This window comes from uncultured Clostridium sp. (genome assembly GCF_934754925.1).
Classification (GTDB): domain Bacteria; phylum Bacillota; class Clostridia; order Clostridiales; family Clostridiaceae; genus Clostridium.
In genome coordinates this window covers 1-98362 of record NZ_CAKVJA010000005.1, presented here as the reverse complement: position 1 = coordinate 98362, position 98362 = coordinate 1, and the positions used below count along the sequence as shown (strand labels likewise).

Sequence of the window (98362 nt, the reverse complement as noted above, 5' to 3'; positions counted from 1 at the left end):
ATATAGATGTAAAAGGGCTTATGGGAGATAAGTCAGATAATATTCCAGGAGTACCAGGGGTAGGTGAGAAGACAGCATTTAAGCTTATTTCTACTTATGGTTCCATGGAAGGAGTACTTTCACATATTGATGAAATAAGTGGTAAGAAACTTAAAGAAAACTTAGAGACTTATAGTGAACAAGCAATTTTCAGTAAAAAGCTTGCTACAATTATGACAGAAGTTCCTATAGAATTTGACTTAGAAGATATTAAGAGTCAAGAAAACTATAATAGAGAAGAGCTTAAAAAATTATTCTTTAAACTTCAAATGAAATCTTTATTATCAAAACTACCTGGTGAAGATGTTGAAGAGGAAGAAGAGGTAGCAAAAGTAGAGATCAATGAAGTAAATACAGTAGATGGTTTTAAAGAAGCTTTAAAAGAAAAAGAAAATATTGCTTTTATAGCATATAGTACATCTAACGCTAATCTTTATTCTAAAATTGAATTAGATAAATTATATCTAAACTATGGAGAGAAAGTTAGCTTAATTGATTTTAAAATAATAACTATGGAAAATCCAACTGAGGCTATAAATACATTAAAGAGCTTCATGGAGAATGAAAAAATAGCTAAAGTAATACATGATGGTAAAAACTTAGTAACTATACTAACTAAAATGAATATAGAAATAAAGGAATTCATATTTGATACTGTAGTAGCTGCATATCTTATAGATTCTGCTAAAAGTAATTATCCTTTAGAAACTTTAATTAATGAATATTTAATGAAGGAAGTTAAAGGGGAAAATGAAGAATTAATTTGTAATGCTATTTCAAATATGAAAGAGCTTTATGAATATTTAAAAGAAAGAATAAATAAAGAAGGAATGGATGAACTTTATTATGAAGTTGAGCATCCACTTATATCTATTTTATCAAGTATGGAAGCTATAGGATTTAAGGTGAATAGAGAAAAACTTGATGAACTTGCTGTTAAATTTAAAGAAGAAATATCTACAACAGAAAAAGAAATATATGAGCTTTGTGAAGAGGAGTTTAACATAAGTTCACCAAAGCAGTTAGGAAAAATTCTTTTTGAAAAATTAGATTTACCAGTAGTTAAAAAGACTAAAACAGGATATTCAACTAATGCAGAAGTATTAGAAAAACTAATGGATAAACATCCTGTTATAGAAAAAATTATTTACTATAGACAAATAACAAAGCTTAACTCTACATATGTAGAAGGGCTTAAGAACGTTATAGATGAAGATGGAGCTATTCATTCAAGCTTTAATCAAACTGTTACTACAACAGGTAGATTATCAAGTACAGAGCCAAATCTTCAAAATATACCTGTTAAATATGAAATGGGTAGAGAGATAAGAAAAGTATTTATACCAAAGGAAAGTACAGATGTATTATTATCTTGTGACTACTCTCAAATAGAGCTTAGAGTACTTGCACATATGTCAGATGATAAGAATATGATAGATGCATTTAATCACCATAGTGATATTCATACTAAAACTGCATCAGAAGTGTTTAAAGTTCCAGTTGATGAAGTTACATCTCTTATGAGAAGTAGAGCAAAGGCTGTTAACTTTGGAATAGTATATGGAATAAGTGACTTTAGTCTTTCTCAAGACTTAAAGATAACTAAAAAAGAAGCTTCAGAATATATGGAGATTTACTTTGATAGATATCCAAAAATAAAAGGATATTTAGAAAGTGTTAAAGAAGAGGCAAAAGAAAAAGGTTATGTTTTAACAGTATTAAATAGAAGAAGATTTATACCAGAAATAAAATCTTCAAATAAGATAGTAAAAGCTCTTGGAGAAAGACTTGCAATGAATGCACCAATTCAAGGAAGTGCAGCAGATATTATTAAACTTGCTATGGTTAAGGTTTATAATAGATTAAAGAAAGAAAATTTAAATAGTGAAATAATTCTTCAAGTACACGATGAACTTATTTTAAATGTTAAAGAAAATGAATTAGAAGTTGTTAAAGCCTTAGTAAAAGAAGAGATGGAAAATGTACTAAAGATGTCAGTTACATTAGAAGTTGATACAAATATAGGTAATACATGGTATGATGCAAAATAGGGGGTAAATATGATTAAAATAGGATTAACAGGAGGGATAGGGTCAGGAAAGAGTACCGTATCATTTATGTTAAAGGAAGCTGGATTTAATATAATAGATGCAGATGTAATAGCTAGAGAGGTACTTGTTAAATATCCAGAAATATTAGAAAAAGTTAAAATTGAATTTGGAGCAGGATTTTTTGATTGGAGAGGTGACTTCCGTAGAAAGGAATTTGGAAACCATATATTCAGATTTCCTAAACAAAGAAAAAAATATGAAGAGATAATATTACCATATATAAAAAGAGAAATATATGAGAATATAGATAAATTGGAAAAGAAAAAAGCAGATTTTGTTATTGTAGATGCGCCTACATTAATAGAGAACGATTTGCATAAAGATATGGATTATGTTATCTTAGTTTGGGTAGATAATAATACGCAAATTCAAAGAGTAAGATCAAGAGATACATTATCAAGGGATGAGGCTATAAATAGAATTAATGCTCAAATGCCTTTAGAGAGGAAAAAAGATTTTTCTAATATAGTTATAGAGAATAATGATACTTTAGCTAAGACTAAAGAGCAGGTTGACTTACTAATAGAGTTTTTAAAGTCTATTTAATCTATTTCAAAGTAGGGAGAGGGAATGAAGTTTAAAAAAATTATAATATGGCTTATAGTTGCCATTGTGATTTTAGTTGGTGGAAAGTACAGTATTAAAAAATATCTATATCCGTATAAGTATGAAGAAATAGTAAATAAATATAGTTATGAATATAATTTAGATCCACTTTTAGTTTTAGCAGTTATAAAGACAGAAAGTAATTTTAACATAGAAGCTGAATCAAATAAGGGAGCTAAAGGATTAATGCAAATTATGGATTCTACTGGAGAATGGATTGCCAGCAAGTTAGAAATTGATAATTTTAATACTAATATGCTTTATGAACCCGAAATTAATATTGAATTTGGATGTTGGTATTTAAATAACTTGCTAAAGGAGTTTGGCGATTTAAGTTTAGCATTAGCAGCTTATAATGGTGGAAGTGGTAATGTAACAAAATGGCTTAATGATCCGGAGTATTCAAGTGATGGAGAAAACTTAACATACATTCCTTTTAAAGAAACGAAAAAGTATGTTGATAAGGTTAGTACACGATATAATATTTATAAATTTCTTTATGAGTAAAAGGAAGCCTAAAGAGGCTTCTTTTTTTCAGTGACAAGTTTGGCAAGTTACCTAACTTGCCACTTGTCACTGTATAAATTGCGTCGCAATTTATACGTAATTGTGTTATAATCGTTAAGACAATTTTGAAAAGGTGTGAAATAATATGAAGGAAAAGGTAGAGTTTAAAGGTAGCGTGGTTTTAAATCCGGTACCAGTTGTTTTAATAACATCTAAAAATAAAGAAGGAAAAGAAAATGTTTTTACTGTAGGATGGATTGGAACAGTATGTACTAAACCACCTATGTTGTCAATATCCATAAGACCTGAGAGATTATCTTATGAATATATAAAAGAAACTATGGAATTTACAGTTAATTTACCAAGTATAGATATGACAAAAGCAGTTGATTATTGTGGAGTAAGACCAGGAAGAAAGTTTGATAAGATAAAAGAAATGAACTTTACAATGAGAGAGGGAACTAATGTGGATGTTTCATATATAGATGAATGCCCGATTTCTATTGAGTGTAAGGTAAAAAGTATAATTCCTCTTGGAACTCATGATTTATTTATTGCAGATGTAGTTGGCTCTCACATAGATAAAGATTTAATTGATGAAAAAGGAAAAATACACTTTGAAGAAGCTAATTTAATTACATATTGTCATGGTGAGTATTTTAAAATGGATACTAAAGCTTTAGGTAAGTTTGGGTATTCAGTAGCTAAAAATCCAGTAGTGAAAGAGAAAGGTAAAAAGGAAAATACAAAGAAAGAAATTAGTTTAAATAGCAAGAAAAAAATTAAGGAAAAATCTAATGTTAGTAAAGAAGAGAAATTTACTAAAAAAGACGTTAAAAATAAAAAGAGTAACAAAAATAAAGGTAAGAAAAACTTTAGTTCAAAGAAAAGTGCTAAAGCTGTAAAGAAAAAAGCAAATAAAGCTAGATAAAGAGAGGTTGATTTTATGTTTATAATTTCTTATAAATTACCATATGAAAAATTAGATGCTACAATTGAACTTTTAGCTATAAACGATATATATAATGTTTTTTATGAAAATCCATTAGAAATAACAACTGATAATTATGGATATGGATATTTAGAGAAAGAGGATGAAGAAATAATTCTTAAGGTTGCTTTTGAAGGAGAAAAAGAAGGATTAGATGAATTTAAAGATAGCTTAAAAGATATTCTAAAAATGGATTACATAAATATTGAAGAAAATAATTATGATTATACTACATATGATTTTCCAGCAATACATTTAGATGACAAATATGTTATAGCAAGTCCAGATGAAGAGTTTGAAGGAAAAACAAAAATTAACTTCATTTCACAAGGAGCTTTTGGGACTGGATTACACGAAACAACTCAAGATATATTAAAGTTGATTTTAAATAAATTAGATATGAAAGAAAAGACAGTATTAGATATTGGAACAGGTTCAGGAATACTTTCTATAGCTGCTTCTATAGCAGGAGCTTCAAATGTAGTGGCAGTTGATATAAGAGACGTTGAAGATGAAGTAATGTTAAATGCTTCATTAAATAATTTAAATAATATAGAAGTTGTTGTTGGGAATATATTAGATGATAAGAATTTAGTTAAGAATAATTTTGATTGGATCTTTATAAACATTGGAGGAGAAGAAACTAAAATGTTTATGAAGTATATAAAAGAGCACTTAAATGCTAATGGAAATATATTAGTTTCTGGACTTGTTGAATGGAGTTTTGATGAAGTTAAAGAAAATGTGGAGAGTTATGGATTTAAACTTGTAAGCAGACATCAAACTAATGAATGGGTTACTGCAGTATTTAATTAATATTTTAATGCAAAAAATGCTATGCAAATTTTAAATTTGCATAGCATTTTTTTAGTATCTAGAATATCTACTTCTTCTATTTCTTCTACGTCTCTTTGAATTAATCATTAATTTGATTATAACAAATATTAATACAATTATTAAAACTGTTATTAATAAGGCAAGAACATATACTCCAATATTAGCTTTTAATATTTGACCGACTTTTAAAGTGATTGATCCCTTAACTGTTTCACTATATTTTCCAGCAGTGAAAACTAAATCAACATTATTATTTGAAGCTACTTTCCATGCATTTAACTCATTAGAAGGAACTTCAAGAGTAGCATTTGTATCATTAAAATCATTCTTGTAGTATTCAATATCTTGATTTAATACTACTGGAGCAGTTATAGTTTTAGTAGGTCCAAAGAATTTAAATAACTTATAACTTAAATCTACAGTTGAAATTTCATCACCAGCTGATTTATAAGTTGTTTTTTCAGCATCATAACTATAATTAGCAATAGCTTCAGTATCGTTAAATACGTTCATTCCATCTGCACCGTATTCAGATCCAAGTACTACAGTAACTAAATTTCTACCATTTCTATTATAGAAACCTACAAAACAATGTCCAGCTTTTGTTTCATTACCAGTTTTACCACCAATATTACCATCAACACCAAGAATTTTATCTCTTGTTTCTATATAGATTTTTTTACCATCTAATGTAACAGAAGTTTTAGCTAATCCGCTAGCCTCTCTTACCCAGTCATTTTGATATGCTGCACTAGCAATAAGTGCTAAATCATAAGCAGTAGTTACATTATGATTATTAGGATCTGTTTCTAATCCGTTTGGACTAACAAAATGGCTATTTACAGCTCCAATCTCTTTAGCTTTCTCATTCATTAATTCAGAAAAGGCATCAACAGAGCCAGCAACAGATTCTGCCATCATTACAGCAGCATCATTTGCTGAATATACCATTACAGCATCCATAACTTCGTCTGCAGTTAAAGTATCACCAGCTTTTGCAGTATTGCCTATAAAATTAGTTAATGAAGTTTCAGTAACAGCAGCAGATACATCACTATAAGAAATGATATCGCTCTTGTTTTTATTTTCTGCAAAAAGTAAAGATGTTAATAGTTTAGTTGTACTAGCTGGTGAACGTTGAACATCTGCATTTTTAGAGTAAATTATTTCACCAGTATCAAGATCCATTGTTATAGCGGAAGCCCCCATTATTTGAGGCTCAGTAGCAGCAAATGCTTTAGTTGCATTTAAAAATGGTGCTACTAAAGTTAAACAAATAAGTAATATTAATGCTCTAAAAAATTTTTTCGACATAAATCTCTCCGTCCTTCTTAATAAGTAAATAATTTTTATTTTGTATTTAATCTAGAAATCATAACTTCTTTAGCCTTTAGTTCTAAGCTATCATCTAGCTTTTCTAATGCTACTTCTGAATATTTAATTTCAAGTGCCATTTTAATAAATCTATCTGCAAGTTCAGGATTTTTAGCTAAAAGTGAACCATGGAAGTACGTGCAGTAAGTATTTTTATATATACATCCTTCATATCCATCAGAACCATTATTACCGTATCCATGTATGCATTTTCCTAAAGGCTTAAGACCATTAAGATAAGTTCTACCAGAGTGATTTTCGAAGCCAACATAAGTTTCATTGAAGTCTTCATTATAAATTACAGTATCTCCAATAAATCTAGTATCACCAGCCTCAGTGTATATATCTAATATACCTAATCCCTCAATTCTTTCACCACTTGGAGCTGTGTAGTATTTTCCAAGCAATTGATAACCACCACAAATAGCTATTAAAACTTTACCATTATTAATATATTTAGATAATTCTTCTTTTTTGTTATTCATTAAGTCAGCAGAAACTATAGATTGCTCATAGTCTTGGCCACCACCGAAGAATACAATATCATAATCATCTGCATTAAATTCATCATTTAAAGAAACATTTATTATATTAACTTTAATTCCACGCTCTTCAGCTCTATGTTTTAAAATTAATATATTACCCACATCACCATAAACATTTAAAAGATCTGGATAAAGATGACAAATATTTAATTCCATAAGCTCCTCCTATATATATTACCAAAGATTTTTAATATATCCCTTAGAATGTAAATACTTTCTATAATTTATCATTGCAGTATAAGTAGCTAAAATATATAGCTTTTTATTTTTACCATTTTTAATTTTACCTGTTAGATTTTCATAATCTTCTTCAATGATAAGCTTTGAAGAAGGTATTCCTGCAGTTTTAAGTCTTACTGCCATATCAAAGGCTCTAAGTCCTGATACATATACTTCATCTAAATCTGCATCTTTTAAATTTTCAAAATTAACATCCCAAATCCAAGAGACGTCTCTACCATCTGCATAATTATCATTAAGTAAGAATGCACATGAGAAAGAATCTTTATTAAGGCATAAGGTGTCTAATGCTTGATTATATCCAGCTGGATTTTTAACAAGTATAATTTTAACTTCTTTATCATCAATGTTTATTATTTCTTGTCTACCAAAGCTAGAACTTTGACTTTCTAAAGATTTTTTTATTGTACTATCATCAACATTAAGTTCCTTTGCAATTGAATAAGCACAAAGAGCATTATAGATATTATAAACACCAGATTGTCCAAGAAAAATTTCAGTATCTCCAAATTTAACAGTTGAGCTTTCAGCTGTTAATTCTAAAACTTCATCTACACCATACTTTATTTTAGGATGAGTGTAACCACAGCCTGTACAGTAGTAATCCCCTAAATGATTATATGTAACAAAATTATAGCTATAAGGAGTTTTGCAGAACTTACAGAACTTTGAGTCTGCATTTACATCTATAGTTTTATTTTCGTTTATTGGAGTTTTAAATCCATAGAAAACTAATTCATTTTTAACATCTAACTTTCCAAGAAGAGACTCATCTCCATTAAGAACAAGTTTACTTTCAGGAACAAGAGTTATACCTTCTAAAATTTTAGTTAATGTAGTATATACTTCCCCATATCTATCAAGCTGATCTCTGAAAAGGTTAGTAACTGTTATTATTTCAGGAGTAATATATTTTGTAATATATTTTAAATTTGCTTCATCTACTTCAATAATCGCATATTTATTTTCATCTTTGTTAAAAAATTTATAGTTTTCTACAAATGTAGTAACTATACCAGGGAAAAGATTTGCACCTGTATTGTTAGTTATAACAGGATGCCCTTTTTCTTTAATGATGTTATAAATCATGCTTGTAGTAGTAGTTTTACCATTAGTTCCTGTAACCAAAACCACTTTATATCCCTTAGATACAGTAGATAATATATTGCTATCTAGTTTTAAAGCGACCCTCCCTGGGAAAGTAGTTCCACCTTTTAAAATAGTCTTAGTAAGAAATAATGTGAATTTTGTTGCTAATATACTTAGAATTGACTTAATACTAATTTCCTTCACCACCTACAATAATTTATTTACATTATTAACAATACTATTGAAATATAAACATTTTATTAGTAAAGATTAAATTATTCATTTTATTTTTTTATATCTCTACTACAAATGACATATCAATACTAAAATAGTATAACATAAAGTTGCACTTTAACAAATCTATCTTTTATTATATTTAATCTAAATTAAAAAAATTTTTATAAAAAAATTTAAAATGTAAAAAAATAATTAAAAATACTTTTATATAATTGACACTAGCAAAATGTGAGATAATAATATAAACAAAAAACTGAAAAGGAGATAATAGTTTTGAATAGATTTTGTTTTAGTGACATAGAGGGAAAAGAAATTAAATGCTATAAATGGACTGCAAATGGAAATCCAAAGGGAATAATACAAATTGTTCATGGTATGACTGAATATGCTTTAAGATATGAATATTTTGCTAAGAAGCTTTGTGAAAATGGTTATACTGTTTATGCGCATGATCATAGGGGGCATGGAGAAACATCAAAAGAAGAGGAAGAAAGAGGATATATTGCAGACAATGAGGGATTTGATCTTCTAGTTGAAGATGTAAAAGAATTAACAGATATAATAAAGAAAGAAAATCCCAATTTACCAATAATATTATTTGGACATAGTATGGGATCATTTGTTGCTCAAAGGTACATAGAATTATATGGAGATGAAATTTATGGAGTTATTTTATCAGGAACTGATGGTAGGCCAGACAAAATAACTAAACTTGGAATTTTAATTTCAAAAATTGAAATTATGTTAAGAGGAAGAAAAGCAAAAAGTAAACTTATGGATAAATTATCATTTGGTAATTTTAATTCTAATTTTAAGCCTAATAGAACAGATTACGATTGGTTATGTTCAGTAGAAGAAGAAGTTGACAAGTATATAGAAAGTCCTATGTGTGGATTTGTGTGTACAACATCTTATTATTATGATTTAATAAGAGGATTATGGAAAATAAACAAGAAAGAAAATTTACAACAAGTTCCTAAGGACCTATCAATATTTATTTTTGCTGGTGATAAGGATCCGGTAGGAAAGTTTGGAAAGGGCATAATTAGATTATATGAATCCTATAAAGGGTTAGGAATAACAGATTTAAAATATAAGTTGTATAAAAATGGACGACATGAAATGTTAAATGAAAAAAATAAAGATGAGGTTATTGAAGATTTATTAGAGTGGATAAATGATAAAATAAAGATGAAGTTATTGAAGACTTGTTAGAGTTGATTAATAATAAAATAGAGTTAATAAATATATAAATAGTTAATAAAACAGCTAAACATTATTTCTTATTATGAAACATATATTTTATTAGTAATAATAAGAGGTGATGATAGTGAAAAAGAAAGTTAAAATTAAAATGCAAGCCAATAAACCTCCTAAAGGAAAAAGAAAAAATATTATTAAGGAATTGTTTTGTGTAAATGGTAAGTTTGATTTTATAGGGTTATTAAAGAATATTGCAATACCTCTATTTGGAGGAATATTGGTAGGGTTAATTACTAAGGGATCAATGAGTACATATGATTCGTTGAAAAAAAGTATACTTAATCCTCCAAGTATTGTTTTCCCAATTGTCTGGTCAGTATTATATGTATTAATGGGAGTTGCTGCATATAGAATATATATGAATAATAAAGAAGGAAGAAATGATTATGATGGGTACTTTTATTATTTTATTCAACTACTAATAAATTTCTTATGGGCAATAATATTTTTTAATTTAAGATTATATGGAATATCATTTATATTAATAGTAATTTTACTAATTTTAATTATAATTACTACTGTAAAGTTCTTTAAAGTTGACAAAATAGCAGGTACATTAATGATACCTTATATAGCATGGGTAGCCTTTGCTTCATATTTGACATTTTATGTTTGGATGTTTAATGAAATGTAAATAATATAAGTTGATAGTTAGGTTTGTAGTGATTATTTTATACTAATTATTATATATAAAACTGCTATGTAGGATTAGTGACAAATAAAAAATCAATAATGAAATGATAAAAAAAATATTGTATAATGGATAAAGGCTGTTTAAAATAGCCTTTATTTTATTATAAAGTTTAAAGATTAATGCTTCAAAATAGAGGATATAATTATTTATATAGAAAAAATAGGAGTTGACTATGAAGAAAGTTATTATAGCAGAAAAACCATCCGTTGCTAAAAATATTGCAGATGCATTTAAGATAAAGCAAAGAAGAGATGGATATTTTGAAGGTGATGATTATTTAGTAACATGGGCTTTTGGTCATTTATTTCAATTATTTGATGCAAAAGATTATGATGAAAGTATGAAAGGGTGGAGAATGGATAAGTTTCCATTCATACCTGAGGAATTTAAATACAAGATTAAATGTGATAATGTAAATAGAGCTGTTACAGATAAAGGTGCAGAAAAGCAAATTAATATAATTAAGATGTTAATAGAACGTGATGATGTTGATGGCGTTATATCTGCTACTGACCAAGATCGTGAGGGAGAGCTTATATCACTAGAAGTATTTATGTATTTAAATCAAGATAAGCCTATATATAGATTATTACTGAACGAATGGACACCAGATGAAGTTAAAAAGGGGATGAATAATTTAAAGGAAAATATAGAAATGAAATCCCTTCAAGATGCAGGTATAAGTAGGCAATGGGCTGATTGGATTATAGGAATAAATTTAACTTCAGTAGCCACATTAAGATATGGTGGTACAGGTAAGGAGAGTAAAATGATTAATATAGGAAGAGTATTACTTCCTACATTAAAAATTATATATGATAGAGATAAAGAAATAGAAAATTTCAAGGCATCTACATACTATAAGCTGTTAGCAACTTTTAAGACAAAAAATAATGAAGAGTTTGAAGGAACTTATTATAATGAAAATAATAATGAAAAATTTGAAGATAAAAAAGTTGTTGAAGAATTAAAAAAGCAGCTAAAAGATAAACAAGGTGAAGTTGTGGAGAAGCAAGTAGAGAAGAAGAGAGAGTATGCTCCACTATTATTTAATTTATCTAACTTACAGGGACATATAACTAGCAAATACAAAGGTTGGACATCAGATAAGGTATTAAAGATAGCACAAAGCCTTTATGAAAAAAAGTTTATTACTTATCCTAGAACAGGTAGCGTAGCTTTAGATGAAAGTTTAAAGGATAAAACAAGAAAGGTTTTAGAAACCGTAAAGAAGGGATTACAATACGAAGATCAAATTAAATTTGTAGATAATAAGAGAATATTTGATAATTCTAAGGTAGAGAGCCATAGTGCTATAACCCCAACATATATTAAGCCTACAGGTTTAAGTAAAGATGAAGAAATAGTATATAATGCAATCAAAAATAGATTTATAATGCAATTTATGCCAATAGCAGAGTTTGAAGAAACTAAGTTAACAGTAAAAGTTCATGATGAAAACTTTAAAGGTACTTTTGCTGCTAAAGGTAGAGTTCAAAGAGTTGAAGGATGGCGTGTAGTTGAAAAGATTGAAACAAAAGATACTATCTTACCATTTGTAAGTGAAAAGGAAATGGTTCAAGTAGTTGATGGCAAAGTTAATACTGTAACTAAGAAACCGCCAAAGCTTCACAATGAAAAAACCTTATTAAGGGTTATGGAGACTTGTGGAAAAAGTTTTAAAGATGAAGAAGATTCACCTGAAATGATGCAAGCAATCTTAAGTGGATTTAGTATAGGAACACCAGCAACAAGAGCTGAAACTATTAAGAAGTTAAAGGATACTGGATATATTAAATCAAAAGGTAAGAGTTTAACTTGTACTGAACTTGGAAGAACGTTAGTTGAAATATTTCCAGTTAAGGAGCTTTTAGACCTAGAATATACAGGAAGGCTGGAAAAGACATTATCTGATATAGAAAAGGGTAAATTTAAAAAAGATGATTTCTTAACTATGATAAAAGATTTTACAGTGGAAGCTGTAGATGATATCAAAAAAGATACAGCTATGCTAAAAAACTTTAAGGTAGCATTACCAGAAGGTATAGAAAGTATAGGAAAATGCCCTGTATGTGGTAATGATATTATTGAAGGTGAAAAAGGTTTCGGTTGTATTAACTGGAAAAACGGATGTAAGTTTACTATTTGGAAAAATGATAAGTTTATAGAGGCTATGGGTAAAAAGGTAACTAAGGAAATGGTTGCATTATTACTTAAAAATGGAAAAGTAGGTTTTAGAAATCTTAAGAGTAAGAAAGGAACTTTCTTCTCAGCTTATTTAAGATATGAAAAAGATGAAAAGACAGGATATTATAACTGGAAAATGGAATTTATAAATTAAATAATATTTAAAATAAAAACCATAAGATATGTAAGTATATATACTATATCTTATGGTTTTTTTTACATAAAAATTGATAAAATAGAGTAGCAAACAGGTGCTAAAAATACAGTAATTATTCCTGCAACTCCAATTGATAATGAGCTCATGGCACCTTCAGTTTCACCTATTTCTAAGGCTTTACTTGTTCCAACAGCATGGGAAGCAGTTCCAAGAGAAACACCTTTAGCAATTGGATGATTAATTCTTAAAATCTTAAATACAGTAGGTCCAACTACAGCACCGATTATTCCAGAAATAACAATAGCAAGAACTGTTATAGATGAAATTCCGCCTAAACTATTAGTTATTTCAATACCTATAGGTGTAGTAACACTTTTTGATAATAAAGAAACTGTTAAACTACTGTCTAATCCTAAGAAAAGTGATATGGAAACAACTGATAATACACTAACTAAACTTCCAACAAAAATTCCAGTAAATATAGGTAAAAAGTTTTTCTTAAGTAGTGGTAAGTTTTTGTATAGTGGAACAGCTAAAACAATTGTTGCCGGTCCTAAAAAAATATTAATAAATTGTCCACCCTTATTATACGTATCAAAATCAATATTAAATATTTTCAAAAATCCAATTACAAGTATTGCAGCTATTAAAAGTGGATTAAAAAGTGGAAATTTTGTTTTTCTATAAATAAATAGACCTATTTCAAAAGCAACTAAAGAAATGAATATTCCAAAAAATATGTTGTTTGTAAACACTTCCATTTAATTAAGCCCCCTTTTTGTTAATTGTATTTTTTTTATCTTCTTTGACGGACTTTCTATTACATATAAATTGAACCGTGATGCCTGTAACAGCAATAACGATTATAGTGGTTAATATGCATAGAAGTATTATTTTAAAAATGCTTCCTTTAAGAGAGGCAAAAGATGTCATAAGACCTACGGAAGCAGGAATGAAGAAAAATGCTAAGTGATCTAAAAAGAAGTTAGCTAAATTTTCAACCTTTTCAACTTTTACAATATGTGATGTTAATAAAACAAAGAGTAGAATCATTCCTATTATACTTCCAGGTACAGGTAAATTAAGTAGGTTTGAAATTATCTCGCCTGCAAAATAAATACTAAGAAGTAATATAGATTCTCTAAAAAATTTCATTTATAGATCAGTCCTTTCTTTTATCTGAAGGCTAGTCAGTGTAATAATATGATTGGTCATACAGACTCAATTATAGATAGTGAATTCTAAGCCTTAAATTGATTTAAGTTTCTAACTTAAACTTAGAATTACGTTTATACACAAATACTTTAACACTAAAAAAAAAAATAGTAAATACTTATAGAATTTGTATCAATTTTAAATTACATTAATTAACAAAAAGTATCTATAAATCATAATATGAATCATAATAATATAATTAGTTTATCTAAAAAAAGGAGTAAAAATGAGTAATTTCCTTAAAAAATTTGTTACTATTATAGGAATAGTAGCTATTATTGGACTTTCTTTTGTTGGATGTGGGAAAACATCAACTAAAGATACTGGTACTGATGAGTTACAAACTGTAAGGTTGAATGAAGTTGTTAGATCTGTATTTTATGCACCAATGTATGTAGCAATTAGTGAAGGTTTTTTTGAAGAGGAAGGTCTAGAGATTGATTTATCTACTGGACAAGGTGCAGATAAAACAATGCAACAATTGTTAAGTGGAAATGTTGATATTGGTTTTTCAGGTCCAGAACAAGTAGTTTATATTTATAATCAAGGTAGAGAGGACTATCCGGTGGTATTTGGACAACTTACTCAAAGAGATGGTTCATTTCTAGTTGGAAGAGAAGTAGAAGATGACTTTGATTGGGCATCATTAAAGGGAAAAGAATTAATTGGTGGAAGACCTGGTGGAATACCAGAAATGGCATTAGAGTATGTATTGAAAGAAAATGGATTAGATCCATCAACAGATGTTAATATGGTAACTAATATTGATTTTACAGCTACTTCAGGAGCATTTAAGTCAGGTACTGGTGATTATGTAGCATTATTTGAACCTACAGCAACAATGCTTGAGAATGATGGTGGTGGAAGTATTGTAGCTTCTGTTGGAGAGTCTGCAGGTAATATAGCATATACATGTTTCTATACAACAAAATCATATATGGATGAAAATCCAGAAGTATTACAAAAGTTTACCAATGCAATATATAAAGCTCAAAAATGGGTTAAAGAACATACAAGTGATGAAGTTGCAAAGTCAATATCTTCATATTTTCCAGGAACCGATGAAGAGGTAATAGCACAAGTTATTGATAACTATAAGAATATAGATGCTTATGCAGAAAATCCAGTTGTTAGTGAGGATGGATTAAATAGGCTAATGGATATAATACAAGGTTATGATTCAACTCTAATACAAACAAGGCCAGACTTTGATATTATTGTAAATAATGATTTTGCAAATAAGGTTATAAAATAATTAAAAGTTAGTATTAGTGAGTTAGTAGTTAGGGGTAAAATGATATAGAAGTTTTTGAAGATATAACTCCTAACTTCTAACTAAGCAAAAGGGTGGTGGGAAGAGTGAGTCTCTTAGAGATAAAAAATATAAATATGAATTATCATAAGAAAGATGGAGTAACAGAGGCTTTAAAAGATATAAATTTTACAGTTGATAATGGGGAGTTTATAAGTATAATTGGACCATCAGGATGTGGAAAATCTACACTACTAAATATAATTAGTGGACTTTTACAACCTTCTTCAGGTGAAGTTAAATATAATGATCCAAAAGTTAAAAACAATTTAGATAAGATGGGTTATATGTTTCAAAAGGATTTTTTATTTCCATGGTTAACAGTAAGAGAAAATATAATGTTAGGATTAAGGATAAAGAAAATATATACAAAGGAAAATATAGAATTCGCATGCGAATTATTAAAAGATTATGGGTTGGAAAAGTTTGAAAAGCATAAACCAACTGAACTATCAGGAGGTATGAGACAAAGAGTAGCTCTTATAAGAACATTAGCATTAAAACCAGAAATATTATTATTAGATGAACCCTTTTCTGCATTAGATTATCAAAGTAGATTAATGGTTACAGATGACGTAGCTGAAATAATAAAAAAAGAGGGTAAAACTGCAATAATGGTTACCCATGATTTAGGTGAAGCTATAACAATGTCTAAAAGAGTAATAGTATTAAGTACTAGGCCTGCAACAATTAAGGATGATGTAACAATTTCATTTGAAAGGGATTATTTAACTCCATTTAATAAAAGAAAAGAAAATGAATATAATGAGTACTTTAAAAAATTATGGGGGGAAATAGAGAATGCAAATGAATGAGGAACATGAATTATATCTAAAAAATATTAAGAAAAGAAAAATTAAAATTACTATTCTTAGAATTTCCATTTTAGTTATATTTATTGTATTATGGGAAATCGCAGCTCAGCTAAAGTGGATAGATCCATTTCTAACATCAAGTCCTAGTAGGATTCTTAAGTCATTAGTTAAATTTATAAATGAAGGAACATTAGCAAGGCATATTTGGGTAACTTGTTATGAAACTATATTAGGATTTATTTTGGGTACAGTTCTTGGTGTTATAATTGCTATTTTATTATGGTCATCAGAAACAGCATGTAAAGTATTAGATCCTTATTTAGTAGTTTTAAACGCACTTCCTAAGGTTGCATTAGCACCTATAATTATATTTTGGGTTGGGAATGGAACTTCAGCCATTATAACTATTGCTTTATTAATTTCAATAGTTACAACTATAATAAGTGTTTTAACAGGATTTAAAGAGGTAGATAAGGGTAAAATATTATTAATGAAAACATTCAAAGCAAGTAAATGGCAAACATTAAGATATTTAATTTTTCCAGCATGTATTCCGGTTATAATATCAGCATTAAAGATAAATGTAGGATTATCTTGGGTTGGAGTAATTATGGGGGAATTCCTAGTTGCTAGAGAAGGTCTTGGTTTCTTAATTATATATGGTGGACAAATAGCACAATTAGATATGGTAATGATGAGCATAGTGATTTTATCACTTATAGCTTTTATAATGTATGAGGTAGTAGCAATTATTGAGAATAAGCTCATAAAAAGAGATGATGTATAAAATTAAAAGAGAAAGAAAATGAATTAGGGGTTAAAGGTTTAGTATATAACTTTTAACTCTTAATTTATTAAATTAATTAGGAAAATTTTGTAAATTTATTTGTTTTTTAATAAATAATTGAAAGATAATAAGATTTTTGGTAATATTATAATACATAATAAAAAATATTAAACCAATATGGAGGCCTTATGGACAGAAGAAAGAACGACTCCTTAAAGGAAAATAAACAAGTAAATAAAAAAAATACATATATAGGATCAATAGTAACTTTAGTTTTTTCAATAATTTTTGCATTTATAGTATTAGTATCGATACAGGCTATAATGGGAGAAAAAACAGTAACAATAAGTGAAAATAAAGCTGAGCAATATTATTATGATGGAAAATTTGATGATGCTATTAATGAATATATGTCAATGCAGAATAATGAGAGTTGGCCAATATGGACGGTTAAAGCTGCAGAAGTATATTCTGTAAAAGGTGATATTACTCAATCAGATAACCTATTAAGAGAAGCTATAGTAAAAAGAGATAAGTTAATGTTAGAAGATGCAGATAAATACATAGAGCAAGATAAGGAGTTAATTAATCAAGTTGTATTTACGTTCTATATAAACAATGAACTAGATCAAGCAGAAAGCTTTGGAGAGTATTATTTAGATTCATATAACACATATAAACCATTATTAAAAACTATGTTTGCAGTATATTTAGCTAATGGAGACAATAAGTCAGCAGAGAAAATTGTTGCTTCATATCCAGTAGATAGTGAAAGTGCTTATGATTTAGCTATTTTAGCTAAAATGCAAATTATGTTAGGAAATTATGACGATGCTTTAAAGAACTTAAAGAAATCTTATGACTTAGATAAAAATGAGATTAAGTCTTTTGATGTTATAATGGAAACTTGTGAATTTAATAAAAATAAATTATTAAATAAAATAAAAAAATTATCAGAAGAAAATCCAAAGGAAGAAGCTTATAAAGTTTGGTTAGAGGAAATCAATGCATTAGATGAATCAAACATGGATTTAACAGAAATCATAACTGATGAAATTAAAAATACTATAGAAGTTGATAAGCTAGATAAAGAATCATATGTATATAATTATGTAGAAGCTTGGGAGTATTATAGTAAGGGGCAATATGATAAGGCATTAGAGGCTTGTAATGCTGCTATTGTAGCTAATCCTGAATATACAAATGACTTTGCAATTTTAATTCCTAAAATATTAATTGCAACAGGAAACTCTGATAAGATAGAAGGGTACTTTAGAACAGCTATATACAATGAACCATTTAATTACAACTTAATTACAAGTATAGGAAAAATATATGAAAATGATTTAAAAAATTATGAGAAGGCTAAAGAAAGCTTTAATTTTGTATTATCATTAAATAAAGATGAAGATGCAATATATTATGATTTAGCTTTTGTTAATTTAGCTATGGAAAATATTGATGAAGCTATTACGGATTTAAAAAAGGCAATATCAATAAATGAAAATTATTATAAATACTATAGAACTTTAGGAACTGTATATTTTAATAATAAAGATTATGATAAAGCAATTGATAGTATAAGAAAAGCATATTCATTAAATGAAAATGATGTGTTATCACTTAATAATGCTGCTTGTTATTATGTAATGATAGATAAGGATATATGGAGAGGATATTCTAATATAGAATCTGCGTACAATGATATGCCAAGTGATTTAGATGAAGAATCGAAAAATTTAATTACAAATAACTATAAAGCAATTAAAAAGGTATATGATAAATATGTTAATGACGAAAATACAGTTATTAATCTTGATAATTTAGAGTTAGCATATTAATAAAGATAAATAAATAATATAGAAATATAAAAGGTAGATTATTAAAATCTACCTTTTATTGTTAATAATTCTAAAAAGGGCATTATTAAAAAAAAATACTTTCCAGATATTTGAAATTATGATATTATAATAGATGAATAAATATTCAGAATTTTATGAATAAGAATGTAGGAAGAAAAGATTTAACGGGGAAATTTGCTGAAAAATTATTAGATAATGGGGTAGGGAGGAATTTTCAAATGGAACAAAAAATTAAAAAAATAGCTTTATTAACAGGTGGTGGAGATTGTCCAGGCTTAAATGCAGTAATAAGAGCGGTAACAAGAACAGCAATATTAAACTATGGAATTGAAGTAATAGGATATAAGTTTGGATATAGAGGACTATATAATAATGATTTTATTCCATTAACATTAGATACAGTATCAGGAATATTACATAGAGGAGGTACTATTCTTTATAGTTCAAATAAAGATAATCTATTTGATTATCTTGTTGAAGAAAATGGTGAAATGGTAAAGAAAGATGTTTCTGATGTAGCTGTAGAAAATCTAAAAAAGGAAGGGGTTGACGTATTAGTAGTTATAGGTGGAGATGGTACATTAACATCAGCAAGAGATTTTGCGAGAAAAGGTGTTAAGGTAATAGGTGTTCCTAAGACTATTGATAATGATTTAGCATCAACAGATGTAACTTTTGGATTTAATACAGCAATTGATGTTGTAACTGAAGCTTTAGATAGACTCCACACAACTGCAGAATCACATCATAGAATAATGTTATGTGAGGTAATGGGAAGAAATGCTGGATGGATAGCATTAGAAGCTGGAATAGCTGGTTCAGCAGATATTATTTTATTACCAGAAATTCCATATGACATTAATAAGATTGCAGAAAAGGTAAGAGAGAGAGAAGAAGAAGGTAAAAACTTTACCATTATAGTTGTATCAGAAGGAGCTAAACCTAAGGATGGAGAAGTTGTAGTAGCAAAAATTGTTGCTGATAGTCCAGATCCTATAAGATTAGGAGGAATAGGCAATAAGCTTGCAGGTGATTTAGAAAAACTAATTAAAGATCATGAAGTTAGATGTACAGTGTTAGGACACGTACAAAGAGGGGGGAACACTTCAACATATGATAGAATACTATCAACAAGATATGGTGTTGCAGCTGTTGAACTTATAATGAGTGGTAAATTCGGAGAAATGGTTTGTCTAAAAGGTGATACTATAAGTAGTGATAGTTTAGAGAATGTAATTGGACAAAAAACTAAGAATGTTAATATAGATGGTGAATTAGTACAAGTGGCTAAAAAAATAGGTATTACTTTTGCTGGATAAGTAATAATATTTCAATAATTTAAATATTATTAGTGGTAAGGGGGAATAATATAGAAGTGAGTTTAAATATACTAAATTCTATATTTGAAACTTACCACTATTTTCACATATAGAGAATAATGGAAAATTTTCGGAGGAATACTTCAAAATATTCTGACAATATGATATACTTATATTAAAGTAAAAGAAATATTTGAATCATTGGATTTAGGAGGGTATTATGAAAGAGATAAAGAAATATTTAGAATCAAGAATTGGAAAGTATAGTTTCTTTTTTGAGGATTTAAAAAGTGGATATGTGTATGGATACAATGAAAACGTTTCTATGATAGCAGCTGGATGTATGAAACTTCCAATTGCTGTTTCATTAATAAAAGCAGTTGAAGATAAAAAAGTTGACTTTATGGATAGAGTAAAGATACAAACTTCAGATAAGGTTTATGGAACGGGGATAATCCATGAATTTAATGAAAGAGAATATACAGTATTTGAGCTTATGGTAATTATGTTAATTCAAAGTGATAATACAGCTGCTAATAAAATTATTGATATAGTAGGAATGGAGCAGATAAATGAAGATATTATAGCAATGGGATTAAAGAATACTAGATTAAATAGAAAGACAAATGATGAAAGAACAGCTATAACTGATGTTGAAAACATAACAACTGCATATGATTTATCAAAAATATGGAAACACTTAGCTAATGGAACTTTCTTAAGTAAAGATAATGGGCAAATGCTTATAGATATTTTAAGAAGGCAACAAATAAAAAATAAATTAGCTTTATATATTCCTGACGATTTAAAGATTGAAATATCTAGTAAAACAGGAGATAAAAAAGGTGTTGAAAATGATACAGAATATTTAGAATTACCAAAAGGTAAATTTGTATTTACTGTTTTATCTCAAGATATACCTAATAGTGTATATGGAACAGTATCTTTAGCTAAATGTGGTAAAATGATGTGGGATGGTGTAATGAATAATTGGAATTAAATATATTGACAAATTTTTAATGAAATGATATTCTAACACAAAGAACCTTTAAAAGAATCCGAGAGATTCATAAGGAAGTTGTAATAATACCCATATTATAAGATTACTATACCTTCCTTATATAATAAGGAAGGTTTTTTGTATTCTTTAAATTTAACACTGTGATGTTAAAAAGGAGTGACAATAAATGGAAAATAAGCATTTAATAAGTCCGATGGACTTTTCTAAGGAAGAACTTAATGAAATATTTGAATTAGCAGAAAAAATTATTTCAAATCCAAAAGAATTTTCACATATCTGTGATGGACAAATCTTAGCAACGCTTTTTTATGAGCCAAGCACAAGAACAAGATTTAGTTTTGAAGCTGCAATGATGAGATTAGGTGGTAAAATATTAGGCTTTTCAGAACCAAATTCAACTTCAAGTGTAAAAGGTGAAACATTAGCAGACACTATAAGAATGGTTTCAATTTATTCAGACATAATTGCAATGAGACATCCTAAAGAAGGATCAGCAAAAGTTGCAAGTATGTATTCATCAGTACCAGTTATTAATGCGGGAGATGGTGGACATCAACATCCGACTCAAACATTAACAGATCTATTAACTATAAAATCACAAAAAGGAACATTAGAAGGTCATAAAATTGGTTTTTGTGGAGATTTAAAAAATGGACGTACAGTACAGTCATTAATTGCTGCTATGTCTAGATATAAAGGAACAGAATTTATTCTTATATCTCCAAAAGAGCTTGTAATACCAGAATATATTAGAGAAGAAGTATTAAAAAGAAACAATATATCGTTTAGAGAAGTAGAAAATATAGAAGAAGTAATAGATGAATTAGATATTTTATATATGACAAGAATTCAAAAAGAGAGATTTTTTAATAAAGAAGAATATTTAAGATTAAAGGATTCTTACATATTAGATAATGAAAAAATGACAAAAGCAAAAAAAGATATGATTGTAATGCATCCGCTTCCTAGGGTAAATGAAATTGCTGTAGAAGTAGATAGTGATGAGAGAGCAGTTTACTTCAAACAAGCTGAATATGGAATGTATGTAAGGATGGCTTTAATAGTTAAGTTGCTGGGGGTAATGTAAATGCTACAAATAACTAGTATAAAAAATGGATTCATGTTAGATCATATAAAAGCTGGAATGGGGGTTAAAATATTTAGATATTTAAATCTAGATAAATTAGGCCATCAAGTTGCGTTAATAATAAATGCAGACAGCAAAAAGATGGGAAAAAAGGATATAATAAAAATTGAAAATATAGAAAAGATAAATTATACAGTACTTGGATTATTATCTCCAGGTATTACTATAAATGAAGTTAGAAATGAAGTAATAGTTAGCAAAATAAAACCAGAATTACCAGAGCAAATTCAGGATATATTAATATGTGAAAATCCAAATTGTATAACTTCACAAGAAAAGTATATACCTCATAATTTCACATTAGTTGATAGAGAAAAAGGAAGTTATAAATGTGAGTATTGTGAACAGATATTAAATCCTAGCGAGGTGTAAATAGATGAACTTATTAATAAAGAATGCTAATGTAGTAGATGCTTATGAAAGCTTTTATGGAGATATATTAATCATAGACGGAATAATAACTGAAATTGGAAAAGAAATAAATAAAAGTGAAATAGATACAATAGATGCAAAAGGTTTAACTTTAATGCCTTCATTTATAGATACACATGCACATTTTAGAGATCCGGGTTTAACATATAAAGAAGATATTGAAAGTGGGTCAAAAGCAGCAGCTAAAGGGGGATATACAGGTGTTTGCCTAATGGGTAATACAAATCCCATATGTTCAACTAAAGAGGTTGTTGAGTATGTAAGAAATAGGGCTAAGGAGATAGGGTTGATAGATATACATCAATGTGTATCAATAACTGAAAACTTTGGTGGTAAGTCTATAGAGCACCTAAATGCTTTTGATAACGATAAAGAATTAGTTGCAATAACAGATGATGGTGTTGGTGTAATGGATTCTAGTGTAATGATGAAAGCTATGGAAAAAGCTAAGAAAAATAACTGGATAGTTATGTCTCATGCAGAAGATAAAACATTCTCTAAAATTGATATGAGAATAGCTGAAGATCTAATGACTATAAGAGATTTATATTTAGCTAAGGTGACAAAGGCAAGGCTTCATATGGCGCATGTAAGTACAGTAGATTCTATTGAAGCAATAAGAAGGGCTAAAAAAGATGGAGCCAATGTAACTTGTGAAGTAACACCACATCATATTGGTTTAACTATTGAAGAAAGTAATTATAGAGTAAACCCTCCAATAAGAGAGAAAGCTGATGTAAAGGCTATAATAGAAGGTATCAAAGATGGAACTGTAGATTGTATAGGTACTGATCATGCACCTCATACAGAAGAAGATAAGGAAAAAGGAGCACCAGGAATGGTGGGGATTGAAACTGCATTTAGTATTTGCTATACAGAACTTGTAAAGAAAAATGGAGTTTCTATAAATAAATTAAGTGAGTTAATGTCAAGAAATCCATCTAATATTTTAGGAATGAATAAAGGTAGTATTACTATAGGAAAAGATGGAGACTTAGTACTAGTTGATTTAAATAAGGAAGTAGTAATTAATAAAGATAAATTTGCTTCAAAGGGTAAGAATACTCCATTTGATGGGAAGAAATATTTTGGAGAAGTAGTAATGACTATAAAGAGTGGAAAAGTAATATATAGTATTTAGTGAAAATAACAAGCTAAAATATTAAGAGATTGAAAGGTGCGTAAGTTTTATGAAAAGTTTAATAATGGATAAGTTATATAAAAGAGTTGAAGAAAGAGGAGTAGTTTGTGTAGGATTAGACACAGCTATTGAATATATTCCAGAGCATGTTTTAGAAGGAAAAACTATTGAAGAAGCAATATTTGAATATAATAAGGCTATTATAGATGAGACTTTAGATGTTGTAGCTTGTTATAAGGTACAAATTGCATATTATGAAGCTTTAGGATTAGCGGGGCTTATAGCATATAAGAAAACATTAGATTATTTAAGAGAAAAAGATGCTATTATAGTTGCTGATATAAAAAGAGGAGATATAATGGCAACGGCTACTCAATATGCAAAGGGACACTTTAGTGGTGATTTTGAAGCAGATTTCATAACTTTAAGTCCGTATATGGGAATGGATAGTATAGAACCATATATGCCTTATATGGAAAGTGGAAATAAAGGGGTGTTTGTACTAGTTAGAACTTCAAATCCTGGAGCTGAGGATATTGAAAATATAGATACTAAGGATGAGAGTAAAGTTTATAAGGTTGTAGGAGATAAGCTTACTAAGATGGGAGAAAATATTAAAGGTGAATGTGGATATTCTGCAATAGGTGGAGTTATAGGGTGTACTCATGTTGAAGAAGGTAAAGAAATAAGGGAAAGATATAAAGATATGTTTTTCTTAATACCAGGTTATGGAGCTCAAGGTGGAAAAGCTGAAGATGTAGCTTTATATTTAAGAGATGGAAATGGTGGAGTAGTAAATTCATCAAGAGCAATTCTTTTAGCTTATAAAAAAGAAAACAAGCCAGCGGAATTTGCTGCTTGTGCAAGAAGAGAAGCTATTAGAATGAGAGATGAAATAAGAAACGCAGTTAATAACCTTTAGGAGGAAAAGAATTTATGAAGTACACACAAGGTAAAATTTTATTAAATGAAGAAATTAAAAATGGAATATATAAAATGGTTGTGGAAGATAAAAATGAAGCTAAAGCAGGGCAGTTTTATATGTTGAAGCATAATGGAGCTACATTACTTCCAAGACCAATAAGTGTTTGCGAAACAAATGGAGAAACATTAACTTTTGTATATGCAGTAGTTGGAGCAGGAACTAAGGAATTTGCAACTTTAAAGGTTGGAGATTCAATAAGTTTAAATGGTCCTCTTGGAAATGGTTTTAATGTAACTGATGATTTAGGTAGAGTTGCATTAGTAAGTGGAGGAATAGGAACAGCTCCAATGCTTGAAGTATCTAAAAAGTTAAGACAAAACAGAAATGATATTAAGATGGATCTTTATGCAGGGTTTAGAGATGATATATACTTAATAGATGAAATAAAAGAATATGTTGATGAGGCATATGTTTCAACTAATACTGGTAAACATGGACATAAAGGATTTGTAACTGAAATTTTAGATTTAGATAAATATGATACAGTACTTTGTTGTGGACCAGAAATAATGATGAAGAGAGTAGTTGAAATGTGTAAAGAAAAGCAAGTTAAAGTATATGTTTCTATGGAGAAACATATGGCTTGTGGAGTAGGGGCTTGCCTTGTGTGTACTTGTAAAACTAAAGATGGAAATAAAAGAACATGTAAAGATGGTCCAGTATTCGATGGATACTATGTAGAATTATAATAAACCAAAGGAGAAGATAAAATGTTAAAAGTTAATATAAATGGATTAGATTTTAAAAACCCAGTAATAGCAGCATCAGGAACCTTTGGTTTTGGAGCAGAGTACAATAATTTTTATGATGTAGGAATTTTAGGTGGTATTTCTTCTAAAGGATTAACATTAAACGAAAAAGCTGGTAATGATGGAATAAGAGTGTTTGAAACTCCATCAGGAATGATGAACTCAGTTGGTCTTCAAAATCCAGGGATAGATAGATTTATAGTAGAAGAACTTCCAAAGATGAAAGATCTAGGTACTAACATTATTGCAAATGTTGGTGGAGGATGCATGGAAGATTATGAAATAGCATTAGAAAAGCTTAGAGGAACTGATATAGATATGATAGAGCTTAATATATCATGTCCTAATGTAAAGTCAGGAGGAATGGCTTTTGGAATTAAATCAGAAGTAGCTTATGATGTTGTTAAAAAAGCTAAAGCTATAGTAGATAAACCTTTAATGGTTAAGTTATCGCCTAATGCTGAAGATATTGTTGATATGGCTATAAAATGTCAAGAGGCAGGAGCAGATTCATTATCTCTTATTAATACATTAAAAGGATTAGCAATAGATCCATATAAGAAAAAAGCGGTATTTAATAATGTATATGCTGGAGTATCAGGACCAGCTGTTAAACCTGTGGCTTTAAGAATGGTTCATGAGGTAGCTAAAGCTGTAGAAATACCTGTAATAGGTTTAGGAGGTATTACAACAGGATTAGATGCTATAGAATTCATGATGGCTGGAGCATCAGCAATTCAAATTGGAACTGTTAACTTCTTTAATCCAATGGCAGGTAAAGAGATCATTGAAGAAATGGAAGCTTTCTGCAAGTCACAAGGAATTAAAGATATTAACGAAATAGTTGGAATAATATAAAGTTAATCACTATAAGTAATTTATATACTTATAGTGATTTTTTATATAGGCTAACAGTATTAAAATTAGTATAAGGTTAAATTTTAATAGAATATTATAATGCAAAATTTATTGATAAACCACTTGTTACAACTATAGGGGAAGGGAAGAGCTATTATTTCCTTTTATGCTTATTGTTATTTTATTGGTATTACTTTATCAAAAACAGCTTCCTTACCTATTTCATCATATATTATTTCACTTCTATTACTATTTTCCACTTTTTCTTTCTCTTCTAAAATAGGCTTTTCAACCACAACTCTAATAGAATTTGACTCTGAACTAGGTGCTTGTGAATATATTTTTTCAGTCTTCTTATCTTCACTTACTGTTGTTTGAAAAATTTGGATAATTTGCCCAGTTTCATCATATATAACTACTCTATAATCATTCCAGTTACCTATTTTATAATTTACATCAACAATCATATCAAATGGAGTTATAGATATTGAATTTACTTTTACTATATCTGATTCAATTTCCTGTTCACTTAAATCAATGGTTTTCCTTAGGTTTTTATCAACAGTAACAGGTATCTTAAATGCCCATGTCCCCCATTTGTAATAACTCTTATCATTAGCGTTAACTCCATAGTTTTCAATCAAGTTGATTTTGGTTTGGAATGTAAATTGGTCTGGTATTTCTGATTTCAACGAAGATAGATGGTATTTTTGAACTCCAACAAAGGTATTTTCATTAATAAATCTACCTTCTAAACCAGCAAAACCACTATTATCAAGTTCTTCATCTGTAAAATCAACCTTATTATAGGCTTCAGATGTGATTAACTGGTTCATATCCATTAGTCCTGAATCACCCCAAGATGTATATTTAAATGGTTTTTCATTTTCAACAATATAGGTTACATATAAAGATTGACCATCACACAATATTTCAGATAGTGTAATTCCCACACCATTAGAATAAGCAGTTTCATTTACGGATGTTGCATACTGTGAGTAATTCCCTGGAAAATAAATATTCTTTTCTATAGATTCGAATACACTACCAACTATAGGTATTTTAGCAGCTAATGCTGGATTTGCTATCACAAGAGTTGTTACCACTATTAAACTAGCTGCAATAGTTCCGATTGCTCTGTTCCTTTTACGTCTGTTATTCTTAATTTTTTCTAACTTTGCATTTTTAATTCCCTCAACTATTCTTTCATCAAGATTATCAGGTATATTAATCTCATTATATTTAGAGTTATTCATATAAGTAGTCCTCCTTCAAAATTTTTCTTAAAGATTCTTTAGCTCTTCTTAAGTGACTTTTTACGGTATTGCTTGGTATTTCCATAGTTCTCGCAATGTCATCAATACTCATATTGTTGAAATATCTTAAGATAATTACAGTCTTATATTTATCTTTTAATGTATCAATGGCATTGTATAGGTCCATTTTTTCATGCAATGATATATTTTCTTCATTGCAGGATATTGATGAGTCATCATCTAGATAGATAATCTTACTATCTTTTTTTAGATAATCAATAGCTATATTTATTAAAACCCTTGTTATCCAAGTCTTAAATATGCTAGGATTTTTTAATTTATGGACATTAAGAAAACCCTTATAAGCACATTCTTGCATGATATCTAAAGCTTTATTTTCATCTTTAACATAGCTATAAGCAATTTTATATAAATATATCTTGTGCATGTTATATAACTCTGTAAATGCATCAGAATCGCCATTTTTAGCTTTTTTAGCTAGAGCTATATCTAAAGACTCTTCTTTTATTGTTTGCCATGGCAAAGAAATGATTTTTTTCATTCTACCTCTCCCTCAATTTCTTAAGTATTAAACATTAATGTTATACCTATTAGACGGTTATTTTTTATCTAAAGTTGCAAAAATAATTATTATTTATTAAAAATATTTTAAAACTTTAAGATAGATAGAGGCTTTAAAATCTATTTAAATAGTAGTATTAATTATAAAAATTACAAAAAGCTATGCTAATTTATACTAATTAGCATAGCTTTTCTCTTGTTAATATTGTTATAAAAGTTAGTTTTAAAACACTTATATTTATACTTTTTGCACCTCTGAAGTAAATCCGTTAATTAAATTTTGATGATTCTTTTATATGTTTTATGCTATTGCTTCTTTTTCATCTTCTCTCCATTCTTCAACTTCATCTCCAAGTTCAGGAATAGAAGAAGCATAGAATACAGGATCTTTTCCAGCTTTCTTTTGAGCTGTATAATCTTGTAGAGCCTTAATTGCAATCTTACTTAATAATACGATAGCAATTAAGTTTAATATAGCCATAAGTCCCATAAATACGTCAGCTATGTTCCAAACTAAATCCATTGAAGCAATTGAGCCAAATAGAACCATAGCAGCAACTAAAATTCTATATACATATAGAACAACTTTATTTTCTGTAATAAATTGAATGTTTGTTTCACCATAATAATAGTTACCTATTATAGAACTAAAAGCAAATAGTAATATACAAATTGATATAAATGTTCCTCCCCAAGAACCAACTTGAGAAACTAAAGCCATTTGAGTAAGTTCTATACCTTTTACAGAACCATCTAATGGTACACCTGATAAAAGTATTATAAATGCTGTAGAAGTACAAATAATTAATGTATCAGTAAATACTCCTAATGTTTGAATTAAGCCTTGTTTTGCTGGATGAGAAACTGTTGCAGTAGCAGCTGCATTAGGAGCAGATCCCATACCAGCTTCGTTTGAGAATAAACCTCTTTTTATACCTTGTAATAGTGCAGCACCTATACCACCACCAACTACTTGCTTAATTCCAAAAGCATTTTCAAATATAGTTTTGAATAATGAAGGAATTTGATTGAAGTTCATTATTATGATAAATAAAGCAATAACTATATAAGCAACAGCCATTATAGGAACAAGTATACTAGAGATTTTAGCAATTCTATTTACTCCACCAAAGATAATTATTAATGTTAAGACTGTTAATATAATTCCAACTATAAGTTTATTTGTGTTAAAAGTAGAGTAAAAAGCAGCAGTAATTGTATTAGATTGTACAGAGTTAAATGCAAATCCAAAACATATTATTATAAGAATAGAGAATGCTATTCCCATCCATTTTTTCTTTAGTCCCTTTTCCATATAGTAAGCAGGACCACCTCTGAAGCTATCTCCATCTTTAACTTTATAGATTTGAGCTAAAGTAGATTCTATAAAAGCAGAAGCTGAACCTATTAATGCAATTAACCACATCCAGAATACAGCACCAGGGCCTCCAATAGCTATAGCAGAAGCAACACCGGCTAAATTACCTGTACCAACTCTTGAAGCAGTACCGATACAAAAGGCTTGGAATGATGAAACTTGTCCTTTAGATGTATCTTTTGAAGAAGTTCCTTCCCCAAGTAATTTGAACATTTCTTTAATGTTACCAAATTGAACGAACTTAGTTTTAAAAGTAAAATATAATCCTATTACTATTAACATAGCTATAAGAACATAAGTCCATATAAAATCGTTAACTAATAGTATTAGTTTATTTAAAAATTCCATAATAAAATATCCCCCTTTTTATATTTATCTTTAGATTTTTTTACTATGTACTTTATTATAGTATAATATAAAAATAAAAATAATGCAAGAGGGTTAGGGTGATTATTCATAAAGTGAATTTTAAATTATCAAAATGCCTTTAAAATAGAAAAAAATGAAATTTTGCCTGCAAGTTAATTCATTTAAACTTAATAAGGTAAAGAGAGATATAAAAAAGACAGTCATTTAATATGACTGTCTTTAAATTAATTAGTTAAACAGATTGTTTAATAAATCACCAAAGGTACTTCGTTGTTCATCAGTATTACCATCCTCTTCTGTGTCATCAGGAGTAGTTTCTGATGGAGGAGTTTCTCCAATACTTTCATCAGGTGTATTAGTAGTAATCTTTACAGTTAATTTAACTGTTTCTCCAGTATTTATTTCTGATGTAAATGAAGTTAATGTATATTGACCTGGGTTAATAGTACCAGATACTGATAATCCCTTAAATGAATATTTAATTCCTCTATTATTTAGTATAACAATAGCATCATATAAATCCATATTTGCTCTTAATCCTATTTGAGATAAGTTTATTTTTTCTTCAGGCTTAGTATCATCATAAGATGTAGGAACTACAAAAGGATAATCAGCAGCATTAGGATTAGCGTTTGGTTTTTTTATAAATACTTTATCAGCAATAAGTCTTGCAGGTGTATTATCATTTACTAATTTATTATTAGAACTATTAACAGTAACTTTTACATGAACGTCGCAAACTGATTTAGGTTCTGTTCCTTCAATAAAGTATTCGGTTTTAACTCTACTACCTCTTTGGTCTTTATAACATAAATCGGTAGGAGACTTACCAGAATCCTTACAAACCTTTGCTTGAACAAGTCCAGATGGAGCTTCTATATCAGAATAGCTTAATCCAGAGTGTACAACATTCATTACTTTCCCAAATAATGTAGCAGCACTACCACTACTACCATACATTTTTTGTGGTATATCATAGCCAATCCAAACAGAACCAGAATAATAAGGTGTAACCCCAGCAAACCAGAAGTTATCAGAATTATCAGTTGTACCAGTTTTACCAGCTACAGGTATATCGCTAAATTGAGCTTTAGTTGATGAACCCTTTAATATATCATAAAGTATATATGATGTTTGTGGTGAGAATAGAGTAGTAGCCTTAGGCTCTTTTTCTAATAATACATTACCACTAGCATCTTCAACCTTTGTATAAAGAGAAGGTTCATATATAACACCATTATTACCTAAGGCACCATATGCAGAAGCTAAAATTGTAGTATTTCCACCATCACGGTTACCTTGTGGTTGTTCAAATTGCCCAAGAGCTAATGCTGACATTGTATGAGATTCTGGAGCATATTTTAAACCAGCTCTTTCACCATATTCAATTGCTGTATCTAAACCTAACATATCAACTGTTTTTATAGATGTCAGATTTTTAGAATAAGTTAAAGCTTCTCTTGCAGTAACAAACCCAGCCATTGAACCATCAGCATTTTTGGGATTAACACTTCCAAAGTTATACTTCTTTAATATTTCTGATGAAACAGAAGAATCATCTAAAGGGGTTCCAGCTGTTATAAGTTTAGTATCTATTGCAGGACCATAAACAGTTAAAGGTTTAGTTGTAGAACCAATTGATTTTAAATCAAAATAAGCTCTATTAAGTGAAGTTGGCGGTTGATTTCCACGTCCACCAATAAGTACTTTTACCTGACCAGTTTTATAATCAATTACTGTTGCAGAAGCCTGAAGTTTAGGTACCCCATCATTATCTGTAGGATCATAAGAAGTATCATCAACTTGTAAGTTAGTTCTCTCATCTAATATTTCTTGAACAGCATTTTGCATTTGGGTATTTAGTGTAGTATATATTTTTAAACCACCATTAACTAGTAGTTTATTTACTTCCTCATCAGTATACTTGTACTTTTCTTTTAAATCGCTTTTTACCTGATCTAAAGCAGGATATACAAACCATTCTTGATTTACTCCATAGTCAGTATCTAGTTTAGAGAAATTAAAGTCATTTGCTCCAGCTTGTGCATAAGCAGTGTCAAATTCTTCTTGTGTTATATAACCAAGTTCTAACATTTTACTTAATACTGTTTGAGTTCTTCTAATATATCCATTTGGATAATTTGATGAACTTGTATTATATGCACTATATGTTGTAGGAGCTTGAGTAATTCCAGCAATATAAGCGCATTCAAGTAATGTTAAATCTTTAGCATTTTTAGCAAAGAAATATCTAGAAGCAGCCTCAACCCCATAAATATATCCACTAAGAGGAATAGTATTTAAATAGGAAGTAATTATTTCTTCTTTACTTAATTTTTTATCTAATTGAACTGCTAAAACTATTTCTTTAATTTTTCTATTAACTCTATCGAGTGGTGTTGATTCTGCAGACGCCTCACTAGCTAATACAGTATTTTTAATTAATTGTTGTGTTATTGTAGATGCACCATGAATACCATTTTGTTTACCTAGTATAACCATAACATCTCTTGCAGCAGCGCCTAAAATTCTTTTAACGTCAATACCACCATGGGACATGAAACGTTCATCTTCAATAGAAATATAAGCATTAATTAAATTCTGAGGTATCTCATCATAAGAAATAATATATCGTATTTCGGTAGATGGTAAGTCATCTATAAATTCGCCTTGGTCATCAAATAACATGGAAGGCTGATTTAAATTATAAATAGCATTCACATCTAGTGGTGGGGTTGTTTTAATAACAGCAACAACATAACCAACACCAACAACACCGATTAATAATCCTATTATTAAGATTGTAAGGAAAAAGTATTTGAAAAATCTTTTAATTTTTGATGGCTTTTTCTTAAGTTTTTTATTAGCACTTTTAGACTTCGCTACTTTTTCTGTAGGACCTTTTGATTTGTTAGAATCTTTAGCCATTTGTTCCTCCTTTTATTTATATTTAATATAATATTCTATATAATTATAGCATATTAATTATAATAGTGAAATAATAACTACTAAGGTGAGTGTATGAGATATTATACAAAAAGACCTAAACATCGGAGAAATATGAATTTTAAACAATGTAAAATATCTTCAAATTTTTTTATAGTGCTTCTTATAATTATTGTCTTTAATTCTATAATATATATTTTTGGTAAAAGAATACTTCCAACTGTACTTGAGCTTGGAGAAATTAAAATAAAATCTGAAGCAGTAAAAGTTATGAATGAAGAGAGTGTTAATGTATATTCAGAAAATTTTAAATATGATGATATAATTAATATAGAAAAAGATTCTGATGGTAATATAACAATGATAAGAGCGAATACAGTAAAGCAAAATTATTTAGCATCTCAAGTGGTTTTGAAATGTGATGAAAGACTTTCAGAACTTGAAGATTTAGGGGTTAAGATTCCGTTAGGATACTTAACTAATAATGTAATGTTTTATAATATGGGACCTAAAATAACTGTTAAGATGCAACAAATAGGTAATATAACTACATCTTATGAATCAGAATTTGAAAGCGCTGGAATAAATCAAACTAGGCATAAGATATATTTGAATATGACTGCTACAATGAGAGTTATTGTACCTTTTAATAGCAAGGAAGTTGAAGTAACTTGTCAAATACCTGTTTCAGATACTATTATAGTAGGTAAAATTCCTGAAACAGCAATAAATATGAATGGAAGTAACTCTAACTAAAAAGTGGTATTTGCCACTTTTTTTGTTTAAGAAAAAAAAGCCTAGTGAATTTTAATATGACCTATAAAGATAGTTGAATAAATAATAAATTATAAAATAATATTGCTTTAGTATAAAGATTAAGTCAATAATAGTATTAAGGTTTATATTGTAAGGAGGAATGAAAAGTGGAAAATTTTAATTTTAAGGCTTATACAGAAATATTATTTGGAAAAGGTCAAATTTATAAATTACCAGAGGTAATGAATAGATATGGTAAAAATGTTTTACTTGCTTATGGTGGAGGAAGTATAAAGAAAAATGGAATATATGATAATGTTAAGAAGTTATTAAATGATTATAATATAATTGAACTTGATAAAATTGAACCAAATCCAAAGATTGAAACTGTAAGAAGAGGAGTTAATCTTTGCAAAGAAAATAATATTGACGTTATTTTAGCAGTTGGAGGAGGAAGCACAATAGACTGTGCCAAAGTTGTTGCTGCAGGAGCTTTTTATGATAAAGATCCATGGGATTTAGTAACGAATCCAGAAAAAATAGATAAAGTTTTACCAATAGTAACAATTTTAACTTTAGCAGCAACAGGTTCAGAAATGAATGGAAATGCCGTTATTTCTAAAATGGATACTAATGAAAAGTTAGGTACTTCAAGTGTAAATATGAAACCACAAGTATCTATTTTAGATCCAGAATATTTATATACATTACCAAGTATTCAGACAGCGGCAGGTACAGCTGATATAATGTCACATGTATTTGAAAGTTATTTTAAAAAAACAGAAGGTGCTTTTGTTCAAGATAAATTCTCAGAAGGATTATTAGAAACTTGTATAAAGTACTGTCCAATAGCTTTAAAAGATCCTACAAATTATGAAGCTAGAGCTAATTTAATGTGGGCTAGTTCAATGGCTCTTAATGGATTATGTGGTAGTGGTAAACCAGGAGCTTGGACTTGTCATCCAATAGAGCATGAGCTAAGTGCTTTCTATGATATAACTCATGGGGTAGGGCTTGCAATAGTAACTCCAAGATGGATGAGATATATTTTAAGCGAAAATACAGTAGATAAGTTTGTGGATTATGCAATAAATGTATGGAAATTAGAAAATAAAGGTGATAAGTTTGCTTTAGCAAATGAAGCAATTGATTTAACTGAAAAATTCTTTAAAGATTGTGGAATTCCTATGACCTTAAAAGAAGTTAATATTGATGAAACTCATTTTGATGAAATGGCAAAGGGAGCTGTAGAACATGGTTCCTTAGCTTATGCTTATGTTCCATTAAATGAAGCTGATGTTAAAAAAATATTAGAAATGTGTTTATAAAATTATACTTATTTAAAAATGATGCTCTGAAAAATAGGGCATCATTTTTACATTTTTCTTATTTTATTACTTAAAAGGTATCAATATCATTTCCCCTTAGTATTAATCATAATGATAATTTAAAAATAATATAATTATATTAGTTAAGAATTATATTATAAGTAATAGCTTTTATCCATTAGCCCTAATGAGATAGGGCTATTTTTATTAGTAATCTATGTAGATCTTTATAAAATATTATGGAGGAGATGTTAAATATGAGCAAAATAGCAGTAAGAGGTGGACATTGTCCAAAAGTTCCTGGAGCAAGGGGCATATTGGATGAGTTAACAGAAAATAGATTAGTTAAAAATTCAGTTATAAAATATCTAAGGCAATTAGGGCATGAAGTTTTAGATGTAACTCCACCAGATAGTACAAGTACTTCAAATTCAGACTTAGCATATGGAGTTAATGAAGCTAATAATTGGGGTGCTGATTTATTTGCATCAATACATTTTAATAAGGCTTATGATAGTTATAATGGAGCGTTAGGAACAGAGGTATGTGTTTATTCTGAATATGAAATAGCTAAGAGAGTCGTTAATGCTATTGCATCTTTAGGATTTAAAAATAGAGGACAAAAAGTTAGAACAGGTTTATATGAATTAAAGCATACAAGTATGAAAGCTATGATAGTCGAAATTTGCTTTGTTGAGGCTACTGAGGATGTTGCATTATATAGAAGACTAGGAACAGATTTAATAGGAAAAACTATAGCTGAAGCTATATCAAATAAAACAACTAAAACTACACCGGTTAGCAATACAGATGAACCATCTACTATAGGTAACAATACATTGAGTTCAACAGGTGATAATTGGATAAGAAGCCTTCAAGCTGAATGTAATGCACAAGGATTTTCTAATCAAACAGTAGATGGAATTCTAGGACCTAAAACATTAGCTGGTTGTCCTACACTTAGACAAGGAAGTAGGGGGAATATAACTAAGTTACTACAAGAAAAGCTTGTTTCATTTGGTTATAATACTAATGGAGTTGATGGAATATTTGGTTCACAAACTAAGACTGCAGTTATTAACTATCAAAAGTCAATGGGATTATCTCAAGATGGAATTGTTGGCGAAAACACCTGGAAAAAGTTGCTAAATTTATAGGAACTAAAAGAATTATGTAAGATTAACTTTCTAATGTTTATATAAAATTTTAAAGATAGTAGAGGAGATTTTAATTTATATCTTCCTCTATTATTTTATTAAAATATATAACTGTATTAATATAAATATAAATATAAAAATTAAAAAATTTTAATTTTTCTTTAATTTTACTTTCATGAAAAGTAGCAGAATGTATTATATAATTTAACTACCCATTGAAACTAACAACTAAATAAGTTAGTTTTATAAAATAAATATACAAAAATAAGGGTATATTTTTTTTAATTAATAGATATAATACATATATTAACAATATTAATATTATTATATAACGGAGGATAAAAATGAAGAAATTAGCATTAGCAACAATTATTATTGGTATTAGTATAAGTTTGGCAGGGTGTAATAATGCAACAAACTCAACTACTGAAAATAATATTAATGAAAAACTAACAGTTGATCAAGCAAAAGAAATAGCATTACAACATGCTAACTTGACAATTGATCAAGTTTCATTTATAAGAGCAGAAAGTGAAATAGAAAATGGAATAGAAAAATATAATATAGAATTTTATTCTGGAAACAACGAATATGATTATGAAATAGATGCATCTAATGGAAATATACTAGAATGTGATCAAGATATAGAGAATTATGATATACAAACACCTATAAATTCAGATTCAACTCAAATAACTCTAGAGCAGGCAAAAGATATAGCTTTGAAAAATGCTAATCTAACAAATGATCAAGTTACATTTACTGAAGAAAAGTTAGAGATTCATAATGGAGTTCAAAAATATGAATTAGAATTTAATAGTAATAATAAAGAATATAGTTATGAGATAGATGCTAATAGTGGTAAAATATTATCATTCGAACAAGATTAAAAGGTGGAGCAAATTTGTTCCACCTTTTTAAGAGTCAATATTTTTATTAAATTTATATATTATTTACTTTCCCAATTAAATACATATGGAACATTTCTGTAATAACCTTCGTAGTCAAGTCCATAACCTACTACAAATAAATCATCTATTTCAAAACAACAATAATCAGGTTTTAAATCAACTTTTCTTCTAGAAGGTTTATCTAATAATACACAAGTCTTTACTGATTTTGCTCCTAATTTTTTTACATGTTCTATAACAAATTGCATTGTATATCCAGTATCAATTATATCATCAACTATTAAAATATCTAATCCTTCTATGTTATCTGGAATGTCATTAACAACATTAACAGTACCAGAACTAACTTCACTATGTCCATAACTAGAAGTAGTCATAAAACCAACTTTAGCTTTTACATCTAAAGCCTTAAATATATCAGCTCCAAAAACAAAGCTACCTCTTAAAAGTGGTAATACATATAATTCTTTACCTTCATAATCCTTACTTATTTCTTCACCTAATTCTTTAACTCTAACTTTAATTTGTTCTTCAGAAAAAAGAATATTACGTTTTTTATCGTCCATGTAGAAAACCTCCACTACAGTATTTATATTATTAATTATTATATGAAAAAATATCATAAATAGTCAGCATATTTATATTATGCAAAAAACTTAATTATACTCGACTTAAAATACAATATTAATATAAATTTTAACAATATTTTTAATGTTTTGCAACTGAAAAATTGGAAACTATTCAGTTTACATTTACTTTAGAATAAGATAAAATATAGTGAAATATTCAGCAATAATAGTATATATAGGAAGAAGTTTAATAGAAAGTATAAAATTAATTTTATATATTTTAGTATATACTAAATAAGAATTCTTTAGTTGAGGTGATAAGATGATATATGGAAATATAGATGGTGTAAAAAAGTCTGCTATAGAGGAATTGGAAAGACTTTATAAAGCTAAATGTCCTAAAGATGAAGTTTGTTCTACTGAAATAATAGAAGTAATTTCTAGAGTTTCATCATTTATAGAAAGAGAAATAAGTGTTGCTATAGATAGACGAGGGAATATTAGAACTATAGCAATAGGAGATTCTACTTCAGTAGAAATAGAAACTTTAGATATAAGAGAAAAAAGATTGGCTGGTGTTAGAATAATTCATACACATCCAAATGGTATGAGCAATTTATCAGCATTAGACATTAGTGCTTTATTAAAATTAAAATTAGATGCTATAGTAGCTATTGGAATATATGAAGGAAAGATATTAGATTGCTCTTTAGGTATGTTAACAGTTCTTAACGATACTTTAGATTATGAAGAAACTGCTCATATACCTTTAGAAGAGATATCTAAGATACACATTTTAAATAAAATTAATTATATAGATTCTTTAATTAAGGAAAAGGATATAATTGAAGATGATGAAGAAAAAGCTATATTAGTAGGTTCAGATACAAGAGAAAGTTTAGAAGAACTTAAAGAGTTAACAAAAGCTTGTGATATTCCAGTACTTGATAGTGTTTATCAAAGTAGAAGTAAAATAGATGCTGCTTTTTATATTGGAAGAGGTAAAGTTTTAGAAATTTCTCAATTAAGACAAAAATTAAGAGCAAATGTAGTTATATTTGATGATGAATTATCAGGATCACAAGTTAGAAATTTAGAAGCAGCTATAGGTGCTAAGGTTATAGATAGAACTACACTTATTCTTGAAATATTTGCTAGAAGAGCGAAGAGTAGAGAAGCTAAAATCCAAGTTGAATTAGCACAACTTAAATATAGAATGAGTAGACTTCAAGGGTTAGGTACAATAATGTCAAGAACTGGTGGTGGTATTGGTACTAAGGGGCCAGGAGAAAAGAAGCTAGAAACTGATAGAAGACATATAAAAGAGCAAATTTATGATTTAAATGATGAATTAAAAAAAATTAAAAAGATTAGAGAAACTCAAAGAGAGAAAAGAAATAAAGAAAGTATTCCAAAGGTTTCATTAGTTGGATATACAAATGCAGGAAAATCTACTTTGAGAAATGCTCTTTGTGATGTAGCAGCTCAAAAAGAAGTTATAGGTAAGGAAAAAGTATTTGAGGCAGATATGCTATTTGCTACACTAGATATAACAACTAGGGCTATTGTATTAAAAAATAAAGGAGTAATAACTTTAACAGATACAGTTGGATTTGTTAGAAAGCTGCCACATGATTTAGTAGAAGCATTTAAATCAACTTTAGAAGAAGTAATTTATTCAGATCTTTTATGTCATGTAGTTGATTCTTCAAGTGATACGGCTTTAGAACAAATTAGAGCAGTAGAAGAAGTTTTATTTGAATTAGGAGCTAAAGATAAGAAGACTTTACTTGTTTTAAATAAAATAGATAAAGCAACAGAAGAGCAACTTGAAGCTATTAAGAAAGCTACAAGTGAATATGAAACAATTGAAATTTCAGCAAGAGAAGGTATAAATTTAGATGAGCTATTAACGCTAATAGAAGAAAATCTTCCATATAAGATGAAAAAATGTGAATACTTAATACCATATGATAGAAGTGATATGAATTCATTCCTTCATAGAAATTGTAGAGTTTTAGAAGAAGAGTATAGAGAAGATGGAACTTTCATGATTGTTGAAGTTGATGACGAAAGTTATAATAAAACTAAAGATTACATCATAAATATATTAATGTAATAGTTAATAAGAGATACTTAAGGTTAAGTAATTTTAAATTCTATAAGAAATAATATAGTTTCTAAGGAATTTTAAAATAAGTTATCTATACTCATGGAGTTAGATAAATGCTTGTTTTAAGTATTCTCTTTTTAACATAGGTTCTGATATTGTTAATAAAAAAATATAAATATTTTAAGGTACTACTTAAAAAATGTTCATAGGTATCAATAAAATAATTTATATTTAACAATATCAGAACCATTTTTATTCTGAGATATTAAAAAAGTTAAATATATAACAAGTATGGTGTAAAGTGGGTGGAAGTAAAATGGTCAATGGAACAATTATGCAATATTTTGAATGGTTTCTACTACCAAAGTGTAAATTATGGAATGAGATATCTAAAGAGGCAAATAATTTAAAGCAGTTAGGAATAACAGCTGTATGGATGCCACCGGCATATAAGGGAATTGGAGGTGGATATGATGTTGGTTATGGAGCATATGATTTATATGATTTAGGAGAATTTAATCAAAAAGGAACTATAGAAACTAAGTATGGTAGTAAAGATGAATATTTAATGGCAATAAAAATGCTAAAGAAAAATGGCATTCAAAGTTATGGAGATATAGTTTTAAATCATAAAATGGGTGCTGATGAAGCTGAAGAAGTTATGGCAAGTGAAGAAGAATTTTTTAATAGAAATATTCCTATTAGTGGAAATAAGCTTATAAGAGCATGGACTAAATTTACTTTCCCAGGAAGAAATAATAAATATTCATCTTTTAAGTGGGATTGGAATGACTTTGATGGAATAGATTATGATGAGAAAACAAAGAGAAATAGTATTTATAAATTTTTAAATAAAGAGTGGAGTAATGGAGTAGATAAGGAAAATGGAAATTATGATTACCTTATGGGAGCTGATTTAGATTTTTCTAATAGGGAAGTTGTAGAGGAATTAAAAAGATGGGGAAAATGGTATATTGATTTTACAAATATTGAAGGGTTTAGATTAGATGCTGTTAAACATATAAGTTATGAATTTTTTGTAGAATGGTTAGAGTATTTAAGAAAGGAAAGTGGAAAAGAATTATTTTCTGTAGGAGAGTATTGGCATGCTAATGTAGATGTATTATTGAATTATTTAAAAAATACTAAATATGTTATGTCTTTGTTTGATGTGCCATTACACTTTAATTTATATGAGGCTTCTCGTAGTAATGGTGATTTTGATATGAGAAATATATTTAAAGGTACATTAGTAGAGAGATATTCAACAAAGGCAGTAACTTTTGTTGATAATCATGATACTCAATTAGGAAGTTCATTACAATCATGGGTAGAGCCTTGGTTTAAGCCACTAGCATATTCTTTAATTTTATTAAGAATAGAAGGATATCCTTGTGTTTTTTATGGAGATTATTATGGTATACCAAGTCGTGGTTATTTTGGAATAGGGAGATCTTTAGATTTATTATTAAAGGCAAGAAAAGAATTATCATATGGACAGCAGCATGATTATTTTGATGATAAAAATATAATTGGATGGACAAGAGAAGGTATAGAAGAATATAATAATTCAGGATTAGCTGTTTTGTTAACTAATAAATTAGGTGGAGAAAAGAAAATGTATATAGGAAAACAGTTTTCAGGACAGAAGTTTAGAGATTTACTTTTTAATTTTGAAGAAAAGATAGTTATAGATGAAGAAGGTTTTGGAAAATTTATGGTGAGAAACGGAAGTGTATCTGTTTGGGTATTAGATAAGGTAGATATATAAAATTTATATATTTTAATATACTAAAAAGGTGGGAGGTAATAATATGAAATTAACTATGAAAAAATTTCTAATGTTTGCAGTTACATTTTTATTTGTAATGGGGATTTCAATTAATGTGTTTGCAGAGACAAATGAAAGTGCAAAAAATCTGTTTTATTCAGGAGATAATATTAATGAAACTGTAGATGGAAAGTCAGATGTATATATAGCAGGTAATTCTATCAGTTTAGGTGGAACCGTGGAATCGGATGTTATTGTAGCAGGAAATACTATTAATATTGATGTTGAAAGTGTTGGGGGAAGTGTTAGAGCAGCCGGTTATAGTGTAAACATAGATTCGAAAATCAATAGAAACATAACGGCTTGTGCAAATGTCATAAACATAAAGTCTAATACAAAAGCTAAAGGTATTTATATTTTAGGCGGTAATATTAGCTTTTTAGGAGAAGCAGAAGATTTATATATTAGTGGTGATAAGGTAGAACTAAATGGAGTAGTTACAGGGAATGTAAAAATAAATTGTAGTGAATTAGTTATTGGTGAAAATGCAAGGGTAGATGGAGAATTAGAATTAGAATCACAAAATGAACCAATAGTTTTAGGAAATTTTAATACTAGTAAAATAAACTTTGAAAAAATAGAAATTAATAATGAAGATAATAATAGCTTTATTGGGGCATCACTTATAGGAAAAACTATAAGTTTAATAACAGCAATAATATTAGTTGTATTAATAACTTTATTATGTAAAAGATATTTATTAAATAGTTATAACAGATTGGTTAGTAAACCATGGTTGCCTTTTTTAGTTGGGTTTGCAACTCTTGTAATAGTACCGATATTAGCAATAATATTATGTTTTACTGTTGTGTGTATACCAGTTTCTATAATTAGTATATTGATATATAGTGTATTAATATATATTGCACCGATAATATCAGGTATAGTAGTAGGAAGAGTTGTATTTAGAAATATGAATGAATACCTTTCAGGAATAGTATTTACAGTAATTATTAAAGTTATAACATTTATTCCTTATGTTGGTGCAATTGTTGGGTTTGCATGTTTATTATTATCATTAGGATTATTTATGCAAAATATTTTTAGTCTATTAGGTAGAAAACAAGCATAGAAAATTGTAGAAATAGTACAGGATTATTTAAGTTTATAATTCTGTACTATTATTTTTATAAAAATTTGACCGTATTTACTATATTTTCTATAATTAAATGTATTAATACAATTTTATTAATAGAGTTATGGGGGCAATATGGAAAAGTATAATATTGAATTTAATGATTATGAACCTAAGTATGTTCAAATTGCAGAGAATATCAAGAATTTAATTAATTCTAAAATAGTAAAGGATGGAGATAAGTTACCACCTATAAGAAGCTTAGCTAAGATGTTAAATGTAAATAATGTTACTATTGTGAGTTGCTATGATAAACTTGTAAGTGAAGGTTATGCTTATCAAAAAATGGGATCAGGAACTTATGCTAAGAAAAGAGAAATTACTGATTATTTTAAAAAAGAATATTCAAAAGAAATTAAATTAATAAAAAATAATTATGAGAAAAATATAATTGATTTTACAGGAGAAAGTTCTAAAAAAATAAACTTCCCAATAAGTCAATTTAAAAAGGTTATAAATGAGGTATTAGACAGAGATGGAGCAGATGCTTTAATTAAAGAAGAAGCTTTTGGATATAAGAACCTTAGAGAAACGATAAATAAAGTTTTTTGGAATGATTCTTTAAATATAGATAATTTATTAATAGTATCTGGGGCACAGCAAGGAATAGATATTGCATCAAAAGCAATATTAAATATTAATGATAATGTAATTGTTGAAAAACCTACTTATGCAGGAGCATTATCAGTATTTAAATTTAGAAGAGCAAATGTATTTGAAATACCTATTGAAGAAGATGGCATAAGTATAAAAAAGCTTGAAGAGATACTAAGAAAAAATAAAATTAAATGCTTTTATACAATGAGTTATTTTCAAAATCCAACAGGAATTAGTTATAGTCATGAAAAGAAGCTTGCTATTTTAGAGCTAGCGGAAAAGTATGATTTTTATATAATAGAAGATGATTATTTGTCAGAGCTAATATTTGATGATAATATAAAACACGAACCATTTAAGGTTTTAGATAAAAATGATAGAGTAATTTATATAAAAAGCTTTTCAAAAATATTTCTACCAGGAATAAGACTTGGATATATAATATCTCCAGAAAGTTTTAGAGAAAGTATCCAAAACTCAAAGATTAATACGGATATTGCTACATCAACATTAATGCAAAGAGCTTTAGAAATGTATATTAAGGAAGGGTATTGGATTGAATATATAGATAGTCTAAGAAGTGAGTATATAAAAAGATATGAGTTAATGAAAAAACTAATTAACGAAAAGTTGAAAGAATATATAGCTTTTTTTGATCCTAAAGGTGGGGTAAGCTTTTATTTAAATTTAAAAGATAAAGAAATTAAATCAAAAGAATTATTTTATAGGCTTAAGGAAAAAGGTGTTTATATTACTCCAGGAACATTGTTTTATAAAGGGGCAAATTTAGGAGAGCAATATTTTAAGGTGAGTTTTTCACAAGTTAATGAGAAAGAAATAATAAGTGGAATTGATATAATTAAGGAGGAACTAGAACAATGGCATATATAACGATAAGAGAATATGGAGAAGATAGCTTTATTGAAAAAAAATCTGAATTTATTGGATATGCAAAAAGAGTAGAAAATGAAGAGGAAGCAAAAGCATTTGTAGCAGAAATAAAATCAAAACATAAACAAGCAAGACATAATTGCTGGGGATATATAATTGGTGAAAATATGGGGATTCAACGATATAGCGATGATGGTGAACCACAGGGTACTGCAGGAATTCCTATTTTAGAAGTAATGAAAAAATCTAATATTACAGATTGTGCAGTTGTGGTAACAAGATATTTTGGTGGTGTTTTGTTAGGAACTGGAGGGTTAACAAGAGCTTACACTAAAGGAGCCTCTATAGCATTAAAAGCTGGGGGTGTAGTAGAGAAGGTCCAAGGTGTTAAAGTATCACTTACATTAGATTATGATATGATAGGAAAAGTGCAATATTTTTGTGGGCAAAACAATTGGCATATTGAAGATACTGAATATACAGATAAAGTTATAATACACATACTAGCAGAAGTTTCTGTGGCGGAAGAAATAGAAAAAGAAGCTATAGAAGCAAGTAATGGAAAGATAATAGTTGAAAAAAGTAAGCCAGAGGTGTATTTTAAAGAAGAGAATAGATTATATAGTATAATATAATTTATAGTAAATAAAACTAGGGTAAAACAGGTTACTAAATTTTAATGATAGTTTTAAGTTTAAAGATTTTAATCTAATTTAAGAGAAAATTGTTAAATAATAATCCTTATGGTATAATATAAAGGATTTTTATTAATAGATTTAGAAGATTTAGGAGGATGAAATAATGTCAGGACATTCAAAATGGCATAATATACAAAATAAAAAAGGTAAAGCTGACGCTAAAAGAGGGAAAATCTTTACTAAAATTGGTAGAGAGTTAATGATAGCTGTTAAAAATGGAGGACCAGATCCTGATAACAACCCTAAATTAAGAGATGCAATAGCAAAAGCAAAAGCAGCTAACATGCCAAATGATACAGTACAAAGATCAATAAAGAAAGCTTCAGGTGAATTATCAGCAGTAGACTATGAAAGAATAGTATACGAAGGATACGGACCATCAGGAGTTGCTGTTATTGTTGATACTTTAACTGATAATAAGAATAGATCAGCAGGAAATGTAAGAAGTGCTTTCACTAAAGGTGGCGGAAATATGGGAACTACAGGTTGTGTAGGATTCATGTTCCAAGAAAAAGGTGAAATTGTTATAGAAAAGGGAGACCTTGATGAAGAAGAATTAATGATGATGGCATTAGATGCTGGAGCTGAAGACTTCAATAGTGATGAAGAAGAAGTATTCATAATCACAACTGCACCAGAAGATTTTGGTACAGTAAGAGAAGCTTTAGAAGCTGAAGGATTAGAATTCTTAGAAGCAGCAGTTAAAATGATTCCAGATACATATACTGAAATTGATGAAGATGCAGCTAAGAAGTTCCAAAAGATGTTAGACTTACTTGAAGATGATGATGACGTTCAAGAAGTTTACCACAATGCTGAATTCCCAGAAGGATGGGACGAATAGAAGGTTTTACGGATATATAAATATTTGTTATGACGTACAACTATTAAGGATTTATTTATGATATATATTAAATACACTTTTTATTGTTTTTATAAGAACAATAAAAGGTGTATTTTTTTATTATTAAAATAACCTCTAGATAAGTTTAAATTAAAGCTATATAAAAATTGATCGTAACGAATACCAATAGATATATAGGTAAGGAATTAATTAATTTTTATACTTTATACGGGGTTAATAGAATAAATTTAGGTATAATAACAATTTATATTTTCCATAATTATGTATTACAATATATTTAAAAGAAATAATGAGAGGTTAGATTATATTATGGAAACAATAAAAGTGAATGAAAAAGAATTTAAAATAATTAAATTATTAGGTAAAGGAAAAGGTGGTTATTCCTATTTAGTATCTGATGATAAAGAAAAATATGTTGTAAAACAGATTCATCATGAACCATGTGAATACTATCAATTTGGAAATAAGATAGAAGCAGAATTATCAGATTATAACAAACTCTATTCCACTGGTATTAGAATGCCTAAAATGTTAGATATAGATATAAAAAATGAAAGAATTCTAAAGGAATTTATAGATGGATATACTATATATGAATTAGCATTAGAAAATAAAGTCAGTCCAAGTTATATTAAGCAGATTAAAAATATGTGTGAAATATTATACCCATTAAATATTAATATTGATTATTTTCCAACTAATTTTATTGTAAGCAATGAATTACTTTGGTATATAGATTATGAATGTAATAACTATATGGAAGAATGGAATTTTGAAAATTGGGGAATCAAATATTGGTCTAAAACTCCAGAGTTAATTGAATATTATAATAAAATAAAAAAATAAGAAGTTTTGATTAAATATAATTAGTCTGTTAAATTTCTTTTAAAGTTAGTAATATTATATAATATATAAAAAAATTAACAAATTTACACGAATAATAAAAAAACTATTGCAAAAAATATTCGTATAATGTACTATTCTTAATGTAGTAAAAGATGTAGGCCTATTCATCTTAAATATGTTAAGGGGGATAAAAATGTTAAAAAATAAAAGTAAGTTACTAGCGCTTATAACTGCATTTACAATTAGTGCTGGATTAATAACGCCAGTAAAATCAGTTAAAGCAGATAAGATTAATGTTGAAGCAGTACATAATATTGAAAGTGTAACTTTAAATGAAGATGGAAATAATGATGATAAATCTTTAAATAAAGTTATAGAAATCTTAAGTTTTAATGATTTTCATGGAAATGTATTAGAAAGTGGAAAAAATATTGGAGCTGCAAAATTAACAGGTGTTATAAAAGAATACCAAAAGAAAGATGAAGATAGTGATACATATGGGGTAGTAACAGTTTCTGGTGGTGATATATATCAAGGAACAGCAATTTCTAATATATTAGCTGGAGAACCTGTTACTGAAATGCTTAAGGAAATTGGAATAGTAGCATCAGCTATAGGTAATCATGAATATGATTGGGGATCAGATAAAATAAAGCCATGGGCAGAAGAAGCAGGTTTTAAATTTGTAGCAGCAAATTTAATTGATGAAACTACTGGAGAAGCGCCAGAATATGCAGAACCTTATGTAATGACTAATGTTGAAGGGATTAATATTGCATTTATAGGTATCGCAACACCAGAAACATTAACAAGTACAAAAGCTGAAAATGTTGTTGGTTTAAAATTCTTAGATATAGTTGAAACAATTGATAAATATTCAAAAATTGTTAGAGCTGAAGGTGCAGATATAGTAGTTGCATTAACACATTCACCAGCAGAAGAAAACAGTGATGGAACAATAACTGGTGAAGCTGCAGAAATAGCAGAAAATGCTGCTGATGTTGATGCAGTAATTGCTGCACATAATCATAAGTTTGTTGATGGATTTGTACAGAATAATAATACTGGAAAAGATGTACCAGTTGTTCAAGCTGGATATAATGGTAGAGGATTATCAGTAATTACATTTACTTTTGATGAAAACGAAGAGATTTTAAATGTAAATGCTAATACTAGACAATTTTATGCAGAAAGTCCAACAAATGAATTTCCTGTAGATGAAAATGTTGAACAAAGCATAGCTAAATATAATGAAGAGTTAGCACCAACATTATTGACAGAAGTAGCAGAATTAAACTTTGATTTAGATCATGATAGATATGCTGGGGTTACACCTCTTGGGGTAACTGTTGCAGAGGCAATGAGACAAGCTGGTGGAACACAAGTGGCAATAGCTAATGGCGGTGGAATTAGAGCACCTTTAACAAAGGGAACATTAACACTTGGGGATATGTATACAATATTACCATTCGATAATAATTTACTTACTATGAAAGTAACAGGAGCTAAATTAAAAGAATTAATTCAACATGGAATTAATCCAGATGATTTTGGATGGGGACAATATTCAGGGGTAACAGTATGGTATGACTCAGCAACTGATGAAATAACTTCAATGAGATTATCAGATGGAACTAAAGTTCAAGATGATGAGTATTATACTTTAACAAGTATTGATTTCTTAATGACTGGTGGAGATAGTTATAACTTTGATGGACATATTGATCCTGTTATTATTGGGGAAATGAGAGATGTTGTTATTAACCAATGGGAAAATGGTATTGATAAGTTAAATTATAATTTATTAATAGATGGTGAAGATACATCAGTTATTCCAGAGGCTATGATAGGAGTTATAGATACATCTATAGTTACATTAATAGCTGGCGATGGAAGCTATGAAAATCCATTAGAAATGAAAATTAATGATGTTGAAATTAATAAAGTAAAAGCTTTCTTAAATAACTTAAAACAATTAGGAAATTTAGAAATTGAAACAGAAGAAAATGATGAACATACAGTATTCAAAATGAAGATTTCATTACGTAATAAATCAACAGAAGATCTTTATATTACATTTAATGTAGATAATACATTAACAGAAGTGATAGAAACAATAAAATCATTAAAAGAAGATAGTTCAGTTGAGAGTAAGCCAGAAGAAACTCCAGAAACAAAGCCAGAAGTAAATCCAGGTGAAAGTGGAAATGTTGGAAATACTGAAGAAGAAAATAATACAGAAAATAATAGTACTGGAAGCAATGATAAATTACCTCAAACTGGGGCACCAGTTTCTTCTGCTCAAGTTATATTTATGGCATTAGTTATAACTACAATTGGAGTTGTGGTTCTTAAGAAAAAAGAAAATATTGTATAATTTTAATATTATAAGTATTGACATACTTATAATTAAGTGATAGCATAAAGAAAAAATCCCTTTAAATTGATTCGAGAAATCAGTAAGGAAGTTATAGTATGCTTATAATATTGTCTTTTTATATAGAAATATAATTATTAAAAAGATAAATAATTTGAATTATATTAGCCTTCCTTCTATAAGGAAGGCTTTTTTATATAAGTCAATAAAGTGTATTATGCCTTATTTAGTTATTTGAATTAGGGAATGAACTAGTAAGGAGAATGAAACAAATGAAAACAAACAAAATTAACAACAGTAACAAATTAGCCATAAAAATGGCTGTAGCTCTTATTTTAGGGTTAGTAGTAGGAGTAGGATGTATAATACTTAGGGAAAATCTAAATGCTAATGGAAATACGCATATATGGACAAGCATTAACAATATATTATTCCAGGATATTTCAAAAGAGGGAGCAACAAATGCTATAGGAATCTTTTATATATTAGGTCAACTATTTGTAAATGCACTTCAATTAGTAATAGTACCAATGGTATTTACATCAATAGCCTTAGCTATGTGTAAAATAAGTGATACTAAAAAACTTGGACGTATTTCATATAAGACAATATTAGGGTTCTTAGCAACATCAGTTTTTGCATTAGCATTAGCAGGAGCAATTGGATTTATAATTAAAAATCTAGGTTTATTTACAGCAAATGTGGAAAATGTTACAGCACAAGCAGGTGTAGCAAGCTCTACAAATCCATTATTAATAATAGTACAAGCAATACCAAATAATATAACAGCAGCATTTTCTACAAATGGAAGTATTCTTGCAGTAGTTTTTGTAGCAGTAGTATTAGGACTTTGCATAAATACTTTAGGAGAAAAGATAAAGGCGTTAAAAACTTTATTAGAAGAAATAAACTCTATTATAACAGTATTTTTAAGTTTTATAATAACAAAATTTGGCCCTATAGCGATATTTGTACTAATTACAAGAACATTTGCAATATATGGTGTAGATAATTTAAAACCAGCACTTGTATATGTAATTACTACAGTGTTTGCATTATTATTATTCTTAGTATTTGGATATGCATTGTTTATAGCAATTGGAGCTAGACTTAATCCAATTAAATTTATAAAAAAGATAGGAAAGGTTGCTTTATTTGGATTTTCAACTTCATCTTCAGCAGCAACATTACCTTTAAATACAAAAACTACAACTGAAGAGTTAGGTGTTAGTGAAGATATTGCATCATTTATATTACCACTTGGGATGACTATAAATATGAATGGTACAGCGATAATGCAAGTTATAGCAGCTATATTTATAGCTACAAGTGCAGGATATGATGTAACTATAGGAAACATAGTGGTTATAGCTCTATTAGCTTTAATATCATCTGTTGGTACACCAGCAGCACCAGGTTCAGGAGCAATAATATTATTCACTGTATTAACAGGGATGGGATATAATAATGATGCAGCTATACTTGCTTATTCATTAATACTTGCAATAAACAGACCAATAGAAATGTTAGTAACTTCTCTAAATGTAGTTGGAGATGCAGCAACAAGTGTTGTGGTTGCAAAGTCAGAAGGCATGTTAGATGAAGTGGCTTATAATAATGAAATAGTTTTAGCAGAAGAGTTAGCTGAATAGGTAACTAGAAAAGGAACAAGCTACATTAAATAGTGAAGTGTCAATTTTAAAGTTAAATAGAATACTTCATAAATAGCTTGTTCTTTTTTATTTCTAAAATATTTATATAATTGGAATATAAAAAAGGACAACAAAATGTTGTCCGGAATAACTATTTAAATGTCATTGCATTTTTAAACCTAGATCCAGCTAGTAGGAATAAAGGTACTCCAATGCATGTGATTACAACTAACTCTCCTAATGCAACTTGTCCCATAGATAAAACTAATGGTAAACCATATAGCTTATTTAACATCCAACCAACTATAAGTCCATTAAATATTGTAGGCCAAATAGAGGCGATAAAAAGCTTAGCTTTATAATTTTGTATTATCTTACCAGTTAAGTAAATAGCATATACACTAATAAATGTAGCTAATGTTCCAAATAATACATCCATAGGGCCATTAGGACCTAATAGATTAGCAATTAAACATCCAAGTGTTAATCCACCTATGTATAATGGATCAAATACAGCTAATAAAACTAAAATTTCGGAAATTCTAAACTGAACTCCCATGTAAGATAAAGGTGCAATAGCAACGGTTATAACTGCGTAGATTGCTGCAATAATTGCAGTTCTAGTCAGTCTTTTAGTTAAATCATTTTTCATTTTGAAAAACCTCCTAATAAAATTATTAGGAACCTAAGGATTATAATAGTTAGAATATAGTAGATACTAGTTTATTTATTAAGAGAAATATACTAATTAATTACTAATTCTTATCTATTATTTTAAGTATAAACTTTTACCTAGTTTTGTTTTAAGACAGGAGGTTCCCGAACTGTCTATATTACAAAAGTAAATTATACTGAATATTATATTACAAATCAAGTAAAAGTGATTTTAAATTAAAAATAAAATTTTTAGTGGTTAATTACTAATTTTAATCATAGTATAATAAGAGAATTATTATACTATGATTAAAAGTTAATATACATAGATGGGATAAAAATTAAATGTTTAAGAAATGAGAATTTTTTATTGTAATAAGGGGGAGTTTGTGTGGAATTTTTAAATGAGGACTTAAAAAATAAATTTGAAAATCATAAAAGTAAGATACAAGAAAATATTGATATGGGAAAAAATATGGGAGTAAATAAAATTAGTGCAATCCTTGCCATGGATGATGAAAGTGAGGAAATTCAAAGATTGCTAGTAAGTTGGTTGCTGTTAGAGGGATATAGAATTTCTCTTAAAAAAGAAGATTTTAGCATATTAACAATTGAATGGTAAAAGCTCCTTTGTGAGCTTTTACTTTTAAAAAAAATTATAACTTATGAATATCATTTGGAAAGTTGTCAAGAATTACAACTAAGGAGTGATGTTTATGAGAAATAAATTTAAAAATATTAATGAAAAAGAAATAAATAATGAAAATAAGTATACAAATAAAAAATTAGCAATAACTTCAGGTATAATTGTAACAGCTCTTGTAATTAGTTTTTTTGGAAGTTATTTTATAACAAATAGATTAACTAATCCTAAATATGTAAGTGACACTACAGAAAAAGAGAAAACAGTATATAATAATACTAAAGCTTTAGATGATGATATGATTGTAGTTTTAATGAATCAAGGAGTAGTGGAAAAAGAGCAAAGTATTTCAGAGTTTAAGAAAGAAAATTCTATATCAAGTGAAATTAATCAACAATTTATTGTGAATTTTTTTGAAGCTAATGGATATAATTTAGAAGAATTACAAGATGAAAGGGTAGTTTTTAGCAAAGATGGAACTACAAATGTATTACAACCTAATAAATATTACATAGGTGAAAAAGATGGATATTTCGCAATTTATAAAACTGATAATGAAGGAAATTTAACAATTGAAAATGAAAATGATGTATATAGGAATAGTAGATCTATAGATTTTTTACAAGGTGAGGATTTAGAGGATATTAAAAATTTAAAGCATTGTTATGATACAAAAGATGAAGCAATAGAAAAATTAACTGCATACATTTCATAATGTTTATCCCATATAATCACTTTTTTAAGTGATTTTTAATATACCCTTTAAATTATATATTTTTACATGAAGAGATTATAAATAGAATTTGGTTCTTATTTATAATCTCTTTCATTATAGGAAAATAGATGCTTGTATAACATTGTAGATAAGAGGAGAAAATATTATTGTAAGCAACTAAGGAGGCGAAGATATGAGTATTGTGCCAAGCTTTGAATATTTATTAGTTATGACTAGTGGAAATATTATAGGGTTTCATGATGAAGAAACAGCAAAAGCATATATTAATAACTACTATTACTTTAGGACAAGAGATAATGATGTAGTTGGAGCATATGAAGATTTAACAGAAGACTTTGATGATATTGCTAATGTAATTTGTTATAAAATTGGAGTAGAAGAGGGAGAATGTAGATTATATAATACTAGAGAAATAATAGAAAAAATACAAGATGAATTTGTTTTTGAAGATGAAAAGGAAGAGTTAATTATGAAATTATTATATAATCCTACTGAAATAAATACATTTGATTATGCAATAGATAATATATTTACTAATTCAAATTCTATTGATATTATGGAGCCCTATGGAGACCCTATAACAGGGCAGTAACAGGATAAAAGCTAAAGAGAGTTATACTATACATTACATAAATAGTATAACTCTTTATTATTGAAAAAATTAAAGTAAAATGGTAAAGTATAATGTAGACTAAAGAAGTAATATAAGCAATATATAATTTAAAATTATAGAAACTTAATTACAATGAACAAAAATAATCTAATTTTTAATTAGATTAAGGGGGATGGCTATGTACGAATATATAAAGGGAAAATATATTGGGATTAATAAGGATTATGTTATTATAGAGAATAATGGTATCGGATATAAAATTTTTACGTCAGGAGCAACTATGGCAGAAATGCCTAAGATAGCTGAAGAGGTTCAATTGTATCTAGAACAAATAGTAAGAGAAGATTTTATAGGGCTATATGGATTTAAAGATAGAGAAGAGTTAGAAATGTTTAAGTTACTTATTTCAATAAGTGGAGTAGGTGCAAAAGCTGCTTTGTCTTTGCTTTCAATAAGTAGAATAAATAATTTAAAATATGCAATAATTATGGAAGATGATAAGCACTTATGTAGAGCGCCTGGAATTGGGAAAAAAACAGCTGGAAGAATAATATTAGAGCTTAAAGATAAGATTAAAACAGATGAGGTTACTGAAGGTGTCGATATTCAAGAAGGATTTGAGGATATTGTACCAAGCAATAATAATGCAATAGGTGAGGCACTTGGTGCATTATTAGCTCTTGGATATTCAGAAAAAGAAGCTGAAAATGCATTAAAGAAAGTAAATAGACAAGAATCTGTAGAAAATATTATTAAGGAATGTTTAAGAGTATTAATGGGATAGAGGTGATAGATTTGGAGAGAATTATCACTCCAGATGAGATTCTGGAAGATGGAAACAATGAATTAAGTTTAAGACCTCAAAAAATTAATGAGTATATAGGGCAAGATAAAGTAAAAGAAAGACTTAATATTTTTATTACAGCGGCAAAAAGAAGAAATGAAGCATTAGATCATGTATTGTTGTATGGTCCACCAGGACTAGGTAAAACAACATTGGCTAATATTATAGCAAAAGAGATGGGTGGAGATCTAAAAATAACTTCAGGGCCTGCAATTGAGAGAGCAGGAGATTTAGCTGCTATATTAACAACATTAAAAGATAACGATGTTTTATTTATTGATGAAATACATAGATTAAATAGAAGTGTTGAAGAAATACTTTATCCAGCAATGGAAGATTATGCTTTAGATATAGTCATAGGAAAAGGAGCAGCTGCTAAATCTATTAGGTTAGATTTACCGCATTTCACCTTAATTGGAGCAACAACTAGAATTGGTATGTTGACATCTCCATTAAGAGATAGATTTGGAGTTCTTTGTGATATGGTATACTATACTGAAGAACAATTAAAGGAAATAATTGTTCGTTCTGCTTTTGTATTAGGTTGTGATATAACTGAAGAAGGTGCATATGAAATAGCAAGACGTTCTAGAGGTACTCCGAGAATTGCTAATAGATTATTAAAGAGAGTTAGAGATTATGCGGAAGTGTATTCAGATTGCTTAATTAGCTATAAAGAAGCAAAGGCAGCTCTTGAACTGTTAGAGGTAGATGCTCAAGGTTTTGATAGAGTTGATAATAAAATATTAGAAGCTATTATTGATAATTTTAATGGGGGGCCTGTAGGAATAGAAACATTATCTTATTTTATAGGTGAAGAACTTGGTACTATAGAGGATGTTTATGAACCTTATCTTCTTCAAAAAGGATTTATAGTTAGAACAGCAAGAGGAAGAACAGCTACAGATAAGGCTTATGATCATTTAGGAAGAACAAGAGGTAAAAAAGTTACAAAAAGACAAACTAGTTTTTTTGAAAGTTAGGAGATATATAATGAAGACAAGTGATTTTGATTTTTACTTACCAGAGGAGCTTATAGCTCAACATCCATTAGAAAAGAGAGATTATTCTAGATTAATGGTTTTAGATAAGGCTACAGGAGAAATAGAACATAAACATTTTTATAATGTAATAGACTATTTAAATCCAGGGGATACATTAGTTTTGAATAATACTAGAGTAATGCCAGCAAGACTTATAGGAGAAAAGTCTGTAACCGGAGGTAAGATAGAATTTTTACTTTTAAAGAGAATTGAAGGCGATAAGTGGGAATGTTTAGCTAAGCCAGGAAAAAGAGCTAAAATAGGAACTGAATTTACTTTTGGAGAAGGTAAATTAAAATGTAAGGTAGTTGATATTGTAGAAGAAGGAAATAGAATTATAGAGTTTTCTTATGATGGAATATTTGAGCAAGTTTTAGATGAATTAGGTGAAATGCCGCTTCCACCATATATAACTGAAAGGTTAGATGATAGAGAAAGATATCAAACAGTTTATTCTAAAGAGCAAGGATCTGCGGCTGCTCCAACTGCAGGATTACACTTTACAAAAGAACTTTTAGAACAGGTAAAAGAAAAAGGTGTAAATATTGCTTATGTTACATTACATGTAGGTCTTGGAACATTTAGACCAGTTAAGGTTGATGATGTAAATGAGCATGTTATGCATTCAGAATTCTATCATTTAGAAGAAGAAGATGCAAAGATAATTAATGAAACAAAAAAACGTGGAAATAAAATTATTTCTGTTGGAACAACATCTACAAGAACATTAGAAACAATTGGAGATGAAAATGGTTTTGTTAAGGCTCAAAGTGGATGGACAAATATATTTATTTATCCAGGATATAAGTTTAAAGTAGTTGATAAGCTTATAACTAATTTCCACCTGCCAGAATCGACATTAATAATGTTAGTTTCAGCTTTAGCAGGAAAAGAAAAGGTAATGAATGCTTATAATGAAGCTGTAAAAGAAAGATATAGATTCTTCTCTTTTGGAGATTCAATGATAATAAAATAATAAAAACATAAGTTAAAAGGACGTGAAGTTTTGAGTAAAAGATATACACTGTTAAAAAAAGACGGTAAAGCAAGAAGAGGGAGATTTGAAACACCACATGGAACAATAGAAACACCAGTATTTATGAATGTTGGAACTTTAGCTGCAATTAAGGGTGGAGTTTCTTCTATGGACTTAAAAGAAATAGGATGTCAAGTTGAGCTTTCAAACACATATCACTTACATTTAAGACCATCTGATAAAGTAGTTGCTAAAATGGGTGGATTACATAAGTTTATGAATTGGGATAGACCTATATTAACTGATTCAGGCGGATTCCAAGTATTTTCATTATCATCAATGAGAAAGATTAAAGAAGAGGGAGTTTACTTTAATTCACATATAGATGGTAAAAAAATATTTATGGGACCAGAAGAATCTATGCAAATTCAAAGCAATTTAGCATCAACAATAGCTATGGCTTTTGATGAATGTATACCAAATCCATCAACTAGAGAATATGTAATAAATTCAGTTGCAAGAACAAACAGATGGTTAGATAGATGTATAGCTGAAATGAATAGATTAAATTCATTACCTGATACAATAAATAAAGAGCAAATGCTTTTTGGTATTAATCAAGGTGGTTGTTACGAAGATATAAGAATAGAACATGCTAAACACTTAGCAAAACTAGATATGGATGGATATGCAATTGGTGGTTTAGCAGTTGGTGAAACTCACGAAGAAATGTATAGAATTATTGATGCAGTAGTTCCACATTTACCAGAAGATAAACCAATATACTTAATGGGAGTTGGTACTCCAGAAAATATACTAGAAGCTGTAGATAGAGGTGTTGACTTCTTTGATTGTGTTCTTCCAGCTAGAAATGGTAGACATGGTCATGTATTTACAGGGCAAGGTAAAATAAACTTAATGAATGCTAAGTTTGAATTAGATGAAAGACCAATAGATGAAGGATGTCAATGTCCTGCATGTAAAAACTATACAAGAAGTTATATAAGACACTTATTTAAAGCTAAAGAAATGCTTGCACTAAGACTTTGTGTTTTACATAATCTTTACTTCTATAACAAATTAATGGCTGATATTAGAGATGCTATTGATAATGGAAACTATAGTGAATTTAAGGAACAAAAACTTAGAGAGTGGAATATAAAAAAATAGCTTTTAATAATGGGTTTATGAATAATTTATTAAAGTTTGAATATAAAGTGTTCATAGAATTGACATATAAATTTAAATAAAGTATATTATTTAATACATAGTAAATATTACAATGTATTGTTTTAAATACGAATGTGAAGGGAAGGGATTTTAATGACACAATTATTAGCTACATTATTACCTTTAGTTGCAATGTTTGCAATTATGTATTTCTTATTAATACTTCCAGAAAAGAAAAGAACTAAGAAATATAATACAATGTTATCAGAATTAAAAGTAAATGATGAAGTTTTAACTAGAGGTGGAATAATTGGAAAAATCATTACAATAGATGAAGATCAAATGGTTATCCAATCAGGCCCAGATAGAGTAAGATTTAGAGTAACAAAAAATTCTATAGCTCAAAAATTAAATAAAGACGTTGCATAATAAAGAATATTACCCCCTTTTAGTTCATAGAATGAACTAGAAGGGGGTATTCTTATGGAGTGGAAAGATTATTTTGGAAATGTTCTAAAGGGAGTTGTTGGAGCGGTTGCAATAGTTACCATATTAACTGCTATTTTTTCGCTAATTATGAGTTTTATAGAAATTAGTCCGGCCATAGATAGCGCAATTAATGTTGGAATAACAAGTGTAAGTTTAATATTTGGAACAATATTAGCGGCTAAATTATATGGACATAAGGGCTGGTTAATAGGTCTTTCAGTTGGTGTATTATTTTACATAGCTTTATATGCCATAGGAGTTTTATTTGGAGCTGAAGCTACTTTAGGATTATATGATTTGATGAAATTTTCACTTTGTGTGTTAGTAGGTATTCTTTCAGGTATGTTAGGAATTAATTTAGGAAGAGATTAAAAAATAAGAGAGGTATATTTAAAATTTAGATATACCTTTCTTAAACTTTAACCTATAATTATATCATTTTTATAGAACAAATAAATTATTTTTTAGATATTTGTAATAAAATACAAAAAATAAAAAAATATAGAAAACAATTAAGTAATGATTTACAATATTAATGTAAGGTAAATTTAAAAATAGACTAAATATAATCAATATGGCAACGTTTTCTAAAGTTTGTATATGATATTAAACTATTTTTAAATTAAAAAATAGGGAGGAGATTTTTATGAAGAAAAAAGGAGCTTTAAAGTACAAATGGCAAATATCAATTATGACATTAGTATTCTTTTGCTTAAGCTTGGTACCGTTTCCCAATGGATTTGTTGATGCTTTAGCAGAAACTATATTAAAAAGTCCTGTAATTAATAGTGACGGAACAGTTACATTTAATTATCAAGGTAATGGTACAGAGAATGCTGTAAAAGTAAAAGGTGAATTTAGCAGTTGGAATACAATTGATATGGAAAAGGGTGAGAATGATATTTGGACAACCACTGTTGAAGGAATATCAGGAATAAATCAATATGGAATAGTAACATGGTCACCAGATACAGTAGACCAAGAATTGGGAGATTGGCAAGGTGATCCATTAAACTCATATGAAAAAGATGGTAATCCAGCTGTAGTGGTTAATCCACAAGTTAGCAATGGGAGTGTTACATTATATTACTTAGGTAATGGAACAGAAACTAGAGTAGCTGTTAAGGGTTCTTTCGATGAAAACTGGGGAGTTTTACATGAGATGACTAATGAAAGTAGCTCTAATATTTGGTCTGTAACTATGGATATAGAACCAGGTAATTATGAATATGGAATAGTAACATGGTCACAAGATACAGAAGATCAAGAGTTGGGAGATTGGCAAGGGGATCCTTTAAATCCTAAACATTCAGAGGATGGTAATTTTGCTTCTAATGCATTACTTACAGTAGGAGAGGATTCAGATGTTGATGTACCTAATGAGCAGGATAAAAAGGTAGTAAAAGTAAGATTTATAAAAGAAGACGAAACTAAATACGATAACTGGGGATTTTGGACATGGTACCCTGGTGAAAATGGAAAGTTTGTTGAGTTTGATTATGTAGATAAAGAAGGTGCATATACTTTATTAGAATTACCAGCTAATGTAACAGAAGGTGAACTAGGTATTATAGTTAAAAAAGGACAAGGTTGGGATAATAAAGCTACTGGAGATTTAAAATATGAAATTTCAGAGTTGACTAATGACAATAATGAAATTGTTGTAACTTATGGTGAAAATGAAAATCCAAAGAGTATTGAACAAAGAGCTTTTATAAAGGAATATGAAAATATCACTGTAAATATTCATTATAAAAGAAGTCAAAAAGACTATGATAACTGGAATTTATGGACATGGTTAGATGGAGTAGAGGGAGAAACATTAGAATTTACTTCAGAAGATAGCTATGGTAAAGTAGCAACTAGAACTTATGAAAATTTAGTTAATGATACTAAATTAGGGTTTATTGTTAAAAGAACTGAAGGGGATAATGAATGGGCTGAAAAGGATGTAGATAGCAATAGATTTGTTGATTTAAGACATGTATCTAGTGATGGAACATTAGATATATATTTATCACAAGGCAAGGAAGCATTTGGTTATCATTCAGCTTTAGTATCAAAAGAAATAACTGATTTAGATGGACAAGTAAATGGTGATATGCTTTATCATAATACTTGGAATAGTCTTTATAAATATCCATTTGGTGCAGTTGCAGAGGGAACTGATGTAACAGTTAGAATGCATGCTCAAAAAGGTGATTTACAATATGCTAGAGTATTAGTTAGAAATACAAGTACTAATAGATCAGACCTTTACAATATGGAAAAGGTGTCAACTATAACTGTAGATGAAGAAGAAGTTGATATATGGGAAGCAACATTTACTCCAGATGAAATTGGTGTTTATGGATATAAATTTATTGCTGGTGATGGAGATACAGTAAAATACTATGGTGAAGATGGTAATGAAGGAAAAACAGGAACTGTTGGAGATAAAAATGGACTATTTTTCCAATTAACAGTTTATGATAAAGACTATACAACTCCTGATTGGATGAAAGAAGCTGTTGTATATCAAATATTCCCAGATAGATTTAACAATGGGGATACTTCTAATGATGATGCAAAAACAAATGCAAGAGGGGAAGAACCAATTGAAGTGCCAGATTCATGGGATTCACTTCCTGATAATCCTAGATTAGGCGAAAATAATATGGATGATATTGATGGTGCCTATTCTGGAGATGGAATATGGTCAAATGATTTCTTCGGTGGAGATATAAAAGGTATCCAAGAAAAACTAGATTATCTACAAAGTCTAGGAGTAAATACTTTATATTTAAATCCTATTGCAATGGCTGCATCAAATCATAAATATGATGCTACTGATTATAAATCATTAGATCCAATGTTTGGAACAGAAGAAGATTTTAAAGAATTTACTGCAGAGCTTAAAAATAGAGGAATGCATCTAATTGTTGATGGTGTATTTAATCATGTAGGTGATGATTCAATTTACTTTGATAGATATGGAAAATATGATACTGTTGGTGCTTATGAATATTGGTCATACGTATATGATTTAATGAATAATGAAGAAATTGAGCAAGAAGTAGCTATGACTAAAGCTGATGAGTACTTTGTTAAATCAGGACAAACATTTAGTAAAGAAAAATGGCATTTATGGTTTAATATTAAGAATACTAAGGTTGATGTTGGAACAACTAATGAAAGATACGATTATCAAGGCTGGTGGGGATATGATTCATTACCAGAATTTAAATCATTAACTAAAGATGAAGCTATTGCATTAGGATTAGCAAATGAAAATGATGAATTTGTTGATAAAGCTAGTGAATGGAACAATAAAGAATTAGTTGATTATATCTATAAAGATGAAGACTCAGTAGCTAAACAATGGATTAACTGGGGAGCAGATGGTTGGAGACTAGATGTTGCCAATGAAGTTGATACTGTATTCTGGAATGACTTCAGAGAAGAAATGAAAGCACATAATGAAGATACACTTATTTTAGGTGAAATTTGGGATGATGCTTCAAAATACTTTGTTGGAGATCAATATGATTCAGTAATGAACTATAGAATAAGAGCTGCATTAATTGATTATCTAAAGAATGGTAATGCAACAAGATTAAATGATACTTTAATGGCTGTTTATGAAGATTATCCAGAAGAGGCTTTTTATGCATTAATGAATTTAATGGGATCTCATGATGTTGCAAGAGCTATTTATATATTAGGTGGAGGAAGCGATTCTTCTGAAAGAGCTGAATTTGGAAATTATGATGAAGATTTAGGAAAACAAAGATTAAAGCTTGCAGCCTTATTTGAATTTGGATATGCTGGAGCACCTACTATTTATTATGGTGATGAAGCAGGAGTTACAGGATCTAAGGACCCAGATTGTAGAAGAAGCTATCCATGGGGTAATGAAGATACTTCATTAATTAGTTTTTATCAAGCTATAGGAACAATTAGAGAAGAGAATAAGGATTTATTCTCTCATGGAGATTTAACAACTTTATACACTGGTTCTGAGGGTGTATATGTTTATGGAAGAAGCTATGAAGATGATCATGCAATAGTAGCAATTAATCCTACAAATACTGATGCAAAAGTAACTGTTGATTTAAAAGAATTTACTGGAAATGGTACGAATTTTGTTGATGGATTAGATTCTTCTTATAATGTAACAGTTAAGGATGGAAAAGTGGAAATTACTATTCCTGCAATGACTGGAAGAATGATGACAAGTACTAACGTTATAAAGCTACCAGAGGCAGTTAGTAAGGTTACAGGTACAGAAGGAAATGGAGAAGTAACTTTAAAATGGGATTCTGTAAAGGGAGCAAAGGAATATAAAGTTTATTCTTCAAGCTTTAAAGGAAGTTTACAAACAGAGATTATGACAGTAGAAAATACTGAACTTACAGTTGATGGATTAACAAATGGTAATAGATTATACTTTGCAGTAAGTGTAATAGATAAAGATGGAAATGAATCACTTTTAACTTGGAGTGATGAATTAACTCCTCATTCAGAAATTACATGGCTTGGAAATCTTAGTGATGTAGAAGCAGAAACTGTTGATATATCAACAGCTATAAATGTTAATGCAGAAGTATATATTGAAAATATATCTAATGAAGAAGGTGTTTCAACAGGTTTAGTTGGAAGATTATTAGTTAAATATCCAGGAGATAAAGACTTTACTGTAGTAAAGGGAAGTTATGCTGGAGAAGCTGGAAATAATGACTTATTTACTGCTTCATTTATAGCAAATAAAGCAGGTAAATATGAATATAAATATGAATTTACTACAAAAGGAACTTATGGATTTAATGATATAGATTCAATAAAATCTACAGAAATAAAGACTTTTGAGTTAGCAGTAGTTGATGATGGAATACCTGCAGAAGCAATTGAACTTGAAACTCCAGAAGAGCAATCAGGAGAAGTAAATTTAAATTGGACTGTTGTTGGGGAAAATAATATTGCTTTATATGAAATTGTAAGAGATGGAGTTGTAATTGCAAGAATTCAAGATGGTTCTATTGTTTCTTACAAAGATACAGATGTAAAAAATAAAACAGAATACAAATATGAGGTAATTGCTTATACAAATGGAGGAAATGCCGTTAAATCAAATGATGTTACAATAACTCCAGATTTAGTAATGGTTGAAGTAACATTTAAGCTTAAAGCACCTTCATATACACCACTAGATGCAACTATAACTATGCCAGGTGCAATGAATGGATGGGATGTAGGTTCTTGGGAAATGAGTAGAAATGGAGCAGTAACAACTGATTGGACTTATACTATATCTGTTTTAGAAGGTGAAACTATTGAGTATAAGTATGTTAAAGGTGGTAGTTGGGATCAAGAAGCTTTAATGAACTATTCTAATCCTAAAGCTGCAAATCAAAGTAAGTATGGATGTACAACTGGTGAAGGTGGAAATGAAAAAGTTGTTGTTGTAAATCAAGGCGATGGAAAAATGTTAGTTGAAAATGAAGTCGTAAGATGGAAAGATATGCCTGTAGTGGTTTTAGATCCGTCAACAGGAAGTTATACAAAAAATGAAACAATTACAGTTAGAGGTAACTCAATGTTAGATCCTAACTTAACAATAAATGGTGAGTCTGTTGTTGTTGATGAAAATGGTAATTTTGCACATGAAGTAAAATTAAATGTTGGTAAAAACAATATAGCAATTCATATTGAGCCAACTGAAGAAAATAAAAATAATCCTGATATATTTAATAATAATGAAGAAGCTATTGGATTTGCAACTAAGGATTTAGAGTTAGAAATTACTAGATTAGGAGAGGGAGAAGAAATTCCAGCTCCAGTAATTAATGCAGAGGATAAGACTATTAAGTTAGGTGATGTATTTAATCCATTAGATGGTGTAACAGCTATTGATGCTTCAGGTAAGGATATTACTGAAAAAGTAGAAGTTGTAGAAAATACTGTAGATACTTCTAAGGAAGGAGAATACAAAGTAGTATATAAGGTTGTTGATGATAATGGAAGAGAAGCATCAAAAGAAATAAAAGTAACTGTAACTAAGAGTGGAGAAGTAGAAGAACCAGGCGAAGATGATGATTCTAATAAACCTGGAACTGATACAAAACCTGAAGACGGAAACAACAATAATAACAACAATAATAACAACAATGACAACAACAATAATAGCAATAATAATGACAATAACAATACTACTAATAATAAACCAGGAGTTATACCTCAAACAGGAGGAACTAATGCAATTTATTATATAATTATTGCATTAGTATTAGTTGCTGGAGGAGTGTATTTTACATTCAAAAAGAAAAAAATAAGCTAATTTATTAACTTATATTTAAAAATCAAATGTCAATAAGATTAATCTCTTGTTGGCATTTTTTTGTTTTAATTTTATATTTGGTGATGATGTTATAGTTGGACATATGGCTTTTGACACAGTTTTAAATGATGCTAGTATATGATTTGATAATAATAAGATTACTATACTTGCTAATAGAACAGTAGATGTAAATGTAACAGTGAATGTTGAAGAAGGAACAGTATCAAAAGGAAAATACGAATATTAAGTTAAAAAAATATAAAATAATTTACCTTTTTCTATATATATAATAAAATATAGGTAAATAAAATAATTTTATATCCAAATTAGGGGGAAGTTATGAAAAATCTAAAGAAAAATGTTACTCCAATAATTGGGGTAATAGCATGTAGTTTAATATTAGTATTAGCATCAAAATTTATATTTAAGGGTGGTTTTTTAGCTGATAAATATAATAAGGGAATGGAGTATTATAAGGGAGAGGTAGTAGAAATTCTTGGCGAGAATTTGCAAGAAGATGAATTTTTAGAAAATGTCCAAGTTGGATTTCAGACAGTATTAGTTCAAATAAAAGATGGACCATTAAGGGGGCAAGAGTATGAAATTGAGAATCCAGTAAGCAGACTTTATAATATAAAGGTAAATGAAGGAACTAAGGTAATTGTAGGGTGTTATGAAAGTAATGGGGAAAATGTATTTACTATATTTAGCTATAATAGAAGTAATGTAATTTATATATTAGTTGTAATATTTGCTTTAATAGTAATAATAATAGGGGGAGTTAAAGGTGTTAAGTCATTAGTATCTTTAATATTTACATTAGTTTGTTGTGTATACTTAATGTTGCCATTACTTCTTAAAGGAGTAAGCCCGATTATAGCAGGGATTTTAATGGCTATATTAAGTATTACTGTTACATTACTACTAGTTTCAGGTATTAACAAAAAGACTGTTACCGCAATATTTGGAACAGTTTCAGGAGTTGTTATTGCGGGAATTATAGCCTATGTATTTGGAAAGTTAAGTCATCTTTCAGGAATTACTATGGAAGATGCTGAAAGTTTGATGTATATAGCAGAAGATACTGGACTAAAGATTACTGGGTTGATGTTTACTGGAATTTTAGTTGCTTCATTAGGGGCAGTAATGGATGTTGCTATGTCAATTTCCTCATCTATATTTGAAATGAATATTATTAATCAGGAAGTTACTTTTAAAGAGTTATTTAAAAGTGCAATGAATATAGGAAAAGATATAATTGGTACAATGACTAATACTTTGATTTTAGCATTTGCTGGTGGATCTTTAAGTCTTTTGATATTAATATATTCTTCATCAATGCCATATAATAAGTTAATAAATTTAGATGTACTAGGTACTGAAGTAATACAAGGATTAGCTGGTAGTATAGGTATAGTTTTAGCAGTGCCAATAACAGCATTAATAGGGTGTTATTTATGTAAGGCAAGTAAGAGTAAGGAAAAATAATTATTTTGAGAAGAGGTTTTAAGTATAGTCAGTGGTGACTATATTTAAAACTTCTTTTTTTATAGTATTAATTGATAAATTATGCGTATGAATTTATGGAATTAACAACTATACGGACAAAATATTACTTCAACAAAGGTAAAAAAAGTAATTTAGGCAATAAATTGAGTGAAATTATATTTTATGTTATGAAAAAAGTATATAAAAAACAGAAAAGTCGAATAATTATGGAGAAAATTACAATAAAATATAAAAAATATTAAATTAAGCAAAGAATTAACATAAAAATACTTCCTAACGTTCGTATTGTGTGATAGAATAATGTTCGTGTGTTAAAAACCAAAAAATAGGGGGATAAATAATGAAGAATAAAAAGTTAATTGCTTTAGTAATGGCTGCAACTATGTCATTTAGTTTAATAACACCAAAATCGCAAATTACATATGCAAGCGCCATTCAAATGACAAAAGAATCAGGAGATTCAGAGCAAAAAGAAATTCTTGTATTTGAAGAAAATTTTGCAGGCAATAAAGACAGTGTAAACTCTACAAATGATGGATGGGTATTTAGTAGAGATTTAGGTGGCTATGATTCAAGTGACAATTATAACACTGCACCATCAGTAGCTCTAGGTAAGGGAACTTCAACTGGAAAAACTGATGTGATTTCAACTCCGGAGTTTACTTTAGAGAATGAAGGAAAGTTAAGTTTTTACTTAAAGAGTCAAGGGATTAAAGCAGATTCTACATCAGCATTTATAGTGAAAGGATTTAATGCTAATGGAGAAGTTACTTTTGAAGAAGTATTTGATTCCGCTAAGTTATCAAGATATGTTGGAATAACAGAGGTTACTGTTGAAAGTATTCCATCAGAAACTACAAAGATAAATTTTGAATATACAAAAAATGTCGGGAATCTTACTTTTGATGATGTAAGATTAACTTATGTGGAACCAGAAGAAGAGATTGAAGGTTTAGTTACAATTGAAGAAGCTAGAAAATCAACAGAAGAAGTTATAGTTAAAGGTATAGTAACTTTTAAAGAAGCTTCAGGAAGTTCTTATAATTATGCAATTGAAGATAAGACTGGTGGTATAGCTTTAAGAGGTGTTGATGGTTTAGAAGTCGGAGATGAAGTAGTAGTTAAAGGGACACCTTCAACATTTAAAGGTTTAATTCAAATAAATGGATATAATCTTCTAGAAAATAAGGGTGAAAAAACATTCCCATTAGGTAAAGTAGTAACAATATCTGATATTGTAGATAATGCTGGAGGAGAAAACTTTGAATCACAAGTAGTTAAAATTACTGATTTAATTGTTGAAGATATTAATTTAACTGGAAATACTAAGTTAGTAGATGCTAATGGTAAATTTATTTATTTGTATAAGGCTACTGATTTAGGAGATATTAAAGTAGGAGATAAGGTTGAAGTTGTTGCAACATTATCACAATACTCAAATGATGGAAATGGTGGATATCAATTAAGAATAAATAATTCATCACAAGTTACAAAGATTGAATCAGAAATACCAGAAGTTCCAGAGGTTCCAGAAGAGGATAAGATAGGACCAACTGTAGTTAAGGTTACTCCAGGAAATTCATCTAATGTAGGAGAAAATAGAAGACCAGAAATAACTGCTACCTTTGAAGATGAATCAGGTGTAGATATGGAAACTGTTAAACTTACATTTAACGGAGAAGATGTTACAGCAGAGTTAGTTAAAGAAGAAAATAAAGTTAAATATACAGTGAATGAAGATTTAACTGATGGAAAATATACTGTGAAAGTGGAAGTTAAGGATACTTTAGGAAACTTAACTATTAAGGAATGGAAGTTTACAGTAGGAGAGCAAGAAAGCAATTTATACTTTGGACAACTTCACTCACATACAAATCTTTCAGATGGACAAGGTTCAATAGATGAAGCTTATACTTATGCAAGAGATGTTGCAAATGTAGATTTCGTAGCAGTTACTGACCATAGTAACTGGTTTGATAATGATACATTAGCTAATATGGGGGATGGTTCTGTAAGTGAAGATTGGCAATTAGGTTTATCTACTGCTGATAAGTACAATGAAGATGGTGAATTTACTGCTATCTATGGATTTGAAATGACTTGGTCAGGTTCAACTGGAGGATATGGTCATATTAATACATTTAATACACCAGGATTTGAGACTAGAACAAATAGGAATATGGATTTAAAGAATTACTATGAAACATTAAAGCAATATCCAGAGTCTTTATCACAATTAAATCACCCAGGTAAAACTTTTGGTAATTTTAGCGATTATGCTCACTATGATGCAGCTATTGATGAAGTAGTTACTTTAATAGAAGTTGGTAATGGGGAAGGTGCTATAAGAAGCTCAGGATATTTCCCTTCATATGAAGAATATACAAGAGCTCTTGATAAAGGTTGGCATGTATCTCCTACAAACAACCAAGATAACCATAAGGGTAAATGGGGAAATGCTAATACTGCAAGAACAGTAATTGAAGCATCAGAACTTACAAGGGAAGCTCTTTATGAAGCTATAAGTGAAAGAAGAACTTATGCTACAGAGGATGAAAACTTAAGAATTTCATATACTGTAAATGGAAGCACAATGGGATCTATATTAGATGATACAGGTTCTTTAGAATTTAAGATAAATGTTGAAGATATAGATGCTGGAGATAATATTAAAAAGATTTCAATCATTGGAGATGGTGGTAAAGTTGTAAATTCTATAGATAATATTAACTCTACTAAAAAGGAATGGACATTTACTTTAGATAATAATGTAAGTTCATATTACTACGTAAGAGTTGATCAAGTTGACCAAGATATAGCTGTAACAGCACCAGTATGGGTTGGTGAAAGAGAAAATGTTGGAATAGAATCAGTTGATTGCGATACAGAACTTGTAGTAGAAAATGAAAAAATTAATATAGCTACAACTGTCTATAATAATGAAGCGACAGAATTAAAAGATGTTGAGGTTGAATACTATATAGATGATGCTACTGAACCAGTAGTAAGCACTATTGAAAGTATTGCATCTGCTTCAACAGGAACAGCAACATTAAGTCATAGCTTTGAAAAAGCAGGTGAGCATAAGATAAGTGTTGTAGTTAAGGCAAATATAAATGGAAATGAAAGAGAATTTAAAGGAAGCATAGATATTAAAGTATCTAAGGCTAGTGCTGTATCTAAGGTAATTATTGATGGAGCACATCAAAATCAATATGTAACTGGAGATTACTCTGGAAAAATAACTACACTTACAGGATTAATGACTCAAAATGGAATTAAATCTGTACTTAATAAAGAGCCAATTACAGATGAAACTTTAGAAGGTGCATCATTATTAATACTTTCAGATCCACAAAGTACATCTAAAGAGTCAAGTGGATTAACTCCTCAAAAATATACTGAAGAGGAATTAAAGGCTATAGCTAAATTTGCAGAAAATGGTGGGAATATTATAATAACATCAAAAGCAGACTATGGTGATGGTGTTGGAGAGTATGGAAATGCAGCACAAGGAAATGCTGTTCTTGAGGCAATTGGAGCAAAGATTAGATTTAATGATGACCAGGCTACAGATGATGTTGAAAATGGTGGACAAAGCTATAGATTATACTTTAACGATTATAATACTGAAAGCACATGGTTAAAAGATGTTGATACTTCTAAAAACTATAGTTTCTATAGTGGTTCAACATTAATTATGCCAGAAGATACTAGTAATATTGAAGTTTTAGTAAAAGGTCATGAAACTACTTATGGTAATGATGCAGATAACCAAGGAGATAATACTCCAGTAGAAAAAGGTGATGTTGTAGGTCTTGCAGTTGAAACATTAGAAAGTGGAGCTCAAGTGTTTGTTTCAGGAGCTACATTCTTCTCTGATTTTGAAATTGATGGATATGTATATTCAAACTTTGATATAACAAGCACAGTATTAAGAGAGCTAGCACCAACTCCAGAGTTACCAGTTAGTAAAATTGCTGATGTAAGAGTGGATTTAGATGGTGATAATAATCCAGATAGATTTGGTGAAACTGTAGTTATTGAAGGTTATGTTACAGCAGCATCTAATGCAGCAGCAAAAGGAAATTCTTTCTTTGATGTAATTTATGTACAAGATGAAACAGCTGGACTTACAGTATTTGGTGTATCATCAACAGAGGTTAAATTAGGTCAAAAAGTTAGACTTACAGGTAAAGTATCATCATATTTAGGAGATGCACAAATTGCATTAACTAATGAACTTTATGATTTAGAAATAATTGATGAGAGTATTAATTTAGTTGAACCTACTAAGCTTTCAACAGCAGATAGTATGCTTGAAGAAAAAGAAGGTTTATTAGTTCAAGTATCAGGGGAAGTAACTAGAATAGAAGGCCAAAATATATATGTTAATGATGGAACTGGTGAATCAAGAGTTTATATTGAAGGATATATTGGAAGTAGTACAAATCCAGGTGTAGCAGATGAATGGAAATCAAGAGTTAAAGTTGGGGATATGGTTTCAGCAATAGGTCTTGCATCAGAAGATCCAGAAGGACACAGATTAAGAGTTAGAGATTCTGCAGAAATAGTTGTTTTAGAAAATGATATAGTTGATGAAGAAGAAGTTAAGAATGTAGAAGATATGATATTAAAGTTACCAGAAGTATCTCTTATTACATTAGAAGATAAAGCTAGAATTTATGCTATAAGAGAAGCATATAATTCATTAACAGATGCTGAAAAAGCATTAGTTTCTAAAGAGTTAGTTAATATTTTAGAAGCGGTAGAAGCTAAAATAGCTGAACTTGAAAACGAGGAAAGCGATAAACCACAAGCACCAGGTGTTGAAGTAAAACCAGAAGGTGGAAATGGATCAAATACAGGTTTAAATAATGCTTCAAATAGTAATAATGGAACAGTAAATGGAGGAAGTTCAGCTTTACCTAATACTGGTGGAGTTAATTCAATTGTTTACGTAGTAGTAGCTATAATTATAGTTGCTGCAGGAGTAATAGTTCTATTTAAGAAAAAATCTAAAAAATAATAAAGTTAAGAGTTTAAATATAGGCATATTAATATTTAGTGTTTGTATTTATAAGATGTAAAAAAGGTATGATTTCTTCTATAGGAATCATACCTTTTTAATGTGTAAATTAATAAAAATATTGATTAGTAGAATGTTTATTGTATACATTTAAATTATATTTACCCTCTTTAACTTATCTTTTACCTCAAATAATCTACTTTCTAAATCATCAATTTTAGATGAAAGACGTTCCCTTTCTCGAATATTATCAGTAATACTTAATTTGCTGTTTAAGTTGTCTATGTCTGTAGCCAGTGAAATGATTTCGAGAGTATACTCCCATGCACTTTTACCCATACTTTAAAACCTCCATAAATAAAATTCTAGTAATATACTATGAAGAGAATAAATAAAAATAACCAATTCTTATAAAAACTTTGTTTAAAATCTGTGAAAACGATATAAATTAATAAAAATATGATGAAATATTAGTAAATCTATTAATTAGAGATATTTTAAAGAATATAACTTGGAAAAAGACAAAAAATAAACTAGATAATATTTGTTGGAAAGGCTAGTATAAAAAAATGTTAAAAAATATACAAAAAATACTTTACTATTTCTTAGTAAAGTAGTATGATTTGATTAAGGAAAATAATTATTAAATAAAAAGAAATATTAATAAATAGAGAATCTATATTCTTTTAGGAGGAATTTATTATGAAAATAGTAGTAGTTGGATGTACACATGCAGGAACAGCTGCAGTAGTTAATTTAAAGGAACTTCACCCAGAAAGTGAAATTACAATATATGAAAAAAATGACAACTTATCATTCTTATCATGTGGAATAGCATTAAACGTTGGAGGAGTAATTAAAGAAACTAAAAATCTTTTCTATAACTCGCCAGAAAACCTTGCTAAAATGGGTGTAGTAACAAATATGAAGCACGAAGTTTTAGATATAGATTTTGAAAATAAAACTTTAAGAGTTAAAAATCTTTTAACAAATGAAGAGTTTGAAGATAGTTATGATAAATTAGTTTTAACTTTAGGATCATGGCCAATAGTTCCTAAATTTGAAGGTGGAGATTTAGAAAATATTTTATTATGTAAGAATCATGATCATGCAATTGAAATAATTGAAAAATCTAAAAAAGCTAAAAATGTAGTTATAATTGGAGCTGGATATATTGGTGTTGAACTTGTAGAAGCGTTTGAAATGCAAGGTAAAAAAGTTACATTAATAGATGCAGAAGAAAGAATTATGGCTAAATATCTTGATAAAGAATTCACAGACATAGCTGAAAAGGAATTTACTGATAGAGGCGTAAATTTAGTTTTAGGAGAAAAAGTAGCTAAATTTGAAGGTGAAAATGGAAAGGTAACTAAAGTTGTTACTGAAAAAGGAAGTTATGAAGGTGACTTAGTTGTCTTATGTATTGGATTTGCACCAAATACTAAACTTGTTAAAGGAAAGTTAGATACTCTTCCAAATGGAGCAATTATAATTGATGAATATATGAGAACTAGCAAGGAAGATGTATTTGCAGCAGGAGATTGCTGTGTAGTTAAATATAATCCAGCTCATGATACAAGATATATTCCTCTTGCAACAAATGCTGTAAGAATGGGTACTTTAGTAGCTAGAAACATTGTTGAACCAACTCTTAAGTATATGGGGACTCAAGGTACTTCAGGAATTAAGATTTATGAAAAATGTATAGCTTCAACAGGATTAACTGAAGATGTTGCAAAAGTTACAACTAAAATGAATGTTGGTTCAGTATCATTAACTGATAACTATAGACCAGAATTTATGCCTACTTATTTACCAGCAACTATTAAATTAGTATTTGATAAAGATACAAGAAGAATAATTGGAGGTCAAATAATTTCTGATATAGATTTAACTCAATTTATGAATACTTTATCAGTAGTTATTCAAAATGAAATGACTTTAGAGGAGCTTGCAATGACAGACTTCTTCTTCCAACCACACTTTAATAAGCCATGGAGTATTTTAAATGCAGTTGCATTAAAAGCTTTATAGTAACAATAAGGTAACCTAAAAATGAACGCCCCATGTATACTGACTAGGGGCAGTTCAAATAGGTTACTTTTTTTATTAATAATTTATAAATTTTGTTATATTAGTGAAAAAATAATAGTAATATTGTAAAGGGAGGTGAAAAATGAAAAATAAATATATTCATATTATAGTAATTTTTATAGCAATATGCTTAGTTACTGGCATAGTACTAAAAATCAAGATAAGTAAAATTAATAATGATTCACAAACTAAGAATGAAAATATAAACGTTAATGAAAGTGAAGGTGAAGAAATTATAGAAAATAAATTCATGGAAGATGGAGAGATGAGAGGTGTTTGGGTATCTACAGTAAGTAATTTGGATTGGCCAGAGGTTGGAGTATATGATGAAAAAGTTCAAAAAGAGTTATTAAAAGAAAAATTTGATTTTATAGAAGAACAAAATATGAATACGATATTTTTTCAAGTTAGGCCAATGGGAGATGCTCTATATGAATCTAGTTATGCTCCTTGGTCTAAGTATTTGACAGGAAGTTTAGGAAAATACCCAGGATATGATCCTTTAGAGTTTGCTGTTTATGAAGCTCATAAAAGGGGATTAGAGATTCAAGCATGGTTTAATCCTTTTAGAATAGATAGTAATTCAGAAAATTTTAGCATAGATAATTATATAACTGAATTACCAAAAGAATCACCATTAAAAAGTCATCCAGAGTGGATTGTAAAATATAATAATTATCATTATCTTGATGCTGGAATACCTGAAGTTAGAGAATATGTTATTAATACAATAATAGAAGTTGTAAAAAATTATAATATTGATGGTGTTGTTTTAGATGATTATTTTTATCCATATCCTTCAGGAGGGATAGAGTTTCCAGATGATGATACATATGAAAAATATGGTGAAGATTTTGCTTCAAGGGATGATTGGAGAAGAAATAATATTAATAGTTTTATAAGTGAGCTATATAGAAAAATAAAGGAGACTAATGAAAAAGTTAAATTTGGAGTTAGTCCATTTGGAATATGGAGAAATGGAGAAGTGGTAGGGGGAAGTAATACAAGTGGCTTAAGTAGTTACGATGATGTCTATGTAGATTCTAGAAAATGGATTCAGGAAGGGTGGATTGATTATATTATTCCACAAATATATTGGCAGTTTGATTATAAGTCCGCTCCATTTGCAACATTAGTTGATTGGTGGGCTAATCAAGTAGAAAATACTAATGTAAAACTATATATTGGACATGCAGCGTATAAAATAAATGATTCAAGTTATGGGGAAGCATGGCTTAATGGAAATGAAGTAATAAACCAAGTACGGTATTCTAGGTCAAATAGCAATGTTAATGGTAGTTGTTTCTTCAGATTAAAAACCTTGGAAGAGAATAGACTTGGATTTACGGATAAGTTAAGGGAGTTATATGCTAGGTAAATGATAATAAAAATATAATATTCCTTATAAGGGGAATGGTGACTTAAGATAACATTTGATTTTTATGTATCTAAATATGGGATTTTGTATATAGAAGTCTGTTATATTAAATTGTTGGTAACAACAATTTAATATAACAGACTTCTATAATAATTAATGGGTATTTATAATATAAAGGAAGATTTAGAGAGAGTATATTAAAAAATGTTAGAAAATTTTATAGATAATAAAATTAGACATAACAAATAAACTATTATTTATATTTTAATAATAGACAAGCAATAATATGAGGAAACCGTTATTTACATATTATAAGTGTTATAAATTTTAGATTAATTAAAGTAAAGCTATTAAATAGGGAGTGTTTTTAATTTTATATTTTCCCAAGATACATAGGTAGTTATATCAGCGGTTAAATGAAGATTTTTTTTAATACTTTCTTTTGATGATATATTTCTCTTAGAATTAAAATTATTTTTATATTCAAATAATCTCCAATATAAGTAGTGATCTAAATATTTACTTGCAACTCCTCGAAATTTAGAAAGCCATTTTTGAGTATTAATGGAATACTGTATATCAATATTATTTTTATAATTTTCTTTAAATTTTACTTTATTTATTTCATTAAATGCGTTAGCAAAGGTTTTGAGTCTTCCATCAATTAAACCAACTACATAAGCTTTTTTATTTAATCGTGGAATAATATTATCTCTAAGTTCATAAAAGCCGAAAAAGTTTCTTGAGGCAATAATTGGTATTATGTCTATAGAATCATTCAAAGCATTAACAACTGTAATTTTATCTCTCTTAATATTAGGAATATTCCTAGAACCCTTAAAGTTTTCAACTACTATCATTTTAGTTAATTCTACATATGAAGATATATTTTCAAGATAATGCTTATTTTTAAAATCAAATAAAAATCGATGTCTCCAAAAGAAGGCTGTTACAATAGTGATATTTAATTTCATTGCACATTCTCTAATTGTAAGTCCTTTATTTAAAAGATTGAAGTATTCTTGATAGTTTTCTTTAAATTTTTTAGAGTATCTAAATTGATTATAAATTTCAGTAGTAAATGTTTTTCCACACATAGGTTTTTTGCATTTATATCTTTGAATATTTCTGTACATTCCATATTTGATAATATTTTTACTTTCACAGTATGGGCATTTAGTTCTAGTGTTAATTTTATAATTATCAGAGTCTATTAAATTATTAACTGTTTTATTAGAGCTATTGTTAATTAGGGTTTTATAAAAATTAATCATATCATCACCATTTGTAATTATTAACAAGGTGAAATGATTATAAACTTAAAAGTATTATTAGACTATAAAAAATAAAAAGAAATATTATAATTAGAATAAAGTTGCATTAATCCTGTAATTATAATATTTCTTTATTTAGAATTTTAAATTTAATTAAGTTGTAGATATTATTTTACCTAAATCTTTAAGGTCGTAGCCTCCAATCCCTTGTAGTTCATTCTTGAATTTTTCAGAAGATAAAATAGAAATTATACTTTTATAAATTGGATTGTTTAAATCACTTTTCTTTATAATTAAATCATAGCGTTCAGTTTGTAGTGGGATAAAATCTATAGTTTCAACTTGCATAGAAGCTTTTTTATTTCCAAGACCAATATTTGCATCACCACGACCAACAGTACTTGCAACAGCTAAATGAGAATTTTCTTCATTATAATAACCATTTATAGAATTTGGATCAATATTAAGTAGTCTAAGCTTCTCATCTAGTAAAACTCGTACACCACTACCTTTTTCTCTATTAATAAATTTAATATTTTTATTAGTTAAATCTTTAAATGATTTTATATTTAGTGGATTTCCTTTCTCAACATAAAACCCTTGTAATCTATAAGCTAAGTTTATAAGAACACAAGGAGTACCAGGAACTAATCTTTTAACATAGTCAGTATTATATTCGTCTTTATCACCATCCCAAAGGTGGCAAGAAGCTATAGAAACTTTATTATTATATAAATCATATAAACCATTATAACTTCCTTTGTAAGAACGAAGAACTGTATAATCAGGTAATATTTCCTCTATGTATCTTGCTAAAATGTCTAATAAAATATCTTGACCAGAAATAATTATTTTTGAATTAGATTTATTACTTAGAGAAATGCTATTACTAGTATGTATAGTGTTTTCTACATTGTTATTTAATAACTTAGTGTTAATATTATGGTTAATAGATGGCCTTGAATTTGATTTTTGATTATTAATATAATCTTCTACATCATGCATATCTATTCTAATTTTTTTTCCAATTTTATAACTTGGTAACTCTCCACGTTTAATAAGCTCGTAAACTGTATTTTTTGTTATTTTAAGTAACTCTGCAACTTCTAATGGTGTTAAAGAAGATTTTAAGTCCATCTTATCCCTCCTTAATTATTAAGATAATTTTAACATTAAAATAAAAGTAATTCTACATTTGGATTAAATTTATTGCTATAAAATAGATATTATGATAATATTTAATTGTTCAAAACATAACAAAACATGATAAAACTTAACTAAAAATAATGAATAGGTAATTAGGAGAGTGTAAAATGTTAAAGAATACAAAATTTATATCAATGTTATTATGTTGTAGTTTATTATTAGTAGGTTGCGGGAAAAATGGTAATAAGAATGATACTACTACAGAGGAAAATAAAACTCCAGTAGAGTTAAATATTTCAGCAGCAGCAAGCTTAAAGGAAGTAATGGCTGATTTGGAAACAGAATATAATAAGAGTAATGAAAATGTTACTTTAGTTGTAAATTATGGATCATCAGGATCTCTTCAACAACAAATAGAACAAGGGGCACCTTGTGATTTATTTATATCAGCAGGACAAAAGCAAATGAATACTCTAAAGGAAAAAGGATTATTACTTGATGATACTATTAAAGATTTAGTTGAAAACTCTCTAGTACTTGTAGAAGCTAATGGAGTTGATATTACTAGTTTTGATGATTTAAAAAGTGATAAGGTTAAACATATAGCTGTTGGTGAACCGGAAAGTGTACCTGCAGGTAAGTATGCAGATGAAGTTTTAACAAACACTGGAATAAAAGATAGTGTTAGTGATAAACTTGTTTTTGCTAAGGATGTCAAGGAAGTTTTAGCATGGGTTGCATCTGGAAATGCGGATGTAGGTTTTGTATACTTAAGTGATGCTTTAAGTAGTGATAGTGTTAAAATTGTTGAAAATGTTGATGAAGTAAATAATCATTCATCAATTACTTATCCAGTATCAGTTATAAAAGATTCAAATAATATTGATGAAGCAAAGAAGTTTGAAGATTTCTTATTTACAGATGCAGCACAAAAAATATTTGAAAAGTATGGATATAAGTCAGTAGAGTAATAAAGAAGGTAAGGTTATAAGTTATGGATTTTTCACCGTTATGGATATCGCTTAAAACAGCGTTTTTTGCAACTATTATAACTTCAATAATAGGAATATTTGTATCTTATAAAATGGCTAATTATAAGGGAAGAGGTAGAGGACTAATAGATGGAATCTTCACTCTTCCTCTAATATTACCGCCAACTGTTATAGGATTTTTTTTATTGCTTCTTTGTGGGAAGAATGGATTTGTAGGAAAGATTTTTATGAATTTTAATAAAAATATTATTTTTAGCTGGAGTGCAACAGTTATAGCAGCTACAGTAGTTGCTTTTCCAATGATGTATAGAACTTGTCGTTCTGCATTTGAGCAAATAGATAAAAATATGATTTCAGCAGCAAGAACTTTAGGGTTAAGCGAAACTAAGATATTTTTTAAAATTGCAATTCCACTTGCATGGCCAGGAATAATTGGTGGACTAGTATTAAGTTTTGCAAGAGCCTTAGGAGAATTTGGGGCAACATTAATGATAGCTGGAAATATACCAGGTAGAACACAAACTATGCCAGTTGCAATATTCTTTGCTGTTGAAAGTGGAGACATGAATAAGGCTATTCTTTGGGTTTTAATTATAGTTGCAATATCCTTTGTAATGATATTTTTATTAAACTATTGGTGTGACACTCAACAAAAGTTAATAGGTAATAGGAGGAGATAAAAAATGAGTTTATATATAGATATTAATAAAGATTTATCTTCCTTTAATTTAAAAGTTTCAATGGAGAGTAAGGGTGGCATAATTGGATTTTTAGGAGCTTCGGGCTCAGGGAAAAGTATGACATTAAAATGTATCGCAGGGCTTGAAAAAGCTGATACAGGAAAAATTGTAATTAATGAAAAAGTACTTTTTGATTCAGAAAATAAAATAAATATTAAAACTAAAGATAGAAAGGTTGGATTTTTATTTCAAAATTACGCCTTATTTCCTCATATGACTATAAGAGATAATATTGAAATTGGATTAGATAAATTAAGTAGGAGTGAAAAAAACAAATTATCATCTACTTATATTCAAAAATTCGGCTTAAAAGGCCTTGAAAATAGATATCCATGGCAATTATCAGGTGGGCAACAACAAAGAGTTGCACTTGCAAGAGCACTTATTACATCACCAGATATATTACTTTTAGATGAACCATTTTCAGCTTTAGATAATCATTTAAGAGCTAATATGGAAAGGGAGCTTATAGAAATTTTAAAAGACTATAATGGAACAGTAGTTTTTGTTACTCATGATATAGCAGAAGCATATAGAGTTTGTGATAAGATTATAGTTTTTGATAGTGGAAAGGCTAGTGAAATTAGAGAAAAGGAGCTTTTATTTAAAAATCCATTAAGTTTAGCAGAAGCTAAAATTACTGGCTGTAAGAATATATCAAAGGCTAAAATAATAGATAAAGATTTTATTTTTGCTGAAGAGTGGAATTTAAAATTAAAGTATCAATATAGTAGTAATGAAATTAATTATATTGCAATAAGATCTCATAATATTAAGTTATTTAATAATGAGAAACATAATAGTGAAAATGTGTTTAATATGATTATTGAAAATATAGTTGAAAATCCTTTTGATTATACATTATACATTAAAGAAGTTAATTGTAATAATAGCAATAGTGCAATTAATTTTACAATTTCAAAAGAGGAAATGAAATTTAATGTTAATGATGTAATAAAAGTAAAGTTTGAAGAAAATTATTTATTTACATTTGAATAAATTAATAAGGTGGATTGTATCAAAATGATGCAATCCATTTTTTGTGAGAAATATAAAGTGAATTAAAGTATGTTATATTTATAATTAAAAAAATAGTTAAATATAAAACTAAAAATAAAATAATAAAAGGAGAAATGTTATGAGTATTTTACTAGAAGCTTGTGTTGGATGTTATGAAGAAGCTAAAAGAGCTGAAATGCAAGGCGCTGATAGAATTGAATTATGTGATAACTTAGGGGAGGGAGGAACAACTCCTTCTTATGGAACTATATACTTAGCAAAGAAAAATATTAATATACCAATAGCTGTAATAATAAGACCAAGAGGGGGAGATTTTGTTTATTCAAATGATGAGTTTGAAATAATGAAAAGAGATATAATGATTTGTAAAGAGTTAGGAGTCGAAACTGTAGTATTTGGTATATTAAATAGAGATAATACTATTGATATTGATAGAACAAGAGAGTTAGTTGAATTAGCTAATGGTCTAAAGGTTACATTCCATATGGCTTTTGATGAAATTGATAATAAAATTGAAGCATTAAATCAACTTATTTCAATGGGAATTCATAGAGTGCTAACTAAAGGATGTAAGAGTTGTGCTGAGGAAGGAAAATTTGTATTAAAGGAACTTGTTGAAAAAAGCAAAGGAAAAATAATTATTTTAGTTGGTGGAAAAGTTACTTATAAAAATTATAAGGAACTTTCGAATTTTATAAGATGTAAAGAAGTACATGGAAGTAAAATAGTAGGTAGTTTAAATTAATATTATATTATAAAATATTACTAGGGGATGTTACTTTAATTATTGCTGTGACATCCCATCTAAAGTAATTTATTTTTCATCTTCAGAATGAGAGTTATTTAAAATAGCTCGCAATTCGTCTATTTCATCTTTTGTGAGTTTTTGAGACTTAACAAAATTAACAACCATTGAGTTTAAAGAACCATTAAACACTTTATTTAAGAAACTTTCGCTTTCTTCTCTAATACACTCTTCTTCAGAAACAATTGAAAAGTAATAATATTCCTTACCTTTCTTAGTAAAACTAATAGCTTCTTTATTTAATAGTCTATTAATTAATGTTTTAATGGTAGAAGCTTTCCAGTTAGTTTTTTCTTGTAATTCATTTATTATCTTTGTTGAAGGTATGGAATCATTTTGCCATATTATTTTCATAACTTCCCATTCCGAATCAGATATTTTAGGTAATTTATTCAATATTAACACCTCTTTTGATCACGACCGTAATTTATAATTTAAGTTTACATTTGTAAATTGAAATTGTCAATATAATAATAAATATACATAAATCATAATATTGTTAAGTATATAGAGAAAGTATTATTAATAAAAATAAATTAAAAAATAACAAATAATATTGACTATTGTTGATTACAGGTGTAAACTGAAGATACAGATTACAATTGTAATTTAAAAAAGGGGGGTGAACTTTATAAGGATAATAAGTATATTAGAGAGGGTTTTTCAAATATCATTAATGGCTAGTATATTAGCTTGTATTATTTTAATTTTAAGACCTGTAATCAAAAAAACTTTTGGGATTAATATTTTATATTTTATGTGGTTATTAGTAGTTATTAAGCTTATAATTCCATATGGTCCTGAGAGTAAAATAAGTATCTATAATATATTTAATAAAGTAGACGTCTCCCCTTCATATGATGGTAAAGTGATAATAAATAATTCTAAAACAAATCTAAATACTAACACGATAAATAATTCTATAAAAAACTCATCAGAAATTCAAAGTAATATTATTGAATCACCTATACAAAATAATAAAAATATAAATCAATATATTAATATAAAAACTATCTTAATTATAATATGGATAGGAGGAATATTAATTTTAATAAGCTTTGCAGTAATTTCATATTATAAGTTATTTAAGATAAGAAATGATATGATATGCAGGTATAGTAGAGAATCCTTTAACATATTAGAAAATTGCTTAAGATTATTAAATATAAGAAGAAATATAGAAATACTAGTAGTAAGTAATATTAGTAGTCCAGCTTTGTATGGAGTTATAAAACCAAGAATTTTAATTCCACAAAATATATTTAATAATGTAAGTGATGATGAGTTAAGATATATAATTCTTCATGAGTTATGTCATTATAAAAGAAAAGATGTTCTGTTAACTTTGATTATATATTTATTAAAAGTTGTATATTGGTTTAATCCTATAATATTCTTTGCTTTAAACACTATGCAAGAAGATTTAGAAATAGCTTGTGATAATATGGTAGTTTCAAAACTAAATAAAAAAGAAAGATTGTATTATGGTTATACAATTATTAATGTTCTTAGTTATATAGATGGTACTAAGAATATTTTAGGAACAACTTCCATGATTAGTGATAAAAAAAGATTAAAGGAGAGAATTAAAATGATTGGTGAAAATAAAAAGGTTAGTATTAGTAAAATAATAGTAGGGGCAGTAGTAGTGATAATGTTAGGAGCTATTACATTAAGCAGTAAAGTTAATAAAGTAGAAGAAAGCAATTCTAATATTAAAAATAGTGAGAAAAATGCTAATCTTGGAATTGTAAAAGGAAATGATATTATTTTAGAAGATAATGTAGCTAATAATGATATTAGCGAAGCAAAGGTTAATTCTTTAAATAATGTTGTTATTTATAATTCACATGCTAATGAAGAATATAAAGATGGATATTCTGTAGTGGATGCAGGTATAGCATTAAATAATAAGTTAAATGAATTAAATGTAAATTCTACATTTTTACAATGTAAAGAACCTCAAATTTATACAGAATCATATATGAATTCTGAAAATACTATAAAAGAAAATATTGAAAACTATTTAGATTATGTATTAGTAGATGTTCATAGATTAGATAGTGAGGAGGAAACTGAAGATACAGAAGATATAATAATTGATTTATCAAAGGGTAGTATAAACTATAAAGAAAACTTAAGATTTGCTGAAGTTGTTAGTAAGGAACTTGAAAATAGAGGAGTTAAAGTAAAAATAGTAACTTATAATGATGGAATAAATAATTTTAATTTACATTTATCTAAAAAAGCATTATTTATTAATATTGGTGATGAAAGTATGACAGAAAAGGATATTAATGAGTTGATAAATAAGGTTGGTGAGTCAATAATATCAGCGCTACAATAGATTTTAGCTAGCTTTTGAATAATTAAAATTTAAACAGTACATTCATGAGTACATGCAATGGGTAAATGTAAAATCAGAAGAAATTGTTTGTAATAATATAGTAATTATGTAGTATAATAAGTATATATATAACTATAGAAAAGGAATAATTATTATGGTACATGAATTAACAGTATATAAATTGGGAAATTTATTAAGTGAAATTTCTAATAAGTATAACGTAAGCTTATTAGTAAAAAGAAAATTAAGTGGAGGATTTATCACAATTACAGGAAAAGTAGAGGTAGATTATGCTCCAACTGATGAAAAGACTTTAAAAGGTAATAACATCATTGGCTTAAAAGTTAAGAATGATGGTGGGCAAATGGATTTAAAAATTACTGGGATTAAAGATACTTTATTTAAGGTTGAGGTTTCACCTACAAAGTTTAAGGAAGTTAATATTGGTGGATTATCAATAGACAAGATTCAAGAAAGTAAGGAAGAGTGTAAAGTAAGAATTGATGAAGATTTAATCTTTACTGTTCCAGCACCATCTGAAGTAATAGAAAAATTAATATAATACCTCATAGATTGAGTAAGTTTCTAGTGGCAAGCATAGGTTTGCCACTTTTTTCATATTAAATTATATATGATATAATTTAATATAATTTAATTTTGGAGGGAAAAGAGAATGAAGGTTGCTGACATGCACTGTGACACTATTGGAGAAATTTATGAAAATGGACTTTTGGGTAATAACTATAAATTGAAAGAAAATAATTTTCATGTAGATATAAGTAAGTTAACTAAAGGAGAGTATTTACTACAAAATTTTGCAATGTTTATAGATATAAAAAAACATAAAAATCCTTATAAAACTTTGCAGGAAATGATAGATGTTTATTATAAAGAACTAGAAGATAATAAAGAGATTATTAAACCAGTATATTCATATAAAGATATATGTATATGTGAAAGGGAAAATAAAATAGGAGCATTATTAACAATAGAAGATGCAGGAGCTCTTGAGGGATCGTTAGAAAATTTAAGAACAGTTTATAATCAAGGTGTTAGACTTATAACATTAACATGGAATCATATAAATGGTGTTGGTTTTCCTAATTTTAAGATTAAGATAGATACTTGTGGTAATATTACTAAAAGACCTGATTTAGCTACTCCAAATACAGAATTTGGTCTTACTGCTTTTGGAGTAGAGCTAGTAAGAGAAATGGAGAATTTAGGAGTTATAGTAGATGTTTCTCACTTATCTGATGCTGGATTTTATGATGTTTTAAAATATAGTAAAAAACCATTTGTAGCAAGTCATAGCAATGCAAGAGCTGTTACAAATTCTGTTAGAAATTTAACTGATGATATGATAAGGAAATTAGCAAATAAAGGTGGTTTAACTGGGATAAATTTTTGTTCAGACTTTGTTAAACCTACACCACATACTGGTTTAACATTTACTTATATAGAGGATTTAGTAAAGCATATTAAGCATATTAAAAATGTTGGTGGAATAGATGTGCTTGCTTTAGGAACAGATTTTGATGGTATACAAAGTACATTGGAAATTAATGATGCTTCAAAAATTCAATTATTAGCACAGGCACTATTAAAAAGTGGATTTACTTATGATGAAGTGGAAAAAATATTTTATAAGAATATAATTAACCTATATAAGGAATTATTGTAATAGATAATGTTTAATAGGATGAAGAGTGATGAACTTAAGTAATAGATATTAAAAAATTATTTTATTTAAAGGTTGGATTAATAAAAAACATGAAGAATATAATGAAGATTTATTAAATAGAAGTAGACATTTATAAATTAAAACTTTAATATAAATTTAAATATTGATATGATAGTTTTATAAAGTATTATATCAATATTTATTAATAAAAGAAAATTAAAATTAAGGCAGGATACAAAGGATGGAAGAAAATAATTTAAATGAACTTACTGGAAGAGAAATTTTACATAAACTATTTCCTAAAGAATTAAATTCTAAAAAGAACATACTAGAAGCTATAGAAATAATAAAGCCATTAGCTAAAGACGGGTTAGAAGCTAATAAGACTCAAGAAATATATACTATAATTTATAAGAGTATAGAAGAAATGAATACAATAGTAAAAGCTAATACTATTATGTATTTAAAAAATCAATTAAAATCTGGACTTGGAAAATATGTTGAAAATAAAGATCCTAGAGAAATAAACTACTTTTTAGAATTCTTTAAAGAAGCTTATCCACCTAATAATAGAAGAGTTGGATATACAAGAGTAATAAATGATTTTAATAAAATAACAAATGAGCAAATTTGGGAAACATTAACTTTTATAAATAGAGTTGTAATTAAAACTAAAAGAAGATTAGGAGAAGAAGAGAAAGCGGATATTATTAAGAATATAAATAATTTACTTAAGAGTGGAAAAATTGAATACATAAATCAAGTTAAAAGCTTAGAGAAGTTATTAAATGTACTTGATGTAAAAGTTGTTAGTTATAAAGAAGGTTTCAAACTAAAAAAAAGATAAAAAATTAAAGAAAAGAGAGACTAAGTATGAGAAATATAAAAATGACTATTCAATATGATGGGTCAAGATATAAGGGATGGCAAAAACAAAATATAAAGGGAACTAGTGTATCAACCATACAAGATAAAATTGAAAAAGTATTATCTAAAATGACAGGAGAAGAGATACAAGTAATTGGTTGTGGTAGAACTGATGCTGGGGTTCATGCAGATAAATACATAGCAAATTTTAAGACTAATAGTGAAAAAAAGCTACCTGATATATCTAAATATTTACATGAGTTTTTACCAGAAGATATATCAGTAACATCATTAAGTGAAGCTAGTGATAGATTTCACTCAAGATTAAATGTAATATCAAAGACTTACGTATATACTATTGATAATAATAGATTTGCAAATGTATTTTTGAAAAAATATGCTTATCATGTTGAGGGAAAGTTAAATATAGAAAAAATGAGAGAAGCAAGTAAATATTTAATAGGAACTCATGATTTTAAAAGCTTTAGTGGTGTAAAAGATAAATCTAAAAAATCAACTGTAAGAACAATAAACTATATAACTATTACTGAAGAAGATAACATTATAAAAATTGAATATAATGGAAATGGATTCTTGTTAAATATGGTTAGAATTTTAAGTGGAACTTTAATAAAGGTTGCAAAGGGAGAAATTGAACCTATAAAAGTAAAAGAGCTATTAGAAGAAAAAAGTAGAAGTGAATTAGCCGAAAAAGCACCGGCAAAAGGACTTTGTATGAAAGAAGTAAAATATTAAAAATTTTTAATTACTAATTAACATAAAAGATACAATCTTAATATATTAATAAATATAGGGTAATTAGATTACCTTCAGCAATATTGGGAATAAAATAAGGGTGTGAAAAATAAATGAATATGGATTTTCATGTCCATGGATTACTAAGCAAAAGAAAAGATTTTAATAAAGAGTTTTTTATGAACGAAATATATTTTGCAAAAAGTAATGGCCTAAATGGAATAATTCTCTGTGAACACTTCAATGCAAAAGATTTTCTTGTTATTTATGACTTTTTAGAAAATAATTTCATTTATGAAGGAGATAGATATATTGTAGAAGGTATATCAGTATTTCCAGCAATGGAAGTTAGTATTAAAAATAAGGGCCATGTAATTTTAGCTGGTGAGAGAGATAGTATTACTGATATTTATGAACTATTAAAAGAATTTAGAGAAAAAGACAATTTAATAGATTTAGAAGACTTATTAGATCAAGCAGATATATTTAACTTATTAAAGATTGGAGCACACCCATGTAGAAGAGGACATAAATTATGTAATCAGTCACATGAGTTGTTAAAGCGATTAGATGCTTTAGACTTAAATGGAAAGGATATATTTAAAAAAGGTGAAAGTATTGCTAGAGATGAATTAATTAATTTATCTCAAGAGTTAGGGCTTAATATTATTACAGGAAGTGATAGTCATACCCCTATTCAACTTGGAGGAATATATACTAGCTTAAATAAGGAATGTTCAACTATAAATGAATTAAGGGAGTGTATAATAAAAGGTGATTATACAATTGAAATAGATTCTGCACTAAAGTTTAAAATATTTTCTTCTAAGATATTAAAACGATATTTATCAAAATCTCAAACATACGATAAAAATACAGAGTTTAAAATTTAAATTATACATTTAACTTTGGAGCTATCTTTTTGAGGCTCCAAATTTTATTTAATAATTAATATATACAAGTTAATAAAATGAATTTATGGCAAGAATAATAATAAAATATTTTAGATAAGGAAGATAAAAAATGGAGAATATAGAAGAGATATTTAATGAAATATTAATATATGACGTTCAAGAAGCATTAAAATATAGTAGTGATGGATTTAAAAAAAGTGGGAATCCAGAATATTTATTATATACAGCTCATTGTTATTTAATTCAGGGCTTTTTTGAAGATGCAATTGCTGCTATAGACTTAGCTTTTGATTTAGGTTGCGACTATATTGTATATGGATATAACGTAAAGGGAGAGGCATTACTTAGCTTAGGGCTTTATGTAGAAAGTAGAAGATGCTTTGAGAGAGTATTAATGGAAGAAGAGGAGCAATATTTAGCAAATACCTTTTTAATTGAATTAGATATAAGAGAGGGCTTATACGAGGATGCCATAAATAGATGTGTTGATTATATGGAAAATTATGAATGTGATAATAGGGTATTATCTGATTTGAAATGTATTATTGGATGGACATATTTAGTAAATTTAAATAATCCAGAAATAGCTAGGGAAGCCTTCATAGAATCAATAGAAGCAAATAAGGAGTGCTCAAGATCTTATACTGGTTTGGCAGTATATGAAGCCAATCATAAAAGATTTAATAAAGCAATTGAATATTTTAATAAAGCAATAGATATAAATGAGAATGATGGAGAAAATTATTTTGGAATAGCAATTTGTAATAAGGAGCTTAATAACTTTGATGTAGTAGAAGAATATTTAGTTAAAGCAAACTCTTTAGAGCCAGAAGATAATAGAATAATAGAAGAATATGCTTTCGAGTTACTAAGACAAGGTAGAAATAAAGATGCAATTGAATATTTTAAAGAGGTTTTAAGAGAGAATCCTAATAATATAGAAATTAAGAACTTAATTTTAGAATTAGAAAAAAGTAAAGAATTTTAATGTACATATAAATGGCAAATAGATTAGAAGTTTAATCTATTTGCCATAAAATCTATTTTTCAAAACTTTCGCAACAAGTTTCGGTGTATATATTAGCACGAGATCCTGATACATTTATGGAGGAAAGATTACAATTGCAGTTTTCATTATGTATGCATTCTGTTGCCTTACATATTAAACAATCACAACAACCAGAGCTATTAGTGTTATTTGTTAAATCACTATAGTGTCTCTTATCTAAAAATGATCCACAGCAAGTATCGTTATCAGTAGATGATGAACTAGCTATGTCAACACGATTAGAATAACATATACCAGATTTATTATGAGAACAATTATTTACGTCACAATTAATTTTTTGCATTTATAAATCTCCTTTCAACAATAAAATTAGTAACTAACTAAAATATCTGTCCAATAATCCCTTAAATGCTCTTCCATGTCTTGCTTCGTCTTTACACATTTCGTGGACAGTATCATGAATGGCATCTAAATTATGTTTTTTAGCTAATGCTGCAAGCTTTTTCTTTCCATCACATGCACCAAATTCTGCTTCAACTCTTGCACTTAAGTTAGCTTTACTGCTTGCAGTAACTACTTCACCTAAGATTTCTGCAAATTTGCTAGCATGATCAGCTTCCTCATATGCAATTCTTTTATATGCTTCTGCTATTTCTGGATATCCTTCACGATCAGCTACACGAGACATAGCTAAGTACATACCAACTTCAGTACATTCACCATTAAAGTTAGCTCTTAAACCTTCAATAATTTCTGGATCTATGCCATCGCAGATACCAACTCTATGCTCATCAGCCCATTGTAGTTCTCCACTCATTTCTTCAAATTTACTAGCAGGTGCTTTACATATTGGACAGACTTCTGGAGGAGTATCTCCTTCATGGACATATCCACATACAGTACAAATAAATTTCTTCAATTAAAAAGACCTCCTTTATATTACATTCTAAATAAACATCTTTATTATTATTTCTCTATTAAAATATAATATGCATTTGTAAAATATAGAAATTTCAGTTGACTTTTCAATTAAAAATATATAAGATATGTAAGATATACTAGAAAGCAAGAGGAGAAAAAAATGGCTAAAGATAATAGCGGAAGTGAAAATTTTCATTATAATAATATAGAAAAAAAAGATAAGAATTTTATGTACAAAAATTTTAAAAGAAGCAATTGTTATAATTGTAATTTTTCAAATTCAAATTTTAATTTTGCAACATTTAGAGGGGCACATTTTAAAACTTGTAGTTTTATGAAGGGAAGTTTTGAAGGAACAGAATTTATAGGAACTAATTTGAAAAATAGTAAATTTAAAAATGCAAAATTTAAAAATGCTATTTTTGAAGGTGCAAATTTAGATGGTACTGATTTTAAAGATGCAAAATTTGAAAATACTATCTTTTTAGGATGTAAGTTAGAAAAAATAAAGAATTTTAATGCTGAAGTTGAAGGTGTAAGAATATTTGAAGGAATGCCTGAAATAAATATAAGTTCAGAATTAGAAGAAGCATTAAAGAATTTAATGGAAAACAAGTTTGTTAAGAATTCTAGAATTTTTGATACAAAAGAAGGAAATATTAATACTTTAACATTAATGATACTTAAAGAGAATTTCAGTGAAGAAGAATTAATTAAAGGATTCAATGAAATAAAATTACAAATAGATAGAGATTTTTATACTATAAGTTATGTTATAAGACTTATTAATAAAGTACTAGTGTAAAGATATAAACTATGTTCCTTAATTTAAATATAATCAAGGAGCATAGTTTTATTTTTAAAGCAATTGGAATACTCCCATTGCTATAATTATAATAGCTGATAGTAAGTCAGAGTATTTACCAAAAATTTTAGATAAGAAGCTATTACCTATTTTTAAACCTAAAATCAATATTAGTATACTAAAAATAAATGTAAAAATTGTAGTTAATGGAATGCTTATTCCTGACATACTAGCACCAAGACCAAGTGCGAAATTATTTAAGCTAAGTGCTATAGCCAATGAAATAGCTTCTTTGACTTCAATATTACCAGAACCATTTATATCAGCTGTTTTATTATTAGTTAATATATCATCGTAATGTAATGATTCGATAATATCTTTATTTTCTTTTGTTGTACATATTTTGTTCTTTTTTAAATTTTTTTGTTCTCTAAAGAAGTCAAAGGTCATATATAAACCAACAACTATTAAAAGAATTGCACCAATATAGTTGCAAATATATGAAGGAATAAACTTATTTAAAATAGCACCTAGAACCATTGAAAGTAAGGTGCCTAAAGTAACAATTAATGCAATTATTATATTAATAGAAAATTTAATTCGTATATTCTTTATTCCATAAGCAATTCCTATTATTAAACTGTCTAAACTTGAGGAAAATGCTAATAAAATAGACGGAATTATATGCATATGTTGCTCCTTATATATTTATTATACTAATTATTATATTCAAAGCTAAAAAAATCGTTACTTAGACAAAAAATGATAAGCAAATTAAAAGGAAATATGAAATTTTAATAATATATGAACAAAATTTGAAAAAAATACTATACATGTTGTAGGTATAAATTAACTGGTGTATACTGATGACATATAAACGTTACTAGTGGAGGGAGATACAAGGTTGGAAAGGTATATAGAATTTAAAGATGTAAGGAAAAAATATAAGATGGGAGAAGTTGAAATTCATGCTTTAGGAGGTGTTGATTTTTCAGTAAATAAAGGCGAATTTGTCATAATAGCAGGGGCAAGCGGTGCTGGAAAAAGTACTATTCTAAATATATTAGGTGGAATGGATACGGTATCATCTGGGAGAGTTATAGTTGATAACAATGAGATTAGTAAGTATTCTCAAAAAGATTTAATAACATATAGAAGAGATGATATTGGATTTGTATTTCAATTTTACAATTTAGTTCAAAATCTTACAGCAAGAGAAAATGTAGAATTAGCTACACAGATTTCTAAAAATCCCTTAAATATTGATAAAGTTTTGCATTCAGTTGGATTAAGCGATAGAAAAAATAACTTTCCATCACAGTTATCAGGTGGAGAGCAACAAAGAGTAGCAATAGCAAGAGCAATAGCGAAGAATCCTAAATTATTACTTTGTGATGAACCTACTGGAGCATTAGATTATAATACTGGTAAAGCTATATTAAAATTACTTCAAGATATTTGTAGAAAAGAAGGAGTTACAGTAATAATAATTACTCATAACTTAGCATTAACTCATATGGGAGATAAGGTTATTGAGGTTAAGAATGGTAGAATTCAAAAAATTACTATAAATGAAAATCCAGTTCCTGTAGAAAGGATTGAATGGTAATTATGAAAAATGCATTATGGAAAGATATATTTAGGGATATAAAGAAGTCTAAAGGAAGATTTTTTTCAATTGTATCAATTATTGCTTTAGGTGTAATGCTATTTTCAGGAGTGAAGATTGCTCCTATAGATATGAAAGCTACAGCAGATAAGTATTATGATGATTATAATTTAATGGATCTTAGGGTATTATCAACTTTAGGACTAACTGATGAAGATGTAAATGATATAAGAAAGATAGAGGGTGTTCTAGGTGTTCAATCATCAAAAACTTTAGATGTTATATCTAAAGTAGATTCAGATGAGTTTGTAATTAGAGTGCATAGTTTACCTAATGATAATTTAAAAGATAATAATGAAGATTATATAAATAGACTAAATTTAATTGAGGGACATTTACCTAATAAAGAGGGTGAATGTGTTATTGCCAAAGAAAATTTTGCAAGCCTAAATTTAAAAATAGGAGATAAACTTAAATTAAATTCAGGTGATGATAGTAATATTAAAGATAATCTTGCAACTGATGAATATGAAATTGTAGGTATAGTAGAAACACCTTATTATTTAAGCGATCAAATTGGAAGTAGCAATATTGGAAATGGTAATGCAAAAACATATATGTTTATAAAAGAATCTGATTTTAAAGGTGAAGTATATACAGATATTTATGTTACTGTTAAGAATGCTAAAGCTTTAGATTCATACGATGAGAAATATTTTGATGTAACAGATAAGGTTAAAAAATCTATAGAAAACATTTCTAATGTAATTATTGATAGAAGATATGATGAAGTAATAAATAAAGCTAATGAAGAATTGAATAAAGGTAAAGATGAATATGAAAGTAAAAAAAGTGAAGTTGAAGAGCAATTAGAAAAAGCTCAAAATGAAATAGATAGTTCAAGAAAGACATTAGCTGAAGGAGAAAATGAGCTTAATAGTAAGAAGAATGAGTTGGAAAATTCATTAAAGGCTGGACAAGAGGAGATAGAAAAAGCAGAGCAAGAATTAAATGAAAAGGAATCACAACTTGATGATGGTATAAGTAAATTTTATGAGGTAAAGGAAAGTATAGAGCAGGAATTTATTAAAGCTGAAAACTCTATTAATGATTCAGAAGTTTATTTAGAAGGTTTATTAAGTCAAAAGTCTTCGCTAGAAGATATGTTAAAAGATGAGAGCTTAAGTGAGGAAGAAAAATCTTCTATTGAGGTTAAGATAAATTCATTAGATTCAATAATAAAAGAAGCTAGTAATAATATTAATATAGCAAAATCGGAGCTTCAAAGTAAAAAGGATGAATTTCTATCACAAGAGAATAGTTTGAATTTAGCCAAGGCGCAAATACAAGAAGGCAGAGATAAAATTAATAAATCAAAGGCTGATTTAGAAGTAGCTAAAAATCAAGGATATGAGCAAATAAAAAATGCAAAAGATGAAATAGAAAATGGAAAAGTAAAACTAGCTGAGGGAGAAAAAGAGCTAGAGGAAAATAAGAAAAAAGCAGAAGAGGAGCTCTCTAAAGCAAAAGAAAAATTAGAAGAAGCAGAGAAGAAAATATCAGAAATAGAAAAGCCAGATCTTTATGTTTTAGATAGAAAATCACATTATTCTTATGTAGACTATGAAAATAGTGCTAATAGTATTAATAAATTATCAAATGTATTTCCAGTATTTTTCTTTATAGTAGCAGCGTTAGTATGTTTAACAACAATGACTAGAATGGTAGATGAACAAAGAGTAAATATAGGAACATTAAAGGCTTTAGGATATAATAAGGGGAGTATTGCTAAAAAGTTTATTGTTTATGCCTTAGTTGCAAGCTTAATTGGTTGTATAGTAGGAATTGTTTTAGGGTTTACTATCTTACCATTAGTAATTTTTGATGCATATAATATATTATATATACTTCCTAAAATGAAATATGTGGTTCATATACCTTTAGCTATAATGGTTTTTGTTGTAGCTATAGGAGTAACTACATTAGCAACATATGCAGCATGTAGAATTGAACTTATTGAAGTTCCAGCAATGTTAATGAGACCTAAAGCGCCAAAAGAGGGTAAGAGAATTTTATTAGAGAGAATTCCTTTTATTTGGAATAGATTAAATTTCATTGGTAAAGTAACAGTAAGAAATATTTTTAGGTATAAGAAGAGATTTTTAATGACTGTTATCGGAATTGCAGGAAGCACAGCATTATTAGTTGCTGGTTTTGGTATTAAAGATTCTATAAAAACTGTTGTAAACAAACAATATGGAGATTTAACACAATATAATATTTCAGCAAATTTAGAGTCAACTATAAATAATGATGAAAAGAATAACTTAAAGAATTATCTAAGTCAAGATTCAAAGGTAAATGATTTTATTTTTGTAAGAAGTGAAAGTGGAGAAGCTTTAGCAAATGAAATAAATAAAAATGTTAATATTATAGTTACTGATGAAGATGAAAAGTTTGATGAGTTTGAACACTTACAAGACAGAAAGAGCAAGGAAAAAATTATTTTACCTAAGGATGGAGTAGCAATAACTGAAAAACTAGCTAAGTTATTAGATGTTAAAGTTGGAGATGAAATAGAGATTATAAATAATAATGATAATAGGGCACAAGCTAAAGTTGGGGCAATAGTAGAACGCTATATTAATCACTATGTCTATATTGATGCTGAGTATTATAAAGAGATATTTAATAAGGTTCCAGAAAAAAACAGTGTATTTATTAAAGTAAATAATGAAGATTCCATAAATGAATTATCTAATAATTTAATAAATCTAAATGAAGTTGCTGGAGTAGTAAGTAATAGTAGTATAAAAGATAATTTTGATGACACAATTAAATCATTAGATTTAGTAGTATTAGTTATGATATTTTGTGCAGGTGCATTATCATTTATAGTATTATACAACCTAACTAATGTTAATATTTCTGAACGTATAAGAGAAATAGCCACAATTAAAGTTTTAGGATTCTATGATAATGAGGTTTCAGCTTATATATTTAGAGAAAATATATTATTAACTGTTATTGGAGCAATAGGAGGATTGTTATTAGGTACAGTTTTCCACAAATTTATAATGGTAACAGTTGAAATGGATTATGTTATGTTTGGTAGAACTATAGATATTAAAAGTTTTATTATGGCAGCTGTTTTAACAATTATTTTCTCATTATTAGTAAATTGGGCAATGTATTATAAGTTAAAGAAAGTTGAAATGGTTGAATCTTTAAAGTCAGTAGATTAATAAAAATAGTATTAAAAAAGTAACAGTTCATATACTGTTACTTTTTTGCTATTGAAAAATGTTTGAATTAATTGTTCGAAATTCTTTTGGGGTCAAATTATATTTTCTTTTAAATAATTTATTGAAATATGATAGATTATCAAAGCCTACTTCTAAAGAAATATCCATTATAGCATTATTTGTAGAAGTTAATAAAATAGATGATTTTTCAAGTCTTAAATTATTAATATATTGTATACAAGTTAGGCCTATATGTTTTTTAAAAAAGCGCATAAAATGATATTCACTATAATCACAAAGTTCAGCTAAAGTATTTATAGAAATATCTTCAGAGTAATTATCATTTATATAATTTAAAACTAATTTAATTTTGTTTGTAGTATTAAATGTAATATTATTTTTACTTTGATGCTTTTTAATTAGATTATTTTTATAAAGTAATGAAAAAAATTTAAATAGTAAAGATTTTAATTCAAGCTCATAGGCAATATCTTTATCATAATAGCAGTATAGTATATTTTCTATAACATCAAATATTTTAGAGTAACAAGTTGTATTATCTTTAATAATAATAGGCAATTGATGTTCATGATTTAATAAGGGAGCAATATATTTTAATAATGCACCATCGGTACTAGAGCTTTTTAACATATTTATATTAAAAACAAAAGAAGCCCAAGTCATATTTTTATTTGGAATAGATGTTAGTGAGTGCAAACTTTGAGATCCAATAATTAAAATATCTCCTTTGTTTATAAGAAAAGAATCTAAATTAATTCTGTAATTACAACTTCCATCTAAAACTATAATAACTTCAATCTCTTCATGCCAATGAGTTGCAATAGAAGGAAAGCTTGGACTAATTGTTCCTTTATAAATTGAAAATGGTAATATAAAATCTCCATGAGTAGTGTTTTCTTTTAAGTTTGTAAAATCTAAATTGTTCATTAAATCTCCTAATATAGCAGTATCGTCTTATAAAATGTTAGTATATTGCAAGTGTTGTACTTGTTTTAATAATATAATAACATTATAATTACATTTTTTAAATAAAATGTTTTGTTATGGGTAAGGAGAAGAGGTTATGTTTGGGAAAATATTAAATTATGAGGTTAGTGAAAATAGAATTTTAATAAATTATGAAAAAATTCAGACGACTATAACTTTTTTAGATGAAGGTGTTGTTAATTTTTTTGTGCCATTGCATAGAGAAGAGAGAAATTCTAAAGCTGTTGAAAAAGTATTAAATAAAAATAATAAAGTTAAATTTCAGGTTAAATTTGATAGTGAAATTTTAAATATAAAAACAAGTATTTTAAATATTAATATTTATAATGATTTTAAAGTAGATATATATAATTATAAAGGTGAAATTTTATGTAGAGATTATAGAGGGAAAAGAGATCCTTTTAGAAGATTAGGGGCTAATTCTACCTTAGCAGCAGAGGAAGGTCATAAGTTAGAAGGTCATGAGGAATATAAGGTTTATGTATCTAAAGTTATGGAAAATGATATGTATTTCTATGGGCTTGGAGAAAGAACAGGTTCATTAAATAAAAAAGGATATCATTATAGAAATTGGAATACTGATGATCCAACACCACATGGAGAAACATATGCTCAATTATATAAATCAATACCATTTTTAATAACATTAAAGAACCAAGAGGCCTTTGGTATTTTCTTTGATAATCATTTTGAAAGTCATTTTGATATGGGAAAAGAAAATTCTAATTACTATTATTTTGGAGCTGTAGATGGTAATTTAGATTATTACTTTATGTATGGGCCTACAATAAAGGAAGTAGTTAATAAATATACTAATCTAACTGGAAAAACACCATTGCCTCAATTATGGACACTTGGATATCAACAATGTAGATGGTCTTATGCACCACAGGAAAGAGCTATGGAGATTGCTAAGTGTTTTAGGGAAAAGGATATTCCATGTGATACTATTTATTTAGATATAGATTATATGGATGGTTTTAGAGTTTTTACATGGGATAATAAAAAGTTTGAAAATCCTAAAGAGTTTTTGCAGCAGCTTAAAGAAATGGGATTTAAGGTAGTTACTATTATAGATCCAGGAGTTAAGGTAGATAAAGGATATAGAATATATGATGAAGGATTAAAAGAAGGTTACTTTGCAACAGACAAAGATGGAATAGTTTATAAGAATTCTGTTTGGCCAGGGGATTCTGTTTTTCCAGATTTTATGAATTCTAATACAAGGGAATGGTGGGCTGGAAATCAGAAAATAATGATGGATTTAGGTGTTTCAGGAATATGGAATGATATGAATGAACCAGCTAGTTTCAATGGACCACTTCCAGATGATGTAGTTTTTAATAATGATGGAACTTTAGTTACTCATAAAGAAATTCATAATGTTTATGGACATATGATGGACAAGGCTACCTATGAAGGTATTAAAAGGGCTACAAATAAAAGGCCATTTATAGTAACTAGAGCTTGTTATGCAGGCACTCAAAAATATGCTACAGTGTGGACTGGAGACAATCAAAGTACCTGGGAGCATTTAAGAATGTCATTACCTATGTTAATGAATCTTGGACTTAGTGGTATGGCTTTTTGTGGTACTGATGTTGGAGGGTTTGGACATGATTGTACACCAGAACTTTTAAGTAGATGGGTTCAAGTTGGGGCATTTACACCATTATTTAGAAACCATTCAACTATTGGAAGTAGAGAACAAGAACCATGGGCTTTTGATAAAACTACAGAAGATATAAATAGAAAATATATTAAATTAAGATATAAGTTAATTCCGTATTTATATGACATGATGTATAAATGTGAGGAGACTGGAGAGCCGATAATTAGACCATTATTGTTTAATTATCAAAATGATAGAAAAACCTATGAAATAAATGATGAATTTAATTTTGGCGATAGTATTTTAGTAGCTCCAGTTGTAGAACAAGGAGCTAGACACAAATTAGTTTACTTACCAGAAGGCGATAATTGGATTGATTATTGGACTGGAGAAGAGTATAAGGGTGGTCAATATATAATTAAAGAAGCTCCATTAGATATTTGTCCTATATTTGTAAAATCATTATCTATAATTCCAGTAGGAAAAGAACAAAGCTATATTGGAGAAAATAATGATGATATATTAACATTAAATATATATTTAGGTAAAGAAAATGGAGAATCAACTTATACTCATATATTAGATGATGGTGAAAGTTTTGATTATAAAAATGGGAAGTTAAATAAATATATTATTAACTGTAAATTGTCAGAGGAATTAAGAATAGAATTAAAAGAAAATATAGGATATTCTAAAAATTATAATAAAATAAAAATAATTCTTAATAATTTAGAGCATACTAAGAAAGTATTCTTCAATAATAAAGAAATTGAAGTTAAAGAAAATGAATTTATAGTAGAACTATAAAATAATAATGTTAATTTTACAATCTCAAAATAAGAGATGTAATTTTATAAATTTCCACCTTAAATTCAAATATAAAGTAGTTTCATAACAAAATATTTATGAACTACTTTATATTTTTTTATAATAAAATATTTAAGTATTAAGATAAGTTTATAGCTATTAACGTAGGTAACAACTTATGATATAATGATTTAATTAATTATATGATAATGAGGTGAAAAGGTGGATTTAAAGAAGTTATTAGATAATGTATTAGCCTTAGGATCTAATATTAGTATAAAAGATGGTAAAGAGATTTATAAAAATAGATTAGTATCAAATTTAAGTAGTAAAAAGATTAATGATATTTATCATATATATTCAAGAGTCACAGAAGAAGATAACAGTAAGGAATATAGTTGTCATATTAAGTATAATTTAAAAAGTGAAAGAGTAATAGGTGCAACATGTACATGTAATACATATGAAGAATTTTCAAAACATAAGACTAATTATATTTGTAAGCATATAATTGCAACTATATTTTATTT

Annotated in this window: 82 protein-coding genes; 63 read left to right on the top strand and 19 right to left on the bottom strand. The window is 28.0% G+C overall.

Translation table 11 applies throughout. The annotated features are described in order from the left end of the window. From polA to Q0G30_RS03845, 5 genes are all read left to right on the top strand, one after another. Positions 1 to 2090: DNA polymerase I (polA, locus tag Q0G30_RS03865; protein ID WP_294386768.1), on the top strand; the 2090-nt coding region annotated here is incomplete at its 5' end. A 9-nt stretch (positions 2091 to 2099) separates the two neighbouring features. Further along, positions 2100 to 2696 (top strand): dephospho-CoA kinase, encoded by a 597-nt coding sequence (gene coaE / locus Q0G30_RS03860; RefSeq protein WP_294386765.1) that lies wholly within the window; start codon positions 2100 to 2102, stop codon positions 2694 to 2696. 24 nt (positions 2697 to 2720) lie between these two features. Continuing rightward, positions 2721 to 3263, top strand: coding sequence for a lytic transglycosylase domain-containing protein (locus Q0G30_RS03855; RefSeq protein WP_294386763.1), 543 nt, complete (start codon positions 2721 to 2723; stop codon positions 3261 to 3263). 145 nt (positions 3264 to 3408) lie between these two features. Continuing rightward, positions 3409 to 4194: a flavin reductase family protein gene (locus Q0G30_RS03850; RefSeq protein ID WP_195469149.1), complete on the top strand. Its 786-nt coding sequence runs from the start codon at positions 3409 to 3411 to the stop codon at positions 4192 to 4194. A gap of 15 nt (positions 4195 to 4209) precedes the next feature. After that, positions 4210 to 5070 carry a 50S ribosomal protein L11 methyltransferase gene (locus tag Q0G30_RS03845; RefSeq protein ID WP_294386756.1) on the top strand — a complete coding sequence of 287 codons (861 nt, stop codon included), beginning with the start codon at positions 4210 to 4212 and terminating at the stop codon, positions 5068 to 5070. Positions 5071 to 5121: 51 nt separating this feature from the next. Here the strand turns inward: Q0G30_RS03845 and Q0G30_RS03840 are convergent, their stop codons facing one another. From Q0G30_RS03840 to Q0G30_RS03830, 3 genes are read right to left on the bottom strand one after another with little or no spacing between them, the layout of a single operon-like run. Further along, positions 5122 to 6405, bottom strand: coding sequence for a D-alanyl-D-alanine carboxypeptidase family protein (locus tag Q0G30_RS03840; protein ID WP_294386753.1), 1284 nt, complete (start codon positions 6403 to 6405; stop codon positions 5122 to 5124). 35 nt (positions 6406 to 6440) lie between these two features. Next, positions 6441 to 7166 carry a type 1 glutamine amidotransferase gene (locus Q0G30_RS03835; RefSeq protein WP_294386750.1) on the bottom strand — a complete coding sequence of 242 codons (726 nt, stop codon included), beginning with the start codon at positions 7164 to 7166 and terminating at the stop codon, positions 6441 to 6443. An 18-nt stretch (positions 7167 to 7184) separates the two neighbouring features. Then, entirely contained in the window at positions 7185 to 8543 is a 1359-nt protein-coding gene (locus Q0G30_RS03830; protein WP_294386748.1) for a Mur ligase family protein, read from the bottom strand. Positions 8544 to 8849: 306 nt separating this feature from the next. On the opposite strand from Q0G30_RS03830, the gene Q0G30_RS03825 reads away from it, so the two are divergent. From Q0G30_RS03825 to Q0G30_RS03815, 3 genes are all read left to right on the top strand, one after another. Beyond that, positions 8850 to 9791, top strand: coding sequence for a lysophospholipase (locus Q0G30_RS03825; RefSeq protein WP_366013448.1), 942 nt, complete (start codon positions 8850 to 8852; stop codon positions 9789 to 9791). A gap of 109 nt (positions 9792 to 9900) precedes the next feature. Next, on the top strand, positions 9901 to 10473 hold the full coding sequence (locus Q0G30_RS03820; RefSeq protein ID WP_294386743.1) for a TspO/MBR family protein: 573 nt from the start codon (positions 9901 to 9903) through the stop codon (positions 10471 to 10473). A 232-nt stretch (positions 10474 to 10705) separates the two neighbouring features. After that, positions 10706 to 12874, top strand: coding sequence for a type IA DNA topoisomerase (locus tag Q0G30_RS03815; protein WP_294386740.1), 2169 nt, complete (start codon positions 10706 to 10708; stop codon positions 12872 to 12874). 62 nt (positions 12875 to 12936) lie between these two features. Here the strand turns inward: Q0G30_RS03815 and Q0G30_RS03810 are convergent, their stop codons facing one another. Then, a complete protein-coding gene (locus tag Q0G30_RS03810; protein ID WP_294386738.1) occupies positions 12937 to 13638 on the bottom strand; it encodes an LrgB family protein in 702 nt (233 codons plus the stop codon). Positions 13639 to 13642: 4 nt separating this feature from the next. Then, positions 13643 to 14032: a CidA/LrgA family protein gene (locus Q0G30_RS03805; protein WP_294386735.1), complete on the bottom strand. Its 390-nt coding sequence runs from the start codon at positions 14030 to 14032 to the stop codon at positions 13643 to 13645. Positions 14033 to 14318: 286 nt separating this feature from the next. Here Q0G30_RS03805 and Q0G30_RS03800 point away from each other — a divergent pair, with 286 nt between their 5' ends. From Q0G30_RS03800 to Q0G30_RS03745, 12 genes are all read left to right on the top strand, one after another. Beyond that, positions 14319 to 15347, top strand: a complete 1029-nt coding sequence (locus Q0G30_RS03800; protein WP_294133094.1) for an ABC transporter substrate-binding protein — start codon at positions 14319 to 14321, stop codon at positions 15345 to 15347. Positions 15348 to 15451: 104 nt separating this feature from the next. Further along, the gene (locus Q0G30_RS03795; protein ID WP_294386732.1) at positions 15452 to 16219 is read left to right on the top strand and encodes an ABC transporter ATP-binding protein; all 768 of its coding nucleotides are present in this window, start codon (positions 15452 to 15454) and stop codon (positions 16217 to 16219) included. After that, a complete protein-coding gene (locus Q0G30_RS03790) occupies positions 16212 to 17006 on the top strand; it encodes an ABC transporter permease (protein ID WP_294386770.1) in 795 nt (264 codons plus the stop codon). Before Q0G30_RS03795 ends, Q0G30_RS03790 begins: the two co-directional genes overlap by 8 nt. Positions 17007 to 17194: 188 nt before the next feature. Continuing rightward, positions 17195 to 18847 (top strand): tetratricopeptide repeat protein, encoded by a 1653-nt coding sequence (locus Q0G30_RS03785; RefSeq protein WP_294386729.1) that lies wholly within the window; start codon positions 17195 to 17197, stop codon positions 18845 to 18847. 239 nt (positions 18848 to 19086) lie between these two features. Beyond that, a complete protein-coding gene (locus Q0G30_RS03780) occupies positions 19087 to 20187 on the top strand; it encodes a 6-phosphofructokinase (protein WP_294386728.1) in 1101 nt (366 codons plus the stop codon). A gap of 220 nt (positions 20188 to 20407) precedes the next feature. Next, positions 20408 to 21187 (top strand): serine hydrolase, encoded by a 780-nt coding sequence (locus tag Q0G30_RS03775; protein WP_294386726.1) that lies wholly within the window; start codon positions 20408 to 20410, stop codon positions 21185 to 21187. A gap of 187 nt (positions 21188 to 21374) precedes the next feature. After that, positions 21375 to 22295 carry an aspartate carbamoyltransferase gene (gene pyrB / locus Q0G30_RS03770; protein ID WP_294386725.1) on the top strand — a complete coding sequence of 307 codons (921 nt, stop codon included), beginning with the start codon at positions 21375 to 21377 and terminating at the stop codon, positions 22293 to 22295. Then, positions 22296 to 22727: an aspartate carbamoyltransferase regulatory subunit gene (locus tag Q0G30_RS03765; protein ID WP_294386723.1), complete on the top strand. Its 432-nt coding sequence runs from the start codon at positions 22296 to 22298 to the stop codon at positions 22725 to 22727. Positions 22728 to 22731: 4 nt separating this feature from the next. Beyond that, positions 22732 to 23928, top strand: a complete 1197-nt coding sequence (locus Q0G30_RS03760; protein WP_294386721.1) for a dihydroorotase — start codon at positions 22732 to 22734, stop codon at positions 23926 to 23928. A 49-nt stretch (positions 23929 to 23977) separates the two neighbouring features. After that, positions 23978 to 24850: an orotidine-5'-phosphate decarboxylase gene (pyrF, locus tag Q0G30_RS03755; protein ID WP_294386716.1), complete on the top strand. Its 873-nt coding sequence runs from the start codon at positions 23978 to 23980 to the stop codon at positions 24848 to 24850. Between the two features lie 14 nt (positions 24851 to 24864). After that, entirely contained in the window at positions 24865 to 25602 is a 738-nt protein-coding gene (locus Q0G30_RS03750) for a dihydroorotate dehydrogenase electron transfer subunit (RefSeq protein WP_294386714.1), read from the top strand. 21 nt (positions 25603 to 25623) lie between these two features. Beyond that, complete coding sequence (locus Q0G30_RS03745) at positions 25624 to 26520, top strand: dihydroorotate dehydrogenase (RefSeq protein WP_294386711.1); 897 nt, start codon at positions 25624 to 25626, stop codon at positions 26518 to 26520. 176 nt (positions 26521 to 26696) lie between these two features. On the opposite strand, the gene Q0G30_RS03740 is transcribed toward Q0G30_RS03745, so the two are convergent. The 4 genes from Q0G30_RS03740 to Q0G30_RS03725 form a co-directional block, all read right to left on the bottom strand. Next, complete coding sequence (locus Q0G30_RS03740; RefSeq protein ID WP_294386708.1) at positions 26697 to 27776, bottom strand: DUF4179 domain-containing protein; 1080 nt, start codon at positions 27774 to 27776, stop codon at positions 26697 to 26699. Continuing rightward, positions 27769 to 28338: a sigma-70 family RNA polymerase sigma factor gene (locus Q0G30_RS03735; RefSeq protein ID WP_294386706.1), complete on the bottom strand. Its 570-nt coding sequence runs from the start codon at positions 28336 to 28338 to the stop codon at positions 27769 to 27771. The genes Q0G30_RS03740 and Q0G30_RS03735 overlap by 8 nt, the downstream gene beginning before the upstream one ends. A gap of 321 nt (positions 28339 to 28659) precedes the next feature. Further along, the gene (locus tag Q0G30_RS03730; protein ID WP_294386703.1) at positions 28660 to 30084 is read right to left on the bottom strand and encodes an alanine/glycine:cation symporter family protein; all 1425 of its coding nucleotides are present in this window, start codon (positions 30082 to 30084) and stop codon (positions 28660 to 28662) included. 249 nt (positions 30085 to 30333) lie between these two features. Then, positions 30334 to 33033: a transglycosylase domain-containing protein gene (locus tag Q0G30_RS03725; RefSeq protein WP_294386700.1), complete on the bottom strand. Its 2700-nt coding sequence runs from the start codon at positions 33031 to 33033 to the stop codon at positions 30334 to 30336. Between the two features lie 132 nt (positions 33034 to 33165). Here Q0G30_RS03725 and yunB point away from each other — a divergent pair, with 132 nt between their 5' ends. The 4 genes from yunB to Q0G30_RS03705 all read left to right on the top strand — a co-directional run bounded on the left by yunB (position 33166) and on the right by Q0G30_RS03705 (position 37182). Beyond that, positions 33166 to 33807, top strand: a complete 642-nt coding sequence (gene yunB / locus Q0G30_RS03720) for a sporulation protein YunB (RefSeq protein ID WP_294386697.1) — start codon at positions 33166 to 33168, stop codon at positions 33805 to 33807. A gap of 167 nt (positions 33808 to 33974) precedes the next feature. Continuing rightward, positions 33975 to 35135 (top strand): iron-containing alcohol dehydrogenase, encoded by a 1161-nt coding sequence (locus Q0G30_RS03715; protein ID WP_294386692.1) that lies wholly within the window; start codon positions 33975 to 33977, stop codon positions 35133 to 35135. 257 nt (positions 35136 to 35392) lie between these two features. Continuing rightward, on the top strand, positions 35393 to 36292 hold the full coding sequence (locus Q0G30_RS03710; RefSeq protein WP_294386689.1) for an N-acetylmuramoyl-L-alanine amidase: 900 nt from the start codon (positions 35393 to 35395) through the stop codon (positions 36290 to 36292). Between the two features lie 344 nt (positions 36293 to 36636). Then, positions 36637 to 37182, top strand: a complete 546-nt coding sequence (locus Q0G30_RS03705) for a PepSY domain-containing protein (protein ID WP_294386685.1) — start codon at positions 36637 to 36639, stop codon at positions 37180 to 37182. 59 nt (positions 37183 to 37241) lie between these two features. Here Q0G30_RS03705 and hpt read toward each other — a convergent pair whose 3' ends face one another. Beyond that, complete coding sequence (hpt, locus tag Q0G30_RS03700; RefSeq protein WP_294386682.1) at positions 37242 to 37769, bottom strand: hypoxanthine phosphoribosyltransferase; 528 nt, start codon at positions 37767 to 37769, stop codon at positions 37242 to 37244. Positions 37770 to 38094: 325 nt separating this feature from the next. Here hpt and hflX point away from each other — a divergent pair, with 325 nt between their 5' ends. The 9 genes from hflX (at position 38095) to Q0G30_RS03655 (ending at position 50777) form a co-directional block, all read left to right on the top strand. Then, complete coding sequence (hflX, locus tag Q0G30_RS03695) at positions 38095 to 39891, top strand: GTPase HflX (protein WP_294386679.1); 1797 nt, start codon at positions 38095 to 38097, stop codon at positions 39889 to 39891. A gap of 310 nt (positions 39892 to 40201) precedes the next feature. Further along, positions 40202 to 41656 carry an alpha-amylase gene (locus Q0G30_RS03690; RefSeq protein ID WP_294386676.1) on the top strand — a complete coding sequence of 485 codons (1455 nt, stop codon included), beginning with the start codon at positions 40202 to 40204 and terminating at the stop codon, positions 41654 to 41656. Positions 41657 to 41699: 43 nt separating this feature from the next. Next, complete coding sequence (locus tag Q0G30_RS03685; RefSeq protein ID WP_294386674.1) at positions 41700 to 42788, top strand: hypothetical protein; 1089 nt, start codon at positions 41700 to 41702, stop codon at positions 42786 to 42788. A 138-nt stretch (positions 42789 to 42926) separates the two neighbouring features. Then, the gene (locus tag Q0G30_RS03680; protein ID WP_294386672.1) at positions 42927 to 44339 is read left to right on the top strand and encodes a PLP-dependent aminotransferase family protein; all 1413 of its coding nucleotides are present in this window, start codon (positions 42927 to 42929) and stop codon (positions 44337 to 44339) included. Continuing rightward, the gene (locus tag Q0G30_RS03675; RefSeq protein WP_294135991.1) at positions 44327 to 44974 is read left to right on the top strand and encodes a YigZ family protein; all 648 of its coding nucleotides are present in this window, start codon (positions 44327 to 44329) and stop codon (positions 44972 to 44974) included. The genes Q0G30_RS03680 and Q0G30_RS03675 overlap by 13 nt, the downstream gene beginning before the upstream one ends. 166 nt (positions 44975 to 45140) lie before the next feature. Beyond that, a complete protein-coding gene (locus tag Q0G30_RS03670; RefSeq protein ID WP_042393627.1) occupies positions 45141 to 45881 on the top strand; it encodes a YebC/PmpR family DNA-binding transcriptional regulator in 741 nt (246 codons plus the stop codon). Between the two features lie 330 nt (positions 45882 to 46211). Further along, positions 46212 to 46748 (top strand): hypothetical protein, encoded by a 537-nt coding sequence (locus Q0G30_RS03665; RefSeq protein ID WP_294386666.1) that lies wholly within the window; start codon positions 46212 to 46214, stop codon positions 46746 to 46748. 193 nt (positions 46749 to 46941) lie between these two features. After that, positions 46942 to 49125: a 5'-nucleotidase C-terminal domain-containing protein gene (locus Q0G30_RS03660; protein WP_294386663.1), complete on the top strand. Its 2184-nt coding sequence runs from the start codon at positions 46942 to 46944 to the stop codon at positions 49123 to 49125. Between the two features lie 272 nt (positions 49126 to 49397). After that, positions 49398 to 50777, top strand: a complete 1380-nt coding sequence (locus tag Q0G30_RS03655; protein WP_294386661.1) for a dicarboxylate/amino acid:cation symporter — start codon at positions 49398 to 49400, stop codon at positions 50775 to 50777. A gap of 151 nt (positions 50778 to 50928) precedes the next feature. Here Q0G30_RS03655 and Q0G30_RS03650 read toward each other — a convergent pair whose 3' ends face one another. After that, complete coding sequence (locus tag Q0G30_RS03650; RefSeq protein WP_294386658.1) at positions 50929 to 51429, bottom strand: QueT transporter family protein; 501 nt, start codon at positions 51427 to 51429, stop codon at positions 50929 to 50931. A 393-nt stretch (positions 51430 to 51822) separates the two neighbouring features. On the opposite strand from Q0G30_RS03650, the gene Q0G30_RS03645 reads away from it, so the two are divergent. The 12 genes from Q0G30_RS03645 to Q0G30_RS03590 all read left to right on the top strand — a co-directional run bounded on the left by Q0G30_RS03645 (position 51823) and on the right by Q0G30_RS03590 (position 70799). Then, positions 51823 to 52053, top strand: a complete 231-nt coding sequence (locus tag Q0G30_RS03645; protein WP_294386654.1) for a hypothetical protein — start codon at positions 51823 to 51825, stop codon at positions 52051 to 52053. Between the two features lie 94 nt (positions 52054 to 52147). Next, positions 52148 to 52789, top strand: coding sequence for a hypothetical protein (locus tag Q0G30_RS03640; protein WP_294386652.1), 642 nt, complete (start codon positions 52148 to 52150; stop codon positions 52787 to 52789). 193 nt (positions 52790 to 52982) lie between these two features. Continuing rightward, positions 52983 to 53402 carry a hypothetical protein gene (locus Q0G30_RS03635; protein WP_294386649.1) on the top strand — a complete coding sequence of 140 codons (420 nt, stop codon included), beginning with the start codon at positions 52983 to 52985 and terminating at the stop codon, positions 53400 to 53402. Between the two features lie 199 nt (positions 53403 to 53601). Next, positions 53602 to 54207, top strand: coding sequence for a Holliday junction branch migration protein RuvA (ruvA, locus tag Q0G30_RS03630; protein ID WP_294386646.1), 606 nt, complete (start codon positions 53602 to 53604; stop codon positions 54205 to 54207). Between the two features lie 11 nt (positions 54208 to 54218). Continuing rightward, the gene (gene ruvB / locus Q0G30_RS03625; RefSeq protein ID WP_294386643.1) at positions 54219 to 55250 is read left to right on the top strand and encodes a Holliday junction branch migration DNA helicase RuvB; all 1032 of its coding nucleotides are present in this window, start codon (positions 54219 to 54221) and stop codon (positions 55248 to 55250) included. A gap of 10 nt (positions 55251 to 55260) precedes the next feature. After that, a complete protein-coding gene (queA, locus tag Q0G30_RS03620) occupies positions 55261 to 56286 on the top strand; it encodes a tRNA preQ1(34) S-adenosylmethionine ribosyltransferase-isomerase QueA (protein ID WP_294386641.1) in 1026 nt (341 codons plus the stop codon). Positions 56287 to 56316: 30 nt separating this feature from the next. Then, positions 56317 to 57456: a tRNA guanosine(34) transglycosylase Tgt gene (gene tgt / locus Q0G30_RS03615; RefSeq protein ID WP_291744105.1), complete on the top strand. Its 1140-nt coding sequence runs from the start codon at positions 56317 to 56319 to the stop codon at positions 57454 to 57456. A gap of 153 nt (positions 57457 to 57609) precedes the next feature. Then, positions 57610 to 57885 carry a preprotein translocase subunit YajC gene (gene yajC / locus Q0G30_RS03610; protein ID WP_294386638.1) on the top strand — a complete coding sequence of 92 codons (276 nt, stop codon included), beginning with the start codon at positions 57610 to 57612 and terminating at the stop codon, positions 57883 to 57885. 54 nt (positions 57886 to 57939) lie between these two features. Then, entirely contained in the window at positions 57940 to 58317 is a 378-nt protein-coding gene (locus Q0G30_RS03605) for a TIGR04086 family membrane protein (protein ID WP_294386636.1), read from the top strand. Positions 58318 to 58591: 274 nt separating this feature from the next. Continuing rightward, on the top strand, positions 58592 to 64261 hold the full coding sequence (locus Q0G30_RS03600; protein ID WP_294386635.1) for an alpha-amylase family glycosyl hydrolase: 5670 nt from the start codon (positions 58592 to 58594) through the stop codon (positions 64259 to 64261). 339 nt (positions 64262 to 64600) lie between these two features. Further along, a complete protein-coding gene (locus Q0G30_RS03595; RefSeq protein ID WP_148321712.1) occupies positions 64601 to 65749 on the top strand; it encodes a YibE/F family protein in 1149 nt (382 codons plus the stop codon). 361 nt (positions 65750 to 66110) lie between these two features. Further along, on the top strand, positions 66111 to 70799 hold the full coding sequence (locus Q0G30_RS03590; RefSeq protein WP_294386631.1) for a CehA/McbA family metallohydrolase: 4689 nt from the start codon (positions 66111 to 66113) through the stop codon (positions 70797 to 70799). A gap of 150 nt (positions 70800 to 70949) precedes the next feature. On the opposite strand, the gene Q0G30_RS03585 is transcribed toward Q0G30_RS03590, so the two are convergent. After that, positions 70950 to 71138, bottom strand: coding sequence for a hypothetical protein (locus Q0G30_RS03585; protein WP_195516523.1), 189 nt, complete (start codon positions 71136 to 71138; stop codon positions 70950 to 70952). 363 nt (positions 71139 to 71501) lie between these two features. On the opposite strand from Q0G30_RS03585, the gene Q0G30_RS03580 reads away from it, so the two are divergent. Then, entirely contained in the window at positions 71502 to 72833 is a 1332-nt protein-coding gene (locus Q0G30_RS03580) for an FAD-dependent oxidoreductase (protein WP_148321709.1), read from the top strand. Positions 72834 to 72975: 142 nt separating this feature from the next. After that, on the top strand, positions 72976 to 74271 hold the full coding sequence (locus Q0G30_RS03575) for a family 10 glycosylhydrolase (RefSeq protein WP_148321708.1): 1296 nt from the start codon (positions 72976 to 72978) through the stop codon (positions 74269 to 74271). 350 nt (positions 74272 to 74621) lie between these two features. On the opposite strand, the gene Q0G30_RS03570 is transcribed toward Q0G30_RS03575, so the two are convergent. Together Q0G30_RS03570 and Q0G30_RS03565 are read right to left on the bottom strand one after the other, a co-directional pair. Further along, positions 74622 to 75545 carry a hypothetical protein gene (locus Q0G30_RS03570; protein WP_294386610.1) on the bottom strand — a complete coding sequence of 308 codons (924 nt, stop codon included), beginning with the start codon at positions 75543 to 75545 and terminating at the stop codon, positions 74622 to 74624. A gap of 153 nt (positions 75546 to 75698) precedes the next feature. Further along, a complete protein-coding gene (locus Q0G30_RS03565) occupies positions 75699 to 76682 on the bottom strand; it encodes a helix-turn-helix transcriptional regulator (RefSeq protein WP_148321706.1) in 984 nt (327 codons plus the stop codon). Between the two features lie 176 nt (positions 76683 to 76858). Between Q0G30_RS03565 and modA the strand changes: the two genes are divergently transcribed. From modA to Q0G30_RS03545, 4 genes are all read left to right on the top strand, one after another. After that, the gene (gene modA, locus Q0G30_RS03560; RefSeq protein ID WP_294386603.1) at positions 76859 to 77662 is read left to right on the top strand and encodes a molybdate ABC transporter substrate-binding protein; all 804 of its coding nucleotides are present in this window, start codon (positions 76859 to 76861) and stop codon (positions 77660 to 77662) included. Between the two features lie 23 nt (positions 77663 to 77685). Then, entirely contained in the window at positions 77686 to 78363 is a 678-nt protein-coding gene (modB, locus tag Q0G30_RS03555; RefSeq protein ID WP_294386600.1) for a molybdate ABC transporter permease subunit, read from the top strand. Between the two features lie 3 nt (positions 78364 to 78366). Then, on the top strand, positions 78367 to 79422 hold the full coding sequence (locus Q0G30_RS03550) for an ATP-binding cassette domain-containing protein (protein WP_294386596.1): 1056 nt from the start codon (positions 78367 to 78369) through the stop codon (positions 79420 to 79422). 139 nt (positions 79423 to 79561) lie between these two features. Beyond that, the gene (locus tag Q0G30_RS03545; protein WP_294386593.1) at positions 79562 to 80188 is read left to right on the top strand and encodes a copper homeostasis protein CutC; all 627 of its coding nucleotides are present in this window, start codon (positions 79562 to 79564) and stop codon (positions 80186 to 80188) included. 69 nt (positions 80189 to 80257) lie between these two features. Here Q0G30_RS03545 and Q0G30_RS03540 read toward each other — a convergent pair whose 3' ends face one another. Further along, positions 80258 to 80644 (bottom strand): BlaI/MecI/CopY family transcriptional regulator, encoded by a 387-nt coding sequence (locus Q0G30_RS03540; RefSeq protein WP_294386590.1) that lies wholly within the window; start codon positions 80642 to 80644, stop codon positions 80258 to 80260. A gap of 226 nt (positions 80645 to 80870) precedes the next feature. On the opposite strand from Q0G30_RS03540, the gene Q0G30_RS03535 reads away from it, so the two are divergent. From Q0G30_RS03535 to Q0G30_RS03505, 7 genes are all read left to right on the top strand, one after another. Then, a complete protein-coding gene (locus tag Q0G30_RS03535; RefSeq protein ID WP_294386588.1) occupies positions 80871 to 82595 on the top strand; it encodes a M56 family metallopeptidase in 1725 nt (574 codons plus the stop codon). A gap of 154 nt (positions 82596 to 82749) precedes the next feature. Next, entirely contained in the window at positions 82750 to 83157 is a 408-nt protein-coding gene (locus Q0G30_RS03530) for a UDP-N-acetylglucosamine pyrophosphorylase (RefSeq protein WP_294386584.1), read from the top strand. Positions 83158 to 83268: 111 nt separating this feature from the next. Then, complete coding sequence (locus Q0G30_RS03525) at positions 83269 to 84279, top strand: dipeptidase (RefSeq protein WP_294386581.1); 1011 nt, start codon at positions 83269 to 83271, stop codon at positions 84277 to 84279. A gap of 241 nt (positions 84280 to 84520) precedes the next feature. Further along, a complete protein-coding gene (locus tag Q0G30_RS03520; protein WP_294386578.1) occupies positions 84521 to 85126 on the top strand; it encodes a hypothetical protein in 606 nt (201 codons plus the stop codon). 26 nt (positions 85127 to 85152) lie between these two features. Next, positions 85153 to 85902: a tRNA pseudouridine(38-40) synthase TruA gene (gene truA, locus Q0G30_RS03515; protein WP_294386576.1), complete on the top strand. Its 750-nt coding sequence runs from the start codon at positions 85153 to 85155 to the stop codon at positions 85900 to 85902. A gap of 113 nt (positions 85903 to 86015) precedes the next feature. Then, complete coding sequence (locus Q0G30_RS03510) at positions 86016 to 86795, top strand: PHP-associated domain-containing protein (RefSeq protein ID WP_294386573.1); 780 nt, start codon at positions 86016 to 86018, stop codon at positions 86793 to 86795. A gap of 130 nt (positions 86796 to 86925) precedes the next feature. Beyond that, complete coding sequence (locus tag Q0G30_RS03505) at positions 86926 to 87804, top strand: tetratricopeptide repeat protein (RefSeq protein ID WP_294386571.1); 879 nt, start codon at positions 86926 to 86928, stop codon at positions 87802 to 87804. A 52-nt stretch (positions 87805 to 87856) separates the two neighbouring features. Here the strand turns inward: Q0G30_RS03505 and Q0G30_RS03500 are convergent, their stop codons facing one another. Next, a complete protein-coding gene (locus tag Q0G30_RS03500; protein ID WP_294386568.1) occupies positions 87857 to 88168 on the bottom strand; it encodes a DUF1540 domain-containing protein in 312 nt (103 codons plus the stop codon). A 33-nt stretch (positions 88169 to 88201) separates the two neighbouring features. Then, on the bottom strand, positions 88202 to 88744 hold the full coding sequence (locus Q0G30_RS03495; RefSeq protein ID WP_294386564.1) for an NADH peroxidase: 543 nt from the start codon (positions 88742 to 88744) through the stop codon (positions 88202 to 88204). A 162-nt stretch (positions 88745 to 88906) separates the two neighbouring features. On the opposite strand from Q0G30_RS03495, the gene Q0G30_RS03490 reads away from it, so the two are divergent. After that, positions 88907 to 89551: a pentapeptide repeat-containing protein gene (locus Q0G30_RS03490; RefSeq protein ID WP_294386562.1), complete on the top strand. Its 645-nt coding sequence runs from the start codon at positions 88907 to 88909 to the stop codon at positions 89549 to 89551. Between the two features lie 54 nt (positions 89552 to 89605). Here the strand turns inward: Q0G30_RS03490 and ytaF are convergent, their stop codons facing one another. Next, positions 89606 to 90241, bottom strand: a complete 636-nt coding sequence (gene ytaF, locus Q0G30_RS03485; protein WP_294386559.1) for a sporulation membrane protein YtaF — start codon at positions 90239 to 90241, stop codon at positions 89606 to 89608. A gap of 214 nt (positions 90242 to 90455) precedes the next feature. Here ytaF and Q0G30_RS03480 point away from each other — a divergent pair, with 214 nt between their 5' ends. Both Q0G30_RS03480 and Q0G30_RS03475 read left to right on the top strand, forming a co-directional pair. Then, on the top strand, positions 90456 to 91160 hold the full coding sequence (locus tag Q0G30_RS03480; RefSeq protein WP_294386554.1) for an ABC transporter ATP-binding protein: 705 nt from the start codon (positions 90456 to 90458) through the stop codon (positions 91158 to 91160). 2 nt (positions 91161 to 91162) lie between these two features. Further along, positions 91163 to 94405, top strand: a complete 3243-nt coding sequence (locus Q0G30_RS03475; RefSeq protein ID WP_294386551.1) for an FtsX-like permease family protein — start codon at positions 91163 to 91165, stop codon at positions 94403 to 94405. A 48-nt stretch (positions 94406 to 94453) separates the two neighbouring features. On the opposite strand, the gene Q0G30_RS03470 is transcribed toward Q0G30_RS03475, so the two are convergent. Continuing rightward, on the bottom strand, positions 94454 to 95353 hold the full coding sequence (locus Q0G30_RS03470) for an AraC family transcriptional regulator (protein WP_294386547.1): 900 nt from the start codon (positions 95351 to 95353) through the stop codon (positions 94454 to 94456). 136 nt (positions 95354 to 95489) lie between these two features. Between Q0G30_RS03470 and Q0G30_RS03465 the strand changes: the two genes are divergently transcribed. Together Q0G30_RS03465 and Q0G30_RS03460 are read left to right on the top strand one after the other, a co-directional pair. Beyond that, positions 95490 to 97832 carry a glycoside hydrolase family 31 protein gene (locus Q0G30_RS03465; RefSeq protein WP_294386544.1) on the top strand — a complete coding sequence of 781 codons (2343 nt, stop codon included), beginning with the start codon at positions 95490 to 95492 and terminating at the stop codon, positions 97830 to 97832. Between the two features lie 222 nt (positions 97833 to 98054). Continuing rightward, the coding region (locus tag Q0G30_RS03460) for an SWIM zinc finger family protein (protein WP_294386540.1) at positions 98055 to 98362 on the top strand (308 nt) is incomplete at its 3' end.

Bases quoted from the DNA above. Each gene is read 5' to 3' on its own strand.
- ytaF (WP_294386559.1), bottom strand. From the start codon at position 90,241: ATGCATATAATTCCGTCTATTTTATTAGCATTTTCCTCAAGTTTAGAC.
- Q0G30_RS03605 (WP_294386636.1), top strand. From the start codon at position 57,940: ATGGAGTGGAAAGATTATTTTGGAAATGTTCTAAAGGGAGTTGTTGGA.
- Q0G30_RS03545 (WP_294386593.1), top strand. From the start codon at position 79,562: ATGAGTATTTTACTAGAAGCTTGTGTTGGATGTTATGAAGAAGCTAAA.
- Q0G30_RS03650 (WP_294386658.1), bottom strand. From the start codon at position 51,429: ATGAAAAATGATTTAACTAAAAGACTGACTAGAACTGCAATTATTGCA.
- Q0G30_RS03570 (WP_294386610.1), bottom strand. From the start codon at position 75,545: ATGATTAATTTTTATAAAACCCTAATTAACAATAGCTCTAATAAAACA.
- Q0G30_RS03760 (WP_294386721.1), top strand. From the start codon at position 22,732: ATGAACTTATTAATAAAGAATGCTAATGTAGTAGATGCTTATGAAAGC.
- coaE (WP_294386765.1), top strand. From the start codon at position 2,100: ATGATTAAAATAGGATTAACAGGAGGGATAGGGTCAGGAAAGAGTACC.
- Q0G30_RS03850 (WP_195469149.1), top strand. From the start codon at position 3,409: ATGAAGGAAAAGGTAGAGTTTAAAGGTAGCGTGGTTTTAAATCCGGTA.
- Q0G30_RS03775 (WP_294386726.1), top strand. From the start codon at position 20,408: ATGAAAGAGATAAAGAAATATTTAGAATCAAGAATTGGAAAGTATAGT.
- ruvA (WP_294386646.1), top strand. From the start codon at position 53,602: ATGTACGAATATATAAAGGGAAAATATATTGGGATTAATAAGGATTAT.
- Q0G30_RS03470 (WP_294386547.1), bottom strand. From the start codon at position 95,353: ATGAACAATTTAGATTTTACAAACTTAAAAGAAAACACTACTCATGGA.
- Q0G30_RS03675 (WP_294135991.1), top strand. From the start codon at position 44,327: ATGGCATATATAACGATAAGAGAATATGGAGAAGATAGCTTTATTGAA.
- Q0G30_RS03765 (WP_294386723.1), top strand. From the start codon at position 22,296: ATGCTACAAATAACTAGTATAAAAAATGGATTCATGTTAGATCATATA.
- Q0G30_RS03785 (WP_294386729.1), top strand. From the start codon at position 17,195: ATGGACAGAAGAAAGAACGACTCCTTAAAGGAAAATAAACAAGTAAAT.
- Q0G30_RS03530 (WP_294386584.1), top strand. From the start codon at position 82,750: ATGGTACATGAATTAACAGTATATAAATTGGGAAATTTATTAAGTGAA.
- Q0G30_RS03805 (WP_294386735.1), bottom strand. From the start codon at position 14,032: ATGAAATTTTTTAGAGAATCTATATTACTTCTTAGTATTTATTTTGCA.
- Q0G30_RS03690 (WP_294386676.1), top strand. From the start codon at position 40,202: ATGGTCAATGGAACAATTATGCAATATTTTGAATGGTTTCTACTACCA.
- Q0G30_RS03665 (WP_294386666.1), top strand. From the start codon at position 46,212: ATGGAAACAATAAAAGTGAATGAAAAAGAATTTAAAATAATTAAATTA.
- Q0G30_RS03640 (WP_294386652.1), top strand. From the start codon at position 52,148: ATGAGAAATAAATTTAAAAATATTAATGAAAAAGAAATAAATAATGAA.
- Q0G30_RS03475 (WP_294386551.1), top strand. From the start codon at position 91,163: ATGAAAAATGCATTATGGAAAGATATATTTAGGGATATAAAGAAGTCT.
- Q0G30_RS03510 (WP_294386573.1), top strand. From the start codon at position 86,016: ATGAATATGGATTTTCATGTCCATGGATTACTAAGCAAAAGAAAAGAT.
- Q0G30_RS03600 (WP_294386635.1), top strand. From the start codon at position 58,592: ATGAAGAAAAAAGGAGCTTTAAAGTACAAATGGCAAATATCAATTATG.
- Q0G30_RS03580 (WP_148321709.1), top strand. From the start codon at position 71,502: ATGAAAATAGTAGTAGTTGGATGTACACATGCAGGAACAGCTGCAGTA.
- Q0G30_RS03550 (WP_294386596.1), top strand. From the start codon at position 78,367: ATGAGTTTATATATAGATATTAATAAAGATTTATCTTCCTTTAATTTA.
- Q0G30_RS03565 (WP_148321706.1), bottom strand. From the start codon at position 76,682: ATGGACTTAAAATCTTCTTTAACACCATTAGAAGTTGCAGAGTTACTT.
- Q0G30_RS03800 (WP_294133094.1), top strand. From the start codon at position 14,319: ATGAGTAATTTCCTTAAAAAATTTGTTACTATTATAGGAATAGTAGCT.
- Q0G30_RS03655 (WP_294386661.1), top strand. From the start codon at position 49,398: ATGAAAACAAACAAAATTAACAACAGTAACAAATTAGCCATAAAAATG.
- Q0G30_RS03840 (WP_294386753.1), bottom strand. From the start codon at position 6,405: ATGTCGAAAAAATTTTTTAGAGCATTAATATTACTTATTTGTTTAACT.
- hpt (WP_294386682.1), bottom strand. From the start codon at position 37,769: ATGGACGATAAAAAACGTAATATTCTTTTTTCTGAAGAACAAATTAAA.
- Q0G30_RS03725 (WP_294386700.1), bottom strand. From the start codon at position 33,033: ATGGCTAAAGATTCTAACAAATCAAAAGGTCCTACAGAAAAAGTAGCG.
- truA (WP_294386576.1), top strand. From the start codon at position 85,153: ATGAGAAATATAAAAATGACTATTCAATATGATGGGTCAAGATATAAG.
- Q0G30_RS03750 (WP_294386714.1), top strand. From the start codon at position 24,865: ATGAAGTACACACAAGGTAAAATTTTATTAAATGAAGAAATTAAAAAT.
- Q0G30_RS03790 (WP_294386770.1), top strand. From the start codon at position 16,212: ATGAATGAGGAACATGAATTATATCTAAAAAATATTAAGAAAAGAAAA.
- hflX (WP_294386679.1), top strand. From the start codon at position 38,095: ATGATATATGGAAATATAGATGGTGTAAAAAAGTCTGCTATAGAGGAA.
- Q0G30_RS03780 (WP_294386728.1), top strand. From the start codon at position 19,087: ATGGAACAAAAAATTAAAAAAATAGCTTTATTAACAGGTGGTGGAGAT.
- Q0G30_RS03705 (WP_294386685.1), top strand. From the start codon at position 36,637: ATGAAGAAATTAGCATTAGCAACAATTATTATTGGTATTAGTATAAGT.
- modA (WP_294386603.1), top strand. From the start codon at position 76,859: ATGTTAAAGAATACAAAATTTATATCAATGTTATTATGTTGTAGTTTA.
- queA (WP_294386641.1), top strand. From the start codon at position 55,261: ATGAAGACAAGTGATTTTGATTTTTACTTACCAGAGGAGCTTATAGCT.
- Q0G30_RS03635 (WP_294386649.1), top strand. From the start codon at position 52,983: ATGAGTATTGTGCCAAGCTTTGAATATTTATTAGTTATGACTAGTGGA.
- Q0G30_RS03820 (WP_294386743.1), top strand. From the start codon at position 9,901: ATGATAGTGAAAAAGAAAGTTAAAATTAAAATGCAAGCCAATAAACCT.
- Q0G30_RS03465 (WP_294386544.1), top strand. From the start codon at position 95,490: ATGTTTGGGAAAATATTAAATTATGAGGTTAGTGAAAATAGAATTTTA.
- Q0G30_RS03505 (WP_294386571.1), top strand. From the start codon at position 86,926: ATGGAGAATATAGAAGAGATATTTAATGAAATATTAATATATGACGTT.
- yajC (WP_294386638.1), top strand. From the start codon at position 57,610: ATGACACAATTATTAGCTACATTATTACCTTTAGTTGCAATGTTTGCA.
- Q0G30_RS03590 (WP_294386631.1), top strand. From the start codon at position 66,111: ATGAAGAATAAAAAGTTAATTGCTTTAGTAATGGCTGCAACTATGTCA.
- Q0G30_RS03575 (WP_148321708.1), top strand. From the start codon at position 72,976: ATGAAAAATAAATATATTCATATTATAGTAATTTTTATAGCAATATGC.
- Q0G30_RS03745 (WP_294386711.1), top strand. From the start codon at position 25,624: ATGTTAAAAGTTAATATAAATGGATTAGATTTTAAAAACCCAGTAATA.
- pyrF (WP_294386716.1), top strand. From the start codon at position 23,978: ATGAAAAGTTTAATAATGGATAAGTTATATAAAAGAGTTGAAGAAAGA.
- modB (WP_294386600.1), top strand. From the start codon at position 77,686: ATGGATTTTTCACCGTTATGGATATCGCTTAAAACAGCGTTTTTTGCA.
- Q0G30_RS03525 (WP_294386581.1), top strand. From the start codon at position 83,269: ATGAAGGTTGCTGACATGCACTGTGACACTATTGGAGAAATTTATGAA.
- Q0G30_RS03810 (WP_294386738.1), bottom strand. From the start codon at position 13,638: ATGGAAGTGTTTACAAACAACATATTTTTTGGAATATTCATTTCTTTA.
- pyrB (WP_294386725.1), top strand. From the start codon at position 21,375: ATGGAAAATAAGCATTTAATAAGTCCGATGGACTTTTCTAAGGAAGAA.
- Q0G30_RS03490 (WP_294386562.1), top strand. From the start codon at position 88,907: ATGGCTAAAGATAATAGCGGAAGTGAAAATTTTCATTATAATAATATA.
- yunB (WP_294386697.1), top strand. From the start codon at position 33,166: ATGAATTTTAAACAATGTAAAATATCTTCAAATTTTTTTATAGTGCTT.
- Q0G30_RS03500 (WP_294386568.1), bottom strand. From the start codon at position 88,168: ATGCAAAAAATTAATTGTGACGTAAATAATTGTTCTCATAATAAATCT.
- Q0G30_RS03740 (WP_294386708.1), bottom strand. From the start codon at position 27,776: ATGAATAACTCTAAATATAATGAGATTAATATACCTGATAATCTTGAT.
- Q0G30_RS03855 (WP_294386763.1), top strand. From the start codon at position 2,721: ATGAAGTTTAAAAAAATTATAATATGGCTTATAGTTGCCATTGTGATT.
- Q0G30_RS03670 (WP_042393627.1), top strand. From the start codon at position 45,141: ATGTCAGGACATTCAAAATGGCATAATATACAAAATAAAAAAGGTAAA.
- Q0G30_RS03595 (WP_148321712.1), top strand. From the start codon at position 64,601: ATGAAAAATCTAAAGAAAAATGTTACTCCAATAATTGGGGTAATAGCA.
- Q0G30_RS03835 (WP_294386750.1), bottom strand. From the start codon at position 7,166: ATGGAATTAAATATTTGTCATCTTTATCCAGATCTTTTAAATGTTTAT.
- Q0G30_RS03730 (WP_294386703.1), bottom strand. From the start codon at position 30,084: ATGGAATTTTTAAATAAACTAATACTATTAGTTAACGATTTTATATGG.
- Q0G30_RS03680 (WP_294386672.1), top strand. From the start codon at position 42,927: ATGGAAAAGTATAATATTGAATTTAATGATTATGAACCTAAGTATGTT.
- Q0G30_RS03660 (WP_294386663.1), top strand. From the start codon at position 46,942: ATGTTAAAAAATAAAAGTAAGTTACTAGCGCTTATAACTGCATTTACA.
- Q0G30_RS03585 (WP_195516523.1), bottom strand. From the start codon at position 71,138: ATGGGTAAAAGTGCATGGGAGTATACTCTCGAAATCATTTCACTGGCT.
- Q0G30_RS03520 (WP_294386578.1), top strand. From the start codon at position 84,521: ATGGAAGAAAATAATTTAAATGAACTTACTGGAAGAGAAATTTTACAT.
- Q0G30_RS03735 (WP_294386706.1), bottom strand. From the start codon at position 28,338: ATGAAAAAAATCATTTCTTTGCCATGGCAAACAATAAAAGAAGAGTCT.
- Q0G30_RS03845 (WP_294386756.1), top strand. From the start codon at position 4,210: ATGTTTATAATTTCTTATAAATTACCATATGAAAAATTAGATGCTACA.
- Q0G30_RS03710 (WP_294386689.1), top strand. From the start codon at position 35,393: ATGAGCAAAATAGCAGTAAGAGGTGGACATTGTCCAAAAGTTCCTGGA.
- Q0G30_RS03815 (WP_294386740.1), top strand. From the start codon at position 10,706: ATGAAGAAAGTTATTATAGCAGAAAAACCATCCGTTGCTAAAAATATT.
- Q0G30_RS03685 (WP_294386674.1), top strand. From the start codon at position 41,700: ATGAAATTAACTATGAAAAAATTTCTAATGTTTGCAGTTACATTTTTA.